This window comes from Kluyvera sp. STS39-E (assembly GCF_040932435.1).
Classification (GTDB): domain Bacteria; phylum Pseudomonadota; class Gammaproteobacteria; order Enterobacterales; family Enterobacteriaceae; genus Kluyvera.
Map to the genome: position 1 here is coordinate 230,687 of NZ_JBFQGA010000005.1, position 114,800 is coordinate 345,486.

108 protein-coding genes and 2 tRNA genes (2 of these 110 running past the window's edge) are annotated in these 114,800 nt (G+C 53.9%); 52 read left to right on the forward strand and 58 right to left on the reverse strand.

The window, feature by feature from the left end; all coding sequences use genetic code 11:
* The 4 genes from xylF to xylR form a co-directional block, all read left to right on the forward strand.
* Positions 1-425: the 3' end of a D-xylose ABC transporter substrate-binding protein gene (gene xylF, locus AB4K05_RS12765; protein WP_368480341.1), read on the forward strand. Its footprint begins 568 nt before the window's first position; 425 of the gene's 993 nt are visible here — the last part of the coding sequence; its start codon lies beyond the left edge, outside the window; it ends in the stop codon at positions 423-425.
* 81 nt (positions 426-506) lie between these two features.
* On the forward strand, positions 507-2,048 hold the full coding sequence (locus AB4K05_RS12770; protein ID WP_368480342.1) for a xylose ABC transporter ATP-binding protein: 1,542 nt from the start codon (positions 507-509) through the stop codon (positions 2,046-2,048).
* Entirely contained in the window at positions 2,026-3,207 is a 1,182-nt protein-coding gene (xylH, locus tag AB4K05_RS12775) for a xylose ABC transporter permease XylH (RefSeq protein WP_368480343.1), read from the forward strand. The genes AB4K05_RS12770 and xylH overlap by 23 nt, the downstream gene beginning before the upstream one ends.
* Before the next feature lie 69 nt (positions 3,208-3,276).
* Positions 3,277-4,461 carry a D-xylose utilization transcriptional activator XylR gene (xylR, locus tag AB4K05_RS12780; RefSeq protein WP_368480344.1) on the forward strand — a complete coding sequence of 395 codons (1,185 nt, stop codon included), beginning with the start codon at positions 3,277-3,279 and terminating at the stop codon, positions 4,459-4,461.
* 62 nt (positions 4,462-4,523) lie between these two features.
* Here xylR and AB4K05_RS12785 read toward each other — a convergent pair whose 3' ends face one another.
* Entirely contained in the window at positions 4,524-5,339 is an 816-nt protein-coding gene (locus AB4K05_RS12785) for a protein bax (protein ID WP_368480345.1), read from the reverse strand.
* A gap of 307 nt (positions 5,340-5,646) precedes the next feature.
* Between AB4K05_RS12785 and AB4K05_RS12790 the strand changes: the two genes are divergently transcribed.
* The 4 genes from AB4K05_RS12790 (at position 5,647) to AB4K05_RS12805 (ending at position 12,414) form a co-directional block, all read left to right on the forward strand.
* A complete protein-coding gene (locus tag AB4K05_RS12790; RefSeq protein ID WP_368480346.1) occupies positions 5,647-7,683 on the forward strand; it encodes an alpha-amylase in 2,037 nt (678 codons plus the stop codon).
* Positions 7,684-7,856: 173 nt separating this feature from the next.
* On the forward strand, positions 7,857-9,110 hold the full coding sequence (gene avtA, locus AB4K05_RS12795; protein WP_368480347.1) for a valine--pyruvate transaminase: 1,254 nt from the start codon (positions 7,857-7,859) through the stop codon (positions 9,108-9,110).
* Positions 9,111-9,470: 360 nt separating this feature from the next.
* The gene (locus AB4K05_RS12800) at positions 9,471-10,556 is read left to right on the forward strand and encodes a collagen-like triple helix repeat-containing protein (RefSeq protein WP_368480348.1); all 1,086 of its coding nucleotides are present in this window, start codon (positions 9,471-9,473) and stop codon (positions 10,554-10,556) included.
* Positions 10,557-10,698: 142 nt separating this feature from the next.
* Positions 10,699-12,414: a ShlB/FhaC/HecB family hemolysin secretion/activation protein gene (locus AB4K05_RS12805; RefSeq protein WP_368480349.1), complete on the forward strand. Its 1,716-nt coding sequence runs from the start codon at positions 10,699-10,701 to the stop codon at positions 12,412-12,414.
* On the opposite strand, the gene AB4K05_RS12810 is transcribed toward AB4K05_RS12805, so the two are convergent.
* On the reverse strand, positions 12,406-12,867 hold the full coding sequence (locus AB4K05_RS12810; protein WP_368480350.1) for a 4Fe-4S dicluster domain-containing protein: 462 nt from the start codon (positions 12,865-12,867) through the stop codon (positions 12,406-12,408). The genes AB4K05_RS12805 and AB4K05_RS12810 overlap by 9 nt on opposite strands.
* Before the next feature lie 121 nt (positions 12,868-12,988).
* Positions 12,989-13,807, reverse strand: coding sequence for a helix-turn-helix domain-containing protein (locus AB4K05_RS12815; RefSeq protein ID WP_368480351.1), 819 nt, complete (start codon positions 13,805-13,807; stop codon positions 12,989-12,991).
* A 240-nt stretch (positions 13,808-14,047) separates the two neighbouring features.
* On the opposite strand from AB4K05_RS12815, the gene AB4K05_RS12820 reads away from it, so the two are divergent.
* Together AB4K05_RS12820 and AB4K05_RS12825 are read left to right on the forward strand one after the other, a co-directional pair.
* Entirely contained in the window at positions 14,048-15,448 is a 1,401-nt protein-coding gene (locus AB4K05_RS12820; protein WP_368480352.1) for an MFS transporter, read from the forward strand.
* Between the two features lie 10 nt (positions 15,449-15,458).
* Positions 15,459-17,417: a glycoside hydrolase family 127 protein gene (locus AB4K05_RS12825; RefSeq protein WP_368480353.1), complete on the forward strand. Its 1,959-nt coding sequence runs from the start codon at positions 15,459-15,461 to the stop codon at positions 17,415-17,417.
* A 180-nt stretch (positions 17,418-17,597) separates the two neighbouring features.
* On the opposite strand, the gene yiaY is transcribed toward AB4K05_RS12825, so the two are convergent.
* The 7 genes from yiaY to AB4K05_RS12860 form a co-directional block, all read right to left on the reverse strand.
* On the reverse strand, positions 17,598-18,749 hold the full coding sequence (yiaY, locus tag AB4K05_RS12830; RefSeq protein ID WP_368480354.1) for an L-threonine dehydrogenase: 1,152 nt from the start codon (positions 18,747-18,749) through the stop codon (positions 17,598-17,600).
* 183 nt (positions 18,750-18,932) lie between these two features.
* Positions 18,933-20,783, reverse strand: a complete 1,851-nt coding sequence (gene selB, locus AB4K05_RS12835; RefSeq protein ID WP_368480355.1) for a selenocysteine-specific translation elongation factor — start codon at positions 20,781-20,783, stop codon at positions 18,933-18,935.
* Positions 20,780-22,171 carry an L-seryl-tRNA(Sec) selenium transferase gene (gene selA / locus AB4K05_RS12840; protein ID WP_368480356.1) on the reverse strand — a complete coding sequence of 464 codons (1,392 nt, stop codon included), beginning with the start codon at positions 22,169-22,171 and terminating at the stop codon, positions 20,780-20,782. Before selA ends, selB begins: the two co-directional genes overlap by 4 nt.
* A gap of 98 nt (positions 22,172-22,269) precedes the next feature.
* Positions 22,270-22,878, reverse strand: a complete 609-nt coding sequence (locus AB4K05_RS12845; RefSeq protein WP_368480357.1) for a glutathione S-transferase — start codon at positions 22,876-22,878, stop codon at positions 22,270-22,272.
* Between the two features lie 74 nt (positions 22,879-22,952).
* Complete coding sequence (locus AB4K05_RS12850) at positions 22,953-24,089, reverse strand: HlyD family secretion protein (RefSeq protein WP_368480358.1); 1,137 nt, start codon at positions 24,087-24,089, stop codon at positions 22,953-22,955.
* Between the two features lie 2 nt (positions 24,090-24,091).
* Positions 24,092-24,466 (reverse strand): DUF3302 domain-containing protein, encoded by a 375-nt coding sequence (locus AB4K05_RS12855; protein ID WP_368480359.1) that lies wholly within the window; start codon positions 24,464-24,466, stop codon positions 24,092-24,094.
* A 198-nt stretch (positions 24,467-24,664) separates the two neighbouring features.
* A complete protein-coding gene (locus AB4K05_RS12860) occupies positions 24,665-24,874 on the reverse strand; it encodes a hypothetical protein (protein WP_368480360.1) in 210 nt (69 codons plus the stop codon).
* 273 nt (positions 24,875-25,147) lie between these two features.
* Here AB4K05_RS12860 and AB4K05_RS12865 point away from each other — a divergent pair, with 273 nt between their 5' ends.
* From AB4K05_RS12865 to trmL, 5 genes are all read left to right on the forward strand, one after another.
* A complete protein-coding gene (locus AB4K05_RS12865) occupies positions 25,148-25,510 on the forward strand; it encodes a YibL family ribosome-associated protein (protein ID WP_368480361.1) in 363 nt (120 codons plus the stop codon).
* Between the two features lie 284 nt (positions 25,511-25,794).
* Positions 25,795-27,450: an L-lactate permease gene (lldP, locus tag AB4K05_RS12870; RefSeq protein ID WP_368480362.1), complete on the forward strand. Its 1,656-nt coding sequence runs from the start codon at positions 25,795-25,797 to the stop codon at positions 27,448-27,450.
* The gene (gene lldR, locus AB4K05_RS12875; protein WP_368480363.1) at positions 27,447-28,223 is read left to right on the forward strand and encodes a transcriptional regulator LldR; all 777 of its coding nucleotides are present in this window, start codon (positions 27,447-27,449) and stop codon (positions 28,221-28,223) included. Before lldP ends, lldR begins: the two co-directional genes overlap by 4 nt.
* Positions 28,220-29,404, forward strand: a complete 1,185-nt coding sequence (lldD, locus tag AB4K05_RS12880; protein WP_368480364.1) for an FMN-dependent L-lactate dehydrogenase LldD — start codon at positions 28,220-28,222, stop codon at positions 29,402-29,404. Before lldR ends, lldD begins: the two co-directional genes overlap by 4 nt.
* A 146-nt stretch (positions 29,405-29,550) precedes the next feature.
* Positions 29,551-30,024, forward strand: a complete 474-nt coding sequence (gene trmL, locus AB4K05_RS12885; RefSeq protein WP_368480365.1) for a tRNA (uridine(34)/cytosine(34)/5-carboxymethylaminomethyluridine(34)-2'-O)-methyltransferase TrmL — start codon at positions 29,551-29,553, stop codon at positions 30,022-30,024.
* A 57-nt stretch (positions 30,025-30,081) separates the two neighbouring features.
* On the opposite strand, the gene cysE is transcribed toward trmL, so the two are convergent.
* The 5 genes from cysE to AB4K05_RS12910 form a co-directional block, all read right to left on the reverse strand.
* Entirely contained in the window at positions 30,082-30,903 is an 822-nt protein-coding gene (cysE, locus tag AB4K05_RS12890) for a serine O-acetyltransferase (RefSeq protein WP_368480366.1), read from the reverse strand.
* A 76-nt stretch (positions 30,904-30,979) separates the two neighbouring features.
* Positions 30,980-31,999: an NAD(P)H-dependent glycerol-3-phosphate dehydrogenase gene (gene gpsA / locus AB4K05_RS12895; RefSeq protein WP_368480367.1), complete on the reverse strand. Its 1,020-nt coding sequence runs from the start codon at positions 31,997-31,999 to the stop codon at positions 30,980-30,982.
* The gene (gene secB / locus AB4K05_RS12900; protein WP_052282753.1) at positions 31,999-32,466 is read right to left on the reverse strand and encodes a protein-export chaperone SecB; all 468 of its coding nucleotides are present in this window, start codon (positions 32,464-32,466) and stop codon (positions 31,999-32,001) included. The genes gpsA and secB overlap by 1 nt, the downstream gene beginning before the upstream one ends.
* Before the next feature lie 84 nt (positions 32,467-32,550).
* Positions 32,551-32,802 (reverse strand): glutaredoxin 3, encoded by a 252-nt coding sequence (grxC, locus tag AB4K05_RS12905; RefSeq protein WP_064541038.1) that lies wholly within the window; start codon positions 32,800-32,802, stop codon positions 32,551-32,553.
* 38 nt (positions 32,803-32,840) lie between these two features.
* Entirely contained in the window at positions 32,841-33,272 is a 432-nt protein-coding gene (locus AB4K05_RS12910) for a rhodanese-like domain-containing protein (protein WP_368480368.1), read from the reverse strand.
* Positions 33,273-33,521: 249 nt separating this feature from the next.
* On the opposite strand from AB4K05_RS12910, the gene gpmM reads away from it, so the two are divergent.
* Genes gpmM through AB4K05_RS12925 form a run of 3 tightly spaced genes read left to right on the forward strand, consistent with a single transcriptional unit; the run spans position 33,522 to position 37,283 of the window.
* The gene (gpmM, locus tag AB4K05_RS12915) at positions 33,522-35,069 is read left to right on the forward strand and encodes a 2,3-bisphosphoglycerate-independent phosphoglycerate mutase (protein ID WP_368480369.1); all 1,548 of its coding nucleotides are present in this window, start codon (positions 33,522-33,524) and stop codon (positions 35,067-35,069) included.
* A gap of 9 nt (positions 35,070-35,078) precedes the next feature.
* Complete coding sequence (envC, locus tag AB4K05_RS12920; protein ID WP_368480370.1) at positions 35,079-36,350, forward strand: murein hydrolase activator EnvC; 1,272 nt, start codon at positions 35,079-35,081, stop codon at positions 36,348-36,350.
* A gap of 3 nt (positions 36,351-36,353) precedes the next feature.
* Positions 36,354-37,283: a divergent polysaccharide deacetylase family protein gene (locus AB4K05_RS12925; protein ID WP_368480371.1), complete on the forward strand. Its 930-nt coding sequence runs from the start codon at positions 36,354-36,356 to the stop codon at positions 37,281-37,283.
* On the opposite strand, the gene AB4K05_RS12930 is transcribed toward AB4K05_RS12925, so the two are convergent.
* The 3 genes from AB4K05_RS12930 to kbl form a co-directional block, all read right to left on the reverse strand.
* Positions 37,280-38,317, reverse strand: a complete 1,038-nt coding sequence (locus tag AB4K05_RS12930) for a glycosyltransferase (protein WP_368480372.1) — start codon at positions 38,315-38,317, stop codon at positions 37,280-37,282. The genes AB4K05_RS12925 and AB4K05_RS12930 overlap by 4 nt on opposite strands.
* A 167-nt stretch (positions 38,318-38,484) precedes the next feature.
* A complete protein-coding gene (gene tdh, locus AB4K05_RS12935; RefSeq protein ID WP_368480373.1) occupies positions 38,485-39,510 on the reverse strand; it encodes an L-threonine 3-dehydrogenase in 1,026 nt (341 codons plus the stop codon).
* Between the two features lie 9 nt (positions 39,511-39,519).
* Positions 39,520-40,716 (reverse strand): glycine C-acetyltransferase, encoded by a 1,197-nt coding sequence (gene kbl / locus AB4K05_RS12940; RefSeq protein WP_368480374.1) that lies wholly within the window; start codon positions 40,714-40,716, stop codon positions 39,520-39,522.
* 216 nt (positions 40,717-40,932) lie between these two features.
* On the opposite strand from kbl, the gene rfaD reads away from it, so the two are divergent.
* The 4 genes from rfaD to rfaL are packed head-to-tail and all read left to right on the forward strand — an operon-like array spanning position 40,933 to position 45,133.
* Positions 40,933-41,865, forward strand: coding sequence for an ADP-glyceromanno-heptose 6-epimerase (gene rfaD, locus AB4K05_RS12945; protein WP_368480375.1), 933 nt, complete (start codon positions 40,933-40,935; stop codon positions 41,863-41,865).
* 9 nt (positions 41,866-41,874) lie between these two features.
* Positions 41,875-42,921, forward strand: coding sequence for an ADP-heptose--LPS heptosyltransferase RfaF (gene rfaF, locus AB4K05_RS12950; protein ID WP_368480376.1), 1,047 nt, complete (start codon positions 41,875-41,877; stop codon positions 42,919-42,921).
* Positions 42,922-42,924: 3 nt separating this feature from the next.
* Positions 42,925-43,890, forward strand: coding sequence for a lipopolysaccharide heptosyltransferase RfaC (gene rfaC, locus AB4K05_RS12955; protein WP_368480377.1), 966 nt, complete (start codon positions 42,925-42,927; stop codon positions 43,888-43,890).
* A gap of 22 nt (positions 43,891-43,912) precedes the next feature.
* The gene (gene rfaL / locus AB4K05_RS12960; protein WP_368480378.1) at positions 43,913-45,133 is read left to right on the forward strand and encodes an O-antigen ligase RfaL; all 1,221 of its coding nucleotides are present in this window, start codon (positions 43,913-43,915) and stop codon (positions 45,131-45,133) included.
* A 49-nt stretch (positions 45,134-45,182) separates the two neighbouring features.
* On the opposite strand, the gene waaZ is transcribed toward rfaL, so the two are convergent.
* The 5 genes from waaZ to rfaQ all read right to left on the reverse strand — a co-directional run bounded on the left by waaZ (position 45,183) and on the right by rfaQ (position 50,066).
* Positions 45,183-45,965 (reverse strand): 3-deoxy-D-manno-oct-2-ulosonate III transferase WaaZ, encoded by a 783-nt coding sequence (gene waaZ / locus AB4K05_RS12965; protein WP_368480379.1) that lies wholly within the window; start codon positions 45,963-45,965, stop codon positions 45,183-45,185.
* A gap of 86 nt (positions 45,966-46,051) precedes the next feature.
* The gene (gene waaO, locus AB4K05_RS12970; protein ID WP_368480380.1) at positions 46,052-47,068 is read right to left on the reverse strand and encodes a lipopolysaccharide 3-alpha-galactosyltransferase; all 1,017 of its coding nucleotides are present in this window, start codon (positions 47,066-47,068) and stop codon (positions 46,052-46,054) included.
* 16 nt (positions 47,069-47,084) lie between these two features.
* Positions 47,085-47,882 carry a lipopolysaccharide core heptose(I) kinase RfaP gene (rfaP, locus tag AB4K05_RS12975; protein ID WP_368480381.1) on the reverse strand — a complete coding sequence of 266 codons (798 nt, stop codon included), beginning with the start codon at positions 47,880-47,882 and terminating at the stop codon, positions 47,085-47,087.
* Entirely contained in the window at positions 47,875-48,999 is a 1,125-nt protein-coding gene (locus tag AB4K05_RS12980; protein WP_368480382.1) for a glycosyltransferase family 4 protein, read from the reverse strand. Before AB4K05_RS12980 ends, rfaP begins: the two co-directional genes overlap by 8 nt.
* Positions 48,996-50,066, reverse strand: a complete 1,071-nt coding sequence (rfaQ, locus tag AB4K05_RS12985; protein ID WP_368480383.1) for a lipopolysaccharide core heptosyltransferase RfaQ — start codon at positions 50,064-50,066, stop codon at positions 48,996-48,998. The genes AB4K05_RS12980 and rfaQ overlap by 4 nt, the downstream gene beginning before the upstream one ends.
* A gap of 404 nt (positions 50,067-50,470) precedes the next feature.
* Between rfaQ and waaA the strand changes: the two genes are divergently transcribed.
* Complete coding sequence (waaA, locus tag AB4K05_RS12990; RefSeq protein ID WP_368480384.1) at positions 50,471-51,748, forward strand: lipid IV(A) 3-deoxy-D-manno-octulosonic acid transferase; 1,278 nt, start codon at positions 50,471-50,473, stop codon at positions 51,746-51,748.
* 8 nt (positions 51,749-51,756) lie between these two features.
* Positions 51,757-52,236, forward strand: a complete 480-nt coding sequence (gene coaD / locus AB4K05_RS12995; protein ID WP_368480385.1) for a pantetheine-phosphate adenylyltransferase — start codon at positions 51,757-51,759, stop codon at positions 52,234-52,236.
* Positions 52,237-52,288: 52 nt separating this feature from the next.
* Here the strand turns inward: coaD and mutM are convergent, their stop codons facing one another.
* The 4 genes from mutM to radC all read right to left on the reverse strand — a co-directional run bounded on the left by mutM (position 52,289) and on the right by radC (position 54,552).
* Positions 52,289-53,098 carry a bifunctional DNA-formamidopyrimidine glycosylase/DNA-(apurinic or apyrimidinic site) lyase gene (mutM, locus tag AB4K05_RS13000; protein WP_368480386.1) on the reverse strand — a complete coding sequence of 270 codons (810 nt, stop codon included), beginning with the start codon at positions 53,096-53,098 and terminating at the stop codon, positions 52,289-52,291.
* 98 nt (positions 53,099-53,196) lie between these two features.
* Entirely contained in the window at positions 53,197-53,364 is a 168-nt protein-coding gene (gene rpmG / locus AB4K05_RS13005; RefSeq protein WP_003024094.1) for a 50S ribosomal protein L33, read from the reverse strand.
* A gap of 20 nt (positions 53,365-53,384) precedes the next feature.
* Complete coding sequence (gene rpmB / locus AB4K05_RS13010; protein WP_002436699.1) at positions 53,385-53,621, reverse strand: 50S ribosomal protein L28; 237 nt, start codon at positions 53,619-53,621, stop codon at positions 53,385-53,387.
* Between the two features lie 265 nt (positions 53,622-53,886).
* Positions 53,887-54,552 (reverse strand): DNA repair protein RadC, encoded by a 666-nt coding sequence (radC, locus tag AB4K05_RS13015; RefSeq protein ID WP_368480565.1) that lies wholly within the window; start codon positions 54,550-54,552, stop codon positions 53,887-53,889.
* Positions 54,553-54,717: 165 nt separating this feature from the next.
* On the opposite strand from radC, the gene coaBC reads away from it, so the two are divergent.
* The 3 genes from coaBC to slmA all read left to right on the forward strand — a co-directional run bounded on the left by coaBC (position 54,718) and on the right by slmA (position 57,122).
* Positions 54,718-55,938 carry a bifunctional phosphopantothenoylcysteine decarboxylase/phosphopantothenate--cysteine ligase CoaBC gene (gene coaBC, locus AB4K05_RS13020; RefSeq protein ID WP_368480566.1) on the forward strand — a complete coding sequence of 407 codons (1,221 nt, stop codon included), beginning with the start codon at positions 54,718-54,720 and terminating at the stop codon, positions 55,936-55,938.
* Complete coding sequence (dut, locus tag AB4K05_RS13025) at positions 55,916-56,374, forward strand: dUTP diphosphatase (RefSeq protein WP_234501741.1); 459 nt, start codon at positions 55,916-55,918, stop codon at positions 56,372-56,374. Before coaBC ends, dut begins: the two co-directional genes overlap by 23 nt.
* Positions 56,375-56,525: 151 nt before the next feature.
* Positions 56,526-57,122 carry a nucleoid occlusion factor SlmA gene (slmA, locus tag AB4K05_RS13030; protein WP_368480387.1) on the forward strand — a complete coding sequence of 199 codons (597 nt, stop codon included), beginning with the start codon at positions 56,526-56,528 and terminating at the stop codon, positions 57,120-57,122.
* A gap of 36 nt (positions 57,123-57,158) precedes the next feature.
* Here the strand turns inward: slmA and pyrE are convergent, their stop codons facing one another.
* Both pyrE and rph read right to left on the reverse strand, forming a co-directional pair.
* A complete protein-coding gene (gene pyrE / locus AB4K05_RS13035; RefSeq protein ID WP_185667491.1) occupies positions 57,159-57,800 on the reverse strand; it encodes an orotate phosphoribosyltransferase in 642 nt (213 codons plus the stop codon).
* 63 nt (positions 57,801-57,863) lie between these two features.
* Positions 57,864-58,580 (reverse strand): ribonuclease PH, encoded by a 717-nt coding sequence (gene rph, locus AB4K05_RS13040; protein ID WP_061281027.1) that lies wholly within the window; start codon positions 58,578-58,580, stop codon positions 57,864-57,866.
* A gap of 172 nt (positions 58,581-58,752) precedes the next feature.
* On the opposite strand from rph, the gene AB4K05_RS13045 reads away from it, so the two are divergent.
* The 3 genes from AB4K05_RS13045 (at position 58,753) to AB4K05_RS13055 (ending at position 62,497) form a co-directional block, all read left to right on the forward strand.
* Positions 58,753-59,616: a YicC/YloC family endoribonuclease gene (locus tag AB4K05_RS13045; protein ID WP_368480388.1), complete on the forward strand. Its 864-nt coding sequence runs from the start codon at positions 58,753-58,755 to the stop codon at positions 59,614-59,616.
* A 286-nt stretch (positions 59,617-59,902) separates the two neighbouring features.
* Positions 59,903-61,636, forward strand: coding sequence for a phosphoethanolamine transferase CptA (locus AB4K05_RS13050; protein WP_368480389.1), 1,734 nt, complete (start codon positions 59,903-59,905; stop codon positions 61,634-61,636).
* 243 nt (positions 61,637-61,879) lie between these two features.
* Entirely contained in the window at positions 61,880-62,497 is a 618-nt protein-coding gene (locus AB4K05_RS13055; RefSeq protein ID WP_368480390.1) for a trimeric intracellular cation channel family protein, read from the forward strand.
* Here the strand turns inward: AB4K05_RS13055 and ligB are convergent.
* On the reverse strand, positions 62,494-64,170 hold the full coding sequence (gene ligB, locus AB4K05_RS13060; RefSeq protein WP_368480567.1) for an NAD-dependent DNA ligase LigB: 1,677 nt from the start codon (positions 64,168-64,170) through the stop codon (positions 62,494-62,496). The genes AB4K05_RS13055 and ligB overlap by 4 nt on opposite strands.
* Before the next feature lie 254 nt (positions 64,171-64,424).
* Between ligB and gmk the strand changes: the two genes are divergently transcribed.
* The 7 genes from gmk (at position 64,425) to fpr (ending at position 72,212) form a co-directional block, all read left to right on the forward strand.
* Positions 64,425-65,048 (forward strand): guanylate kinase, encoded by a 624-nt coding sequence (gene gmk, locus AB4K05_RS13065; RefSeq protein ID WP_166515258.1) that lies wholly within the window; start codon positions 64,425-64,427, stop codon positions 65,046-65,048.
* Between the two features lie 53 nt (positions 65,049-65,101).
* Positions 65,102-65,377: a DNA-directed RNA polymerase subunit omega gene (gene rpoZ / locus AB4K05_RS13070; protein ID WP_002442542.1), complete on the forward strand. Its 276-nt coding sequence runs from the start codon at positions 65,102-65,104 to the stop codon at positions 65,375-65,377.
* Between the two features lie 18 nt (positions 65,378-65,395).
* The gene (spoT, locus tag AB4K05_RS13075) at positions 65,396-67,510 is read left to right on the forward strand and encodes a bifunctional GTP diphosphokinase/guanosine-3',5'-bis pyrophosphate 3'-pyrophosphohydrolase (protein ID WP_368480391.1); all 2,115 of its coding nucleotides are present in this window, start codon (positions 65,396-65,398) and stop codon (positions 67,508-67,510) included.
* A 4-nt stretch (positions 67,511-67,514) separates the two neighbouring features.
* Positions 67,515-68,204 carry a tRNA (guanosine(18)-2'-O)-methyltransferase TrmH gene (trmH, locus tag AB4K05_RS13080; RefSeq protein ID WP_368480392.1) on the forward strand — a complete coding sequence of 230 codons (690 nt, stop codon included), beginning with the start codon at positions 67,515-67,517 and terminating at the stop codon, positions 68,202-68,204.
* Between the two features lie 5 nt (positions 68,205-68,209).
* Positions 68,210-70,291: an ATP-dependent DNA helicase RecG gene (gene recG, locus AB4K05_RS13085; RefSeq protein WP_368480393.1), complete on the forward strand. Its 2,082-nt coding sequence runs from the start codon at positions 68,210-68,212 to the stop codon at positions 70,289-70,291.
* Between the two features lie 67 nt (positions 70,292-70,358).
* Positions 70,359-71,369, forward strand: coding sequence for a class II fructose-bisphosphatase (gene glpX, locus AB4K05_RS13090; RefSeq protein ID WP_368480394.1), 1,011 nt, complete (start codon positions 70,359-70,361; stop codon positions 71,367-71,369).
* Positions 71,370-71,465: 96 nt separating this feature from the next.
* Positions 71,466-72,212: a ferredoxin--NADP(+) reductase gene (gene fpr / locus AB4K05_RS13095; protein ID WP_368480395.1), complete on the forward strand. Its 747-nt coding sequence runs from the start codon at positions 71,466-71,468 to the stop codon at positions 72,210-72,212.
* 70 nt (positions 72,213-72,282) lie between these two features.
* On the opposite strand, the gene AB4K05_RS13100 is transcribed toward fpr, so the two are convergent.
* Positions 72,283-72,711 (reverse strand): DUF805 domain-containing protein, encoded by a 429-nt coding sequence (locus AB4K05_RS13100; protein ID WP_368480396.1) that lies wholly within the window; start codon positions 72,709-72,711, stop codon positions 72,283-72,285.
* Positions 72,712-72,822: 111 nt separating this feature from the next.
* Here AB4K05_RS13100 and AB4K05_RS13105 point away from each other — a divergent pair, with 111 nt between their 5' ends.
* Together AB4K05_RS13105 and tpiA are read left to right on the forward strand one after the other, a co-directional pair.
* Positions 72,823-73,419, forward strand: coding sequence for a DUF1454 family protein (locus AB4K05_RS13105; protein WP_368480397.1), 597 nt, complete (start codon positions 72,823-72,825; stop codon positions 73,417-73,419).
* Between the two features lie 108 nt (positions 73,420-73,527).
* Positions 73,528-74,295, forward strand: coding sequence for a triose-phosphate isomerase (gene tpiA, locus AB4K05_RS13110; RefSeq protein ID WP_368480398.1), 768 nt, complete (start codon positions 73,528-73,530; stop codon positions 74,293-74,295).
* A 135-nt stretch (positions 74,296-74,430) separates the two neighbouring features.
* Here the strand turns inward: tpiA and AB4K05_RS13115 are convergent, their stop codons facing one another.
* From AB4K05_RS13115 to zapB, 4 genes are all read right to left on the reverse strand, one after another.
* Positions 74,431-75,735: an SLC13 family permease gene (locus AB4K05_RS13115; RefSeq protein WP_368480399.1), complete on the reverse strand. Its 1,305-nt coding sequence runs from the start codon at positions 75,733-75,735 to the stop codon at positions 74,431-74,433.
* A 73-nt stretch (positions 75,736-75,808) separates the two neighbouring features.
* Positions 75,809-76,564 carry a CDP-diacylglycerol diphosphatase gene (locus AB4K05_RS13120; protein WP_368480400.1) on the reverse strand — a complete coding sequence of 252 codons (756 nt, stop codon included), beginning with the start codon at positions 76,562-76,564 and terminating at the stop codon, positions 75,809-75,811.
* Positions 76,565-76,714: 150 nt separating this feature from the next.
* Positions 76,715-77,704 carry a sulfate ABC transporter substrate-binding protein gene (locus tag AB4K05_RS13125; protein WP_368480401.1) on the reverse strand — a complete coding sequence of 330 codons (990 nt, stop codon included), beginning with the start codon at positions 77,702-77,704 and terminating at the stop codon, positions 76,715-76,717.
* A 219-nt stretch (positions 77,705-77,923) separates the two neighbouring features.
* Positions 77,924-78,163 carry a septal ring assembly protein ZapB gene (zapB, locus tag AB4K05_RS13130; RefSeq protein ID WP_368480402.1) on the reverse strand — a complete coding sequence of 80 codons (240 nt, stop codon included), beginning with the start codon at positions 78,161-78,163 and terminating at the stop codon, positions 77,924-77,926.
* 425 nt (positions 78,164-78,588) lie between these two features.
* Between zapB and AB4K05_RS13135 the strand changes: the two genes are divergently transcribed.
* Both AB4K05_RS13135 and glpK read left to right on the forward strand, forming a co-directional pair.
* Positions 78,589-79,437 carry an MIP/aquaporin family protein gene (locus AB4K05_RS13135; protein ID WP_368480403.1) on the forward strand — a complete coding sequence of 283 codons (849 nt, stop codon included), beginning with the start codon at positions 78,589-78,591 and terminating at the stop codon, positions 79,435-79,437.
* 21 nt (positions 79,438-79,458) lie between these two features.
* The gene (gene glpK / locus AB4K05_RS13140) at positions 79,459-80,967 is read left to right on the forward strand and encodes a glycerol kinase GlpK (RefSeq protein WP_368480404.1); all 1,509 of its coding nucleotides are present in this window, start codon (positions 79,459-79,461) and stop codon (positions 80,965-80,967) included.
* Between the two features lie 117 nt (positions 80,968-81,084).
* Here the strand turns inward: glpK and gltS are convergent, their stop codons facing one another.
* On the reverse strand, positions 81,085-82,287 hold the full coding sequence (gene gltS, locus AB4K05_RS13145) for a sodium/glutamate symporter (RefSeq protein WP_368480405.1): 1,203 nt from the start codon (positions 82,285-82,287) through the stop codon (positions 81,085-81,087).
* A gap of 282 nt (positions 82,288-82,569) precedes the next feature.
* On the opposite strand from gltS, the gene AB4K05_RS13150 reads away from it, so the two are divergent.
* Together AB4K05_RS13150 and AB4K05_RS13155 are read left to right on the forward strand one after the other, a co-directional pair.
* Complete coding sequence (locus AB4K05_RS13150) at positions 82,570-83,961, forward strand: NCS2 family protein (RefSeq protein ID WP_368480406.1); 1,392 nt, start codon at positions 82,570-82,572, stop codon at positions 83,959-83,961.
* 120 nt (positions 83,962-84,081) lie between these two features.
* Complete coding sequence (locus AB4K05_RS13155; protein ID WP_368480407.1) at positions 84,082-85,758, forward strand: AsmA family protein; 1,677 nt, start codon at positions 84,082-84,084, stop codon at positions 85,756-85,758.
* Between the two features lie 178 nt (positions 85,759-85,936).
* Here AB4K05_RS13155 and yicI read toward each other — a convergent pair whose 3' ends face one another.
* Together yicI and AB4K05_RS13165 are read right to left on the reverse strand one after the other, a co-directional pair.
* Positions 85,937-88,255 carry an alpha-xylosidase gene (gene yicI, locus AB4K05_RS13160; protein ID WP_368480408.1) on the reverse strand — a complete coding sequence of 773 codons (2,319 nt, stop codon included), beginning with the start codon at positions 88,253-88,255 and terminating at the stop codon, positions 85,937-85,939.
* Between the two features lie 11 nt (positions 88,256-88,266).
* Positions 88,267-89,661, reverse strand: coding sequence for a glycoside-pentoside-hexuronide family transporter (locus AB4K05_RS13165; protein ID WP_368480409.1), 1,395 nt, complete (start codon positions 89,659-89,661; stop codon positions 88,267-88,269).
* Between the two features lie 289 nt (positions 89,662-89,950).
* Here AB4K05_RS13165 and AB4K05_RS13170 point away from each other — a divergent pair.
* The 6 genes from AB4K05_RS13170 to AB4K05_RS13195 all read left to right on the forward strand — a co-directional run bounded on the left by AB4K05_RS13170 (position 89,951) and on the right by AB4K05_RS13195 (position 95,489).
* A tRNA-OTHER gene (locus tag AB4K05_RS13170) sits at positions 89,951-90,044 on the forward strand.
* 364 nt (positions 90,045-90,408) lie between these two features.
* Positions 90,409-90,503 (forward strand) — tRNA-Sec (locus AB4K05_RS13175).
* Between the two features lie 449 nt (positions 90,504-90,952).
* A complete protein-coding gene (locus tag AB4K05_RS13180; protein WP_368480410.1) occupies positions 90,953-91,450 on the forward strand; it encodes a spore coat U domain-containing protein in 498 nt (165 codons plus the stop codon).
* Positions 91,451-91,468: 18 nt separating this feature from the next.
* Positions 91,469-92,155, forward strand: a complete 687-nt coding sequence (locus AB4K05_RS13185; RefSeq protein ID WP_368480411.1) for a molecular chaperone — start codon at positions 91,469-91,471, stop codon at positions 92,153-92,155.
* A gap of 70 nt (positions 92,156-92,225) precedes the next feature.
* Entirely contained in the window at positions 92,226-94,505 is a 2,280-nt protein-coding gene (locus tag AB4K05_RS13190; protein WP_368480412.1) for a fimbria/pilus outer membrane usher protein, read from the forward strand.
* A 12-nt stretch (positions 94,506-94,517) separates the two neighbouring features.
* Positions 94,518-95,489: a spore coat protein U domain-containing protein gene (locus tag AB4K05_RS13195; protein ID WP_368480413.1), complete on the forward strand. Its 972-nt coding sequence runs from the start codon at positions 94,518-94,520 to the stop codon at positions 95,487-95,489.
* Between the two features lie 124 nt (positions 95,490-95,613).
* Here the strand turns inward: AB4K05_RS13195 and AB4K05_RS13200 are convergent, their stop codons facing one another.
* The 17 genes from AB4K05_RS13200 to AB4K05_RS13280 form a co-directional block, all read right to left on the reverse strand.
* Positions 95,614-96,714 carry an alkene reductase gene (locus AB4K05_RS13200; protein ID WP_368480414.1) on the reverse strand — a complete coding sequence of 367 codons (1,101 nt, stop codon included), beginning with the start codon at positions 96,712-96,714 and terminating at the stop codon, positions 95,614-95,616.
* Between the two features lie 17 nt (positions 96,715-96,731).
* A complete protein-coding gene (locus AB4K05_RS13205) occupies positions 96,732-96,944 on the reverse strand; it encodes a DUF1471 domain-containing protein (RefSeq protein ID WP_368480415.1) in 213 nt (70 codons plus the stop codon).
* Positions 96,945-97,070: 126 nt separating this feature from the next.
* Positions 97,071-97,595 carry a redoxin domain-containing protein gene (locus tag AB4K05_RS13210; protein ID WP_368480416.1) on the reverse strand — a complete coding sequence of 175 codons (525 nt, stop codon included), beginning with the start codon at positions 97,593-97,595 and terminating at the stop codon, positions 97,071-97,073.
* A 46-nt stretch (positions 97,596-97,641) separates the two neighbouring features.
* Positions 97,642-99,225: an EAL domain-containing protein gene (locus AB4K05_RS13215; RefSeq protein WP_368480417.1), complete on the reverse strand. Its 1,584-nt coding sequence runs from the start codon at positions 99,223-99,225 to the stop codon at positions 97,642-97,644.
* 26 nt (positions 99,226-99,251) lie between these two features.
* On the reverse strand, positions 99,252-100,043 hold the full coding sequence (locus AB4K05_RS13220) for an EAL domain-containing protein (RefSeq protein WP_368480418.1): 792 nt from the start codon (positions 100,041-100,043) through the stop codon (positions 99,252-99,254).
* A gap of 81 nt (positions 100,044-100,124) precedes the next feature.
* A complete protein-coding gene (locus AB4K05_RS13225; protein WP_368480419.1) occupies positions 100,125-100,796 on the reverse strand; it encodes a hypothetical protein in 672 nt (223 codons plus the stop codon).
* On the reverse strand, positions 100,789-101,838 hold the full coding sequence (gene parM, locus AB4K05_RS13230) for a plasmid segregation protein ParM domain-containing protein (protein WP_368480420.1): 1,050 nt from the start codon (positions 101,836-101,838) through the stop codon (positions 100,789-100,791). The genes AB4K05_RS13225 and parM overlap by 8 nt, the downstream gene beginning before the upstream one ends.
* A gap of 28 nt (positions 101,839-101,866) precedes the next feature.
* Entirely contained in the window at positions 101,867-102,661 is a 795-nt protein-coding gene (locus tag AB4K05_RS13235; protein WP_368480421.1) for a C40 family peptidase, read from the reverse strand.
* A 16-nt stretch (positions 102,662-102,677) separates the two neighbouring features.
* Positions 102,678-103,607, reverse strand: coding sequence for a putative lateral flagellar export/assembly protein LafU (gene lafU, locus AB4K05_RS13240; protein ID WP_368480422.1), 930 nt, complete (start codon positions 103,605-103,607; stop codon positions 102,678-102,680).
* Positions 103,607-104,470, reverse strand: coding sequence for a flagellar motor stator protein MotA (gene motA / locus AB4K05_RS13245; RefSeq protein ID WP_368480423.1), 864 nt, complete (start codon positions 104,468-104,470; stop codon positions 103,607-103,609). The genes lafU and motA overlap by 1 nt, the downstream gene beginning before the upstream one ends.
* A gap of 7 nt (positions 104,471-104,477) precedes the next feature.
* Positions 104,478-105,173, reverse strand: a complete 696-nt coding sequence (locus tag AB4K05_RS13250) for a FliA/WhiG family RNA polymerase sigma factor (RefSeq protein WP_368480568.1) — start codon at positions 105,171-105,173, stop codon at positions 104,478-104,480.
* A gap of 19 nt (positions 105,174-105,192) precedes the next feature.
* Positions 105,193-105,663, reverse strand: coding sequence for a flagellar basal body-associated FliL family protein (locus tag AB4K05_RS13255; RefSeq protein WP_368480424.1), 471 nt, complete (start codon positions 105,661-105,663; stop codon positions 105,193-105,195).
* Positions 105,664-105,676: 13 nt separating this feature from the next.
* A complete protein-coding gene (locus tag AB4K05_RS13260) occupies positions 105,677-106,747 on the reverse strand; it encodes a flagellar hook-length control protein FliK (protein ID WP_368480425.1) in 1,071 nt (356 codons plus the stop codon).
* Positions 106,747-107,052, reverse strand: a complete 306-nt coding sequence (locus AB4K05_RS13265; RefSeq protein ID WP_368480426.1) for a hypothetical protein — start codon at positions 107,050-107,052, stop codon at positions 106,747-106,749. The genes AB4K05_RS13260 and AB4K05_RS13265 overlap by 1 nt, the downstream gene beginning before the upstream one ends.
* The gene (gene fliS, locus AB4K05_RS13270) at positions 107,049-107,441 is read right to left on the reverse strand and encodes a flagellar export chaperone FliS (protein WP_368480427.1); all 393 of its coding nucleotides are present in this window, start codon (positions 107,439-107,441) and stop codon (positions 107,049-107,051) included. The genes AB4K05_RS13265 and fliS overlap by 4 nt, the downstream gene beginning before the upstream one ends.
* Before the next feature lie 20 nt (positions 107,442-107,461).
* Positions 107,462-108,790, reverse strand: coding sequence for a flagellar filament capping protein FliD (gene fliD, locus AB4K05_RS13275; protein WP_368480428.1), 1,329 nt, complete (start codon positions 108,788-108,790; stop codon positions 107,462-107,464).
* 203 nt (positions 108,791-108,993) lie between these two features.
* On the reverse strand, positions 108,994-109,920 hold the full coding sequence (locus AB4K05_RS13280) for a flagellin (RefSeq protein ID WP_368480429.1): 927 nt from the start codon (positions 109,918-109,920) through the stop codon (positions 108,994-108,996).
* Positions 109,921-110,009: 89 nt separating this feature from the next.
* Between AB4K05_RS13280 and AB4K05_RS13285 the strand changes: the two genes are divergently transcribed.
* From AB4K05_RS13285 to AB4K05_RS13295, 3 genes are all read left to right on the forward strand, one after another.
* Positions 110,010-110,276 carry a hypothetical protein gene (locus AB4K05_RS13285; protein WP_368480430.1) on the forward strand — a complete coding sequence of 89 codons (267 nt, stop codon included), beginning with the start codon at positions 110,010-110,012 and terminating at the stop codon, positions 110,274-110,276.
* Between the two features lie 608 nt (positions 110,277-110,884).
* Entirely contained in the window at positions 110,885-111,811 is a 927-nt protein-coding gene (locus tag AB4K05_RS13290) for a transcriptional regulator (RefSeq protein ID WP_368480431.1), read from the forward strand.
* Positions 111,783-112,253 (forward strand): hypothetical protein, encoded by a 471-nt coding sequence (locus AB4K05_RS13295; RefSeq protein WP_368480432.1) that lies wholly within the window; start codon positions 111,783-111,785, stop codon positions 112,251-112,253. The genes AB4K05_RS13290 and AB4K05_RS13295 overlap by 29 nt, the downstream gene beginning before the upstream one ends.
* A gap of 37 nt (positions 112,254-112,290) precedes the next feature.
* On the opposite strand, the gene AB4K05_RS13300 is transcribed toward AB4K05_RS13295, so the two are convergent.
* The 3 genes in view from AB4K05_RS13300 to flgK are tightly spaced (at most 22 nt apart) and all read right to left on the reverse strand, a layout consistent with a single transcriptional unit that may run on beyond the window.
* Entirely contained in the window at positions 112,291-113,298 is a 1,008-nt protein-coding gene (locus tag AB4K05_RS13300; protein ID WP_368480433.1) for a hypothetical protein, read from the reverse strand.
* A 6-nt stretch (positions 113,299-113,304) separates the two neighbouring features.
* Entirely contained in the window at positions 113,305-114,222 is a 918-nt protein-coding gene (gene flgL, locus AB4K05_RS13305) for a flagellar hook-associated protein FlgL (protein ID WP_368480434.1), read from the reverse strand.
* Between the two features lie 22 nt (positions 114,223-114,244).
* Positions 114,245-114,800, reverse strand: the 3' portion of a protein-coding gene (flgK, locus tag AB4K05_RS13310) for a flagellar hook-associated protein FlgK (RefSeq protein WP_368480435.1). 812 nt of this gene lie beyond the right edge of the window; 556 of the gene's 1,368 nt are visible here — the last part of the coding sequence; its start codon lies beyond the right edge, outside the window — the gene reads right to left on this strand; its stop codon occupies positions 114,245-114,247.

Here is a 114,800-nt window from a genome sequence, read left to right on the forward strand (position 1 = left end):
ACGGATGGCTGCCGGAAAATGCGTTGAAGATTATGGAAAATGCGCTGACTGCCAACAATAACAAGGTTGACGCCGTTGTCGCCTCAAACGACGCCACCGCAGGTGGTGCTATTCAAGCGCTGAGCGCACAGGGTCTAGCTGGTAAAGTCGCTATTTCCGGTCAGGATGCCGATCTCGCCGGCATCAAACGTATTATGAACGGTACACAGACCATGACCGTGTATAAGCCAATCACGCTGCTGGCAAACAGCGCTGCAGAGATAGCGGTAGAGTTGGGCAACGGCCAACAACCGAAGGCTGATGCCACGCTGAATAATGGCTTAAAAGACGTCCCATCCCGCCTGCTTACTCCAATTGAAGTGAATAAAACCAATATCGACGAGACCGTCGTGAAAGATGGTTTCCATAAGAAAAGCGAACTCTAAATGGCATGCCCCAGCCCAGCGCTGGGGCGGCTTGGCTACATTCCATCATCACCGCCAAGCAAACGTGGAGCATAAACACTTATGCCGTATTTACTTGAAATGAAGAACATTACCAAAGCCTTCGGGGTGGTTAAGGCCATCGATAATGTCAGCCTGAGATTAAACCCAGGCGAGGTCGTTTCCTTGTGTGGCGAAAATGGCTCTGGCAAATCGACCTTAATGAAGGTGCTGTGCGGTATTTATCCTTATGGCAGCTATGAAGGAGAGATTATTTTTGCCGGAGAGACACTCCATCCAACCCATATTCGCGATACCGAACGTAAAGGCATTGCCATTATTCATCAGGAACTGGCGCTGGTTAAATACCTGACCGTGCTGGAAAATATTTTTCTCGGTGCGGAAATAAGCCGCCATGGCGTGCTCGATTATGACACCATGACGCTGCGCTGCGAGAAGCTACTCGCCCAGGTCAATCTGGCCATTTCTCCGGATACCCGCGTCGGTGATTTGGGGCTCGGCCAGCAGCAGCTCGTTGAGATCGCCAAAGCGCTGAACAAACAAGTGAGGCTACTGATCCTTGATGAACCAACGGCCTCGCTGACCGAACAAGAGACCGCGGTGCTGCTGGATATCATTCGTGACCTGCAAAACCACGGTATCGCCTGCGTTTATATCTCGCACAAACTAAATGAAGTGAAGGCCATTTCCGACACCATCTGCGTCATCCGCGACGGCCAGCATATTGGCACCCGCGATGCCAGCAGCATGACTGAGGACGACATCATCACCATGATGGTCGGGCGCGAACTCACCGCCCTTTATCCCAACGACCCCCACGCGGCGGGAGAAGAGATCCTACGCGTGGAAAACCTCACGGCGTGGCATCCGGTTAACCGCCATATCAAGCGCGTTAACAATATTTCATTTAGCCTCAAACGTGGGGAAATACTCGGTATCGCCGGGCTTGTCGGCGCCGGACGTACCGAGGCGGTACAGTGCCTGTTTGGCGTCTGGCGTGGGCGCTGGGAAGGCAAAATCTACGTTGACGGCATGCCGGTTGATATCCGCAACTGCCAGCAGGCAATTGCCCACGGCATCGCGATGGTGCCGGAAGATCGCAAAAAAGACGGCATCGTACCGGTGATGGCGGTTGGCAAAAACATCACCCTTGCCGCACTTAGCGATTTCAGCGGTGCGTTAAGCAGCCTCGATGACGCCAAAGAACAGCAGTGTATTTTGCAGTCAATCCAGCGCCTGAAGGTCAAAACCTCGTCACCTGACCTAGCGATTGGACGCCTGAGCGGCGGCAATCAACAGAAAGCGATTCTGGCGCGCTGCCTGCTTTTGAACCCGCGCATTCTGATCCTCGACGAACCCACCCGCGGCATCGATATCGGCGCAAAATATGAAATCTATAAACTTATCAATCAGCTAGTACAACAAGGGATTGCCGTCATCGTCATCTCTTCCGAATTACCCGAAGTACTGGGTCTGAGTGACCGGGTACTGGTGATGCACGAAGGAAAACTCAAAGCCGACCTGGTGAACCATAACCTGACCCAGGAACAAGTGATGGAAGCCGCCTTAAGGAGCGAACGCCATGTCGAAAAACAATCCATCTGAACTCAATCTGGCAGCGGCGGCAACGACCTCATCGTTGCGGCTAAAATCGCTCAATCTTCAAGTCTTCGTCATGATCGCCGCGATTGTGGTGATTATGCTGTTCTTTACCTGGACCACTGATGGTGCGTATTTAAGTGCGCGTAACGTCTCTAACCTGCTACGCCAAACCGCGATTACCGGCATCCTAGCGGTGGGGATGGTATTCGTCATTATCTCCGCTGAAATCGATCTCTCCGTCGGCTCGATGATGGGTCTGCTGGGCGGAGCGGCGGCGATTTTTGACGTCTGGCTCGGCTGGCCGTTGCCATTAACCATCATCGTCACGCTGGCAATGGGTCTGCTGCTCGGCGCATGGAACGGGTGGTGGGTAGCCTATCGTAAAGTCCCTTCGTTTATCGTCACCCTCGCCGGGATGCTCGCCTTTCGCGGCATCCTGATTGGTATCACCAACGGCACGACGGTCTCACCAACCAGCGCTGCTATGTCGCAAATTGGCCAGAGCTACCTGCCGGACGGTATTGGCTTTACTTTCGGGGCCATCGGACTGATGGCCTTTGTTGCCTGGCAGTGGCGAGGACGGATGCGCCGCCAGTCGCTGGGGCTGACTACAGCACCTTCCACCGGGATGGTAGGTCGCCAGTCGCTGACGGCCATTATTGTTCTGGGCGCAATCTGGCTGCTCAACGACTACCGCGGGGTACCAACGCCGGTGCTGCTGCTAACGCTGCTGATGCTAGCGGGAATGTTTATGGCCATGCGCACCGCCTTCGGGCGACGCATCTACGCCATCGGCGGGAATATTGAAGCAGCGCGTCTGTCAGGTATTAACGTGGAGCGCAATAAGCTGGCGGTGTTCGCGATTAACGGCCTGATGGTAGCGATTGCCGGACTGATTCTCAGCTCACGATTAGGCGCAGGCTCACCTTCTGCAGGGAACATAGCTGAACTGGATGCGATTGCCGCATGCGTCATTGGTGGCACCAGCCTCGCGGGCGGCGTCGGGAGCGTGGCAGGCGCCGTGATGGGCGCATTTATTATGGCCTCTCTTGATAACGGAATGAGTATGATGGACGTCCCGACTTTCTGGCAATATATCGTCAAAGGTGCGATTTTATTGCTTGCCGTCTGGATGGACTCCGCCACCAAACGACGTGCGTAGTTGCCTAGCCGTGGTGCTGCCATAGCGTCTGTGGCAGCGCCCCTCATGATTCACGAGGAACCCTGAACCATGTATGGAAAACGTCATCGTGTGACGCTGTTATTCAACGCCAATAAAGCTTTCGACCGTCAGGTAGTTGAGGGCGTGGGCGAGTACTTACAGGCGTCGCAGTCAGAGTGGGATATCTTCATTGAGGAAGATTTTCGCGCGCGTATTGAAAACATTAAAGAGTGGCTCGGTGATGGCGTTATCGCCGACTACGACGACCCCACCATCGAAGCACTCCTCGCCGATGTCGGCGTGCCGATCGTTGGCGTAGGTGGCTCTTACCACCGCCAAGAGCAATATCCCCCCGTCCACTACATTGCGACCGATAACTATGCGCTGGTTGAAAGCGCATTTTTGCATTTGAAGGAAAAAGGGGTGCATCGTTTCGCGTTCTACGGCCTGCCTACCGCCAGCGGTAAACGCTGGGCCGAGGAGCGCGAATACGCGTTTAGCCAGATTGTGGCGAAAGAGAAATACCGTGGCGTGATTTACCAAGGTCAGGAAACCGCTCCGGAAAACTGGCAGCATGCCCAGAATAGGCTGGCGGACTGGCTGCAAACGCTGCCGCCGCAAACCGGCATTATCGCCGTCACCGATTCGCGCGCTCGCCACATTTTGCAGGCCTGTGAACATCTGCATATCCCGGTGCCAGAAAAACTCTGCGTTATCGGGATCGACAACGAAGAGCTGACGCGCTACCTCTCCCGCGTTGCGCTTTCTTCAGTGGCGCAAGGCGCACGACAAATGGGCTATCAGGCGGCCAAACTGATGCAGCGCCTGCTCGATAACGAGGTTCTGCCGTTACAGCGCGTATTGGTTCCGCCTATGAGAGTGATGGAGCGTCGCTCAACGGACTATCGTTCATTGAACGATCCGGCCGTGATTCAAGCTATGCACTATATCCGCAATAATGCCTGTAAGGGCATTAAGGTCGAACAGGTGCTCGATTCCGTGGGCATCTCCCGTTCTAACCTTGAAAAACGCTTTAAAGAAGAGGTCGGCGAGACCATTCACGCGGTGATCCATAGTGAGAAGCTGGAAAAAGCACGCAGCCTGCTGGTTTCAACCTCTCTGTCTATAAACGAAATTTCACAGATGTGTGGCTACCCATCATTACAGTATTTCTATTCTGTCTTTAAGAAAGAGTACGACACCACGCCGAAGGAATACCGCGAGAAGCACAGTGAAGCGCTGATCCCAACCTAGCTCCGCGAGCAAACAAAAAGGCCTTCCATTTCTGGAAGGCCTTTTTTAATCCTCAGCTTCGATTACATATGTGCTGCAATCAGGCGCTGGTTATCTTGGTACATTGCGAACAGGTAATCGTTGTAGCTTGAACCCTTAGTTGAGTACCCTTTCAGCTTATGAATCATCGCCGTTGCGGTGACTTCCTGATCCGTCTTACGCAACTGTGCGCGTGATTTACGGAACGAGGCATAAGCCGGATGAGTATTCAGGTTTCTCGCATACGCCTGAACGGACTCTTTTACCGAGTCGAACTTGGAGTAGCCATTCGCTGAACCGTTGCCACAACCCTTACCGCATTTCATGCCGAACAGGTTGTTATTGCTACGCGCCAGTTTAGAGGTACCCCAACCACTTTCCGCTGCTGCCATGGTTGCTACCATGCTGCCCGGGATAATATCCACGCGCTCAAGCAGGGAATTCCACGGCACCTTACGGGTGTTACCGTTCCAGCTAACTTTGTAGCGAGCCGCAATGTCTTTCAGACGCGCGCGCTCAGACGGCGACCAACGGCCTTCGTACTGTTTGGAAACCAACCAGTTACGATCCGCCGTGATGGCAGCATTTTGACTTGTAATATAAGGCATTACCGTCCGGAGAAACGCTCTTTTCCTTGGGGTTCCGGAAGGGTATTTTCGCAAATCAGGAAGTGAACTGCTCTTTACACTATTGCGAGAATACTCTTGTTTACTGCTGGCCTTTTTAATACTTGTCTTTGTTACCGAGGCTTTTTGATGCTTTGTTACCGTGTGTGTTTTTGCGAACACCCCACCTGAAAATGTGCAGATGAGTAACATTAGTATCGCGGCCCCATATCGTCGAATGGGTGTCGATATCATTAGGTCTCCTGGTCGGATGCAATCATTCCAACGCCTTCTTATTTCATAAAATTGAGAGCTGAATCTCAAATTATAGCAAAAATAGCCCGGAAACGCACGTACAAGAAATAGTCCGATTCCGAAACGACCTCACGGACGCGATTCAGCATATGACAATTTGCATGGGCAAAATGCCGGGCAGCTCTCATTTTAGTTCATTTTTTGACCTTCATCACTCAGCCCTTTCTCTCCTCCTATTGCAAGGATGAGCCCAGCGCGAATCGCGGCTGGCACACTAGTGAAAAACCTTCAGGCACAGGATATTGGAATGAAACTCGCCGCTATCATACCGTTACTGTTCCCCGCCCTCGCCGGTGCAGCAAGCTGGACGATGGATGACTTTCCTGCATTTTCCGCCGACGGGACGGGAAAATTCAGTAGCCAGAAAACGCTCACGAAGGGTACTCGCCCGCTGAGACTGAATCTTGACCAACAGTGCTGGCAGCCCGCTTCCGCTGTCCGTCTCAATCAGATGCTCTCTTTGGAACCCTGTCAGGGAGAGGCACCCAATTGGCGCCTATTCCGCGATGGCGACTACACGCTGGAGCTAGATACCCGCTCCGGCACGCCCACGCTGATGATTGCCGTCAAGAGCGCCGCCGACAGCCGCGCAGCTCAGGTCAAGATTCGCCAGTGCCCGCGTTGGGATGGCAAACCGCTCACGCTGGATGTGGCGAAAACCTTTGCCGAAGGCAGCACCGTCCGCGATTTCTACAGCGGGCAAGAGGCGGTGGTCAAGCAAGGGAAAATCACGTTCCAACCTGCCGAGGATAGCAATGGTTTATTGCTATTAGAGCGCGCCGACGTTGCCGAGCGCGCGCCCTTTAGTTGGCATAACGCCACGGTCTACTTCGTGCTGACCGACCGCTTTGTCAACGGCGATACCAGCAACGACAACAGCTATGGCCGTCACAAGGACGGTATGCAAGAAATTGGTACCTTCCACGGAGGCGATCTCAAAGGGCTCACCAGCAAGCTCGACTATCTCAAACAACTGGGCGTTAACGCGCTGTGGATAAGCTCGCCGTTGGAACAGATCCGCGGCTGGGTTGGCGGCGGCACCAAAGGTGATTTTCCGCATTATGCATACCACGGTTATTACACCCAAGACTGGACCACGCTCGATGCCAATATGGGTACCGAGGACGATCTGCGCGCACTGGTCGATGGCGCTCACCAGCGGGGCATCCGCATCCTGTTTGATGTCGTTATGAATCACACCGGGTACGCTACGCTGGCGGACATGCAGCAATATCAATTCGGCGCGCTGTACCTCCAAGGTGATGAAATAACAAAAACGCTAGGTCAGCACTGGACCGACTGGAAACCAGGCCCGGGGCAAAGCTGGCACAGCTTTAACGACTACATCAATTTCAGCGACAAAGCCGGTTGGGAAAAGTGGTGGGGTAAAGCTTGGATCCGCACCGACATTGGTGATTACGACAATCCGGGATTTGACGATCTGACCATGTCGCTGGCGTTCCTTCCCGATTTGAAAACCGAATCCACCACGCCGAGCGGGCTGCCGAACTTCTATCGTCACAAACCGGACACCCATGCAAAAGCTATCGACGGCTACACGCCGCGCGACTACCTCACCCACTGGCTCAGCCAATGGGTACGCGATTACGGTATTGATGGCTTCCGCGTCGATACAGCCAAACATGTAGAAATGGCAGGATGGCAGCAGCTAAAAACACAGTCCATTGATGCGCTGGCCGCATGGAAAAAAGCCAATCCGCAAAAAGCACTGGATGATGCGCCGTTCTGGATGACCGGCGAAGCCTGGGGCCATGGCGTCATGGAAAGCGATTACTACCGCCATGGTTTTGACGCCATGATCAACTTCGATTATCAGGAGCAAGCGGCAAAAGCCGTAGGCTGTCTGGCCGATATCGACCAGACCTGGCAGCAAATGGCCGATAAACTGCAAAGTTTTAACGTCCTGAGCTATCTGTCATCCCACGACACCCGCCTGTTCCGGGAGAAGGGCAATAACGCCGCTGAATTGTTGTTGCTGGCACCTGGCGCGATACAGATTTTTTACGGTGATGAATCTAACAGGCCCTTTGGCCCGACGGGCTCCGACCCATTGCAGGGCACGCGTTCACAGATGAACTGGCAGGATATCGAGGGCCAATCTGCGGCGACTGTCGCCCACTGGCAAAAACTGGGGCAATTCCGCGCGCGCCACCCGGCCATTGGCAGCGGTAAACAAACGACGCTCTCACTCCCCGAAGGCTACGGTTTTGTCCGTGAAACTGAGCAGGACAAAGTGATGGTGGTATGGGCAGGTAACCCCTGATTTATCCTTCATCCGGTCTGCGCCTTAGGCGCAGGCTTTTTTAGAACAAAAAACTACCCAATAGCAAATATCACGCGTTATCCGCTAAAGAACGTTTCCGTAGGGCATTTGCACCACATCGTGAGTGGCGTTATCGTTACCGACCTCACAGAACAAGCAATAGAAAATCAGCTATGACATTTTCACTTTTCGGCGACAAGTTCACCCGCCATACAGGCATTGCCCGCCTGATGGAAGACCTCAACGACGGTTTACGCACTCCCGGCGCCATCATGCTCGGCGGCGGTAACCCGGCGCAGATCCCTGAGATGAATGCTTACTTTAAGGATCTACTGGCGGAGATGCTGGAAAGCGGCAAACTCTCTGAAGCGCTTTGCAATTATGATGGCCCTCAGGGAAAGAACGACCTGCTGGTTGCCTTGGCCGATATGCTGCGTAATGAATTAGGTTGGGAGATTAGCGCACAGAATATTGCACTGACAAATGGCAGCCAAAGCGCATTTTTCTACTTGTTTAATCTGTTTGCCGGTCGTCGCGCAGATGGCACCACCCGCAAGGTGCTTTTCCCTCTGACGCCCGAGTACATTGGCTACGCCGATTCGGGCCTCGAAGACGATCTCTTTGTTTCAACTCGTCCCCATATTGAATTACTTCCTGATGGGCAGTTTAAATACCACGTCGATTTCGACAACCTGCCCATTGGCAAAGACACTGGCATGATTTGCGTCTCACGCCCAACCAACCCAACGGGTAACGTCATCACTGATGATGAAGTGAAACAGCTGGATAAATTAGCGGCCCAACACGGCGTGCCGCTGGTTATTGACAATGCCTACGGCGTTCCCTTCCCGGGCATTATCTTTAGCGAAGCCACGCCGCTGTGGAATCCCAACACCGTGCTGTGCATGAGTTTGTCCAAGCTTGGCCTACCGGGCAGCCGCTGCGGGATTATTATCGCCAGCGAGAAGGTTATTACCGCTATCAGTAATATGAACGGCATTATTAGTCTCGCCCCTGGCGGCGTTGGGCCGGCGATCATGTGCGAAATGATCAAACGCCAAGACCTGCTGCGCCTATCTGAAACGGTTATCAAACCGTTCTACTATCAGCGCGTACAGGAAACTATCGCCACCATTCGTCGCTATCTGCCGGAAGAGCGCTGCCTCATTCATAAGCCGGAAGGGGCGATTTTCCTGTGGCTGTGGTTTAAAGATCTGCCGATTACCACCGAGGAGCTGTATCAGCGCCTTAAAAAACGCGGCGTTCTGATGGTGCCTGGCGATTTATTCTTCCCGGGCCTGTCTGAACCTTGGGAACATACCCATCAATGTATGCGTATGAACTATGTTCCTGAGCCAGAAAAAATAGAAGCCGGGGTGAAAATTCTCGCCGAAGAAATTGAAATAGCTTGGCGCGACAAGATTTAATATACGATATATCAGCTCTCAATTATGGGGGCTGATATTTTCTGTGATCTTGGTTGTTATTTAAAAAAGAGAAAGTGTAAACTTCGCGGCATCCACCCGCTCGGATTAGTCCCAATTTATTACCTCATTTAATCCCTACTAAATAACCACCCCTAATATTTACCCCGGCTTACTATGTTAAAAATGAAGTAACGGCATGTTTCATAAAGGCATATTATTTTACATAGCAGACTTTGTTTATGCTTAAGTTAAATCTTATTTCTAAGCCTTTCGTATGAAAAAAAACGCCCCGTGCAAGGCTTATTTTTCTTCTTACACTGACTAATACGCACTCGGCGTTTTCACTGGTGGAGAAGAATCATGACTTCTAATAACGTTAGCCGCTTAAGCATTATTGCCGTGGCGGTACTGATTGCATTCTCACTCTCTGCCTGTAGCGGTAGCGGCGGAGGCTCTCATTCAACGGCTAAAAATGGCTCTACGCAGGGCGGTGGCTCCGGCGGCGGCACCGGTGGTGGCGGTGGCGGTACTGGCGGTGGTGGCACTGGCGGCGGCACAACCACCAGCAATGCCGGAAATAACATTCTTGGTGATGCTGGCGAAGCCGTATCCGGCGTAGGTGATACGCTGGGCGGCCTTGGTAGCCAACTGGCAACCACCACCGGCAACAACCCGGTCACTTCAACTATTTCAACCACCGTGAGCGGCGTGGGTAACGCCGTCGATACGCTGGGAACTGGCGTCACTAACGGTGTCGGTAACTCTTCCAATGCCAACGGCGTAGGGACAACTCTGCAGGGGACAACCAGCACCGTCACCGTATTGGGCAATACCGTGTCCAGCGTAGGTAACGGTCTGTCCACCAGCACTGCGGGAACGCCGGTTGGCGGGGTAACGGGTGTTGTGGGCAATGTCGTCAATAGCGCAGGACAGATTGTTAGCGGCACCGGCACCGGATTGACCAGCACCCTGCAAAGTCCGGGCGTCACCGCAGCAACGACGGGCGTCACCTCCGTGGTCAATAACACGCTTGGCGGCGTACAGGGCGTAACGCAAGGCGTAGGCACCGCCACCGGCTTAGGTACTCCGGTCAACGGCTTGCTGACCCAAGTGGGTACGTCAGTCAGTGGTATTGGCAATCAGGTTGGCACGAGCAACCCAACGCTGGGCGGCGTCGGTCAGGTGGTCTCAAGCGTGGGTAACATCGTTACTGATGCGGGCGGTCTGGTGAAACCGACCGGCACACAAACAGGTAGCGGCGGTCTGCTGGCAAGTAATGGCCTTGGCTCAACGCTGACCAATACCGTGGGTTCACTGACGGGCAGCCTTAATGTCAGTACTTCCACCAGTGCCAGTGCCAGCGGTAGCGCATCGAGCGGCTCTACAACAACAACGCCTGTTGGTGGATTATCAGGTTTGCTCGGTGGGTTAACTGGTAAAAAATAAGCTATATATACTCTACAGGTTTCGAATTGTAGCACGATAAATACTTTATTCATGTTTTCCGTGCCCCCGCAATGGGGGCACGTTTTTCAGCAAAAAAAAACAATAACTATCCTTGCACAATATAAAACACAAGGAATGCGTCATGAAAACTACCCTGGTTTATGCGCTATCGGGGGTCGTTCTGCTTAATATGGCAAGAGCCGACACATTACCCGCGTTAATTGACCCTAATAACCCTGCCAAGGCGGAACATAACAGTACTCCGCAAACTCCGCCTGCTGCTGCCCCAAGTTTAACCGTCAGCGTTCCCAAAAATAAATTTACGCCCGAAACGCTGATAAAAGTCGATCATGTTCAATTTATTGGCGGCACGGTTTACCCATTAAAAGAGTTATTAAGCCCTTTTGCTCCTTATGCCCATAAACAGGTACCGTTAAAAACGATTATCGGCATCGTTAACGATATTACTTTACGCTATCGCGCTGATGGCTACCCACTCTCTTACGCTTGGCTGCCGGATAACAATTTCCAAGACGGTACGGTCAAGATTGTGCTGGTTGAAGGCTACGTCGCCCACAGCGATATCCAGAGTAACAACCCGAATATTGCGGAACGTTTAAAACGTCTAGCCGCCAAAATCATGGCGGAGAAACCGCTCACCCAGGCAACCTTTGATCGCTATACCCAGTTGATGACCCGGACGCCTGGTGTGACCGTCGATGCCAACGCCCAGCTGCCGCAAAATATTTATGGCGCAGCGGCCATGCAGGCCACCAGCATCCAGCCGCACATCTGGGATATCTCATCGACGCTCGATACCCGCCGTGACCAGAATATGGCTTTCGTCAACGGCTCACTGAGCAACCTCACCAGCTATGGCGATCAGCTTGGCATCGCGACCCTTATCCCGCTGGATAGCTCGACGCGAAAATCTTACCTCGGGATGAACTACCAACAGTTCTTGAGCGATGAAGGGTTGATGATGCAGCTAAAAGGCAGTTTTTATCGCGATAACCCGCGCGACTACTCGCGCCTGCTCACCTTCACCGACGGTTATCTCGATTCTCGCCAGAAAACAACCCAGTACAACGGCGGCGCAACCTTCAGCTATCCGGTGGTCTTAACCGGCAAACGGCAATTTAATATTAACGGCGGGCTGGATTACACCGACAGGCGTAATGAGAACAACATCCGCGCCATTTTGAATGATGAAGCGTTGGGGGACGCGACGCAAAAAACGCATGTGCGATACCCTGCGCTTGAGTTCGGGATGAACGGCTTCCAAGCCTTTGAGCGTGCCAGCATCAACGGCAAACTCACACTGCGTCAGGGCGTCAATGCGGGTTCCCTAGCCGATGCCGCGCCACGACAAGGCAACGATTTATCGTTCACGCTGTGGAAAAGCAATATTGACGCAGCCTGGATGGTCACGGACACCTGGCGCCTTTCGACATCGTTGGAGGGCGATTGGTCGGATAACGATCTCCCTGAACCGGAACGGGTGAGCTTCGGTGCCCAGCGTTATGGTCGCGGCTATCAGGACGGCGAGGCCAGCGGCGATTACGGCTACGGCGGGCAAGTTGAACTGCGCTACCTGCATCAGCGCAAAGAGAGTACCTGGGTTGCTACCGTTCAACCTTACGTATTGGCTGATACCGCTCAGACGTGGTTCAACTCTCCAGGTCTGCCACATCAACGTCTTGCATCGGTCGCCACGGGCATCATGTTTGGCGATAACAAGCACTACAGCCTAACGGTCGAGGCGGCGCGTCCGGTCGGCGATCTTCCCACCGATAGCCACAAGCGCGACTGGCGTTATAGCCTGACGTTAAGCTGGAACTTCAATAACCTACATTAACCTCGGCATGCCTCCCTGCCCAACATCAACACAGGATAGCGCCTGCGTTGGGCAGGCGGCCACGCAGGCAGGGCCATCCTCGCGGTGACGACACAAATCACACTTGATAGCCTGCGAACGCGATTGCTGCACCGACACCGTCATCGCGCCAAACGGACACGCCAGCATGCAGCTTTTACACCCAATACAGCGCGACTGCTCAACACGAACATAGCCTCCTTCTTGACTAATAGCGCCGGTCGGACAGACGTTAGCACATGGAGCGTCTTCACAATGATGGCAGGTAACCGCCGTCGAAAAAGTATCGCCCTTCACCACTCGAATACGGGGAACAAAGGCATCCCGCGAGACGCTAGCACATGCCTGCTGCGCCTGGTGAGCAACAACGCAGGCCACCTCACAGGTACGGCAACCAATACATTTCATGGAATCAGCGACAATAAACGGGTTCATTCCCCACTCCGTTGTAGGCGGTAAACCCTAAGAGTGCCAGAGCAGATCAAGACCCTGCTTTGATCAGGCATATGTGATGGTCATGTTTTGTTAAATGTCAGAAGCCATTGAGTCATTTGCCTCAGGCTGAATTGATATGTTCTTTGCAATAGCGTCGTTTCCACGCCGCTGGCGTCAGGCCGGTATGCTTGCGGAAAATTTGCCGGAAATAGCCCACATCGGCGAATCCACACTGCTCTGCGACCTCTTTTAACGAACTCGCATGATTGCTCAATAACTTCTCGGCAGCCCGCACCCGCTGGCGGTGAATAGCCTCGGTCAAGGTTAGTTGAAAGACACGGCGGTAGACTCGGCCGAGATAGTCGGCATTACAGTGCAGCTCTTTCGCCAGCATCGATGTCGATAGCGGCAGGTGATAGCGGGTATGAATCACCTGCTGCGCCCGCCACGCCAGCGCAGTACCGCCTTCATCTTTTGGTTCCTCGCTTTGCGCTGCCAGTGAAATTTGCTGCAAGATCAGCAATAAAATAAATTCCAGCGAAGCGTTACGCTGAAGTTTCTCCTGCTCATGAAGAAACTGGCGGAACAGCGAGATCAGATATTGCGGGTCATGTAACGTCGTTTGTTGGGGAATAGCAAGCTGGGTTAATAAAGGGTGTTGTCGTGCTGGCGTATTCACTTCAAAATGCAGCCAGTAAAATTTCAGGTCAATGGGGAAATCCTCAACCCCCACGTGTTCTCGGCCAGGCCAAAGCAGTAGACTTTCCCCCGCGCGCACCTGAAAAATATGCTCTTCTTCCTGAATCGTTAATGTTCCTTTTTCAACAAAAATAATCTCCCACGAGCGCAGTCGACGTGCAGGATGGCGCCCCACGCCCCGGGAAATAAATAATCCGCCGTTCTGTACCTTAATCGGAAGCGCTATGGATAGATCGAGCATAAATATTAAATATCCCGCTCATTGATGAGCAATTAATCTCATTTCTCTTTGATTATTAATGAATAAATAACTTTCCGCTCGATCGCCATCACACTTTTCTCATCAGGTCGGAATTGTCATCTTTTTATACTTCTTTGTGACCTTGTTGGTCCACGTTTTCTAGGCAAAATTAAACAGGTCATGACATTACAAAAATAACCCTACTGAAAAGAGCCATCTCCACCTTGTGAGGAGCATCCCATGACCGCTACACCCATAACCACCAGCGAAACTGTGCCGGGTTCACTGGACGATAAGTTATCGATTCGGGAAAAAATCGGCTACGGCCTCGGCGACGCGGGCGGTACCGTAATTACCTGCCTGATTATGAATTTCCTGACTTTTTTCTATACCGATGTCTTCGGGCTCACGCCCGCGTTGGTTGGCACGATGTTCCTCGCGTTACGCGTTTTTGACGCCATTTCCGATCCCATCATGGGCGTGCTAGCCGACCGCACGCAAAGCCGTTGGGGGCGCTTTCGCCCATGGCAGCTGTGGATTGCCGTACCCATCGCCATCATCGGCGTGCTGACCTTTACCGTTCCCGACGCCAGCATGGGCGTCAAGATAGCCTGGGCATTTGGTACCTATCTGCTGCTCTCGGTCAGCTACACCGCCATTAACGTCCCTTACTGCGCCCTCATCAACACCATGACCACGCGCCATAGCGAGGTTATCTCCTGTCAGTCATGGCGCTTTGTGCTGTGCGGCGTGGCCGGATTTTTGGTCTCCGTTGGCCTGCCGTGGCTGGTTAAAGCGCTCGGCCAAGGTAACACCGCACAGGGCTATCAATACGGTGTGGGCGTTTTGTGCGCCATCGCCGCGGTGATGTTCCTATGCTGCTTCTTCTGGGTTCGCGAACGCGTATCGCTGGATATGATGGGGAAATTTACCCTCCGCGAGCACATTTCCGGGCTGCGTAAGAACGACCAGCTACTGCTGATGCTGGTGATGTCATTCCTGCTGATCAACGTCTTTAACATCCGTGGCGGCGGCTACATGTACTTCATCACCTACGTGCTCGGCGGTTCGACCGGCTACACCTCGTTGTTCTTTACGATGGTGACCTTTGCCTCCATTTTTGGCTCAGTCATTATCAACCTGCTGTCGCGCCGCTTTGATACCGTCAAGCTCTACTACTACACCAATCTCGTACTGGCGCTCATCGCCGCGGCCATGTGGTTCTTGCCCTCCGGTCCAGACCACCAGACGCTATGGCTTATCGTCATCCTTAGCAACGGCATCATTCTGGGCTTTACCCTGCCGCTGCACTTCTCGCTGATGGCTTTCTCCGACGACTACGGCGAGTGGAAAACCGGCGTGCGCTCTTCCGGGATGAATTTCGCCTTTAACCTGTTCTTTATCAAGCTGGCCTGGGCCTCCAGCGCAGGCATCATCAGCTTGGTGTTTATCTATGTCGCCTACCAGCCGGGAGCGGGTAATCAAACACCGGCGTCGCTTGCCGGGATCTCCAGCATGGAAACCCTGCTCCCTGCGATCTTTCATCTTCTGCTGGCGCTCACCATTCGCGCCTGCAAGCTCAACAATCCTATGATGGCCCGCATTGCGACCGACCTGCGCGCCCGTCACGTTCAGTCCTAAGGAGTTTGTCATGCCCATTATGGAAGTCGATTTGCACACCCTAAAGGTGAATGATCCGTTTTTCGGTCAATATCAACAGTTGGTTCGCGACGTGGTTATCCCGTACCAATGGGATGCGCTCAATGACCGCGTCGATGATGCCGAACCCAGCCATGCGCTAGACAATTTCCGTATCGCCGCCGGCCTACAGGCGGGCGAATTCTACGGCATGGTTTTTCAAGATAGCGATGTGGCGAAATGGCTGGAGGCGGTTGCTTGGTCTTTGTGCCAAAAACCGGACGCCGAACTGGAAAAAACCGCCGACGAAGCCATTGAGCTGGTTGCCGCCGCCCAATGCGACGACGGCTATCTGAACACTTACTTTACGGTAAAAGCACCCGGCGAACGCTGGACCAACCTAGCCGAATGCCACGAACTTTACAGCGCGGGGCATATGATAGAAGCCGCAGTCGCCTATTATCAGGCTACCGGGAAACGCCGCCTACTGGACGTCGCTTGCCGCCTAGCTGACCATATCGACAGCGTATTTGGCCCACGTGAACAGCAGATACAGGGCTATGACGGCCATCCGGAAATCGAACTGGCGCTGATGCGCCTGTATGAAGTCACTCAGGAAAAACGTTACCTGCAGCTTGTGGAATACTTTGTTGAGCAGCGTGGCGCACAGCCGCACTTCTACGATATTGAATACCAAAAGCGAGGTGAAACCTCCCACTGGAACACCTACGGCCCGGCGTGGATGGTCAAGGACAAGCCCTACAGTCAAGCGCATCAGCCAATTGCTGAGCAGCAAACCGCTATCGGTCATGCGGTACGTTTTGTCTACCTGATGACCGGCGTGGCACACCTAGCGCGTCTGAGCCAGGACGAGAGCAAACGTCAGGACTGCCTGCGGCTATGGAACAACATGGCCCAGCGCCAGCTGTACATCACCGGCGGCATCGGCTCGCAGGGCAGCGGAGAAGCCTTCAGCAGCGACTACGACCTGCCAAACGATACGGTATATGCCGAAAGTTGTGCGTCCATTGGGCTGATGATGTTCGCCCGTCGCATGCTGGAAATGGAAGGCGACAGCCAATATGCCGACGTCATGGAACGTGCGCTGTATAACACGGTGCTCGGCGGCATGGCGCTGGATGGCAAACACTTCTTCTACGTGAACCCACTGGAAGTGCACCCAAAAACGCTGCAATTTAACCACATCTACGATCACGTTAAGCCTGTGCGCCAGCGTTGGTTCGGCTGCGCCTGCTGCCCGCCGAATATCGCCCGAGTGCTGACTTCCATTGGCCACTACCTCTACACGCCGCGTGAAGATGCGCTGTACGTGAATCTGTATATTGGCAACAGCGTGGAAGTACCGGTGGGTGAGCAGACGCTGCGTTTACGCGTCAGCGGTAACTATCCATGGCAGGATCAGGTCAAGATCGCCATTGATTCGCCGGATCCAATTAACCACACCTTGGCGCTGCGCCTGCCGGATTGGTGCCAGCAGCCCCACATCACACTAAACGGTCATGAAGTTGCGGGCACGGCGAAGAAAGGCTATCTGCATATCGCTCGCACCTGGGTTGAGGGCGATACCTTAACGCTGACGCTGCCAATGCCGGTACGCCGCGTTTACGGCAACCCGCTGGTACGCCACGTCGCTGGAAAAGTCGCCGTGCAGCGCGGGCCAATAGTGTATTGCTTGGAGCAGGCCGACAACGGCGAAGAGTTGCATAATTTGTGGTTGCCGGAAGGGGCTACGTTTAACGAGCTGGAAGGCAGCGGTATTTTTTCCCATAAGGTGCTTTTACAGGCGTCCGGTTTCAAACATTCAGCCACTCACCCGGAACGGCAATCGCTGTGGCATTACGATACGTCACCGGCTGCGCGCCAGCCGCACACGCTAACCTTTATCCCCTGGTTTAGCTGGGCAAATCGCGGGGAGGGAGAAATGCGTATTTGGGTTAACGAAGGCGAGTAGCAGACAACCGACTGTTTGTGCCATGTCTGCCTGATGGCGCTGCGCTTATCAGGCCCACGGGCGTGTGTCCGGTAGGCCGGATAAGGCGAAGCCGCCATCCGGCTATCTGCCCCATGCCATCTTCCGGAAACAAAAAAAGCAGAACGTGAACGTTCTGCTTTTTTTCGTGCTGGGGATGAATTACATCGCGGCGCGGAAAATCGCCATGATTTCGTCGTGTGTGGCTTGAATTGGGTTCGTGAAGCCGCAGGCATCTTTCAGCGCATTAGTCGCCAGTACCGGGATATCTTCTTCTTTCACGTTCAGATCGCGAAGACCGGCCGGAATGTTTACCTGACGCGCCAGTTTGCGGATGGCATCGATACAGGCCTGTGCACCCTGCTCATTGCTCATCGCCTTCACCTCAACGCCCATCGCCTGCGCACAGTCACGCAGACGCGCGGCAGCCACTTTGCTGTTGAAAACCTGTACGTGCGGCAGCAAAACCGCATTGCAGACGCCGTGCGGTAAATCGTAGAAGCCACCCAGCTGATGCGCCATGGCGTGAACATAGCCCAGTGAGGCGTTGTTGAACGCCATACCCGCCAAGAACTGCGCATAGGCCATCGCTTCACGCGCTGCGCTGTCGCCGCCGTTTTCAACCGCTGTTGGCAGATTTTCCACGATCATCGTCATCGCTTTTAGCGCACAGGCATCGGTGATTGGCGTCGCGGCAATAGAAACATAGGCTTCAATCGCATGCGTCAACGCATCCATCCCGGTCGCCGCCGTCAGTCCTTTCGGCATTCCTTCCATCAAAGAAGAGTCGTTGACGGACAGTACCGGGGTCACGTGCTTATCAACAATCGCCATTTTTATATGACGCGTGGCGTCGGTAATGATGCAAAAACGGGTCATTTCTGACGCCGTACCCGCCGTGGTGTTGATCGCAATCATCGGCAGCTGCGGTTTTGCAGAACGGTCAACGCCCTCATAATCGCGAATATCACCGCCGTTAGCCGCAACCAGCGCGATCCCTTTTGCACAGTCGTGCGGAGAACCGCCGCCCAAGGAAATGACGCAGTCGCAATCATTGGCGCGCAGCATTTTCAGACCGTCCTCAACGTTTACCGTCGTTGGGTTCGGATGTGTGCCATCAAAAACAACGCTCTGAATATCAAATTCATGAAGGCGTTTTTGAATATCATTCGCCACGCCCAGTTTGTTCAGCACGACATCGGTCACAATTAAGGCTCGACGATAGCCATATTCCTTCATGGTATTCATCGCGTCATTTAACGCGCCATTTCCGATAACATTCACTGATGGAATGAAAAAAGTTGATGCAGCCATGATAGTTCCTTTATTTAATAAGCAGGCCACGAGAGTAGAGGAATAGGCAACGCGAGAATATGATCGTCATTGCATTTTCGGTCTTCCAAAAAATAAAAAACACGCTAGGTTAATACTCCTAACGTGCTGATTATTAATTAATATGTTTTTGTGTAGAGTTTGATATATTTTCTAAATTAATTGTTAATTTTTATTATCCGGAAACAGCAACGCATCGCGCAATAAATGATCATTTCCACGACGGCGGGTGAAACCAATACGGTTGAAATATTCCAAAATCTGGATGGCTAATTTACGACCGACATTGAGTTTATCGCGAAAATCTGCTGCACAGGTGGAACCTTTTTCCAGATCGAGTTCACGAATCATACTGGCAAACGCCACAATACGATCGTTACGATAATAGCGGTCTTTCACAATGGCGGTGATCATCCCCTGCTGCGCAGCAAGGCGAAGCACCACGCGCATGGTATTTTCATCTGCGCCGGTTTGCGACGCCATATCCCGAACCCACCACGGCTCATCGCCAAATAGCGGCGCAGCCTTCAGCCAGATGGCCTGCTGCTCGTCGGTAAATCCGACTTTGTGATCCGGCAGATGCAGCCAACCGTGATGACTGGCAATAACGCCACTTTCACGCATCTGCTCAATTAACGTCAGTACCAGCGCTTCCTCTTCCATCGGCAGCGCGATACGGCGTAGACGCTCACGGCCCGGGCCGGGTTCGTCTTTATGCTGCTCGTGGTAAACCGCCAGCGCATCCAACAGTTTTCGCTGCCAGCGTGCCGCCAGCGGCGCATCCAGCAGGCTGTCGCTGGCCAGAATAAAACCGGGTTGTGCAATCAACTGTTGCAGCCCCTGCGGACTCAACTGCCGCGCCCAGCCGAACTCGCTGAGTTTCACCGCATCCCGAGAGAGATGAACGGCAAGCGCCTGAGCATCGTCTTTCGCCAGCGCCAGCGCGGCAATCCACGCCAGATACTCCGGCTTGCGTTTACCCCGGCGCGGCGAGTTCAGCGTCACCACGCGGGCGCCCGCAAGCGTCACTTTGGCGGAGATGTCACGCAGCACCAAGCGGTCGTTATCCGCCAGCCACAATGGGCTGTCGAGCACCAACTCCGCCAAGTTATTTTCCAGCAGCGAAACGCGCCCGGTAATATGGCTCGCCGCATGATGGATATGCAGCGGCTGCCATTGGCTCAGCGCGACGTGGCTTTGTAACTCGACAATGACCCGCTCGGATGGTGCAGGCGGCTCCAGCGATAGCAGCCAGTCGCCACGGTTAAGGGACTCTTTTTCCGCCGCGCCCACGATATTGAGCGCGATGCGCTGTCCGCCATGTGCCTGTTCGACAGGCTGGTTTTGCGCATGCAAACCACGCACGCGCATTGGCGTGTCCTTTCCGGTGAGCCACAACGTGTCGCCAACGTTAACCTCGCCAGAAAGCGCCGTACCGGTGACCACCAGGCCCGCCCCTTTGACGGTAAATGCGCGATCAATCGCCAGACGGAAACGCTGATGCTCTAGGCGGCTACGGGCCGAAAGCTGACGCAGATGGTCACGTAGCGCTTCAATTCCGATATTCTCAGTGGCTGCCGTTTCAAACAGCGTCGCCTGCGCAAAACCATACTCCCGCAGAACATCGGCGATTTCACGGCGAACCTCAGCGATACGCGCGGCATCCACGCGGTCAATTTTGGTCAGCGCAACGGTCAGCGTCGGATTACCGGTCAGCTGCAGTATCGCCAGATGCTCACGCGTTTGCGCCATCACACCGTCATCACACGCCACCACTAACAGGGCATGATCGATGCCCCCCACACCCGCCAGCATGTTCGAGAGAAATTTCTCGTGCCCAGGGACGTCGATAAAGCCCAGCACGCGTCCATCGGCCTGCGGCCAATAGGCATACCCGAGGTCGATAGTCATGCCGCGGGATTTCTCTTCCGGCAGGCGATCGGCGTTAATGCCGGTAATCGCCTGTAGCAGGGTGGTTTTGCCGTGGTCAACGTGTCCGGCGGTGGCAATAATCATTTCAACAACATCTCCAGAAAACGAGGTTCATCTTCGAGGCAGCGTAAATCTAGCCAAAGACGACCCTCATAGATACGCCCGATAACCGGGATGGGCAGGCTGCGCCAGTGAGCAGACAGCGCTTCAAGCTGGCTGCCTCGGCCGTCGAGCGGCGTCAGCGTAATGGCCGCGCTTGGCAGGCTTTTTGACGGCAATGAACCGCTGCCGATTTGTGATTCGCATGGCATCACCTGCACAGAAAATGCATCTCCATAGCGCTGTGTGAGCGGCTCGCACAAGCGTACGGCCTGCTGATGAATATCCTGTGCGCTGCGACTTAGCAGACGCAGCGTCGGCAGCTCTGCCGCCAATTTTTCAGGGTTAAGATACAGCCGCAGTGTGGCTTCCAGCGCAGCCAAGGTCATTTTATCCACCCGCAGCGCGCGCTTAAGCGGGTGCTGCTGCAGCTTCTCAATTAACGCTTTTTTGCCGACGATAATGCCGGCCTGCGGCCCGCCCAGCAGTTTATCGCCGGAGAAGCTCACCAAGCTTACGCCCGCCGCAATCATCTCCTGCGGCATCGGCTCTTTCGGCAAACCATAGCGGCTAAGATCGACCAGCGAGCCGCTGCCGAGATCCGCAACGACCGGTACACCAAGCTCATCGCCAATTTCCGCCAGCTCGGCTTCATCCACCGACTTAGTAAAACCTTCAATGCTGTAATTGCTGGTATGTACCTTCATTAGCAGCGCGGTATTGTCGTTCACTGCCTGCCGATAATCTTTGGCATGGGTACGGTTGGTGGTGCCGACTTCGTGTAGCACGCAGCCCGCCTGGCGCATAACATCTGGGATGCGAAACGCCCCGCCAATCTCTACCAGCTCACCGCGGGAAACCACGACCTCTTTTCCGACCGCCGTCGCGGCCAGCATCAGCAACACCGCTGCGGCATTGTTATTTACGATGCAGGCATCTTCCGCGCCGGTTAAACGGCAGAGCAATTCTGCCAACGCGCGATCGCGATGACCGCGCCCCGCGCCGTCCAAATCATATTCCAGCGTCACCGGATCGCGCATGGCCTGAGCCACCGCGTCAATCGCCGACTGCGACTGCTGTGCGCGTCCCAGATTGGTGTGCAGCACGGTTCCCGTCAGGTTAATAACCGGGCGCAGCGCGCTCTGCGCGTCATCGCTTAACCGGCGGGTCGTTTCCTGCGCCCAATCGGCACTCCAAGCAGGAAGCATTTGCTGCTCACGAATGCATAAACGTGCTTCATCCTGCATCTGACGAAGCAGTTCGACGACCTGTGAGTGACCATGAGCATCAAGTAAACGGGAAAACGCAGGATCGCGAAGCAGGCGATCGGTGGCAGGGAGCTGGCTGTAGAGCGAACGGTTTTCGGTAGTCATGAATAAGCCTGACGGTTAAATGTTACCCCTCCCGACGGGAGAGGGAGTCATGAGAGGGGATTGTACAACGTGCAGCGGCTTAGCGTTATAGCGTTCAATCAAGCCTTTGGCGGTTCGGTGCGGGCAAAGCTTTCACGCAGGAAAAGCGTTTCTGCCAGCTTGACTAGGTGTGGGCGGTCCACGCACCAGCCGGGGGCGATACGACGAAAATTGAGATAGCCGATGGCGCAGGCAATAGCAATCGTGGCGAGATTCAGGGTATCGGTTTTCAGGGTACCATCGACAAGATAGCCTTCTAGCGCATCAAGGCTGCGGCTAATTTTTTCCCGCTGACGCAGCACTTCTGTTTCCGATTGCTGCGCGGCAGGACGCGCAAGCTCGCGTACCGAGGCCAATCCGGCATCCATAATGCCGTCTGCCAGCGCTTCAAGCTGGCGCACCTTGAGCGCGCCATGCGGGTCGTGCGGCACCATAGCAGGGGCTACGCCGAGCTGTTCGATGTACTGAGCAATAATCGGCGAATCAAACCAGCACTCGCCATCGTCGGTCATCAACGCCGGAACTTTGCCCAACGGGTTAAACTGCGCCACGCCGTTCTCGGCGTTATAGGGCTGTTCATTGACGAACTCGAAGGCAATCCCCTTTTCCAGTAAGAGGACCGATATTTTACGGACAAATGGGCTGGTGTAGCTGCCGACCAGTTTCATGTTCATCTCCTTTGCGCCAACAAAAGGATCAGTATGGCTCAGTCAGCCGCATTCGCCCTCTGATTTTTACCCACCTAGTGATCCAGATAAAGATAATGCATCCAGCTGGTCATCCGCAGAAGCACCTTACGCATCACCGAGACATGAGCGAAATGGTCGGAATACACCGCCACCTGAGCATAAATCCCATCCGGCAAGGCATCCACATCGGCCGCTGGGTCCAAGTCAATCAGCGCCAGTACGCCATCGCTTCCCGGCACCACTGTCAGGGACTGCAAAGCCCCCTGTGCTTGGTAGGAGCCACCGGGCACAACCGGCAGAATACGCGTGAGCTTGCCGTGGAAAACCTGCCCCGGCAGCGCATTGAAGACCACTTCCGCATCATCGCCTGCCTCCAGGCGCAGCAGTGAATTCTGCCGGAACTGGGCAACAATCTGCCGCTTCTGATCGGGAATAAAGACCATCACCGGACGCAGCGGCAGCGCGGCGGCGTAGGTTCCCGGGCGGATAAGCACCTGTGTGACATAGCCGTCGCTCGGCGCGCGGACAACGGTTTGGTCGAGATTGTATTTCGCCTCGGTAAGCTGCGCCCGCAGGCTCACGATCTGCGACTGTTCGCCGTTGACCATACTGTCTAACTGGCTCTGCACCTGGGATTGTTCGGCAATAGACCCTTTAACCAATGCGTCCTGCGCGAGGTAATTTTGCCGGGCGTTGTCGATGTCGCTTTCAGAGAACGGATTCACCCGCGCCTGGCTTCCCTTCAGGTAGCGCTGATAATCTTTATACAGCCGGTCACGCTCGGCGGAAACGCGCGTGGTATTGGCCTGCGCTTCCGATAGCTGGGCTTTAAGCGCCTGAACGTTATGCGTTGCCGTCACCAAATCTGCCTGCAGCCGGTCGGCCCGTGCCTGATAACGCGTAGGGTCAATTTTAAATAGCACCTCACCTTTTCTGATCCGCTGATTATTTTTATCCGTCACCTCACTCACCACACCGGTCACCTGTGGCGTAATCGGAATGGAAATAACCGCCTTTTGCGCAGTAAAGGTATAAGGATGGTTATAGTTCATGAGAAGAATCAGGCCACTCACTAAAAATATGCCGCCTAAAGCAGCGGTCGCTAAAGTCCATTGATTGACCGGAATACGGAATATTTTAAATACCGCCCACGCCAGTGCGACATAGGTCAACACGATTAGCAAATCCATAATTATTGCTCCGGCGGAGTCGTATCATTGGCAGGACGCAGGTCCGCCAGCCGTTGCTCCAGCTCACTCACCCGCAGGGAAAGCTGGGCCAGCGGGTCATCTCCTACCGGCACTGGCTGTGGCTCTGGTGTCTGTATATGCGATTGCATTCCCCAGCCGCGCTCGGGCTGATAGAGCGTGGCCCAAATCCATAAAAACGGCCAGATCACATGCAGCGTAAACAAGCTCACCCATCCCGCGGTATGAATGGCATCCGCGTGAGGGTGGTTACGCTTTTTCGCAATCGTATAGGGAATATCGTGAATCATGATGATTCCGTAAAACAGAACCAGAAAGACGAAGATCAGGACGCCCAACGCAAAATAGTTCAGCAGCATGGTTGCCTCATATTTACGCTAATTAGAATATGTATTGGAGGCAGCCGAATGCGATCCCGGCTGGTATTATTGAAGGTAATGTGCGAAGACCATTTTCGCCATCATACCGAAGGGGATTTTTTAAGCTCTTGAGGTAAGCCTCATCCCGCACTGGCAATGCACAAAGGGCATTACCAGCGGGCAACGCGGGTCATCGCACTATTTGTGTTGGCTCTCCACGGGGCGATACAGCGCGCGGTAGTATTCCAACCGCGTCAGAAACAGCTCCGCTTTCTCCTCGGGGATATCTGAAGGCACCCGGTTAGAGCGGGGTTTCTTATGCAAATATTCCATGAACGCTTGGCTGGAGGCCATGAAATCTACCGCCTTATCGATAATTTGCGGTACGTTCTCACCGATTTTGCTCATCACGCACTCTCCCTTTTAAGACATTTATTCAAGCATGGATAATATTTTCAGCGGGGGTTGAGGGAAATGTGCGAAATTTCACCACTATTTTTCAAAAAAGCGACCACGTTAACTATTTTGAAAAATAACGATATTATTCAAGGCATTATAAGTTATTAGCGCTTATTATTCCGTGAAGAAACTACCGGGGTTTGTATAATTAACTACCAGAAATGAGCGACAACGCGCATACTAAGGGTCATTACGTCTATTTTATTATCAGATATCAGCAACATGAAAGAAATTGAAAAGAACGAAATCAAACGCCTGAGCGACCTGCTTGACGCTATCCGCCACCAGCAGGCGGCATTGTCCTTGGTTGACAGTGCGGAGAAATACGCCGAGCTGGAAAGCGAAAAAGAGAAGCTCGAAACCGAAATCGCTCGCCTGCGTGAAGTGCATACGCAAAAGCTGAGCAAAGAAGCGCAAAAGCTGGCAAAAATGCCGTTTAGCCGCGCTATCACCAAAAAAGAACAGGCAAACATGGGCGCGCTGAAAAAGAGCGTTCGCGGTATTGTCGTTGTTCATCCCATGACTGCCCTGGGTCGTGAAATGGGTCTGCAGGTGATGACAGGGTTCGCGAAGAGCGAATTCTGATTCTACCGCACGCCTGACCTTCTCCCGCCCTGGGAGAAGGTTTTTTTACCGTCCCCTCTTCCCCTCAAAATTGGCCCAACCAATTTAACAACCAAATTGCTAATGGTTCACAATTCCATCATTTCACATCACATCATCATTGCTAACACATAACATTTAGTTAACCATTCGTTGTCATCACCCCTACATCACCTAATTGGCAGGGCCACTTTTACACAAACTGTGACGCAGAGATGAGCCTAGACTCACCGCGATGCAGCGCGTGTGGCCCCCTGGAGACCTGCATGAGCCTCTGGCAACAAAACTACGATCCGGCCGGGAATATCTGGCTATCGAGCCTAATCGCATCGCTTCCGATCCTGTTCTTCTTCTTTGCGCTGATTAAGCTCAAGCTGAAAGGCTATGTCGCCGCTAGCTGGACGGTCGGCATCGCGCTGGCTGTCGCGCTGCTGTTTTATAAAATGCCGGTCGACCGCGCGCTGGCGTCGGTGGTTTACGGTTTCTTCTACGGTCTATGGCCAATCGCGTGGATTATTATCGCCGCCGTTTTCGTCTACAAAATATCGGTGAAGACCGGGCAGTTCGACATTATTCGTTCGTCGATTCTCTCCATTACGCCGGACCAACGCCTGCAGATGCTGATCGTCGGCTTCTCCTTTGGTGCGTTCCTTGAAGGGGCGGCGGGCTTCGGTGCGCCGGTGGCGATTACCGCCGCGCTGCTGGTTGGCCTGGGCTTTAATCCGCTGTACGCGGCGGGTCTGTGCCTCATCGTCAACACGGCGCCGGTGGCTTTCGGCGCGATGGGTATTCCGATTCTGGTTGCCGGTCAGGTGACCGGACTGGATAGCTTTGAAATCGGCCAGATGGTCGGTCGCCAACTGCCGTTCCTGACCATTATCGTGCTGTTCTGGATCATGGCGATTATGGACGGCTGGCGCGGTGTGAAAGAGACTTGGCCTGCGGTGATGGTGGCAGGGGGTTCGTTTGCTATCGCTCAGTACCTCAGCTCAAACTTCCTCGGCCCTGAACTGCCGGACATCATCTCCTCTCTGGTGTCGCTGGTCTGTCTGACGCTGTTCCTCAAGCGCTGGCAGCCGGTGCGCATTTTCCGCTTTGGCGATATGGGCGCTTCACAGGTCGATATGGATCTGTCACGCACACGCTACACCGCCGGGCAAGTCGTTCGTGCTTGGTCACCGTTCCTGTTCCTGACCGCCACCGTCACCCTGTGGAGTATTCCACCGTTTAAAGCGTTATTTGCACCGGGCGGTGCGCTGTACGATTTGGTGATTAACATTTCCGTTCCGTACCTCGACAAGCTGGTCGCGCGTATGCCACCGGTGGTTAATCAGGCGACCGCCTATGCTGCGGTGTATAAGTTTGACTGGCTCTCTGCCACCGGTACCGCGATTCTGTTTGCTGCACTGCTGTCTATCGTCTGGCTGCGCATGAAGCCGAAAGACGCCATCAGCACTTTCGGCTCCACGCTCAAAGAGCTGGCGTTGCCGATTTACTCCATCGGCATGGTACTGGCGTTTGCCTTTATCTCTAACTATTCCGGCCTGTCCTCGACGCTAGCACTGGCGCTGGCGCATACCGGCCACGCCTTTACCTTCTTCTCGCCGTTCCTTGGCTGGCTGGGCGTATTCCTGACGGGCTCAGACACCTCGTCCAACGCGCTGTTCGCTGCATTGCAGGCTACCGCCGCACAGCAAATTGGCGTTTCCGACGTGCTGCTGGTTGCCGCCAACACCACCGGTGGCGTCACCGGGAAGATGATTTCACCGCAGTCCATCGCGATTGCCTGTGCGGCGGTGGGCTTGGTCGGTAAAGAGTCTGACCTGTTCCGCTTCACCGTGAAGCACAGCCTGATCTTCACCTGCATGGTGGGCGTCATCACCACGCTACAGGCTTACGTCTTAACTTGGATGATTCCGTGATAACACTGCCCAAACGTCTGTCAGACGATGTCGCCTGCCGCGTGCGGGCGCTGATTGAAGAACAACAGCTGGAGGCGGGCATGCGATTGCCCGCTGAAAGAAAGCTAGCAACCCAGCTTGGCGTGTCGCGCAATTCCCTGCGCGAGGCGCTGGCAAAACTGGTGAGCGAAGGATTGCTACTGAGCCGTCGCGGCGGTGGCACCTTCGTGCGCTGGCAGCATGAAGGCTGGTCTGAACAGAATATTGTGCAACCGCTGAAAACCCTGCTGGCCGACGATCCGGACTACAGCTTCGATATCCTCGAAGCCCGTCACGCGATTGAAGCCAGCACGGCATGGTACGCCGCAATGCGCGCAACCGATGCTGATAAAGAAAAAATCCGTCTCTGCTTTGAAGCGACCCAAAGCGATGACCCAGACCTCGCTTCACAGGCCGATGTGCGCTTCCATCTGGCGATTGCCGAGGCATCCCACAACGTGGTGCTGCTACAAACCATGCGTGGCTTTTTCGACCTGCTTCAATCCTCCGTAATTCAAAGCCGTGAACGCATGTATCTGGTACCGCCGGTATTTGCCAAGCTCACCGAGCAGCACCTCGCGGTCCTGAATGCCATTACCGCTGGAGATGCCGAAGGCGCACGCCAAGCAATGATGGCGCACCTCGGTTTTGTTCACACCACCATTAAACGTTTTGATGAAGACCTGGCCCGCCAGGCGCGGATCACCCGCTTGCCAGACGACCACACTGATACTTCCAGGGAGAAAAAAGCATGATTATTTCCGCCGCGAGTGACTACCGCGCCGCTGCCCAGCGCATCCTGCCGCCGTTCTTGTTCCACTATATTGACGGCGGCGCGTACTCGGAGCACACCCTGCGCCGCAACGTGGAAGACCTGTCGGACGTGGCGCTGCGCCAGCGTGTGCTGAAAAATATGTCCGACCTGAGCCTAGAAACCACGCTATTTAAAGAGCAACTCTCTATGCCGGTCGCTCTGGCGCCGGTCGGTCTGTGCGGGATGTATGCTCGCCGGGGCGAAGTGCAGGCCGCAGCGGCAGCGGATGCGAAAGGCATTCCGTTTACCCTTTCAACCGTGTCGGTGTGTCCGATTGAAGAGGTTGCGCCAACCATCAAGCGCCCGATGTGGTTCCAGCTGTACGTGCTGCGCGATCGCGGCTTTATGCGCAACGCGCTGGAGCGGGCGAAGGCGGCAGGTTGTTCAACGCTAGTGTTCACCGTCGATATGCCGACGCCAGGCGCGCGTTACCGCGATGCGCACTCCGGAATGAGCGGCCCAAATGCCGCCATGCGTCGTTACTGGCAGGCGGCGACTCACCCACAGTGGGCGTGGGATGTGGGCTTGAACGGTCGCCCGCACGATTTAGGCAATATCTCCACCTATCTTGGCAAACCAACCGGACTGGAAGATTACATCGGCTGGCTGGCCAATAACTTCGACCCGTCTATTTCGTGGAAAGACCTTGAGTGGATCCGCGAATTCTGGGACGGCCCGATGGTGATCAAAGGGATCCTCGACCCGGAAGATGCCCGCGACGCCGTGCGTTTTGGCGCCGATGGGATTGTGGTGTCAAACCACGGTGGACGCCAGCTTGACGGCGTACTCTCTTCTGCTCGCGCACTGCCGGCAATTGCGGATGCGGTGAAAGGCGATATCACCATTCTGGCTGACAGCGGCATTCGCAACGGGCTGGACGTGGTGCGGATGATTGCTCTGGGCGCGGATAGCGTGCTGCTGGGACGCGCATATCTGTACGCGCTGGCGACCCACGGTCAGGCCGGCGTGGCTAATCTGCTGAACCTAGTGGAGAAAGAGATGAAGGTGGCGATGACGCTGACCGGAGCGAAAACCATTAAGGAGATCAGCGCTGATTCGCTGGTGCAGCAGGCAGAGGTTGCGCAGACGTTCCGGGCGATTCAGCGTGGAGATGCGGCGTAGCACGAGCAATGTAGGCCGGATAAGGCGTTTACGCCGCCATCCGGCAACGTGCTCGATATTGCCTGATGGCGCTACGCTTATCAGGCCTACTGGATGAGGGTGGCTGTGTTTTCTGCTATCCTGCCCGCGCAATCCAAGGGGGCAGTATGCTTAACATCGTTTTATTCGAACCAGAAATCCCGCCTAATACCGGGAACATCATCCGCCTGTGCGCTAACACCGGCTTTCGCCTGCATATCATCGAGCCTATGGGTTTTACTTGGGACGATAAGCGGCTACGCCGCGCCGGGCTGGATTACCATGAATTCACCGCCGTCACGCGCTATCACGACTATGCCGCCTTTCTTGAGGCACAAAAGCCACAGCGTCTGTTTGCCCTGACCACCAAAGGCACGCCTGCGCACAGCGCGGTGAGCTATCAGGACGGTGATTATCTGATGTTTGGCCCGGAAACCCGTGGGCTGCCTGCAACCATTCTGGATGCCCTACCGCCTGAGCAAAAAATTCGTATTCCAATGATGCCGGACAGTCGCAGCATGAATTTGTCGAACGCGGTGTCGGTAGTGGTGTATGAGGCGTGGCGCCAGTTGGGATATCCTGGCGCGGTATTACGTAGCTGATATTTGCCGGATGGCGGCTACGCCTTATCCGGCCTATGTCTGGCAACGAGCATGACGCTATATCCCGTCGCCGTACTCAAATCCGTGGTTGATGCCGTTGAAATGCTGATCCATATCCATCGCTGGTTTATCCGACTCAGGCTTGCCGACGATACGCGCCGGTACGCCTGCGGCGGTGGTGTGCGGCGGCACTGGCTGCAGCACCACGGAACCCGCGCCAATCTTCGCACCGCGTCCCACTTCAATATTGCCGAGAATTTTGGCACCTGCGCCAATCATCACGCCTTCACGAATTTTCGGGTGACGGTCACCGCTGGTTTTCCCAGTACCGCCAAGGGTCACGGATTGCAGAATCGATACGTCGTTTTCAATCACCGCCGTTTCACCCACCACAATGCCGGTGGCATGGTCGAGCATGATGCCGCGGCCGATTTTTGCCGCAGGGTGAATATCCACTTGGAATGACACTGATACCTGATTTTGCAGGAAAATCGCCAGCGCGCGGCGTCCCTGCCCCCATAGCCAATGGCCGATACGATATGCCTGTAAGGCATGGAAGCCTTTCAGATACAGCAACGGGGTAGAATATTTGTCGACCGCCGGGTCGCGGGTGCGCACGGCTTGAATATCACAGGCGGCAGCGGCGATCATTTCCGGATCGGCAGCGTAGGCCTCTTCCACCACTTCGCGGATTGCGATGGCGGGCATAATCGAGGACGCCAACTTGTTAGCCAGCATGTAGCTTAATGCACTGCCGAGGTTTTCGTGCTTGAGTAATGTCGCGTGATAGAAGCTGGCGAGCATAGGCTCGCAGTCAGCCAAGGCTCGGGCTTCGGCTTTAATATTGTTCCAGACAATTTCCAGTTCTTCACACGACATTGCTTACTCCAGACGTATTGGAACGATCGGCCAGTCTGTGCTGGCCGGATCGTCGGGATGACAAAGGTTTCCTGCGTTAGTTGCCGCTATGCTCATCCTTGCGTGCACGACCTAATAGGGTCAATGCTGCCTCGCGCGCACTTTTTCCGCAATATAATACCTGATAAATTTCCTCGGTTATTGGCATTTCGACACCTACCCGGTGCGCCAACTCGCGAACTTCTTTGGTATTACGATAACCTTCGACCACCTGGCCAATTTTGTCCTGCGCTTCCTGCACCTGCGCCCCTTGTCCCAGCGCCATGCCGAAACGACGGTTGCGTGACTGGTTGTCGGTACAGGTCAGCACTAAGTCACCCAGCCCCGCCATTCCCATAAAGGTGACGGGATCCGCGCCCAGCGCCACGCCAAGGCGCGACATCTCGGTCAGACCACGGGTGATAAGCGCCGTACGCGCGTTGGCACCAAAGCCGATACCATCAGAGATACCCGCGCCAATCGCAATCACGTTTTTCACCGCACCGCCCAATTGGACGCCGATAAAATCTGGATTACTGTAAACGCGGAAACTCTTGCCGCAGTGCAGCAGCTGCTGCAAATCGTCGGCAAATACCGGGTCAGTTGCCGCCAGCGAAATCGCCGTCGGAAGCCCCGCCGCCAGTTCTTTGGCGAAAGTTGGGCCCGATATCACCGCCAGCGCGATGTCACCACCCAGCGCCTCGCGAGCGACTTCCTGCAGCAGTCGACCCGTTTCAGCCTCCAGCCCTTTCGTCGCCCACACTACGCGCGCGTCAGGACGCAGCAGTGGCTTCATCTGGCGAAGTACATCGCCGAATACGTGGCTTGGCACCACCACCAGAATATCGCGGCTGGCGGCCAATGCAGTCGCAAGGTCGCTTTCCAGATGGAGCGTGTCGGGGAACGGTACGTCAGGAAGGAATGCCGCGTTACAGCGATCATGCTGTAGCGTTGCGACATGTTTGGGATCGTGGCCCCAGAGCACAACCTGGTGGCCGTTTCTTGCCACGGTGATGGCAAGAGCGGTGCCGTAAGAGCCGGCACCGATCACAGTCATTGAAGCATTAAGTGCGTTCATCAGGCATCCTGATGTTGTTCTGCACCTTCGCCAGCCTGCTGCTGCAGATAGTTCATAAACAGCGCATCAAAGTTAACCGGCGCAAGGTTCAGCTGTGGGAAAGTCCCACGGGAAACTAGGCTGGTGATGCATTCACGCGCATACGGGAACAGGATGTTCGGGCAGTATGCACCCAGGCAATGGGCCATCTGAGTCCCTTCGATACCTTCAATGGAGAAGATACCCGCCTGTTGAGTTTCGCACAGGAACGCAGTTTCTTCGCCCAGAGTCGCCGTTACGGTGACACGCAACACCACTTCATACACGCCTTCAGCCAGTTGGTTGGATGCGGTATCAAGATCAAGTTTAACCTCTGGTTGCCAATCTTTCTGGAAAACCTGTGGCGCATTTGGCGCTTCGAAGGAAACGTCTTTGGTGTAGATGCGTTGGATCTGGAAAGCCATTTCTGCGTTGTTTTGTTCTGACATGTGTAAAAACCCTTTCGTGTTGTCCTTAAAATAAGCGGAATGCCTCACGCCCGCAAAGGGCAGGCGTGAGCGCTTTGCAAAGCATTAGCGCAGCAGGGGATCGAGTCCACCACGTGCATCAAGCGCATACAAGTCGTCGCAGCCGCCAATGTGCTGTGCATCAATAAAAATTTGCGGAACCGTGGTGCGGCCGCTGCGCTGAATCATCTCTTCGCGCTTTTCCGCGTTACCGTCGATTGGCAGTTCTTCGAAAGCAACGCCTTTTTCAGACAGCAGCGCTTTCGCACGATGGCAATAAGGGCATGTCGCTTTGGTATAGATTTCAATCTTCGCCATTTCAGCTCTCCTGACGTTACCCAATGAATGAGCGGCTCTTACTTACCACGAACCAGAGGCAGGTTTTCACCGCTCCAGCCTGCGATACCTTCTTTCAGTACGAAGACTTTCTCAAAGCCCGCTTTCAACAGCAAAGTTGCGGACTCGGTAGCTTGCATACCGGAACCATCGGTCACAATAACCGGCTTATCTTTATGTTTGTCTAGCTCACCAACGTTGTTGGCTTTGATTTCAGTTGGCAGCAGGTTCAGGGAACCGGCGATATGCCCTTTACGGAAATCATCACGCTGACGCAGGTCAACCACCACCGCGTCTTCTTTGTTAATCAAGCGCGTCGCTTCGCCGCGATTGATGACTTTAACTTTGGACATCAGCCCTTTAAAGGTGGTGAACAGCACGGCCGCCAGCAGGGCGATCCACGCGATGCTCAGGACAGGGTGACGACCAACAAATTGCATAATCTCTTGCATGGGGGGTAACAGCTCCCGACGTGTAATGTTGAAAAACCAGGGAAGGAGTATACCTGCGGCGTGGCGCAAATACAGCCAGCGCGCGTGATGTAATGTATTTTCTGCGGAGTGCTACGGAAAAAAACAGGGGGAATGTGCGCTTTTCGCCCATCATCCCCCCGCTTTCTTTGATCTCTCGTTGTTATTTTATCGATTCAGCTGTAGTAAAATTACGCAAATTTTCTGTCTTTAGAGCATGAGGTTGTCGCAATGTCGGTTTCTAAAAAACCTATGGTACTGGTAATCCTGGATGGCTACGGCTACCGCGAAGAGCAGCAGGATAACGCTATTTTCAGTGCAAAAACCCCGGTTATGGATGCACTGTGGGCAAAACGTCCGCATACCCTGATTCACGCATCCGGTCTGGAAGTCGGTCTGCCAGACGGTCAGATGGGTAACTCCGAAGTCGGTCACGTTAACCTGGGTGCCGGTCGCATCGTCTACCAGGACCTGACCCGTCTTGACGTAGAAATCAAAGAGCGCACCTTCTTTGCTAACCCGGTACTGTCCGGTGCGGTTGATAAAGCCGTTGCCGCTGGCAAAGCCGTGCACATCATGGGCCTGCTGTCTGCCGGTGGCGTTCACAGCCACGAAGCTCACATCATGGCAATGGTAGAACTGGCCGCAGAGCGCGGTGCTGAAAAGATCTATCTGCACGCTTTCCTCGATGGCCGTGATACCCCGCCACGCAGCGCCAAAGGCTCTCTGCAAGCATTCGAAGAAAAATTTGCCGCACTGGGCAAAGGCCGCGTAGCCTCCGTTATTGGTCGTTACTACGCTATGGACCGCGACAACCGTTGGGATCGCGTTGAACAAGCTTACAACCTGATGGTTGAAGCCAAAGGCGAGTTCCAGGCTGACACCGCAGTTGCCGCACTGGAAGCTGCTTACGCTCGTGACGAAAACGACGAATTCGTGAAAGCGACCGTTATCCGCGCAGCAGGTCAGGCCGATGCGGCAATGGAAGACGGCGATGCGCTGATCTTCATGAACTTCCGCGCCGACCGTGCACGTGAAATTACCCGCGCCTTCGTTAACGCCGACTTCGACGGTTTTGCGCGCCGCAAACAGGTGAAACTGGGCGATTTCATCATGCTGACCGAATACGCAGCAGACATCAAAGCACCGTGCGCTTACCCACCAGCATCGCTGGAAAACACCTTCGGCGAGTGGATGGCGAAGCACGATAAAACGCAGCTGCGCATCTCTGAAACCGAGAAATACGCGCATGTGACCTTCTTCTTCAACGGCGGCGTCGAAGACCCGTTCAAAGGCGAAGATCGCATCCTGATCAACTCCCCGAAAGTGGCAACCTACGACCTGCAGCCGGAAATGAGCTCCGCCGAGCTGACCGAGAAACTGGTTGCTGCCATCGAAAGCGGCAAGTACGACACCATTATCTGTAACTACCCTAACGGCGATATGGTTGGTCATACCGGCGTGATGGAAGCGGCAGTTAAAGCGGTTGAAGCGCTGGATCACTGCCTGAGTGAAGTGACTCAAGCGGTCGAAAAAGTGGGTGGCCAGATGCTGGTTACCGCTGACCACGGCAACGCTGAACAGATGCGTGACCCGGCTACCGGCCAGGCACACACTGCACACACCAGCCTGCCAGTTCCGCTGATCTACGTGGGTGATAAAACCGTCAAAGCGGTCGAAGGCGGCAAGCTTTCCGATCTCGCGCCAACCATGCTGGCGCTGATGGGGATGGAAATCCCGCAACAGATGACTGGTAAGCCGCTGTTCATCGTGGAATAATCCCTCCCCATGAGGGGAAAGGCGATTTATTCTATTAAATGGGCCGCGGCAACGCTGCGGTCCTCGTTGTACGCCAGCGCACTCAGCGCTGGCGTATTGCTGTGCGCCGCGCCCGCCCATGCGGATGACCGTTCGCAGCTACAATCTATTCAGGCCGACATCGCCGCCAAAGAGCGAGCGGTACGCCAACAACAGCAGCAACGCGCGACTCTCCTCACCCAGCTTAAGGCCCAAGAGCAAGCCATTTCGGTTGCCGCCCGCCAGCTGCGCGAGACGCAAAATTCGCTGGCACAGCTCAATGCGCAAATTGCGGAAATGAACGCGTCTATCGCCAAGCTCGAAAAGCAGAGGCAGGCGCAGGAACGTAATCTGGCAGCCCAGTTAGACGCCGCTTTTCGTCAGGGCGAGCATACCGGCATTCAGCTGATCCTCAGCGGTGAAGAGAGCCAACGCGGACAGCGCCTGCAGGCCTACTTCGGCTATCTCAATCAGGCGCGTCAAGAGACCATCTCCGAGCTTAAAGAGACGCGTGAACAGGTCGCAGTACAAAAAACCGAGCTCGAAGAAAAGCAGAGCCAGCAGCAAACGCTGTTGTACGAGCAGCGCGCCCAGCAAACCAAGCTGGAGCAGGCGCGTAACGAGCGTCAGAAGACCATTTCCGGACTTGAATCCTCCATTCAGCAGGGCCAACAGCAGCTAGGCGAACTGCGCGCTAACGAATCTCGTCTGCGCAATAGCATTGCGCGCGCACAGGCCGCGGCAAAAGCTCGCGCCGAACGCGAAGCCAAAGAAGCCGAAGCGGTACGTAACCGCCAGCAAGAGGCTACGCGCAAAGGCACCACCTACAAGCCGTCTGAAAGCGAACGTTCGCTGATGTCGCGTACTGGTGGACTTGGCGCTCCGCGTGGTCAGGCCTTCTGGCCGGTTCGCGGCACCACGTTGCATCGCTATGGCGAACAGCTGCAAGGTGAGCTACGTTGGAAGGGGATGGTGATTAGCGCTTCGGAAGGCACCGAAGTGAAAGCCATCGCTGACGGTCGCGTCATCCTTGCCGACTGGCTGCAGGGTTACGGCCTGGTTGTGGTGGTCGAGCACGGTAAAGGTGATATGAGCCTGTATGGTTACAACCAGAGCGCACTGGTTAGCGTCGGGACACAAGTGCGTGCCGGGCAGCCGATTGCTCTGGTGGGCAACAGTGGGGGTCAGGGCCGACCTTCACTCTATTTCGAAATTCGCCGCCAGGGTCAGGCGGTCAATCCACTGCCGTGGTTGGGAAGATAAGTTTTGCTTCAATTTCGCCAGTTCGTTCTTCTGAGTTCACTGGCATTAGCTGCACCAAGCTATGCCGGTAAGCTCGCCATCGTTATCGATGATTTTGGTTATCGTCCGCAGCAGGAAAATCAGGTGTTGGCGATGCCGTCTGCCATTTCCGTCGCTGTCTTACCTAATGCACCCCACGCCCGCGAAATGGCGACCAAAGCCCACAACAGCGGACACGAAGTGCTTATCCACCTGCCAATGGCACCGCTCAGCAAGCAGCCGCTGGAAAAAGACACGCTCCGCCCGGATATGAGCAGCGACGAAATCGAGCGCATTATTCGCGAAGCCGTGGATAAAGTGCCGTATGCCGTAGGTCTCAACAATCATATGGGCAGCGCCATGACGTCCAGCCTGTTCGGTATGCAGAAAGTGATGCAGGCGCTCAGCCGCTACAATCTGTATTTCCTCGACAGCATGACTATCGGCAACAGCCAAGCGATGCGCGCGGCGAACGGTACCGGAGTGAAAGTCATAAAACGCCGGGTGTTCCTTGATGATTCGCAGAATGAAGCGGCAATCCGGGTGCAGTTTAACCGGGCGATTGATTTAGCGCGCCGCAACGGCTCGGCCATCGCCATCGGTCACCCGCATCCGACGACCGTGCGCGTGCTTCAACAAATGGTCTATAACCTGCCGTCAGATATCACGTTGGTACGTCCAAGTAGCCTGCTCAACGAACCACAGATAGACACCTCGACGCCGAATCGTGCGGCCCCGCAAACCCAGCCAGACGCGCCGCGTAATCCGTTCCGGGGCGTTAAGATCTGTAAGCCGAAGAAACCGCTGGAGCCCGTTTACGCCAGCCGCTTCTTCAACGTGTTAAGCGAGAGCATCACCCACAGTACGCTGATGCAGTATATGCAGCTGCAGTGGCAGGGGTGGCAGAACAGTTAGTCTTTCAGACCCAATGTGAGGTGGGCCAGACGACGCGGGGTGAGTGATTTATCACGCATCTTGTTTAGACGAATGGCCCACAGCACCACCTGATATGCCAACTTCACGCTACAGATGTTGCTCACCATCCGTTTAAACATGCCGGATACATCTACCTCGGCAACCATCCGTTCACGGATCTTCGGGTCCGGCTCTTTACGAATGCAGTGGCACACGCGCATCGCTTCGTAAATAACCTGCTGTTTAAACTCTGGATAAATCGGAATACGCCCCGCGTAGTCGCGGTTCATCTTGTCGAGAAGACGGGTGATTTTGATGTAATGGCGCTGGTAGGCGAGGTTTTTTAGCCCCGTACGCGGCAGGCGGCTGACGGAGGCACCATGCAGGAAATATTTGTACAACGGCACTTCGGTATAGCGCGCGCGTTTCGCGTTAAACATAAACTCGGTGGACCAGATGATATCCTGGTGATGCAAGCCGGGAATGAAACTGAGCCCCGCATCGCGGATCACCTGATGGCGATAGACGCCCATCCAAACCACGTGGCGCCAACGGCGGCTCGCCAGCCCCTTGCGTAGCCATTCTGGCCCGGTCATGACCTCAGTTGAGCGAATGCGATCGGGGGGAATGGAGGCCCAGGTTTTACCCGTTTCCGCGATACACCAATCCGCATTGCACTGCGCCACGTCCAGATTGTCCGTAAGCGCCATGTTCATCAGCGTTTCGTACATCTCTGGGTAAGCAATGTCATCGCCGTCAACGTAGGCAATGTACTCCCCTTTCGCTATCTCCATCCCGGTGTTTCGCGCGGCGGATACCCCAGCATTACGCTGGTGCAGCAGATGGACATGCGGATAGCGGTCCACATACGACTGAGCGAGATCCGCCGAATTATCTGTCGAACCATCGTTGACGATGATGATCTCGATATTCTTCCAGGTTTGCGCAATCAGCGAGTCCATACAGGCGATAAACGGCTCGCCCGTATTGTAAAGCGGCATAATGACGCTCAGGAGACCGGGGGTGTAGGTCATATAAAATCCTGCCAAACAGTATGATTAACGGCAATATTTAACATATTGGAGGGTAAAAGGTCAGCGAAAGTTGTTGCTGCCTTTTACGCGAGGGGAAAAAAATCCCCGGACATTTAACGCTATTAAACATCCGGGGACAACATACAGTTATCAGCGTGCCTAGGGGATTAATCCCAGCTCAGCACCACTTTGCCAGACTGACCAGAACGCATCGCGTCGAAGCCTTTCTGGAAGTCATCAATGCTGAAACGATGGGTAATAATTGGCGAAAGATCTAGGCCAGACTGAATCAGCGCCGCCATCTTATACCAAGTTTCAAACATCTCACGACCGTAGATACCTTTAATAAACAGACCTTTAAAGATAACTTTAGTCCAATCAATGGACATGTCAGATGGTGGAATACCCAGCATCGCGATACGCCCACCGTGGTTCATGGTATCCAGCATGGTGCGGAACGCCGGCGGAGCACCGGACATTTCCAGACCGACATCGAAGCCTTCCGTCATGCCCAGCTCAGCCATCACGTCGTTGAGGTTCTCTTTTGACACGTTTACCGCCCGGGTGACGCCCATCTTGCGCGCCAGTTCCAAACGGTATTCGTTCACGTCGGTAATCACCACGTTGCGTGCGCCAACGTGTTTAGCGACAGCCGCTGCCATCACGCCAATTGGGCCAGCCCCTGACACCAGCACATCTTCGCCAACCAGGTCGAAAGAGAGCGCGGTGTGCACGGCGTTGCCGAACGGGTCAAAGATAGCAGCCAGTTCGTCGGAGATATTGTCTGGGATTTTGAAAGCGTTAAAGGCAGGTATCACCAGATATTCGGCGAAACAACCCTCGCGGTTTACGCCGACACCGGTCGTATTACGGCACAGGTGGGTACGGCCGCCACGGCAGTTACGGCAATGCCCACAGGTGATATGGCCTTCGCCTGAAACGCGATCGCCAATCTTAAAGCCGCGCACTTCCTGACCAATCCCTACGATTTCACCCACATACTCATGCCCAACAACCATCGGCACTGGAATGGTCTTTTGCGACCATTCGTCCCAGTTGTAGATATGCACATCGGTGCCACAAATCGCGGTTTTACGAATTTTAATCAGCAGGTCGTTATGGCCGAGTTCCGGTTCCGGAACATCAGTCATCCAGATGCCTTCTTCCGCTTTCAGTTTAGATAACGCTTTCATCTCACACCCTTAGGCAATGACGCCCAGTTGTTTACCGATGCGGGTAAAGGCTGCCACCGCACGTTCAATTTGTTCAGTCGTATGCGCCGCTGACATCTGGGTGCGAATACGTGCCTGACCTTTTGGCACCACCGGGAAGAAGAACCCGGTGACGTAAATCCCCTCTTTTTGCAATTCGCGAGCAAAGTTCTGCGCGATAACCGCGTCGCCCAGCATCACTGGGATAATCGCGTGGTCGGCACCGGCTAACGTAAAGCCTGCCGCGCTCATTTTTTCACGGAACAGGCGCGCATTGGCCCATAGTTGATCACGCAGCTCGCTGCCGTTCTCAACCATTTCCAGTACTTTGATAGATGCGGACACAATCGCCGGCGCCAGGGAGTTGGAGAACAGGTATGGACGGGAGCGCTGACGCAGCCACTCAACCACCTCTTTACGCGCGGCGGTGTAGCCACCGGATGCGCCGCCCAGCGCTTTACCCAACGTCCCGGTGATGATGTCCACACGGCCCATCACGTCGCAGTATTCGTGGGAACCACGGCCGTTCTCGCCAACAAAGCCGACGGCGTGGGAGTCATCAACCATCACCAGCGCATCGTATTTGTCCGCAAGGTCGCACACACCTTTCAGGTTGGCGATGACGCCATCCATTGAGAATACGCCGTCGGTGGCAATCAGCACATGACGCGCGCCGGCTGCACGCGCCTCTTTCAGGCGCTCTTCCAGCTCAACCATGTCGTTGTTGGCATAGCGGAAACGCTTCGCTTTACACAGACGCACGCCGTCGATGATTGACGCGTGGTTCAGGGCGTCGGAGATGATGGCGTCTTCCGCACCCAACAGGGTTTCAAACAGGCCGCCGTTGGCGTCGAAGCAAGATGAGTAAAGGATGGCATCTTCCATACCGAGGAAACTTGCCAACTTTTTCTCCAGCGCCTTGTGGTTGTCCTGGGTTCCACAGATAAAGCGTACGGAGGCCATGCCGAAACCATGGCTGTCCATGCCCGCTTTCGCCGCGTTGATAAGCTCTGGGTGGTTCGCCAGACCAAGGTAGTTATTGGCGCAGAAATTGATAACGTGGCTGCCGTCACCGACGGTGATATCCGCCTGCTGGGCGGAGGTGATAATACGTTCTTCTTTGAACAAACCTTCCGCACGTGCGGTTTCAAGGTCGTTGGTTAACTGTTTGTAGAAATCACCACGCATTGCAACTCTCCAGATTCGGTAAAATTTGGCACATATTACCCAAAGCTATACGTTCATACGAGATGATGCATGTCTGAATGAATTATTTGCAGCATAAATCACGCAGCTTGCGGTCGCGTCATGGCGAAAAGCTGAAGGCTTAGCAATGTGATGATATGATAATAGGCATTCGTGTCTTGGATACTCTGGGGCACCCACAATTCAAAGGTTACAGCTATGATCATCGTTACCGGCGGCGCTGGCTTTATCGGCAGCAACATCGTGAAAGCGCTCAATGACAAAGGCATCACTGACATTCTGGTGGTGGATAACCTGAAAGATGGTACCAAGTTCGTCAACCTGGTCGATCTGGACATCACCGACTACATGGATAAAGAAGATTTTCTGATCCAGATTATGGCCGGTGAAGAGTTTGGCGACATCGAAGCGGTGTTCCACGAAGGCGCCTGCTCCTCCACTACAGAGTGGGATGGTAAGTACGTGATGGATAACAACTATCAGTACTCCAAAGAGCTGCTGCACTACTGCTTGGAGCGTGAAATTCCGTTCCTGTATGCCTCTTCCGCAGCCACCTACGGCGGCCGCACCAGCGACTTTATCGAGTCTCGCGAGTTCGAAAAACCGCTGAACGTTTACGGCTACTCCAAATTCCTGTTCGACGAGTACGTGCGCCGCATCATGCCGGAAGTCGACTCTCCTATCGTCGGTTTCCGCTACTTCAACGTTTATGGCCCGCGTGAAGGCCACAAAGGCAGCATGGCGAGCGTGGCTTTCCACCTCAACACCCAGTTGAACAATGGTGAAAGTCCAAAACTGTTCGAAGGTAGCGACGGCTTCAAGCGTGATTTCGTCTACGTCGGCGACGTGGCAGCAGTCAACCTGTGGTTCTGGGAAAACGGTGTATCCGGTATCTTCAACCTGGGTACCGGCCGTGCAGAATCCTTCCAAGCGGTAGCAGACGCAACCCTGGCGTATCACCAGAAGGGCAGCATCGAATACATTCCGTTCCCGGATAAGCTGAAAGGTCGCTACCAGGCGTTCACTCAGGCGGATCTGACGAACCTGCGTGCCGCCGGCTACGATAAGCCGTTCAAGACCGTCGCCGAAGGCGTAACGGAATATATGGCCTGGTTGAACCGCGACGCGTAAGAAGTCAGCATGAAAATACTGGTGGTCGGCCCGTCATGGGTGGGCGACATGATGATGTCGCAAAGTCTCTATCGCACGCTCAAGGCGCGCTTTCCCCAGGCGATAATCGATGTGATGGCACCCGCGTGGTGCCGTCCGTTGTTATCACGTATGCCGGAAGTCAACGATGCCATCGCCATGCCGCTTGGGCACGGCGCGCTGGAAATTGGCGAACGGCGCAAACTCGGTCATAGCCTGCGCGAGCGCCGCTATGACCGCGCCTACGTTCTGCCTAACTCCTTTAAATCAGCCCTGGTCCCCTTCTTTGCAGGCATTCCGCTGCGTACCGGCTGGCGCGGTGAAATGCGCTATGGCTTGCTTAACGACGCGCGCGTGCTGGACAAAGAAGCTTGGCCGCTGATGGTTGAGCGCTATGTGGCGCTGGCCTACGATAAGGGCGTGATGCGCTGCGCCAAGGATTTACCGCAACCGCTGCTATGGCCTCAGCTACAGGTCAGCGAAGGTGAGAAATCGCTCACCTGTAACGCTTTCTCACTTTCCAGCGATCGTCCGATAATTGGCTTTTGCCCCGGGGCAGAGTTTGGCCCAGCCAAACGCTGGCCGCATTATCACTATGCTACGCTGGCAAAACAGCTCATCGACGAAGGCAACCAGGTGGTTCTTTTTGGCTCTGCGAAAGATAACGAGGCGGGCAATGAGATCATCGCTTCACTCAGCGAAGAGCAAAAAGCTTGGTGCCGCAATCTGGCTGGAGAAACACAGCTGGAGCAGGCGGTTATTCTGCTTGCCGCCTGTAAAGCCGTTGTCACCAACGACTCGGGCCTGATGCACGTCGCTGCCGCGCTAAACCGTCCGCTAGTCGCGCTATACGGTCCGAGCAGCCCAGATTTTACCCCACCGCTATCGAATAAAGCGCGCGTTATTCGCCTGATTACCGGCTACCACAAAGTGCGCAAAGGCGATTCCGCCCAGGGCTATCACCAAAGCCTTATCGACATCACCCCGGCCCGCGTGCTGGAGGAGCTTAATGCTCTGCTGTCGAGCGAGGAAGTCTGACGCATGCGGGTTCTGATTGTTAAAACCTCTTCAATGGGCGATGTCCTGCATACGCTGCCGGCCTTAACCGACGCGATGCAGGCCATCCCCGGCATCCGTTTTGACTGGGCAGTGGAAGAAGGCTTCGCGCAAATCCCCTCTTGGCATGAAGCCGTAGACCGCGTGCTACCCGTCGCGATTCGCCGCTGGCGTAAAGCGTGGTTTTCAGCACCGATTAAAACCGAACGAAAAGCCTTTCGGGATGCAGTTCAGTCAGTGAACTACGACGCTATCATCGATGCTCAGGGGCTGGTCAAAAGCGCTGCGTTGGTCACCCGTTTAGCACATGGGACAAAGCACGGCATGGATTGGCAGACCGCCCGCGAGCCGCTGGCAAGCCTGTTCTACAACCGTCGTCACCACATTGCTAAACAGCAACATGCCGTTGAACGCACCCGTGAGCTATTTGCGAAAAGCCTTGGCTATGCCAAACCAGAGTCGCAGGGTGATTACGCGATCGCCCAGCATTTCCTGAGCGCGAGTGCGGCAGATATCACGCCTTATTGTGTGTTCCTCCACGCCACTACCCGCGATGATAAACACTGGCCAGAGAGCCACTGGCGCGAGCTGATTGGCCTATTGAAAGAGAGCGGCCTGCTCATCAAATTGCCGTGGGGCGCGCCTCATGAGGAAGCCAGAGCGCAGCGCTTGGCTGAAGGGTTTGATTATGTAGAAGTGCTGCCGCGATTGAGTCTTGAAAAAGTCGCACACGTTTTGGCAGAAGCGAAGTTTGTTGTTTCGGTGGATACCGGGTTAAGCCATTTAACCGCGGCGTTGGATCGCCCGAATATTACGCTGTATGGACCGACCGACCCAGGATTGATTGGCGGGTATGGGAAGAATCAGGTGGCGTGCTGTTCAGAATCAAAAGATTTAGACGATCTCCATGCGCCCAATGTTATTCGTGAGTTGCGCAAGATTATATCCTGACAGATTTTACTAAGGTATGTTGATGACTTTGTCCAATTCATTGAAGCAAAAGGGACTTTGCTGGCAATCCATTTGGAACCGTGGATTAGTGTCGCTGTTTATTATCATGTTCTTCTTCGATAATATTACACGTTACAAACATATTGTTGGCGGGTTAATGTTAATTACCGCCCTCTATTATGTGGTGAAGAAAAAAAGTGCGCTGTTACAGATTTTCAAAAATAATCTCACCTACTCACTCTTTGCTTTTGTCGTGGTCTGTTTTTACGCAGTCCTGATCTCATTAGACCCGTCTTATAGTTTCAAGAAATTCGCGAATACGATTCTTGAAAAGCTATTGCTCGCCATCCTGATCATTCCCATCTTGCTGCACAATGAGAGCAAAGAAGATATCGCCAAGACGTTAATCTACTCGCTTATCGCCGGGATTTTACCGCTGGCCATCGTAGACGGCTGGCAATACTACCGTGAGTACCAGCAGGGCATCATGCCGTTTTCTGGGTTCACGCATAAGTATAAATCCGATATTTTGATCTTTATGACACCGGCATTCCTGCTGCTATGGAATAACAAATCGGCAAAAATGCGCATTCTGTTTTTTGTCATTGCTGGCGTCATGGGGCTGATGATTATCGGCACATTACAGCGCGGAACTTGGCTATCAATACTGGCCGCCGCGCTGATTTGGAGCATCTGTAAACGTGAGTGGAAATTACCGTTGCTCGCGGTTGTTGCGCTAGCTGCCGTCCTCACGCTTGGCTATCTGAAAGATCAAAATAGTCTTCATATGCTGTTCCATAAAATGCAGCAAACCTCCAGTTCCGGCCGCTACGGCGGGGGCACTCAAGGTGCAGCCGTTGACCTGATTATGGAAAACCCGATAAAGGGCTATGGCTTTGGTGAAGACATTTATCACCGCGTCTACAACAACAGGGTTCAGGATTATCCGCAATGGGTGTTTAAACAGTCCATTGGCCCGCACAATATCACGCTTGATATGTGGTATTCCGCAGGTCTGTTAGGGCTCATTGGGCTTTGGTATTTGCTTATTTCGGTTATTGCCGAGGTGGTCAAAGGGTATAGAGCGAATGAGGGTATTGCCAAAGATGCCTGGCTTCTGATTGGGCTGATTATGGCGGGGAACCTATTTGTTCGTGGTGCATTTGAAACGGTCAGCATCGAAAATCTAACAATGCTAATCGGTATTGCGCTGGCGCTTAAATCCAAGTCACTGCAAAACTAAAATAAAAAAGGCTGCGATATGCAGCCTTTTTTCATTCAAATGCGGAATACTACACCTCTTGCGGCGTAATAAACGGTATCACGTCGTAGCCAATGGCCGTCGTATCAGAGAGGTTATAGACATTAATATCCGCAACATTCTTGCGCATGAATTGATAGAACGGCAAGATTTTACCTAAGTCACGGCTCAGTTCCGACGGCTGTTGATTGTGCTTCTCGTCGTAAAAACGCGCACAGGTATCGACTAGGTCCAATCCGGAATGGACGATTTTCTGATAGCCCAAACTGTAAGCAACCTGCAGTGCCGCAAACGCCACGGTATGGCATGAGCAGTAGCCATGAGTAATATCCAGGCTAAACCCCGCTAGGCGTTTCTTTTTCGAGACCGGCACATCTATCAATAACTTGTCATCCAGCTTTGCCGCAATGGTGAATTTAATCTTCTTAAAGAATCCACCCTTTTCGCGCTGATACAAAGAACGAATAACAAAACCGTGATCGTCAATATAGCGTTTATCTTCTACCGAAGCCCTGTCATACACTTCGCCGTTAACGATGGTGTATTTACTCTGCTTCATAAATTCACGGAAGTCATCGTTTCGCTGCAGTGAAAAACGCGAGTCGGTCAGCACATAAACGAATGGCTGAATATTGTTATCCAGCAGGTAGCGAGCGGAGCCGTTGACGGCAATGACATCTGATGTTGCCAGCAGGCTCAGCGGCGTTTTCAGCGATGATGGCCCTGAGAGGAAAATGATGCAGTTTTCAGAGGTCTTGTGACGTTTGATTTCGTTAACGTCTTCAGTTGTGATGCTGTGCAACTTGCCGCTCATAAGACTGCCACCAAAATAGTATCGTTACCCAAAATACGGTTGGAAATGGATATCATGAAGACAAAATAGTCATTAAATTCAAATAACTACTTAACCGCCCTCAAATAGAAATAGTAAATATAGTTCATCATGCCAGCCAGTGGCTTGTTATTCTTAAAGTTATGTTTGGCGCAGTAACGAGCGTAGTTCGCATTACCAGGTTTTAGTAGCGGTAAATCCTTCCACGGTGATTCGGCTTTTGCCTTCAAAAAAGGTTCGGCACTCGGGTAGGTCGCCCAGTTATGCCACGGCTTCGTTGGCCCGACATAATGAATCAGCACCGTGCCGGCGTGAATAGGATTAATAAACGTCTCTTTCAACTCATAGTTGAGGCTGAACTGGGTATTGTATTTGCCGTCAATCAACGTCACGTTGCCCGAGAGGATAATGTTCAGGATATCCTGATCCATAAAGCTCAACTTGCGCGTCACGTTCTTGTCAGACAGCAGCGACATCGCCTTACCCGAGACATGTTCACTGGCCCACGCCGGAATATTCAATAGCAGCACGCCGGAGTTGAAGTAACCGTTGGCAATAGCCGGGCAATCGAGGCTTTGACTACGCGACAGCCACCATTTCTCATCGCGCTCAGGCACCACGCCCGCGACGGTATCTGCCAGCTCCAGCATCATCAATTCACGAATGTCGCCTTGGCAGACAATATCCGCATCCAGATAAAGTAGCCGAGTTTGCTGACCAATAAAGTAATCACCAATGATAAAGCGGAAGTACATTGCCACCGACCAATTCTTGGTGGTCGGGAAGGCGGCTAGCCGTTCGCAGTTGACGATATGAATCTGAATGCAGGTATCGTTATCCTCGGCCAGTCGCGCAAAATGCTGTTTTTCTTCATCAGAAATCACATCAATAAAGACATGAAAGACAAAATCCATACTGCGGTTATGCAGCAGAATTGAAGCAATAGAAACCCCGCAGCCGAAGAGAAAGTTTTTATCAATACCATAGGCAATATGGAACGGTGTATCCGCGGATTGCGGTTGGCCCCCATTAAAAATGAGGGTCTCTTTAATCATCTCATCGGCATTCAAATACGGATAGGTCATGTCCTGCTCCCAGCAATTACAACGACTTTCTGATCGTTCTTTCTTTTATTTTGTTAGCTTTGTCGGCAGTTTTTGCCAGCAGCGGCTGCTCTTCGCGGAGCACTTCGCGAAGCGGCTTGGCAAAATAAACCTGCATAAAACGCAGGATATCCCGCGACGTCAGCCCGATATTCAGCGATGAAAAATAAAGACCAATGAGGTCTTTATCGCGCCAGCGGCGAGGAACATGATCGCGGATTTGTGCACGGTGCAGGTCAATCACCGAAATTTTAAGCTCGTCCTGCTGGCCGTTAAACGGCAGATGCAGCAGGAAATGGCAGATGTAGCAGTCGCGATGGTTAATCCCGCTCAGGTGCATTTTACGCACCATCGTGGCGACTCGCTCAATGATCATGCGCTTAACCGCTGGAGCCGGTGGCTGGTTCACCCAATCAGCGCAGTAGTCTTCAAGGCTGATGGTTGGCGTGAGGTCTTCAGTAATGATGAAGGAGGTTTTGGTTAGCGGATTCAGCCCTTTTTCGCCAAAGCCGACGCCGTGCATGGTATCCACGCCCACATCGTGCAGGCGGTGAATCGCGTTCCACTCCCGGTCAGCGCCCAGCACTGGCATACGCAGTGAAATCAGGTTTTTCACGATCTCTTTAAGAGAAGTGCCGCGGTGCCATTTCAGGAAATAGCTTCCGCCCGCCAGCTCAAAGCGCAGCGTGCGACGGGTTTCCAGTTCGCGAAAAACCTCACCTTGCAGGTGTTTCACTTCCTCAAAGGCATCTTTACCGCGCCACAGCGTGGCCAGCGGTTCGTTCAGCTCAACCATCCAAATCACCTATAATGATATCTGCCGCTTTGTCCGCCAGACTGTATAAATCTTGTGTATCCGCATAATTTCGCGCATTTTCCGCCCAGGCCGAACGAAGCGCCGGCTGGGTGAGCGCTTTAAGCAGAATCTCGTTAAGCGCATCTTGCCGGAAAGGTTCATCTATCACCGCGCCGCAGTTTGCATCGGCAATATAATGCGCATAGCCGCACACGCTGGTCGTTAATACCGGTAGACCGGCCGTTACCGCCTCGAGCAGGACAATCCCCGCGGCTTCCTGATAAGCCGGATGCATCAGGAGGTCGGCCGCCGCCATCAGTTCGGCCACATCATTACGGCCAGAGAAGAAATGGACGTTACGATGAATGCCTAGCGTCTCTGCCAGCGCGGCGAATTTCCTTGGCTTATCCTGCCCGACAATAAACAGTTGGGTATTTTGTCGTAGGCTTTCAGGTAACGACGCCATAGCGTTTAGGGTACGGTCCACGCCTTTACGCGTAAAGTCAGACCCCACCTGTAAGAGCACATTCTGCGATTCTGTCAGGCCATTCTTTCGACGGTAAACCTGGCGGGCATCCGGAATTTGCTGGCTGTATTTCCTGTCCGGATAGATCCCCGGAGGTAGGATAAGAAAACGCTCAGGTTCCGTCTGATAATGTTTCTGGAAATCGGCAATTTGCTTATCCGTCAGCATCAATAGCTTGGTGGCTTTACCGTGCTCAAAGGTCGCGCGCTCAAAAGCGGCGTAATGCCGGTAGCGCGAGGTCAGGCGATAAAAGAAACCTTTTTCCTGCGCCACTTTCTCGGCATAGCAAACGTCGGCGGCATAATAGATATCCAGCCCCGGCATTTTATTAAAGCCCACGACCCTCGCCACCGGGTGCTCACGAAGATGATTTTGCACCCACGCATAATATTGTGCATTACGCCCGTGATTAGTCCGGGATTTTACCGGGACCAGAATAAGCTCAAAGGCTTCCGGGTGTTCACCCTCCCAGAATTGGGTATAAACGCGCACCTGATGACCACGAGCTGCCACGGTTTGCGCAATGCGCATAAAATCACGCTGCAAACCACCGAAGGGAAAGTACTTATACAGACAGAATGCTACGATCATAATTCTTCGCCTCTGGCGGGTTCCGCATGATTGGCGGGCAAGATCTTATCAATCGCAGTAATTACGTCCTCGGCGGGGATCGCTGAGAGATACATTTCGTTGCGATCGCGCTGCTCACGAGGTGGCATTGGCCGATAATCACCGGCCCAGAACTGAATCATATTGTCCGACCACGGACGCCAGAAAATATGGTCCGTTGCACCAAACAACGCTATAAGCGGCGTTTTGACCGCTGCCGCAATATGCCCAGGTGCCGAATCAACGCCGATAAACAGCGCCGCATGATCGATAAGCGCCCCAAGCTCTGGGAAGGTCACTTTGCCCGCCAGCGCGGTCACCGGAGGCTGCTTACAGCCGTTGGCGATAGCATTAATACACGCCAAATCCTCAGCACCGGGACCGGAAGTCAGCACCACTTCAATCGCTCGATCATGCAACGCATCGATAACCTGAGAAAATTTCTGATTCTCCCAGCATTTAAATATCTGCCGTGCCGTCGGCTGGATCACCACGTAGCGCTCACCGACACCGGCTTTGTCCAGCTCCTGACGTACTCGTTGCCAGCAGCTGGCGTTGTAGCTCATCGTCGTTTCACTGACATAGGAATCAAGGCCCAGCGGCGCCAGCACCGAGAGGTTACTTTCCACCACATTATTGCCTTGCGACGGGGCTAGGTGCGTAAAGCTGTTGCGCCAGAAATTGGACTGTCGATGCTGGTAGTCTTGAGAAATAGACATGGGTACGTTCAGTAGCCGTACCAATACAGCCACCATCCATTGATCGGCCATGTTGACCACGAGGTCATATTGATTAGAACGCAATACCCTGATCAGACTAATAAAGTTAGCTATTTTTTCTGTCGTTTTGGCTTTCTTATTTTTCAGGCCATACAGGGCATTGATATCAGGATTTTCGGATAAAATAGGTATCGTGTCCTGGTAGAGCAGGACATCAACCTTCGCGTCAGGATAATGGCGTTTAAGCGTACTAATCACGGGAGTGGTCAGCAGCATATCCCCGTGAAAACGCATTTTAATGACTAAGATTTTTCTAAATGGCTTTTCCACAAGCGACTCTTTGGTTGAGATTTTCCGATAATAATGAGGAAAAAGCACGCTACCGCCCCAGGCTTTCAGCTACCTGATTACTGATATTGCACTTATTTTTGACGCGATAGTGTACCACTTCTTTTGCCGCAATCCGAACAGGAAGCGCCCCGCACACATAAATCATTTTAATCTTACAAATCATGCAAATAGATAAGTTACAGCGTTCATTAACGCCGACGTACTCGCATCTCATTCTTGGTAGGTTAAATCACAACTGACAGCATAAAAAAGGGGGATAAGCAGCGATATCCACGGCAAGCTGCCGCTCTGTGGATAATTTAGACCAAAAACAGCAAAAGTAATGGTAAAGCCTCAGGTAAATACATAGAATCCTCAGCACATTCATAACCCAGCTATTTATTATGCTTGAATTGCTTTACACCGCCCTTCTCTACCTTATTCAGCCTCTCATCTGGATACGGCTTTGGGTGCGCGGACGTAAGGCTCCAGCCTATCGCAAACGCTGGGGTGAACGTTACGGATTCTATCGCCAGCCGCTTAAACCGGGTGGGATTATGCTGCATTCTGTTTCCGTTGGTGAAACGCTGGCCGCGATCCCGTTGGTTCGCGCGTTGCGCCACCGTTACCCCGATTTACCGATTACTGTGACCACGATGACACCGACAGGTTCAGAGCGCGTCCAGTCAGCCTTTGGTAAAGACGTTCAGCACGTCTATTTACCCTATGATTTGCCCGATGCCCTCAATCGCTTCCTCGATAAGGTTGACCCTAAACTGGTGTTAATCATGGAAACTGAGCTATGGCCAAATTTGATTGCCGCTCTGCATCGTCGTCATATTCCATTAGTCATCGCTAACGCCCGTCTCTCCGAGCGCTCTGCCGCTGGCTACGCGAAGCTCGGCTCATTCGTGCGCACGCTGCTCCAGCGTATTACGCTTATCGCGGCGCAAAATGAAGAAGACGGTAAGCGCTTTGTGGCGCTAGGGGCGAAAAACAGCCAAGTGACCATCACCGGCAGTTTAAAATTTGATATCTCCGTGACGCCGCAGCTAGCAGCCAAGGCTATCACGCTACGTCGCCAATGGGCGCCGCATCGTCCAGTATGGATTGCCACCAGTACCCATGACGGCGAAGAGAGCATTATTATTGCGGCCCACCACGCGCTGCTGAAGCAATATCCCGATTTACTTTTGATCTTGGTCCCTCGCCACCCGGAACGTTTCCCGGATGCCGTCAATCTGACCCGGCAAGCAGGCTTAACCTTCACCACGCGTTCGTCAGGTGAAGTGCCTTCCGCCGCCACGCAGGTTGTCATCGGCGACACCATGGGCGAGCTGATGCTGCTGTACGGTATTGCCGACTTAGCATTTGTTGGCGGTTCGCTGGTTGAGCGTGGAGGCCATAACCCACTTGAGGCCGCAGCCCACGCCATCCCGGTATTAATGGGGCCGCATACCTTCAACTTTAAAGATATCTGCGCGCGTCTGGAACAGGCGAGTGGCCTGATTACGGTAACCGACGCCGCAAGCCTCGAAAAAGAGGTATCCTCTCTATTAGCCGATGCGGATTATCGTAGTTTCTACGGTCGTCACGCCGTTGAGGTTCTGTACCAGAATCAGGGTGCGTTGCAGCGCTTATTGCAACTCTTGGAGCCGTACCTGCCACCGAAAACGCATTGAGGATTATTATGCAAAAACGGGCGATTTATCCGGGCACCTTCGATCCTCTGACTAACGGTCATCTTGATATCGTGACGCGTGCGTCCTGCATGTTCGACCATGTCATCCTCGCCATTGCAGCCAGCCCAAGTAAAAAACCCATGTTTGACCTGAGCGAGCGCGTGGCATTAGCCCAGCAGGCAACGGCGCATCTTGATAATGTCGAGGTCATGGGGTTTAGCGATCTGATGGCCAATTTTGCGCGTACTCAGCAGGCCAATATTCTGATTCGTGGCCTACGCGCCGTCGCGGATTTCGAATATGAAATGCAGTTGGCGCATATGAACCGCCACCTGATGCCAGAATTGGAAAGCGTCTTTCTGATGCCGTCGAAGGATTGGTCGTTTATTTCATCGTCGCTGGTGAAAGAAGTCGCGCGCCACGGTGGCGAAGTCGCCCACTTCCTACCGTTGAATGTATACCAGGCGCTGCTGGAAAAGCTGCAGTAAGCGCAAAACTCCCAGCGCGACGGTACCCGGCGGCGCTGGGGGAAATAGCGGTCTATTTCTGACACGCCTTACAGTAAAACGTCGCCCGCTGAGCATGTTTACTTGCAATAATCGGCGTCCCACAGGCTCGACAAGGTTCCCCTTTCCGCCCGTAGACCTGCAGTTCTTGAGCAAAATATCCCGGTTTCCCATCGCTTTGCAGAAAATCTTTTAGCGTCGTTCCGCCCTGCTCAATCGACCGTTTCAGCACTGCTTTGATGGCCTCTACCAAGCATTCACATTCAACTTTCGATAACGATGATGCCACCCTGTCTGGATGGATCCGCGCGGCAAACAGCGATTCACTGGCATAAATATTACCCACCCCCACCACCAGCTTGTTATCCATCAGCCAAGGCTTTATCGCGGTCTTTTTCTTCGCACACTTGGACAGCATATACTCGGCGTTAAATTCCTCGCTGAGCGGTTCAGGGCCGAGATGAGCAAGCACGCTGTGTCCTTCGAGCGCGGGTGTCCATAGCCAAGCGCCAAAGCGTCGTGGGTCGGTGTAACGCAGCACTTTGCCGTTACTCATCAGCAAATCGACGTGGTCGTGTTTTTCGGCAGGTAACTCTTCCGCCAAGATACGCAGGCTGCCGGACATGCCTAGGTGAATGATTATCCAGCCGTCAGGAAGCTCGAGCAGCAGGTATTTAGCGCGTCGTTGGACGCTCAGGACGGGTTTGTCGCTTAGACGGTAGATTTCATCAGAGATGGGCCAGCGTAGGCGACCGTTGCGGATGACGGCATGCTGGATGGTCGCGCCGACTAGGTGAGGTTCAATCCCTCGGCGGCTGGTTTCAACTTCAGGTAATTCAGGCATAGCGTCTCCGACTGTAATACGGCTCTCTCTATTATGGGGACGCGTAGAAAACAAAAAACCCCGCCGAGGCGAGGTTTTTTGCTACATCGAAACTGAAATTATTTAATTTTAGCTTCTTTGTACAGTACGTGCTGACGGACAACTGGATCGAACTTTTTCAGTTCCAGTTTTTCCGGCTTAGTACGCTTGTTCTTCGTGGTGGTATAGAAGTGACCAGTACCAGCAGAAGAAACCAGCTTGATTTTCTCACGAATACCTTTAGCCATGATTTATTTCCTCTAAGTACTTAGTACTTTTCGCCACGGGCACGCAGTTCGGACAGAACTGTATCGATGCCTTTCTTATCAATTACACGCATACCTTTAGCAGATACACGCAGGGTGACAAAACGCTTCTCGCTCTCAACCCAGAAACGGTGAGAGTGCAGGTTCGGCAGGAAACGGCGTTTAGTCGCGTTCAGTGCGTGGGAACGGTTGTTACCGGTCACCGGACGCTTGCCAGTAACTTGGCAGACTCGGGACATGTTTATTCTCCAAAAATCAAATTAGCTCGAGCTTCGTATGGGGTATCGGCGCCTCGTCAGGCTTTACAGCCCGGTCATCGCAGTTCTACACCTCATCATCGATGCACCTTGATGCAACCAAATGAATCAGTGTCTAAGTGAACTCTCGATTGCCAGGCCCAAATGCCAAACCCGAGATTCTCAAAGGTGGCGTAGTATACGCTGCCACGACGTTATGCTCAAGTCCCGAACAGACAAAGATCCCGGTGGATCGCGTAGAAATCAGCTAAATCCAACCTCGTTCGGCAAAAGAAACATACTCACCACGGCCTATGACCAGATGATCGAGTACGCGTACATCCATGAATTGGCAACACTTTACCACTCTTTCGGTAATAAGTCTGTCAGATTTACTCGGCTCCGCATTACCGGATGGATGATTATGTGCCAAGATCACCGCCGCAGCGTTGACTTTGATGGCTTCTCGTACAATTTCGCGCGGATGCACCTCAACGTGGCTGAGCGTGCCGGAAAAAAGTCGGCTGTGTTTGAGCACTTTGTGTTGATTATCGAGGAAGATGACTAAAAAGACTTCTCGTTCTTCATCGGCCAGCTGGCTTTGCAAAAACTCGCGCGTCATTTCCGGGCTTAGTAGCGGGTTCTCCACCAGTACCCGTAGGCTAAAATAGCGTCGCGCCAGCTCGGCAACCCCCTTCAGCTGTGCGTACTTGGCAAGCCCGATGCCATCGACCTGCATCATCTCCTCCTCGCATGCTGACAACAGGCCGTATAGCGAACCAAAATGACACAACAGTTCACGAGAGTAACGCATCACATCTTTTTCCCGCGTCCCTGTGCGTAAAAACAGCGCCAGCAGCTCGGTATCCGACAGTGATTCAATACCGAAGCGCTGCATCTTTTCTCGCGGCATCATCACATCTAGACTCTCCATCATCGCCTCCTTTCCCTTAACGCCTCCATGCTGTCACAGCCTTCATCACGCCGCACGATAGCAATATCGCTCTTGCGTAGCGCCTCGCAAAGTGGCGCGCACGACCTCGCGAGGATTGTGATAAAATGCGCGGATTCTGATGTACCCAAACAGGAAAGAATCATGATGAGCCTGGCCGGAAAGAAAATTGTCCTTGGCGTCAGCGGCGGCATCGCCGCTTACAAAACGCCGGAGCTGGTGCGTCGACTGCGTGAACGCGGTGCAGACGTGCGGGTTGCCATGACCGAAGCTGCAAAAGCCTTCATCACCCCGCTGAGCCTGCAAGCTGTCTCCGGTTATCCGGTCTCCGATAGTCTGCTCGACACCGCTGCCGAAGCGGCAATGGGTCATATTGAGCTAGGGAAATGGGCCGATCTCGTGATTCTGGCCCCCGCCACGGCCGATTTGATTGCCCGCATCACTGCCGGGATGGCTAATGATTTGGTGTCGACTATCTGCCTAGCCACGCCTTCTCCTGTTGCTGTAGTCCCCGCAATGAACCAGCAGATGTACCGGGCAGCGGCCACCCAGCATAATCTTGACGTCCTAGCTTCCCGTGGTCTTCTCCTTTGGGGCCCAGACAGCGGCAGCCAGGCCTGCGGCGACGTTGGTCCTGGGCGTATGCTCGACCCTCTGACGATTGTCGATATGGCAGCCGCGCATTTTTCGCCCGTCAAAGATTTGCAACATCTGAGCATCATGATTACCGCAGGTCCCACCCGTGAACCGCTGGACCCGGTGCGCTACATCACCAACCACAGCTCCGGCAAAATGGGCTTTGCCATCGCCGAAGCTGCCGCCCGCCGCGGGGCGAATGTGACGCTAATTAGCGGCCCGGTATCGCTCCCTACTCCCGCCTTTGTGCAGCGTGTTGACGTGACCACAGCTGAAGAGATGAACGCGGCGGTTCTGGCAAACGCACAGCAACAACAGATTTTCATCGGCTGTGCTGCCGTTGCAGACTATCGCGCAGCGGTTATTGCTGAAGAAAAAATAAAAAAACAGGACACCCAGGGTGATGAATTCACAATAAAAATGGTGAAAAACCCTGACATTGTGGCAGGCGTTGCGGCGCTGAAAAAACATCGACCTTATGTCGTAGGATTTGCCGCCGAAACGAATAATGTGGAAGAATACGCGCAGCAAAAGCGTAGCCGCAAAAATCTTGATCTGATCTGCGCCAATGATGTATCGCAGTCAAATCAAGGTTTTAATAGCGATAACAATGCATTACACCTTTTCTGGCAGGACGGCGAGAAGCGCTTACCTCTCGCCAGCAAGTCACTCCTGGGCCAACTATTATTGGACGAGATCGTTACCCGTTATGATGAAAAAAATCGACGTTAAGATTCTGGACTCGCGCATTGGTCAGCAGTTCCCGCTGCCAACCTATGCCACCGCTGGCTCTGCAGGCCTGGACCTGCGCGCCTGTCTTGATGAAGCCATAGTACTGGCGCCGGGTGAAACCACCTTACTGCCAACTGGGCTGGCTATTCACATCGCTGACCCTTCTTTGGCCGCCGTGATGCTGCCGCGTTCTGGTTTGGGCCACAAACACGGTATTGTACTCGGCAACTTGGTGGGGCTTATCGACTCCGATTATCAGGGTCAACTGATGGTATCCATCTGGAACCGCGGGCAAACCACGTTCACCATTGAACCCGGTGAGCGCGTCGCACAGATGATATTTGTCCCTGTCGTCCAAGCCGAATTTAATCTGGTCGAGTCATTTGAAGCCACCGATCGTGGCGAAGGTGGCTTCGGTCACTCCGGGCGTCAGTAACCCGCCCTAAGGTGCGTTACGCCAACGTGGCGCGCCGGTTTTTTACGCATCTCACGGGTCATAAATGCAAAAACAACGCAGCAAATGATGGCTGTGGTCACCGTGCGGATGCTCGCCTGACAAATGTGTATTTTCAGGGGTATTTTAGAACATGGCAGAAAAGCAAACTGCGAAAAGGAATCGTCGCGAGGAAATACTTCAATCCCTGGCGTTGATGCTTGAATCCAGCGATGGTAGCCAACGTATCACTACGGCAAAACTGGCAGCCTCCGTCGGCGTTTCCGAAGCAGCACTGTACCGGCATTTCCCTAGCAAAACCCGTATGTTCGATAGCCTTATTGAGTTTATCGAAGATAGCCTGATTACCCGTATCAATCTGATTCTGAAAGATGAGAAAGATACCACCACGCGCCTGCGTCTGATCGTATTGCTGATCCTAGGCTTTGGTGAACGTAATCCAGGACTGACCCGTATTCTGACCGGCCATGCGCTAATGTTCGAACAGGATCGTCTGCAGGGGCGTATTAACCAGCTTTTCGAGCGTATTGAAGCTCAGCTTCGCCAAGTACTGCGCGAGCGAAAAATGCGTGAAGGGGAAGGTTACGAAACGGATGAAACAATACTGGCAAGCCAACTGTTGGCTTTCTGCGAAGGTATGCTGTCGCGCTTTGTTCGCAGCGAATTCAAATACAGCCCCACGGACGACTTTGATGCCCGCTGGCCGCTGATTACCGCCCAGTTACGCTAATCTGCAAAATAGCCCGGTTCTCACCGGGCTATTTTTTTATACGCCGTACGCTTCGCGATAGGCACGAACAGACGCCAAATGCTCCGCCATCTCCGGTTTCTCTTCCAGATACGCGATCAGATCTTTGAGCGTAATGATCGAGATAACCTCACAGCCGTAATCGCGTTCAACTTCCTGAATAGCAGAAATTTCACCACGACCACGCTCTTGACGATCTAAAGAGATCAGCACGCCGGCAAGTTTTGCGCCATTGGCCTGGATAATCTCCATTGACTCGCGAATCGCTGTACCTGCGGTGATCACATCATCGACCAGCATCACGCGCCCGGTCAGCGCACTGCCCACTAGGTTGCCGCCTTCACCGTGGTCTTTGGCCTCTTTGCGGTTAAAGCAGTACGGATAATCACGGTCATGATGTTCTGCCAACGCCACCGCGGTGGTTGTGGCGATAGGAATGCCTTTGTAGGCAGGGCCAAACAGCAGATCGAACTCAATACCTGAATCCACCAGCGCTTCGGCATAAAAACGGCCTAACAGTGCCAGATCGCGCCCGGTATTAAACAGCCCGGCGTTGAAGAAATAGGGGCTCTTGCGCCCGGATTTCAGCGTGAACTCGCCAAACTTAAGTACCTGCTTGTTAAGCGCAAACTCAATAAACTGGCGCTGATACGGTTTCATGGATTCGCTCCTCATCTCACTTTATTACGGACAAAAAAAAGGGCGACAACGTCGCCCTAAAAATCAATTTTCTAACGCCGCCTTCTGCGTCGTGACAATAGATTCGATTCCCCCTCTGGCCAATGCCAGCAGGGTTAGTAATTCTTCGTGGGTGAACGGCTCGCCTTCCGCCGTTCCCTGAACCTCGATGATGCGCCCGTCTTCGGTCATCACCACGTTCATATCGGTTTCTGCCGCGGAATCTTCCACGTATTCCAGATCGCACAGCGCTTCACCGTTAACGATACCCACGGAAACCGCTGCAACCATCCCTTTCATTGGGTTGGTTTTCAGTTTGCCCGCAGCAACCAGCTTGCCCAACGCATCAGCCAGAGCTACACAAGCACCGGTAATAGACGCAGTACGAGTGCCGCCGTCAGCTTGGATAACATCACAGTCCAGCGTAATGGTAAATTCACCCAGCGCCTTCAGGTCCACCGCGGCACGCAGCGCACGAGCGATTAAACGCTGAATTTCCATGGTGCGACCGCCCTGCTTACCCTTTGCCGCTTCGCGAGCATTACGGGTATGAGTGGCGCGCGGCAGCATGCCGTATTCAGCGGTGATCCAGCCCTGGCCTTGACCTTTTAGGAAGCGCGGCACACCTTCATCAATGGAAGCGGTGCACAGCACCTTGGTGTCACCAAATTCGACCAGCACGGAGCCTTCAGCGTGTTTTGTGTAATTACGGGTCAGGGTGACGGGACGCACCTGGTTGGCACTACGACCTGTTGGACGCATGATAAAATCTCCGGCTTGTAACGAATGTGGCTGCGCATTATACACAAAATCATTCACGCTGTATCAAGGCGGACGAAGGAGAGTTATCCGCATTAACGGCGCTTATTCCTATCCTGATAAGCCCTCGGAGGCTATAATCTCCCCCATCTCTCCTTTAAAAACAGGAACGTCTATGATCCGCAGTATGACCGCCTATGCCCGCCGTGAAATCAAGGGTAGTTGGGGCAGCGCCGCTTGGGAACTGCGCTCGGTTAACCAGCGTTATCTCGAAACTTATTTTCGTCTGCCGGAACAGTTCCGTAGTCTCGAACCCGTTGTCCGCGAACGCCTGCGTACCCGTCTGACCCGCGGAAAAGTAGAATGTACTTTGCGCTTTGAGCCAGATGCCAGCGCGCAAGGGGAGCTTATTCTTAACGAAAACTTGGCGAAACAGCTGGTTAACGCAGCGAATTGGGTCAAGATGCAGAGCGACGAAGGTGAAATCAACCCGGTCGATATTCTGCGCTGGCCTGGTGTGATGGCGGCGAAAGAACAGGATTTAGATGCCATCTCCGCCGACATTCTGGCCGCGCTGGACGGCACGTTGGATGACTTTATCGTAGCCCGCGAAACCGAAGGCCAGGCGCTGAAAACACTGATTGAACAGCGCCTAGAAGGCGTCAGTGGCGAAGTCACGAAAGTCCGCGCCCATATGCCTGAAATTCTGCAATGGCAGCGCGAACGTCTGGTTGCCAAGCTGGAAGACGCAGAAGTTCAGTTGGAAAACAATCGCCTAGAACAAGAACTGGTACTGATGGCACAGCGTATTGATGTTGCCGAAGAGCTGGATCGTTTAGAAGCGCACGTAAAAGAAACCTATAACATTCTGAAGAAGAAAGAGGCAGTAGGTCGCCGTCTGGACTTTATGATGCAAGAATTCAACCGTGAGTCGAATACGCTGGCATCAAAATCCATTAACGCCGACGTCACAAAATCGGCTATCGAACTGAAAGTTTTAATCGAGCAAATGCGCGAGCAGATTCAGAATATCGAATAATTTCAGATTGTTATATCGCTAAATGAATGCCTGCTTTATTGCGGGCATTTTTTATTCTAGTAGTTTCTTTTTTCTCCAAGAAATAGCATCATTAGCCACCCTTTTCAAAAGGGACGATTATGGAAAAGATGCGTTTTATCAGAGTGTTATTTCACACATAAATTAAATGGAAATGGTTGCCGCCTTAGGTAACTATTTTATTAATTCCTTCTGATGTGCCCATCTAATTATATCTTAAGCATTGGTGGCTAGACTGGCCGCCTTCACATTAAATAAAGTTAAACGTATGCAATTCACGACTACTCAGAGTACGCCAGCATTTAGCTGGAAGGCCCTTGGCTGGGCCGTATTGTATTTTTGTTTCTTTTCCACTGCATTACAGCTTGTTATCTACGCTACCGGTTACAGCGGTTCTAACGGATTAAGGGACTCCATTCTCTTTAGTCTGTTATGGCTGGCACCTATCTTCCTGTTTCCAAAGCAAACCCGCATTATCGGGGCCATTATTGGCGTTGTGCTTTGGGGCGCATCGCTTGCAGCAATTAGTTACTACGTTATTTACGGTCAGGAGTTCTCGCAAAGCGTTTTATTCGTGATGTTTGAAACCAACACCAATGAAGCGGGCGAGTTCTTTAGCCAATATTTCAGCATGAAGATCGTGCTGGTCGCGCTGGTTTACACCGCGATTGCCATTCTTTTATGGACGCGCCTACGCCCGGTTTATATTCCAAAACCATGGCGCTGGCTGGTCTCTTTTGCCCTAGTGTACGGACTGATCCTGAACCCATTGGTGTCAGGGGTCGTGATGAAAAATAAACCGGTTGGTGACGTGCTTGATGGCATTTCAACGCGCCTTGCACCTGCAGCTCCATGGCAGTTCATCACCGGTTATTATCAATACCATCACCAGTTGGATAGCCTGACCCGGTTGCTCAATGACAACCACGCGCTGCCGCCGCTGGCCAATTTAAAAGACAGTAGCGGTGACACACCACGTACGCTGGTTCTGGTGATTGGCGAATCAACACAGCGCGGGCATATGAGCCTTTACGGTTATCCGCGTGAAACCACGCCGGAACTGGATGCGCTGCGTAAGTCAGACCCCAACTTCACCGTCTTCAACGACGTCGTGACATCTCGTCCGTATACCATCGAGATTTTGCAACAGGCGCTGACCTTCGCAAATGAAAAGAATCCCGATCTCTATCTGACCAAACCTTCGCTGATGAATCTGATGAAACAGGCGGGTTATAAAACCTTCTGGATCACCAACCAGCAGACGATGACGTCGCGCAACACAATGCTGACGGTTTTCTCAAAGCAGACCGATCAGCAGTTCTACATGAACCAGCAACGTACCCAGAGCGCCCGTGAATACGATTCAAACGTTCTGGCACCGTTCAAACAGGTTCTGGCAGACCCGGCACCGAAGAAGTTTATTATCGTTCACCTGCTGGGTACGCACATTAAATACGAGTATCGCTACCCGGAAACTTGGAACAAATTCTCCGGCAAAACCGACACCATGCCGGCGGGCCTGAGCCAAGAAGAGCAGGATACTTACAACACCTATGATAACGCCAACCTGTACAACGACTTCGTTGTCTCAAGCCTTATCAAGGATTACAAGGCCACCGATCCAAACGGCTTCCTGCTGTACTTCTCCGATCACGGAGAAGAGGTGTATGACACCCCACCGCATAAAACGCAGGGCCGTAACGAGACCGAGCCAACCCGCCATATGTACACCATCCCGTTCCTGCTGTGGACATCGGAGAAATGGCATGAGGCCCACCCGCGTGATTTCTCACAGGATGTGAATCGTAAATACAGCAGCTCCGAGCTTATCCATACTTGGTCCGACCTAGCAGGATTGAGCTATGACAATTTCGACCCAACCCGCGCGCTCACCAGCCCGCAGTTTGTGGAGTCCACACGATGGATTGGCAATCCGTACAATAAAAATGCGCTAACGGATTACGATAAGCTGCCTTACGGCGAGCAGACGGGTAATCAGTAGCCCCTTCAGGCCGCTTCGTTTGAAGCGGCTTTTTTTGGACTATCGTATGCCAAACCCACCAATAATTAATTATATTTTCTAATCATGAAAAGATAAAAAAATATCATTAAAAGCCGCAAATACTGCATATAGAAAAGACCATTAGATTAGTTTTTATAATCTATAACCACTTGCCTTAGAAAATCTCAATCGTGACGAAGCACACAAATCGCTAACCTCCTGCCATTCTGACTGGGAGCGAATATGTTACTGCACATCCTTTACCTTATCGGCATCACCGCCGAAGCCATGACCGGCGCCTTAGCCGCCGGACGTCGTCGCATGGATACCTTCGGCGTGATTATTATCGCCACCGCCACCGCGCTAGGCGGTGGATCGGTACGCGATATGCTACTTGGCCACTATCCATTAGGTTGGGTACAGCATCCGGAATACATCATCATCGTGGTGATTGCTGCGGTGCTGACGACCATTGTTGCTCCGGTCATGCCACATCTGCGCCGCCTGTTTCTGGTACTGGATGCCATCGGTCTTGTTGTCTTTTCCATCATCGGCGCTCAGGTAGCGTTGGATATGGGACAAGGCCCAGTTATCGCGATTATCGCGGCGGTTGTCACCGGCGTATTTGGCGGAATACTGCGTGATATGTTCTGTAAACGCATCCCTCTGGTATTCCAAAAAGAGTTATACGCTGGCATCTCCTTCGCTGCTGCGGTGCTGTACGTCGCCTTACAGCATTACGTCAGCAACCATGATGTCGTGGTGATTTCTACGCTGCTGTTTGGCTTTACCGCTCGTATGCTGGCACTGAGACTAAAATTAGGGCTACCGGTGTTCCACTACCGCCATGAGACTCACTAGCGAAAGCCACTTATGCCCAATATTTGTAGCTGCCCGGCGAGTTTGACCATCGTGGGATGGTGAATAAATGCCATCAGATTACGGGCTTTTTCTGGGCCGACGCCCGGCAAATTCCGCCAGTGCAGTTCGTCACGAGCCTCTAGCTGGGCCCAAGAGCGGTCATTGATTGCCTTCATCGCAGCAGAAGGCAGAGGTAGTCCCAGCGCTTTTAGCCAAAGGGAGAAGGGCTGTTGGCGCGCGATATTAAAACGGTGCCAGAGTAATTGCGCCCGTGTCACGGTTATCCCCGGTGTCTCTTCTAGCTGTTTTGGCGTCAGTTCAAGCCAAGAGAAAATATGGGTGAAAGGATGTGCCATCATGAGCGTTCTCCATCCAGCTTCTCCGATGCCTTCAATATCGAGTACCTGTGAGCCCCCCAGCCAGCTAAGGCGGGCCAGAAATTGCTCCTGGCAATCTGGCGAGCGGTAGAAACAGCTTAGTGGGTGGTAACGAGGAATAGGTGGCGTGGGTTTTGTCCTATCCATGCCACGCCAAACAACATTATCCAATCGTGGTATCCCTTGTCCTGCCAGGCTCACCAGAAGCTGATCGCCAATCGTGATATCCAGTTTTTGCCAGCGCTGCACAGAACCAATACTGACACGCTGCACCTGCTTGTCATCCAGCGTAATGGGTTCCAGCTCGGCGACCACGGCAATCTTACCGGTGCGCCCAATCGTAAAGCGGATCCCTCTTACCTCAGCCACCTGTGAAACTGGTCGGTACTTCCACGCCGCTAGCCACGTTCCCTGCGCAGGCCGCCAGCGTTCGCCGTTCGGTTCTTTCCCCGCACGAATCACAACCCCATCAGTCGCAAAGGGTAAAGGAGAGGTAAACCAACGTTCACGCCAGTCGGCAACCTCTTTGAATTGCGAAATCGGATAGGAATAACGAGCAACAAGATCAAAGCCAGAAGCCGACAACAACACCAACCGTTCACGCATCGCGGCCGGTCCGTCAGGCCATGCCCAGATAAAAACCGACAACTGCGATAGCGATGGGCTTTCGTCTTGCTGCATCAGCAGCCCAGCGACCTGCGAACGCGCATTCATGCCACCCATTTTTTGTTGTACATGCCCTTTAGCGCGCAGGAAAATCTCTCCCTGCAGGACGCTATTGGCCAGCGCGCCATCGACCTTTTGCGGCAGCGACGGAATACGCCGTGCCTTTTGCGTCCAGTCTTCTCCTTGTAAACCATCGCCCCGACTGATAACGCGCTGCAAATGCCCCTGCTTATAAACCAGAGTCACTGCAACACCATCCACTTTTGGCTGTATCCACAGATCTTTTTTGCCCTGCATCCACTGCCCAACCGCCTGCGCGTCAGCAAGTTTACGCACGCCAGTATGCGCCACGGGATGACTCACCGCCCCTTGCAGCGGGAGCAAACTGGTATTCTCTGCGGCGACAGAACCAAAGCAGCCCTGCCAGCCGGCGAGACGTGCTGAGAGTTGGTCATAAACACCGTCGCTGACCTCACTCGCCCCCTTATGCCAATACGCTTCATTCCATTTCGCTAACTGCCCCTGTAGCTGCGCGATTTCTCGCTCGGCGCGTTCCGGTGACCAGACCGGGCAAGTTGCCTGAACATGTGCCGTCAAAAATAGCGCTACGATTATCAACCATCGGCTCATCATTTCCCCTCCATAGCGGATAACCGTTTGTATCGCAGCGATATTGGCAATGCGAGGGGTGATTCCCCCTTTTCCGAGCGGCCTTCTGAGAGAAAGAGTTTGTTGCAGCAACGTGCAGAGAATTCAGGAAAACGGCGCGAAAAATAAAATAAACTGCCGTAAAAAGTGTGACAAAGGCTACGTCGCGTAGCGGCGCCGTGTATAATAGGCTCGTATGTAAGTTCTCTTTCGATAATCACATACAAAAGACACTCATGGCTCAAGGCACGCTCTATATTGTTTCCGCCCCTAGTGGCGCGGGTAAATCCAGCCTGATTCAGGCTTTATTGAAAACCCAACCGCTGTACGATTCCCAGGTATCTGTTTCACATACCACGCGCGCGCCGCGTCCGGGTGAAGTGCATGGCGAACACTATTTCTTTGTGAATCACGACGAATTCCGCACGATGATTGGCGAAGAGGCGTTTCTTGAACACGCTGAAGTCTTTGGTAACTATTACGGCACGTCGCGCAAAGCCATTGAGCAGGTTTTGGCTACCGGCGTTGATGTCTTCTTAGATATCGACTGGCAGGGCGCACAGCAGATTCGTAAAAGCATGCCGGGCGCGCGCAGTATCTTTATTTTACCGCCGTCCAGAATAGAACTGGACCGCCGCCTGCGTGGTCGCGGTCAAGATAGCGAAGAAGTTATCGCTAAACGTATGGCTCAGGCTGTTGCAGAAATGAGCCATTACGCGGAATATGATTACCTCATCGTCAATGATGATTTTGATACCGCACTGGGCGATCTGAAAACGATCATCCGCGCTGAGCGACTGCGTATGAGCCGCCAAAAGCAGCGACATGACGCTTTAATCAGCAAATTATTGGCAGACTGAACCCACTTTCAGTATCATGCCCCGTTATTTCTTCATCTGTGGAGCACTAAAGTATGGCACGCGTAACTGTTCAGGACGCTGTAGAGAAAATTGGTAACCGTTTTGACCTGGTACTGGTCGCCGCGCGTCGCGCTCGTCAGATGCAGACTGGCGGTAAAGATCCGCTGGTACCGGAAGAAAACGATAAAACCACCGTTATCGCGCTGCGCGAAATCGAAGAAGGTCTGATCAACAACCAGATCCTCGACGTGCGTGAGCGCCAGGAACAGCAAGAGCAGGAAGCCGCTGAATTACAAGCTGTTACCGCTATTGCTGAAGGTCGTCGTTAATTAGATAGCGGGTCGCCCTTGTATCTGTTTGAGAGCCTGAATCAGCTGATTCAAAATTACCTGCCGGAAGACCAGATCAAGCGTCTTCGGCAGGCCTATCTCGTTGCACGTGACGCTCACGAGGGGCAAACACGTTCAAGCGGTGAACCCTATATCACGCACCCGGTTGCGGTAGCCTGCATTCTGGCCGAGATGAAACTCGACCATGAAACGCTGATGGCCGCCCTGCTGCATGACGTGATTGAAGATACCCCTGCCACCTACCAGGATATGGAGCAACTCTTTGGCAAAAGCGTTGCTGAGCTGGTAGAGGGGGTATCAAAACTTGATAAGCTCAAGTTCCGCGATAAGAAAGAGGCGCAGGCCGAAAACTTTCGCAAGATGATTATGGCGATGGTGCAGGATATCCGCGTCATCCTCATCAAGCTTGCCGACCGTACCCACAACATGCGCACGCTGGGCTCATTACGCCCGGATAAACGCCGTCGCATCGCCCGTGAAACCCTCGAAATTTACAGCCCGCTGGCGCACCGTTTAGGTATCCACCACATCAAAACCGAGCTTGAAGAGCTGGGCTTTGAAGCGCTGTACCCAAACCGTTATCGCGTCATCAAAGAAGTGGTGAAAGCCGCGCGCGGTAACCGTAAAGAGATGATTCAGAAGATCCTTTCTGAAATTGAAGGGCGTTTGCAGGAAGCGGGAATTCCGTGTCGCGTCAGCGGTCGCGAAAAGCATCTGTACTCTATCTACTGCAAAATGGTGCTGAAAGAGCAGCGTTTTCACTCGATCATGGATATCTACGCCTTCCGCGTCATTGTCCATGATTCCGACACCTGCTATCGCGTGCTTGGCCAAATGCATAGCCTGTATAAGCCGCGCCCCGGTCGCGTGAAAGACTATATCGCTATCCCGAAGGCCAACGGATATCAATCTCTGCACACTTCGATGATTGGGCCGCACGGCGTCCCGGTCGAAGTCCAGATCCGTACCGAAGACATGGATCAAATGGCGGAGATGGGTGTGGCGGCGCACTGGGCCTACAAAGAACACGGCGGCGAAAGCAGCACCACCGCGCAAATCCGCGCCCAGCGCTGGATGCAAAGCCTGCTGGAGCTACAGCAAAGCGCCGGTAGCTCGTTTGAATTTATCGAGAGCGTTAAATCCGATCTCTTCCCGGATGAGATTTACGTTTTCACCCCGGAAGGCCGCATCGTCGAACTACCTGCTGGCGCCACGCCGGTGGACTTCGCCTATGCCGTGCATACCGATATCGGTCATGCCTGCGTCGGCGCCCGCGTCGACCGCCAGCCTTATCCGCTGTCGCAGCCGCTTTCCAGCGGCCAGACGGTCGAAATCATTACCGCACCGGGCGCACGCCCGAATGCCGCATGGCTCAATTTTGTCGTCAGCTCGAAAGCGCGCGCCAAAATTCGCCAACTGCTGAAAAACCTCAAGCGCGACGATTCCGTCAGCCTCGGTCGTCGTCTGCTCAACCATGCGCTGGGCGGCAGCCGCAAGCTTGCCGAGATTTCGCCTGAACATATCCAGCGCGAGCTGGACCGCATGCGTCTTGCGACCCTTGATGACCTGCTGGCAGAAATCGGTCTCGGCAATGCCATGAGCGTCGTCGTCGCGAAAAACCTACAGCAAGGCGAAGCCACGCCGCTGGCGCCGGGAGCCTCTGGGCTTACCCATCTGCCAATTAAAGGCGCTGATGGCGTACTGATCACCTTTGCAAAATGCTGTCGTCCTATCCCGGGCGATCCAATCATCGCCCACGTCAGCCCTGGTAAGGGGCTGGTTATTCACCATGAATCTTGTCGCAACATTCGCGGCTATCAGAAAGAACCTGAGAAATTCATGGCGGTAGAGTGGGATAAAGAGACAGCGCAGGAATTTATCACCGAAATTAAGGTTGATATGTTCAATCATCAGGGTGCGCTGGCGAACCTGACGGCAGCCATCAATACTGCGACGTCCAATATTCAAAGCCTGAATACGGAAGAAAAAGACGGCCGTGTTTATAGCGCCTTTATTCGTCTAACCGCGCGTGACCGCGTGCATCTGGCGAATATCATGCGCAAAATTCGCGTGATGCCGGACGTTATTAAAGTCACCCGTAACCGAAATTAGTTTAATGAATTCACAGCGTTATGCGCGTATTCGTGAAATGCTCGCCAGACGTCAGTCCGATCTGACGGTCTGCATGGAGCAGGTCCACAAGCCTCATAATGTCTCGGCGATCGTGCGCACCGCCGATGCGGTGGGCGTTCATGAAGTTCACGCCGTCTGGCCTGGCAGCCGTTTGCGCACCATGGCCTCATCGGCTGCAGGTAGCAACAGCTGGGTGCAGGTGAAAACGCACCCGACTATCGGTGAAGCAGTTGCCCATCTAAAAAGCCAAGGCATGCAGGTTCTGGCAACCCATCTCTCTGATAAAGCCGTTGATTTTCGTGAGATCGACTACACCCGCCCGACCTGTATTCTGATGGGGCAGGAAAAAACCGGCATCACCCAAGAAGCGTTAGACCTAGCAGATCAAGATATCATCATCCCGATGATTGGGATGGTGCAGTCACTGAACGTCTCCGTCGCCTCTGCGCTTATCCTCTATGAAGCACAACGCCAACGGCAGAATGCCGGCATGTACCGCCGCGATAACAGCATGCTGCCCGACGAAGAACAGCAGCGCCTGCTATTTGAAGGCGGCTACCCGGTGCTGGCGAACGTCGCAAAGAGTAAGGGCTTACCTTATCCCCGAGTCAATGAACGGGGCGAAGTGGAAGCCGATGCGACGTGGTGGGCAACGATGCAGGCTAAAGGATAACGACGATGCAAAGCCGCCTGCTGGATGCTGTAGCACTCAATACGCTGACCGGCGTCGGTGCCGCGCAGAGCAATCGGCTGGCGAAAATTGGCCTGCACACGGTGCAGGACCTGCTTTTGCATCTACCACTACGTTACGAAGACCGCACCCAGCTCTACCCTATTGGTGAACTGCTGCCCGGCATCTATGCCACTGTCGAAGGCGAAGTGCTGAACAGCACCATTACATTTGGCGGCCGCCGGATGATGACCTGTCAGATAAGCGACGGTTCCGGCATCCTGACGATGCGCTTTTTCAATTTCAATGCGGCAATGAAAAATAGCCTCGCCACCGGTCGCCGCGTGCTGGCCTATGGCGAAGCAAAACGTGGTAAGTACGGCGCGGAGATGATCCATCCGGAATACCGCGTGCAGGGCGATCTCAGCACCCCAGATTTGCAGGAAACCTTAACACCGGTCTATCCCACCACCGAAGGCATTAAGCAGGCGACGCTGCGCAAGCTCACCGACCAAGCGCTGGAGCTACTGGATACCTGCGCTATCAGCGAACTGCTGCCACCCGAGCTGGCACAGGGCATGATGAGCCTGCCGGAAGCGTTGCGCACCCTGCACCGCCCGCCGCCATCGCTCCAGCTCGCTGATTTAGAAACCGGTAAACACCCGGCACAACGGCGCTTAATTCTTGAAGAGCTGCTGGCACACAATCTCAGTATGCTGGCGCTGCGCGCAGGTGCTCAACGCTATCACGCGCTGGCGCTAGGTGCTCAAGGCGATCTCAGAGACCGTTTTCTCGATTCGCTGCCGTTCAAACCAACCGGTGCACAAAACCGCGTGGTCGCAGAAATCGAACACGATATGGCGCTTGATGTGCCGATGATGCGCCTAGTACAAGGTGATGTTGGCTCCGGTAAAACGCTAGTTGCCGCGCTGGCCGCGCTGCGGGCGATTGCCCACGGCAAGCAGGCGGCGCTGATGGCCCCAACTGAATTGCTCGCCGAGCAGCACGCCAACAACTTCCGTAGCTGGTTTGCGCCACTCGGAATTGAGGTTGGCTGGCTTGCCGGTAAGCAAAAAGGCAAAGCGCGCCAGGCACAGCAGGAAGCCATCGCCAGCGGCCAGGTGCAGATGATTGTCGGCACCCATGCTATTTTCCAAGAACAGGTTCAGTTCAACGGTCTTGCGCTGGTGATCATCGACGAACAGCATCGCTTTGGCGTGCATCAACGCCTTGCGTTGTGGGAAAAGGGAAAGCAGCAGGGCTTCCATCCGCATCAGTTGATCATGACCGCCACCCCAATCCCACGAACCCTCGCGATGACCGCCTATGCCGATCTGGATACTTCGGTGATTGACGAACTGCCGCCGGGCAGAACGCCGGTGACCACCGTCGCCATTGCGGATACCCGCCGCCCGGAAATCATTAACCGCGTGCGCCATGCCTGCACCACCGAAAGCCGCCAAGCTTACTGGGTCTGTACGCTGATTGAAGAATCCGACCTGCTGGAAGCGCAGGCCGCAGAAGCGACCTGGGAAGAACTCAAGCTGGCCCTGCCGGAGCTAAATATTGGTCTGGTTCACGGGCGCATGAAACCCGCTGAAAAGCAGGCAGTGATGCAATCTTTCAAACAGGGCGAACTGCATTTGTTGATTGCGACTACGGTGATTGAAGTCGGCGTCGACGTTCCCAACGCCAGCCTGATGATTATCGAAAATCCCGAGCGACTGGGGCTAGCACAGCTTCATCAGCTACGCGGTCGTGTGGGCCGTGGCGCAGTGGCTTCACACTGTGTGCTGCTCTATAAATCGCCGCTATCCAAAACCGCACAGCTGCGTCTGCAGGTGCTGCGCGACAGCAACGACGGTTTCGTGATTGCTCAGAAGGACCTCGAAATTCGTGGTCCAGGCGAGCTTCTCGGTACCCGCCAAACGGGCAATGCTGAATTCAAAGTTGCAGATTTACTGCGCGATCAAGCAATGATCCCCGAAGTTCAGCGCCTGGCGCGTCATATTCATGAACGTTATCCGCAGCAGGCCAACGCGCTCATAGAGCGCTGGATGCCGGAAACCGAACGCTATTCCAACGCGTAGCGATAACCGCAGCCTATAGAGGGCTGTGCTAAACTTCGCACAATTTCACTTCCTGGACGAGTTTGTAATGAGACGAGAACTGGCTATCGAATTTTCGCGCGTCACCGAAGCAGCGGCGCTGGCAGGCTACAAATGGCTGGGCCGTGGCGATAAAAATACCGCTGACGGTGCGGCGGTTAACGCCATGCGTATTATGCTCAACAAGGTCAACATTGACGGTACCATCGTCATTGGCGAAGGCGAAATCGATGAAGCGCCAATGCTCTACATCGGCGAGTCGGTCGGTACCGGAAATGGCGATGCGGTGGATATCGCCGTCGACCCAATCGAAGGCACCCGCATGACTGCCATGGGCCAGTCCAACGCGCTGGCAGTGCTGGCCGTCGGTGACAAAGGCTGCTTCCTCAACGCACCTGATATGTATATGGAAAAGTTGATTGTCGGCCCCGGTGCTAAGGGGACTATCGATCTCAACAGACCACTGGAAGAAAACCTGCGCAACGTCGCCCGTGCGCTGGATAAGCCGCTGGGTGAATTGACGGTGACTATCCTCGCCAAGCCGCGTCACGACCAGGTAATTGCCGACCTTCAGAAGTTGGGTGTTCGTGTGTTCGCCATTCCCGACGGTGACGTTGCCGCTTCTATCCTAACCTGCATGCCGGACAGCGAAGTGGACGTCATGTATGGCATCGGCGGTGCACCGGAAGGCGTGGTATCCGCCGCCGTTATTCGCGCACTGGATGGTGACATGCACGGTCGCTTGCTGGCCCGTCACCACGTGAAAGGCGACAACGAAGAAAACCGCAGAATCGGTGAAAACGAGCTGGCCCGCTGTAAAGAGATGGGCATTGAAGCGGGTATTGTGCTGACGCTGGACGACATGGCGCGCAGTGACAACGTTATTTTCTCCGCCACCGGCATCACCAAAGGCGATCTGCTGGAAGGGATTACCCGCAAGGGCAATATCGCCACGACCGAGACGCTGCTCATTCGCGGTAAGTCACGCACCATTCGCCGAATTCAGTCGATTCACTACCTCGATCGCAAAGACACTGAAATCCAGCGTCACATTCTGTAATTCATTTGATCAATCGAGCTTTCCAGCCCTTTGGGGCTGGAAATCTTCACCCGTCGCGGTGAAGATAGGGTAACGAAATCAAGGGGGAGAAAGGCCATGGCAGACTGGGTTACAGGCAAAGTCGTAAAAGTGCATAACTGGACTGATGCACTGTTCAGCCTTACTGTCCACGCACCGGTTCAGCCGTTCACCGCAGGCCAATTTGCCAAGCTGGGACTGGATGTCGACGGCGAACGCGTTCAGCGCGCCTATTCCTACGTTAACGCCCCCAGCAATCCCGATCTCGAGTTCTATCTGGTCACCGTGCCTGAAGGCAAGCTCAGCCCTCGACTGGCGGCGCTGAAACCCGGCGACGACATTCAGGTGGTAAGCGAAGCAGCGGGTTTCTTTGTCCTCGATGAAATTCCCGACTGCGAAACGCTGTGGATGATTGCCACCGGGACGGCCATTGGCCCGTATTTGTCGATTCTGGAAGAAGGCAAAGATCTCGAGCGCTTTAAAAATCTGGTGCTGGTCCACGCCGCGCGCTACGCCGCAGATTTAAGCTATCTGCCACAGATGCGGGCGCTGGAACAACGCTTCGCCGGTAAATTACGGATTCAGACGGTCGTCAGCCGTGAAACTACGCCGGACGCATTGACCGGACGCATTCCGGCGCTCATTGAAAGCGGTGTACTGGAAGGAGCGATTGGTTTACCGATAAGCGCCGAAACCAGCCACATCATGCTGTGTGGCAACCCGCAAATGGTGCGCGATACCCAGCAGTTGCTGAAGGAAACCCGGCAGATGGCCAAGCATCTGCGCCGCCGGCCGGGTCATATGACCGCCGAACACTACTGGTAAGAACGTTTCACTGCCCGGTAAGCGCCCCGGGCATTTTGCCGGATGGCGACGCTAACGCGCCTTATCCGGCCTACGTGTCGGCGCGGTACTTCACGGCTAGCGTATCTTTGCCGTATTTGTTTTCGCCCTGGGTCCCCACAAACGCGCCCAGGTCGATAAGCATCATCACGATTATCAGCGTGGGAATAAAACGCCCAACGCCCCACTGCCAAACGCCAGGCAGCATCGACCAGTTCCCGGCCAGCAACATCCACGCTAGCACCATCAGCAGCGCCCAAAGGCCCGATTTACCGCGATCGTGTAGCCGTTTAATTGTCACCGCAGCCGTCGGCCACAGCAGACATACCAGCATAAACGCTGCCGTCTGCAGATCGATAAGCCCGCCGCCAGCGAGGCTAAACAGCGCGACCATCGTCACCGCCCAGAGCCCTATCCAAATCCAGAAATCACGGCGACCAATGCGCCCTTTAATGGAAAATAACCACTGCTGCAGAGTCATGTACTGTTCCCTATTCTTTTAGTGCGCGTAGTTTACCCCGAAGCGGGCACATTTTGACAAGCGCGTCGGTTCCCGTTTTAATCGTCATCTGCAAACAGGAGAACGATTGGCATGAAAAAATGGATAACGCTATGTCTGGTTGGGCTCATCACGCTCTGTACCGGTCAGGCTGCGCTGTCGGCGGAAACGTCTACGGCCGTTGCTCCGTATCTTCTAACGGGCGCTCCGGCATTTGACCTCTCTATCAGCCAGTTTCGGGAAAAATTTAATACCGATAACCCTACCCTGCCGCTTGGCGAGTTCCGCTCAATATCTTCAAGCCGCGACCAGCTTACGATCACCCGCGCCGCCAGCAAAATTAACGAGAACTTATACGCCTCAGCGGCACTTGAGCGCGGTACCTTAAAAATTAAATCTATCCAGATAACCTGGCTGCCGATTCAGGGGCCGGATCAAAAAGCGGCAAAAGCAAAAGCACAGGATTACATGAGCGCGTTAATGCGTGCGGTACTTCCCACGCTGACAAAGCCGCAAAGCCAGCAAAAGTTACAAAAGCTGCTGACCCAAGGCAAAGGAAAGCGCTACTTCACCAGCACCGAAGGTGCCGTTCGCTATGTTGTCGCAGATAATGGCGAAAAGGGGCTGACCTTCGCAGTTGAACCGATTAAGCTGGCGCTATCTGAAAATCTTGAGGGGCAGAATAAATGATAAAAAGCAAAGCCTTCATGGCTTTCAATCTCTATACTGTTTCACAGACCATGCTGCCCTAAAGGGCGGCCATATTCCTTAATTCGCTGACAAGCGTGGAGAATCGAAATGCGACATCCTTTAGTGATGGGTAACTGGAAACTGAACGGCAGCCGCCACATGGTAAACGAGCTGATTGCTAACCTGCGTACCGAGCTGGCTGGTGTTTCTGGCTGTGGCGTAGCTATCGCTCCGCCAGAAGTGTACATCGATCTGGCTAAACACGCGGCTGCAGGCAGCCACATCCACCTGGGCGCGCAGAACGTTGACCTGAACCTGTCTGGCGCATTCACCGGCGAAACTTCCGCTGAAATGCTCAAAGATGTTGGCGCAACCTACATCATCATCGGTCACTCAGAGCGTCGTACTTACCACAAAGAGTCCGACGAACTGATCGCGAAGAAATTCGCCGTGCTGAAAGAGCAGGGTCTGATCCCAGTTCTGTGCATCGGTGAAACCGAAGCAGAAAACGAAGCAGGCAAAACTGAAGAAGTTTGCGCACGTCAGATTGACGCAGTACTGAAAACTCAGGGCGCAGCAGCGTTCGAAGGCGTGGTTATCGCTTACGAACCAGTATGGGCTATCGGTACCGGCAAATCTGCAACTCCAGCTCAAGCTCAGGCGGTTCACAAATTCATCCGTGACCACATTGCTAAAGCTGACGCGAAAATCGCCGAGCAGGTTATCATTCAGTACGGCGGTTCCGTAAACGCATCTAACGCAGCAGAACTGTTCACCCAGCCAGACATCGACGGCGCACTGGTTGGCGGCGCATCCCTGAAGGCAGACGCTTTCGCGGTAATCGTTAAAGCAGCAGAAGCAGCTAAAAACGCGTAAGACAGTGAACCCGGCCATCGTGCTGGGTTTGTGCCGGATGGCGGCGTAAACGCCTTATCCAGCCTACTCTTACCGAGAACCGGCCCAAGGGCCGGTTTTTTGTAGGCCGGATAAGCGCAGCGCCATCCGGCAAACTCATAACTTACCGAGTACCTGATACCACGCGTAGTCCAGCGGCAGCAGCAGCAGATAACTTACCGCAGCCAGCGCCAGACACAGCAGTATCCCCGCCCGTGCCGGGACTTTACCCAGCGCCATTGCCACCACGATTGGCGAAGCCTGATACGGCAACAGCGGCGTGGAATATCCCAGTACCTGAATCATAATCACACTGAGCAGCGGGAAGCCGGTCGCGTCCGAGAAACTCTGCGCGAAGGTGGTGTACAGCGCCGGTACACCGTTGGCGGTCATAATGAAGTTTAGCGCACTGGTGATGCCCGTTAGCGCAAGGAAACTGGTAAACGGTGACTCTTCACTGAGCGGCATAATATGCAGCAGCGCATTGCCGACCACCGCGCCAATCCCCGTCTGCGTGACGGTGATAGCCAGCCCCAGAATACCGGCGACATAAATACAGGTACGCATATTCACGCCATTAGCGAACTCTTCACCATTAATAAACCCAATGCGCGGCAGCAGCGTCACAACCGCCGCCACAAGCCCAGTCCACGCAGGCCCAATACCGTGCCAGCTCTCAGTCACCCACAGCATTAAGACAACAGCCAATAGCCACGCCAGACGCTTCTCGTCGCCGCTCATCGGCGGTAGCGGCTCCACCTCGTGCGGCGGATGTGGTTTACCGGGAAACAGCCAGCAGATAAGGCCAATCAGCGCCGCGCCCTTCAACCAGCCCAGCACCGGCGTGTGGAGTAGCAGATACGAGACATAGTTTAGATGAATACCATACGCACCTTCCGCCGCCCCGCTCATCACCAGATTCGGTACGTTGGCGGGCAAAATGGTCGCGGAAAGCTGGAATGTCCCAAAACCCACCGCCAGTGCTAATCCGTACCACGCGCGGGTGCCGTCCTCAATGCCTGCGCGTTTCGCCATGGCCGCCACAATCGGCATCAGCAGCGCAATTCGCCCCATATTCGACGGCATAACGAACGCCAGCGCGTAGCTCAGCAGCACCACGCTGCCCACCATCAGCAGCCAAGAGTCGGTAAGTCGCGACGAGAGTGCCCGCGCGGCACGGTCGGCGAGCCCGGTTTTCCGAATCGCGATGCCCAACACAAAACCGCTGAAGACCAACCAGAATGCCGAAGATGCGAAACCGCCGAAAATAACATCCGGCGGCGCGATTTTTGCCGTCATCGCAGCCGCGAAGAACAGCAAAGCGGTAATAAATTCCGGCAGCAGCGAGGTCGCCCACAGCAGGATGGTCACGCCGATGATGATTGAAGGAAGGAACAGAGGGTGAGAAAGCCAGAGCGACATACCTGTCTCCTGTCGTTTTTTTCAGCAAGAATACGACGACAGGAGTTGCAGGTAAACGCCAGATTAGGTGGGGTTATTGCAGAATTGCGCAGCGATGATCCTGAATTTCCTCGGCAGATGCGCGGTTCAGCGCCAGCAAATTGCGCTCGGTCGCCAGTAGCACCAGTGAACCGTCAGCTTGCTGCGCCAGCGCGAGAGCAAAGCGCCCCATGTGCTCACGCGCTTCCGGCACCTCTTCTGCCAACATCAGGAACGGGCTACGCTGGGCCAGCTCATTTTCAGTTACCCGCCGCGCCAGATACTCATGTCCAAGCAGTCCACCCGGCAGCGGAAGCCAGCGGCTGCTAATGGCGGACATGTCACCATCGAGCTGCTCGCGAACGTCTTTACGCAGGCAGGAAATATGAATATGGAAATGGTTTTGCGTGCGTCCGGTGCGGGAATTGATAGCGAGGGAGACCGCGCTGTCCGGGACAGCCGAACCCCGTTTGTCGCTCATGATCGCGCGCCGCTGCCACGCCTGCCAAAAGAAGTTTGGCGTCAGCGGATCAAGCAGTAACGGGCTTTCGGTGCCATTGATACGGTAGGTCGGCATCAGCAGATACTGTAGCGGGCCATTGCGATCTTTAAATAAGACGTAGCCGCCTTTTGGGTTGACGTCGACGCACGGTTTTGGCGTCCGGTGCAGTTGCTGATTGGGGACACACTGTTGCAGCACAATCTGCCGCAGCGCGTCCGGGTTGCCAGAATGCAGCCAGTACCAGCCGCCAACACCCGCCGCAATCACCATAACCAGCAGCGCGGCCAGCAGGTATTTTAACCTTGTCATCTTGTCTCCCCGTGTCGAATCGAAGGGGAAGAGTAACGCAGATTTGTGACCAACAGAACATTTGCAGCCCTGCGGTAGGCCGACACCGCCATCTGGCAATGTGCGCCAGACGGCAAAACGCCCGGTAGAGTCACCGGGCGTTTGCGGAAATTAACGCTTACTGATCTGGTCGAAGGTGCCGCCGTTAGAGAAGTGCTCTTTCTGCGCTTTCGTCCAACCGCCGAACTCTTGGTCGATAGTGAAGAGCTTCAGTTTCGGGAACGCGCTTTCATACTTCTTCGCAATCTCTGGATCGCGTGGACGGTAGTAGTTCTTCGCCGCAATTTCCTGGCCTTCCGGCGAGTAAAGGTATTTCAGATAGGCTTCAGCCACCGCCGTTGTGCCTTTCTTCTCAGCCACTTTATCAACCACCGAAACGGTCGGCTCGGCAAGGATGGATTCGCTCGGGGTGACGATTTCAAACTTATCTTTACCCAGCTCGTTCGTCGCCAGCAGCGCTTCGTTTTCCCACGCAATCAGCACGTCGCCGATACCACGTTCAACGAAGGTATTGGTGGAACCGCGCGCGCCGGAATCCAGCACTTCCACGTTCTTATACAGCGACTTCACGAAGTCCTGAGCTTTAGCCTGGTCGTTATTGTTGTGGTGCAGCGCATAGCCCCAAGCTGCTAGGTAGTTCCAGCGAGCGCCGCCGGAGCTTTTCGGGTTCGGAGTAATAACGGAAACGCCCGGTTTCACCAGATCGTTCCAGTCGTGAATTTGTTTCGGGTTGCCTTTACGCACTAGGAACACGATGGTGGAGGTGTACGGCGCGGAGTTATCCGGCAGGCGTTTGATCCAGTTCTTATCAATACGACCGCGTTCGGCAATCGCGTCAACGTCATAGGCCAGCGCCAGCGTCACCACATCGGCGTCAATACCGTTGATGACCGACGTCGCCTGTTTGCCAGAGCCGCCGTGTGATTGACGAATCACCACGTTATCACCGGTCTCTTTCTTCCAGTGCGCGCTGAAAGCTTTGTTATATTGGTCATACAGTTCACGCGTCGGATCGTAAGACACGTTAAGTAACTGAATATCCTTAGCCAGTACGCTGGTGGAAGCCAGCAAAAGAGTTAACCCTACGCCCCACTTGTTCATCGCCCGCTCTCTTATCTGTTGTGTTGTAATGAGGCTAAGCCTGCCAGAAATCGAACCGATGATTAAAGAATAAAAAAAGATTGATTATGCAGTTTTGAAATATAAGGAAGGATAAAGTACGTCGATGCGCGAATGCGCGAATTCACTCAGCGGGGATTCTGCGGGGATAGTGAAGCAGGAAGTTTCCCCAGGCCGCAAACGGCCCGGGGAGAGATGGAATCAAACTTCTTCCATGCGGCCCAGCAGCGCCTGCAGACGATCCTGCCAGCCGTTCTGCTGTTCTTTCAGCTGGCCATTTTCGCGCTCCAGCTCTTCACGGCTATGCTGTGCAGACTGAACATCCTGCTCCAGCGTATTGTTCTTTTCCTTCAGCTCTTCAATTTCCATCTGCAGCAGCGTGATGGTATCAATCGCCTGCTGAACTTTTGCTTCCAGTTTCTCAAACACTTCTAATGACATCGTCCTATATCTCCTGATCATGCAAGGCGTTGATCTCGTCCCGGGACCCCGGCGACACCTTAACCCAAATAAGCGCACGGCTTGTGGTCGATTGTATGGAGCGCCGCCGCCCCTGTCCAGCGCCAGAGCCTGTAGATTACGGTTGTTCGCAATTTTAAGCCTGGTCCTGGAGCGTTTGCGCATATTCCCATTAGATTGTTAACGGATTGGCTCACGGAATGTTTCCTCCCTCACACTTTCCGCTCCGAAAACGTACATTATCTGGCGCGAAAACGCTCATTTCTTGACGCGGTACACACATTTTGATTTCGATATTTCTCGTTTACGCTCGTTAACGATAAATTAACACTATGCCTACATGGCAACATGCGCGTCCCGAGCGCGCATGCACACAATAATCATTAATTTGTCTTCAGGATCCGATTATGAGCCAGACATCGACCTTAAAAGGCCAGTGCATCGCAGAGTTTCTTGGTACCGGGTTGTTGATTTTTTTCGGCGTGGGATGTGTCGCGGCGCTAAAAGTGGCGGGCGCGAGTTTCGGCCAGTGGGAAATCAGCATAATTTGGGGTCTGGGCGTGGCGATGGCTATCTACCTGACCGCTGGCGTGTCCGGCGCGCACCTTAATCCGGCAGTCACCATCGCGCTATGGCTGTTCGCCTGCTTCGATGGGCGTAAAGTAGTGCCCTTCATCGTTGCTCAGTTTGCCGGTGCGTTCTGCGCGGCGGCATTGGTTTACGGCCTCTACTACAACCTTTTCTACGACTTCGAAAGCACGCACAATATGGTGCGTGGCAGCGTCGAAAGCCTTGAACTGGCAGGTATTTTCTCTACCTATCCAAACCCGCATATCAATTTTGTGCAGGCCTTCGCGGTAGAAATGGTCATTACCGCTATCCTGATGGGTGTGATTCTGGCACTGACTGACGATGGCAACGGCATTCCACGCGGGCCGCTGGCTCCGCTGCTGATTGGCCTGCTGATAGCGGTTATCGGTGCCTCCATGGGCCCTCTGACCGGATTTGCGATGAACCCAGCGCGTGACCTCGGGCCAAAAACCTTCGCCTGGCTGGCAGGCTGGGGCGACGTCGCCTTCACCGGCGGCAAAGATATTCCTTATTTCCTGGTGCCGCTGTGTGCACCTATCGTTGGCGCAGCGCTGGGCGCATTCAGCTATCGCAAGCTGATCGGCCGTCATCTGCCGTGCGACACCTGCGAGGTTGAAGAGCCGAAAGCGGTCTCCAGCCAAAACCAACACAATGCTTCGCTGTAATCTGACTACGGACCGTTCATTATGACTGACAAAAAGTATATCGTTGCGCTCGACCAAGGCACCACCAGTTCCCGCGCCGTCGTTATGGATCATGACGCCAACATCGTCAGCGTGTCACAGCGCGAATTTGAACAAATCTATCCTAAGCCCGGCTGGGTTGAGCATGACCCGATGGAAATCTGGGCAACACAAAGCTCCGTGCTGGTTGAAGTGCTGGCAAAAGCCGATATCAGCTCGGATGAAATTGCCGCTATCGGTATCACCAACCAACGTGAAACCACCGTGGTGTGGGAGCGCGAAACCGGTAAGCCGATTTACAACGCCATTGTCTGGCAGTGTCGCCGCACCGCTGAAATCTGCGAGCAATTAAAGCGTGACGGCATGGAAGAATACGTGCGCAACACCACCGGTCTGGTGGTTGACCCGTACTTCTCCGGCACCAAGGTGAAGTGGATCCTCGACCACGTTGAAGGCTCTCGCGAGCGTGCGCGCCGTGGTGAATTGCTGTTTGGCACCGTTGATACGTGGCTGGTGTGGAAGATGACCCAGGGACGCGTGCACGTCACCGACTACACCAACGCCTCACGTACCATGCTGTTTAACATTAATACCCTCGATTGGGATGACAAGATGCTGGATGCGCTGGATATCCCACGCGCCATGCTGCCGGACGTGCGCAAGTCGTCCGAAGTCTACGGTCAGACCAACATCGGCGGTAAAGGCGGCACCCGTATTCCGATCGCCGGGATTGCCGGTGACCAGCAGGCGGCGCTGTTCGGCCAGCTGTGCGTGAAAGAAGGGATGGCGAAAAACACCTACGGCACCGGCTGCTTTATGCTGATGAATACCGGCGAAAAAGCGGTGACCTCGACCCATGGCCTGCTGACCACTATCGCCTGCGGCCCACGCGGCGAAGTGAACTATGCGCTGGAAGGCGCGGTGTTTATGGCCGGAGCCTCTATTCAGTGGCTGCGCGACGAGATGAAGCTTATCAGTGACGCGTTCGACTCCGAATACTTCGCGACCAAAGTCAAAGACACCAACGGTGTGTACGTGGTTCCGGCCTTTACCGGCCTCGGCGCGCCGTACTGGGACCCGTATGCTCGCGGCGCGATTTTCGGCCTGACACGCGGCGTGAACTCCAACCATATTATCCGCGCGACATTGGAATCAATCGCCTACCAGACCCGTGACGTGCTGGAAGCGATGCAGGCAGACTCCGGCATTCGTCTGCACGCCCTGCGTGTAGATGGCGGCGCGGTTGCCAACAACTTCCTGATGCAGTTCCAGTCGGACATTCTGGGCACCCGCGTTGAGCGTCCGGAAGTGCGCGAAGTGACGGCGCTGGGCGCAGCCTATCTGGCCGGTCTGGCTGTCGGTTTCTGGCAAAATCTTGATGAGCTGCAGGAAAAAGCGGTGATTGAGCGCGAATTCCGTCCGGGGATTGAAACCACCGAGCGTAACTTCCGCTACAGCGGCTGGAAGAAAGCGGTGAAACGCGCGTTAGCGTGGGAAGAACACGAAGAGTAAACCGTGACGTGATGCCGGATGGCGGCTACGCCTTATCCGGCCTACAAATGAGCGGTAGGCCTGATAAGCGCAGCGCCATCAGGCAAAGAACGCCGGGATAGTCCCGGCGTTTTTGTCTTAAGCAAACATCGGTAACATCAGATACAGCTTAATGACCAGCGCATTGACGATATCAATAAAGAACGCCCCCACCATCGGCACCACCAGGAACGCGGTATGTGATGGCCCGAAACGTTCGGTAATTGCCTGCATATTGGCAATTGCGGTTGGCGTTGCACCAAGACCAAAGCCGCAGTGACCTGCCGCCAGCACCGCTGCATCGTAGTTTTTGCCCATCATTCGGTAAGTGACAAAAATCGCATACAGCCCCATCGCCACCGCCTGCACAGCCAGAATCACCAGCATTGGTAGCGCCAGCGATGCCAGCTCCCACAGCTTCAGGCTCATCAGCGCCATCGCTAGGAACAACGACAAGCTCACGTTGCCCAGCACTGATACTGCACGCTCGAAGACGCGATAAAAGCCCATCAGCGCCAAGCCGTTGCTCAGGAGCACACCAACAAACAGCACGCACACAAACGTCGGCAGCTCCAGCGCGGTTCCCGCCAGCAGTTGCGCAATCACCCGCCCAACCGTCAGACAGATAGCAATAAGCGCGATACTTTCAATCAGCACCAACGAGGTGATCACACGCCCCACATCCGGTTTTTCGAAGGTGGTAGGCACTTCCTGATCGTCCGGCGTGCCGTCTGGCGAGGAGGAGTGTTTCACCAGATAGCGCGCCACAGGGCCGCCAATTAAACCACCCAGCACCAAGCCGAAGGTGGCACAGGCCATCGCCACTTCGGTCGCATTGCTGAAACCGTAGCGTTCGATAAACAGCTTGCTCCACGCCGCGCCGGTGCCATGACCACCAGATAGCGTGATTGAACCGGCCAGCAGGCCCATTATCGGGTCCAGACCCAGCAGTTTCGCCATGCCGATACCCAGTGCGTTTTGTAACAGCAGCAGTCCCACGACGACAATCAGGAAGGTGCCGACAACTTTCCCGCCCTTGCGCAGGCTAGCGATATTGGCGTTAAGGCCGATGGTGGCGAAGAAGGCCAGCATGAGCGGGTCTTTGAGGGTCATATCGAATTCGATTTCCCAACCCATGCTTTTTTTCAGCACTAGCAGCGCCAGCGCCACCAGCAGACCACCGGCCACCGGTTCAGGGATGGTGTATTTCTTTAGAAAGGGGACGCCCTGGACCAGCTTTCGTCCCAGCAGTAGGACAAGCGTTGCGGCGACGAGCGTCGATAAGGTATCGAGATGAAACATAATTGCAGCTCCTTACTAAACGCATGATCCATTCATACGCGACAAATTTCCGATGTCGAGATAGCCTCTTCGTGAGGCGTCGGCCCAAAGTGTAAGCAAGAAAGGCAGTCAAGGGATAGAAAAAGGTACTATTGCTGATCAATTTCGTTAACCATTTACATCTAATCCACAGTTCTTACACGGTTTTTTCCGCAATAATTTGCGCCACATGAAAGCAACCGATTGCTTTTACCAGCCAGTCCGCTAAAATCGCCACTTTTCCACCATGGGATGGCCTGAAAGATGTCCTCTAACACCCTTGAACAGGTTGATGCGCAACCGGTTGCGCAGAAACACAACAGCGAATTAATTTACCGTCTGGAAGATCGTCCGCCGCTTCCGCAAACCTTGTTCGCCGCGCTTCAGCACCTGCTGGCGATGTTTGTTGCGGTGATCACTCCAGCGCTGCTGATTTGCCAAGCTCTGGGTCTGCCAGCCGAAGATACCCAGCACATTATCAGCATGTCGTTATTCGCATCCGGTGTGGCATCTATCATTCAGATTAAAGCTTGGGGCCCGGTTGGCTCTGGCCTGCTGTCCATTCAGGGCACCAGCTTCAACTTCGTTGCGCCGCTAATTATGGGCGGCACCGCGCTGAAAACCGGCGGTGCCGACGTGCCAACGATGATGGCTGCGCTGTTTGGCACCCTGATGCTGGCGAGCTTCACCGAAATGGCATTATCCCGCGTGCTGCACCTAGCGCGCCGCGTGATCACCCCGTTAGTTTCCGGCGTGGTGGTGATGATTATCGGCCTGTCGCTGATTCAGGTCGGTCTGACCTCTATCGGCGGCGGCTATGCGGCAATGGCCAACAATACCTTTGGCGCACCGAAAAACCTGTTGCTCGCGGGCATCGTACTGGCCATTATCATTCTGCTTAACCGCCAGCGTAACCCTTACCTGCGTATTGCTTCGCTGGTGATTGCTATGGCGGCAGGCTACCTCGCAGCCTGGGCGCTCGGCATGCTGCCGGAAAATACCGCACCGACCAACGGCAGCCTGATTATGGTGCCAACGCCACTGTATTACGGCTTAGGCATCGACTGGAACCTGCTGTTGCCATTGATGCTGGTATTTATGATCACCTCGCTGGAAACCATCGGTGATATCACTGCCACCTCCGACGTGTCAGAACAGCCGGTTTCCGGGCCTCTGTATATGAAGCGACTGAAGGGCGGCGTGTTGGCTAACGGTCTGAACTCCTGCGTTTCTGCGGTCTTCAATACCTTCCCGAACTCCTGCTTCGGGCAGAACAACGGCGTTATCCAGTTGACCGGCGTTGCCAGCCGCTATGTCGGTTTCGTAGTCGCGTTGATGCTCATCGTGCTGGGTCTGTTCCCTGCGGTGAGCGGCTTCGTCCAGCATATTCCTGAACCGGTACTCGGCGGCGCAACGCTTGTGATGTTCGGCACCATCGCTGCGTCCGGCGTGCGCATCGTCTCCCGCGAGCCGCTAAATCGCCGCGCAATTCTGATTATCGCCCTGTCGTTGGCCGTTGGCCTTGGCGTTTCTCAGCAACCGCAAATTCTGCAGTTCGCCCCGGACTGGCTGAAAAACCTGCTCTCTTCCGGCATTGCTGCTGGCGGGATCACGGCAATTATTTTGAACCTGGTTTTCCCACCAGAGAAAGAGTAAACCCGACGCGGCGGTGGTCATTGCCACTGCCGCTGACATCGATTAAAACGATTCCCGCCTTGAGGATTGCGCATAAATCATGCATAACAGATTTATGTGCCCTTCTCAGGATGGAAGATCATGAAATTTCTTGGAAAGCTGATTTTCTGGCTGATCATCGCCCTGCTGTTGGTGATTCTCGCCTTTTACTTTTTGCTGCAAACCCGCTGGGGCGCGCGCCATATAAGCCAATGGCTGAGCGACAATACCACCTACCAGGTGGCGTTTGACGCAATGGACCACCGCTTCTCCTCCCCGTCGCACATCCTGCTGAAAAACGTCACCTTTGGTCGTGACGGCAAACCTGCAACGCTGGTCGCAAAAACGGTGGATATTGGCCTGAGTACCCGTCAGATAACCGACCCGCTGCACGTCGACACCATCTTGTTGCAAGACGGTACGCTGAATCTCTCTCCTTCCAACGCCCCGCTGCCATTTGCCGCCGATCGCTTACAGCTGAGCAATATGGCGCTCAACAGCCCGGAAACCGGCTGGGAGCTCAGCGCGCAGCGCGTCTCCGGCGGCGTGATGCCGTGGACGCCGGAAGCAGGTAACGTGCTGGGCAAAAAAGCGCATATTCAGATGAGCGCAGGTTCGCTATCGCTAAACGGTATCCCGGCGACAAATACGCTCATTGAAGGCGACATCAACGGCGACGAAGTGACGCTGACTACCGTCGGGGCCGATATGGCGCGCGGCTCGCTCACCGGCAACGCCCGACGTAACGGCGACGGGAGCTGGGTGGTGGATAATCTGCGTCTGAACGATATTCGTCTGCAAAGCGATAGGTCGCTGCTCGATTTCCTCGCCCCACTGACCACCGTGCCGTCATTACAGATTGGCCGTCTTGATATCACCGACGCCACGCTGCAAGGCCCCGATTGGGCGCTAACCGACCTCGATCTCAACTTGCGCAACCTGACTCTCAGCCAAGGCGGCTGGCAAAGCACCGACGGCAAGATCTCGATGAACGCCAGCGAGTTCATCTACGGCTCGCTGCATTTGCTTGATCCGATCATGAACGCAGAATTATCACTACAGGGCATTGCGCTGCGCCAGTTCACCTCGCGCTGGGAAGGCGGCATGGTGCGCAGTTCCGGCAATTGGTACCGTGACGGCAACGCACTGGTGCTCGATGACGCGGTCTTTGCCGGGCTGGAATATACGCTGCCGGAGAACTGGAAAACGCTGTGGATGACGCCGTTGCCCACTTGGCTGCAAAACATCACGCTGAAAAAATTCGGGGCCAGCCGTAACTTGGTTATCGATATCGACCCGGCATTCCCGTGGCAAATCACCGCGCTAGACGGCTACGGCGCAAACCTCCGACTGGCGAAGAATGGCCAGTGGGGCGTCTGGAGCGGCGGTGCGACATTAAACGGCGCAGCGGCCACCTTTAACCGTATTGATGTCCGTCGCCCGTCTATGACGCTAAACGCCGATGCGGCGAATGTGAACGTGACGGAGCTGAGTGCCTTTACCGAAAAAGGGATCTTGGAGGCGACCGCCACCGTATCGCAGCAGCCGCAGCGGCACACCAGCGTGACCCTAAACGGGCGCGGTGTGCCACTCAACATCCTACAGCAGTGGGGCTGGCCACCACTATCGATTGATGGCGACGGCAATATTCAGCTCACCGCGAGCGGTAGCGTACAGGCCCAAGCGCCGCTCAAACCAACGGTAAACGGACAGCTTCATGCGGTGAATATGAATAAACAGGAAGTCACGCAGCAGATGCAGGCTGGCGTTATTCAGTAGATAGGCGAGGTAGCATTCCCCTCACCCCGGCCCTCTCCCCAAAGGGGCGAGGGGGAAAAACCAACATGCCAGCCGCACAATCGGTCCTCCCCCTAGGAGAAAGCCCAACACGCCAGCCGCACAATCGGTCCCCTCTCCCCTAAGGGGAGAGGGTTAGGGTGAGGGGCCAATCACCAAACTAAAGGGTGATCACCAACTCATTACCCCGCGCCGTCACCACCACACCCAGCTCGCTACCCGCCAAGCTCCCGCCCTGCACATCAGCCACATGCTGGACATTGCGCAGACAAAGCGTCCAGTCGCTCGCCTTACCCTGACCATTCACGGTAATAACATTCCCTTGGCGCTTCGCTTGTAACGTATAGATAACCGAGCCGTCCGCAGCCGGAACCTCACATATTGCTTCACTCCCGTCCTCCAGATGGAACAGCTGGAATTCGGTACCTTCGTGCCACGCGTAGTCCGGCTTCTGATTGTTACTGCCCAGCGCCAGCAGGGTGTTCTCCCGCACGTAAACCGGCAGGCTCATAAAATCATGCTGCTGTTTATGCCAGCGGCTGCCCTGCACTTCGTCGTTGTGCCACAGGTGTGTCCAGCGGCCTTCCGGCAGATAGAACTGCACGTCGCCCGCCTCGGTAAACACCGGCGCGACGGCCAGTGAATCGCCGAGCATGTACTGACGGTCAAGGTAATCACACGCCGGGTCGTCCGGGAACTCCAGCATCATGGCACGCAGCATCGGTGTGCCCTGCTCGTTGGCCAGCGCTGCCTGGCGATACAGGTACGGCATCATGCGGCACTTCATCTCGGTGAAGTAACGCACCACATCGCAGGACTCGTTATCGTAAGCCCACGGCACACGGTAGGATTTACTGCCGTGCAGGCGGCTATGACTGGAAAACAGGCCAAACGCGCACCAGCGTTTATACACATCCGCCGGTGCGGTGTTTTCGAAGCCGCCGATGTCGTGACTCCAGAAACCAAAGCCGGACAAGCCAATCGACAGCCCGCCGCGCAGACTTTCCGCCATTGACTCATAGTTGGCGTAGCAGTCGCCGCCCCAGTGCACCGGGAACTGTTGCGCACCCACCGAGGCAGAACGGGCAAACAGCACCGCTTCCTTCTCGCCCAGCGTCTCTTTCAGCACGTTCCACACCAGCTCGTTGTAGATAAAGGCGTAGTGGTTGTGCATTTTTTGCGGGTTCGCACCATCAAACCACTGAACATCAGTAGGGATGCGCTCACCGAAGTCGGTTTTAAAGCAATCGACGCCCATCGCCACCAGTTCTTTAAGCTTGCCCGCGTACCACTCACAGGCTTCCGGGTTGGTGAAGTCATAAATCGCCAAGCCCGGCTGCCATTTATCCCACTGCCAAACAGAACCGTCCGGGCGCTTCAGCAGGTAGCCTTTTTCTTTCAACTCTTTGAACAGCGGTGATTTCTGGCCGATGTACGGGTTTATCCATACGCAGACCTTCAGCCCCTTATCTTTCAGGCGTTGGATCATGCCTTTCGGGTCCGGGAAGGTCACCGGATCCCACTCGAAGTCACACCACTGGAAGGCTTTCATCCAGAAGCAGTCGAAGTGGAAGACGTGCAGCGGCAGGTCGCGCTCTGCCATGCCGTCAATAAAGCTGTTCACCGTCGCTTCATCGTAGTTGGTGGTAAACGAGGTGGTCAGCCACAGGCCAAATGACCATGCCGGTGGCAGCGCCGGTCGCCCGGTGAACTGGGTATAGCGGTTAAGCACCTCTTTCGGCGTTGGGCCGTCGATAACGAAATATTCCAGATGCTCGCCTTCGACGCTGAACTGCACCTTGGACACTTTCTCTGAGCCAATCTCAAAGGAGACGTTTTCCGGGTGATTTACCAGTACGCCGTAACCGCGGTTGGTCAGGTAGAACGGGATATTTTTGTACGACTGTTCGGTGCTGGTGCCGCCATCTTTGTTCCAGGTTTCAACGTTTTGACCGTTGCGCACCAGCGCGGTAAAGCGCTCGCCTAGGCCATAAACGGTTTCGCCGACGCCCAGATCCAGACGCTCGAACATGTAGTTGCGATTTTCATTGGTATCCTGCACATAGCCGTTGTTTTTCAGCTGACTGCCGGTGATACGCACGCCGTTACGCAGGAAGTCCAGCGCCCAAAACTCCCCTTTGGTTACGCGAACGCTGAGGTTGCCGCTTTTCAGTTCGGCAAATTCGGCGGTGTTCTGCATCTGCACTTTCACATCTTTCAGTACATTCAGCGGATAGTGTGGGCCGGTTTCCAGCGCGCCTTGGAAATGCTCGATACGCACTCCCACAACCCCTTCCTGAGGCGAGAAAAAGCGCAGGGTGAACATTGGCGTATCCAACTGCCAGGTACGTTCGCGAACATCACGTGGCGCCACATACACCACCATCTCATTGCCATGCTGTTCAACATCAAACACCTGAACAGGTTGAATTAAATTCAGACCCGGTTGGATCAGCCAGTTTCCATCACTGATTTTCATAGCTCGTCCTCTTAGTTCTCTAAAGAATGCTTCATAGATTCGGTATCAAATTCCCGCTGAGTGCGGTGTGCGCCCTGCGCCAGCTCCCCCATCATCTTGATAAGGAAAGGCGTTTTCAGGGTGTAGAAGCGTTTCGCCACGATGGCGCTCAGCAGATAGCAAATAGCCGGTACGAGAGTAAACAGCGCAATAATGATGCTGATGGTGGTTGGGTTCTGAACCTTGGCGGCGGCATCGTAACCGCCGCCGGCCAGCATCCAGCCAATCATCGCGCCACCCAGTGCCAGACCCAGCTTCAGCACGAATAGCGTGCCTGCAAAGCTGATACCGGTTAGACGTTTGCCGTTGCGCCATTCACCATAGTCAACGGTGTCGGACATCATGACCCACTGAATTGGGGTCACCAGCTGGTGCAGCACGCCAATCGCGAAGATGAAGGCAAACATGGTGATGCCCGCGTTCATCGGCACAAAGAACATCGCTAGGCTCAGCACCGCGAGAATGGCGTTGGTCCACCAAAAGACGCTCACCTTACATTTCCAGTCGGTCAGCGGTTTTGCCAGCGCCGAGCCAATCAGGTTGCCAACGCAGTAGGTGGTGAGGAAGGCGGTGAACAACATCGGGGAGCCCATAATCCAGGTGACGTAGTACATCATCGCGCCGCCGCGAACGCAGACCGCCATGATGTTGAGAATGGTCAGCAGGCCGACAATCCTCCACTGGTCGTTTTGCCAGATATCACGCAGGTCTTCACGCATTGAATTGTTGGTTGGCGGGGCTTCAACGCGCTCTTTGGTGGTGAAGAAGCAGAAAGCCAGCATCGCAATCGCCACCACGGAGAGCACCGCAATACCGCCTTGGAAGCCCAGCGCCTTGTTGTCGCTGCCGATCAGATTCACCAGCGGCATCATCAGCACGGTAGAGAGCATGCCGCCCGCGGTCGCTAGCACGAAGCGCCAAGATTGCAGGGAGATACGCTGCGTCGGGTCGTTGGTGATAACACCGCCCAGCGCGCAATAAGGAATATTGACCACGGTATAGAACAGGGTCAGCAGCGTGTAGGTCACCGCCGCGTAAATCAATTTACCGTTATGACTGAGATCCGGCGAGCTGTAGGCCAGCACGCACACAATGCCGAAAGGCAGTGCGCCAAACAGCACCCACGGACGGAACTTGCCCCAGCGAGTACGCGTACGGTCAGCCAGCAGCCCCATGCACGGGTCAGAGATGGCGTCCAGCGCGCGCGCCAGGAGAAACATGGTGCCGACATAGCCTGCGGGTATACCAAAAATATCGGTATAGAAAAACATCATATACAACATGACGTTATCGAAAATGATATGGCTGGCGGCGTCGCCCATGCCATAACCTACCTTCTCTTTGACAGATAATACTTCACTCTTCATCTTTCAAACCCCATTGCGCCGAGCCCAAGCCGGAACCGGTTACACGTTTTGTAAACCATTCACGTCATAAGGTGAATTGCGATATCTCGTTATCAAATTACGTTTATTTATTTCTGTGATCTGGGTGGGCGGCTAGAGTGTGTCTAAGTGTAACTTACGGATTTTGTAGGAATTTCTATGCTCCACGTGCGATACATAGAAAAAAGTTGGTGAAATATGTAAGTAAAGATGTGGCAACTGATTGAAAGTAGCTATAATGCGCCCCGCCTCCATGTAGCAATCGAGGCGCGGAAGATCGTCGTCTCCGGTGAGACGATTGGTTTTTAATTCCAGTGGTAGTCATCAATGGCTCCCGGCAGGTTCGACTCCTGCGATCTCCGCCAAAATTTGCTCACTTCTCCCCCATAACATCACCCTGATTTATCAATCATCCTCCCTCAGAGCGTCCAGACACCTTTACGCCGTACGCAAGCGTGGCCAGTTACTGGGAAATTCGCCAATTAGCGCGGATAAAGTGACCAAATAATTAGCGGCAGAGGTGGTTTTTCCAACACTCGTTGGGCAGAGAATGCGGTTCTCTACGGGCCGCATCAAACAGCGGTCGGGTAACCTCTGGAAAAGGAAGGGTTTTATTAAGAGTACGATAAATCACGTGTTTCTGGCCGTGAAAAATGTACCTTTGGGGGATGTGGTAAATGATTGAAAGTAGTTATAATGCGCACCGCCTCCATGTAGCAATCGAGGCGCGGAAGATCGTCGTCTCCGGTGAGGCGGCTGGACTTCAAATCCAGTTGGGGCCGCCAGCGGTCCTGGGCAGGTTCGACTCCTGTGATCTTCCGCCAAAATTCAAAACTGCTCAAAAGATCTATAGCGCTTTCAATATTGAATCTATCTTCCATTCCATCGCCAAATCCACAAGAAAGCATTCCTCGGCAGCAAAGCAGCCCCCCTATTTTTAGGGATTACTCTGGAAATGTAGCGTCAAAAACCCGCTCATACTTAACCCACGCTACACACTGTTTTATTAAAACTAAAAATATCTATTCCCCATTATTTCCCACCAACGCTCACTATTCCATTTTAAATAATCACTTACCTACGAAATATATTCTATATCTCCGCTTTTTAAATACTTCATACAATAAGGTGACCTAGGTTTTATTTTTCATAAAATAGTCTTAAGGCAAATTGGCAGAATTTAACTACCTATCCTACAGTTAAAGCAGGGAAATCACATTCATACGTCATTGTTTTACTAGGGAATTATAATACCTGCGTAGAGGTCAATACTATGAACACGTCTATTAAGTTCATTTTATTCTGTGTGGCGTCCGCCTTTATTTCGACGGCGAATGCCGATACTGCCACCAGTACTTTTCAGGTGCAGATAACGATAACCAAATCTTGCAGCGTGACCTCCGGTACGCCCATTAACTTTGGTAGCGTCGCGGCCAGTTCACCAAGCGTAACAGCGAATACTTCAATTTCCGTTAATTGTTCGCGACTGACGCCATATACCGTTGGGCTCACCCCATCCAATAGCAACACGCTTGGCGCAGGGGTGATGTCAGGCGCTATCGGCGGTAACACCGATAAAGTCCCTTATCAGCTGGCTAAAGATTCGGCGGGCGCCATCTGGGGCAACATCACCAGCGGCGGAACCAGCAACGTCACATCGGGTTCAGGAACTGGTCTTGCTCAGCCGCTGACGGTTTACGCCATTGTCGCTAACGCCAACTTTGCGCCCGATGTCTATAACGACACAGTTACCGTCACCGTCACCTATTAATGCATTCAGGGAAGACATATGAACTGGAAAAAAAGTGCGCTCGTTGGTCTTCTTTTCAGTGGCTATGCCGCTGCCAGCGGATTGCAGGTAACGCCGGTCACCCTGACGTTAGAGCAAACCCAGCGCGCAGAAGGCATCTGGCTTAGTAATTCGGGCGACAGTCCGATTAACGCGCAGGTGCGCGTGTTTCGCTGGAGCCAAAGTAGCTACCGCGATCAGCTTGATGCTTCGCAAGGGCTGGTTATCAGCCCGCCAATGCTGACAATCCCCGCCGGTGGCAAGCAGCTAGTCCGGGTGATCCGCACCGGCTCACCTGCCAAAGCGGAAGATGCCTATCGCCTGTCGATTAACGAATTACCGCAGCCGACAGCGAAAAAAAGTAACCTCCAGTTTGTCCTGCATTATTCCGTCCCCGTCTTTATTCAGCCGCCGGGCGTCACCGACACCTACGCCAAACTTCAGTGGCAAATTCAGCGCAGCGATGGCCGTGCGTGGCTGGAGGTAAGTAATCAGGGGGATGGTCATGCCCAGCTTTCGGAGGTGAATCTCATCACCGCCTCGGGCAGCCGGAAAAGTATTTCCCCCGGATTATTAGGCTACGTCTTACCGGGTTCGACGATGCGCTGGCCGCTACCTGCGAGCGTAGGTCAGGGAGAAAAGTTAGAAGCTATGGTCAATGGCGAAAAAACGGTACAAACGCTATAGCGTGCAAGTCCGTATATTATTTTTTATGTTTTTCAACGTGTTATTTATAGCAAGGAGCACATCTGCGGAAATGAAAGAGACAAATTCCCCGCAGGATGAGGTCATTGCAGACAGTAAACCGCTGACGGGCACCGAACTTTATCTTGATGTCACCTTGAACCAGAATGCCATCGGGCTTGCGCGTTTTGGCTACGAGAATAACAAGCTCTACGCCAGCGCCGAGAGCCTGCGCAGAATTGGCATCCGGCTGCCGCCGCAGACGCCGGACCCAGTCTGCCTCAACGATATCCCCCAGCTTGAGATCAACTACAACGCCAGTCTGCAAAGCCTAGCGCTGACGGCCCCGCTATCGGCGCTCGATATGGGCACCACGCAGCTTAACCAACAGGACACCACCAGCCCGGCCGCGGACCGTTCACGCGGGCTAGTGCTCAATTATGACCTCTACGCCTCACAGGAAGAGGACTCGCGCAACAGCGCCAGCGCCTATTCCGAACTGCGGGCATTCAATTCATTGGGCGTGCTCAGTTCAACGCAAATTGCGCGCTATATCGGTGAAAACAGCGGCTATGGGCTGAATGACGGCCTAACCCGGCTGGACTCCAGCTGGCGATCCTCCTTTCCGAACGAGGTGCTGGCGGTGACCGTTGGCGATACGCTGACTAGCTCGCTGAACTGGTCGCGTCCAACCCGCATTGCTGGGCTGCAAATCGGCACCGACTACAACCTTCAGCCTTACACCCCCACCACGCCACTGCCTTCGTTCTTTGGCTCGGCCACGCTGCCGTCCAGCGTCGAGCTGTATATGAACGGCGTGAAGTACTACAACGGCGAGGTTCCGGCGGGCAACTTTGAGATCAATACCCTGCCAACCATTAACGGCGCGGGTAACGCGCAGGTGACGATGACCGATGCGTTGGGCAAAACCACGGTGCAGAGTTTCTCATTTTATAACGACCAGTCACTGCTGCGCAGCGGGCTGACCGAATGGTCGGCCGAGGTGGGCGTGGTGCGTGAAAACTACGGCTATACCTCATTTGACTATGCCAGCACCCCGGCATTTAGCGGCACCTGGCGGCACGGTTTTAGTAACGCTTTTACCGCCGGAGCCCACGGAGAGGCCACGGAGAGTTTGGTTAACCTGGGGTTTAGCAGCGACTGGATCCCCGGCGGTAGCGCCGGCACCATTTCTACCGCTATAGCGGCGAGCAGCGATGCCGGGAAAAACGGTTTTCTCTACAGCATCGGCTACCGCTGGAACAATAATCGCTTTAGCTTCAGCACCACCACCATCGCCACGGTAAACGACTACCACGACGTCGCCACCCGCTACGGCGATGCACCGCCGTCGCTCAATCAGAGCACCGTTGTCGGTTACAACGCAGAAGCGCTCGGTAACTTCAGCATCGGCTATTTGCAATTTCGCACCCCCGGCGAGTCCACTCAGCGCTATACCAACGCTAACTGGTATAAATCGCTGACCGAAAGGGTTTATCTCAACGCTGGGCTAAACCAGAACATTGATGACAGCCGCGATCGCAGCATGTACCTGATGTTGAGTATTTCGATGGACAACAACATCAGCGCCAGCAGCACCGTGCAGCGCAGCAACGATCAAATGAGCTATACGCTCAATGCCAGCAAGTCGCAGCCATCGGATGGCGGCTGGGGCTGGAACCTGGCGCTTAACCGGCAGGCTTCTCAGCAAAATGGACAGGGTGAACTGGGTTATCTGGGGCGCTATGGCAAGCTCTACGGCGGTTACAGCCAACTGTCGGGGAATCAATCTGCCTATGCGGGAGCCGATGGCTCACTAGTCATGATGGGAGGCAGCGTTTTTGCCGCCCAGACCATTAATAACGGCTTCGCGGTAGTCTCCACCGACGGTATTCCAGACGTGCCGGTCATCCTGCAAAACAACCCTATCGGCACCAGCAACGGTCAAGGCATGCTGCTGGTCACCAACCTCAACAGTTATCAAAACAATGAGATCAGCATTAATCCCATGGATCTTCCGGCCAACATGCGGATCGATCCGGTTAACGCGGTGGCAATCCCCGCAGACCGATCCGGCACGCTGGTGAACTTTACCGTCAAACCGGTGCGTTCAGCGTTGATTATCTTGAAGGACAGCAAAGGAAACGTGATCCCCGAAGGGTCATCAGCGGCGCTCAACGGGCTACGCGGACAGCGCGCCATCGTGGGCTTTGACGGCATGGTCTATTTCGACACGCTCGACGAACATAACTCGCTGCGTGTCAGCACCCGTTGGGGGGCCTGTACTGCCCAATTCGACTATCCGAAAGCCGCGCGGGATATCCCACAGATTGGACCATTAACCTGCCAATAAGGAGCGAGCATTATGTGGCTAAGAGTCCTGATTTTACTGGCAGGGATCTGCTTTTTCCCCATGAAAAGCTACGCCGTCAACTGCTCGGTGAGCACCGTGCCGAGCGTGGCCTTTGGCACGGTTAGTCCATTTGCCACATCCGATGCCACCACATCGGTCATCATTAACTACAGCTGCACAAAAGTGCTCGGCGATCTGCTTGGCGCCTACACGCTGTGTTTCAACCTCGGCGCGCCGGGAGGCAACACCATCGCCACTCGTAAGATGACCACGACCGGCGGCTCCTTGAATTATCAGATTTATTACAAGAATCCCAGCAATGCCAACGTCGTGTGGGGCAACCAGACGGCGGGAAACGGTATGTTCCCGATGATCAATCTCAATCTGTTGGATTTAACGCCGGTCACCGGCAGTATCACCCTCACCGCCATTGTCCCCTTGGGGCAAACCACCGCGCCGCCCGGAAACTATACTGACACCTACACCGCCGCGACGGCCTATGTCACCATTAACAGCGCCCTAGCCATACCGCCAAACGCCTGCAGCAGCACCGTGCTGCAAAGTTTTCCCTTTGTCGTAACGGCTTCCGTCAATAAGTTCTGCAATATCAACACGACTCGCAATGTGTCTCTTGGGTCGGTGGCACACACGCAAACCAATGTCATGAATAACAACTACTTTACGATGACCTGCACCAACTCCACCGCTTACACCGTGGGGCTTTCACCATCCAACAACAACACCGCCGGTAGCGGTGTGATGAAAAGCGTGAGCAACGCGGCAACCAACACCAACCTTGTGCCTTATCAGCTCAACTCCACGGCCGGCGTGGGCGGCACGCCGTGGGGAAATCTAACCGCCAATACGGTTGCGGGTATAGGCACCGGCTCTGCGGTTAACCGCACGGTGTACGTCGTGGTCCCCAGCGCCAACTATCGCCCGGACGACTATGCCGATACCGTCACCATCAACGTGACGTACTAAAGAAAATCATTCTTTGGTGATGCAGCTGGAGGTGCGGGTGTTTCACGATTGGTTGATTGTGGATGCGATGGCGGAAAGCGCTGCGGGGTAGAAAAACGGTTTGGCCGGGAGGCGAGGTTTCCCCTCACCCCGCCGTCGGATAATCCACATACCCCGCCTGACCGCCACCAAAGAACTGCTCTTTAACCGGCGCATTCAGCGGCAAATCGTTCTGCAGGCGATGCGGCAGATCCGGGTTGGCAATAAACGGTCGGCCAAAGCCAATCAAATCCGCCCAGCCCTTCGCCAGCGCCTCTTCCGCGCGGGCTTTAGTGTATTTCCCCGAGTATATCAGCGTGCCGTGGAAGATAATCCGCAGCGCTTCTTTAAACGCCGCAGGCATCACCGGCGCGTCTTCCCAGTCGGCTTCAGCGATATGAATATAGGCAATGCCCATTTCACTCAGCACGCTGGCTGCCGCCAGATAGGTTGCCTCTGGCGTATCATCGCGAGAGCCCATCAACGTGGTCAGCGGCGCTAGGCGAATGCCAACGCGCTCTTTACCAATCGCCTCGGAGACCGCGGCAACCACCTCTTTCATAAAGCGCAGGCGATTGGGCAGCGAGCCGCCGTATTCGTCATCACGCAGGTTGGCCTGAGAATCAATAAACTGGTTAATCAGGTAGCCGTTCGCGCCGTGCAACTCAATGCCATCAAAACCGGCGGCAATGGCGTTACGCGCAGCTTGGGCATAATCGTTAACGATTGCCGGAATTTCATCGGTGCGCAGCGCACGCGGCATGTCATGCTGGAGCATCGAGCCAACGCCGTTTTGCGGGCCGCAGCCATCGATATCAACAAACACCTTCACACCGTCGGCCTGAATCGCGGAAGAAGAGACCGGTGCTGCGCCGTTCGGTTGCAGCGCGCTGTGCGAAACGCGGCCCACGTGCCACAGCTGGGCGAAGATTTTCCCGCCCGCTTTATGCACCGCATCGGTCACTTTTTTCCAGCCGGCGATCTGGGCGTCAGAGTACATGCCCGGCGTCCAAGCATAGCCCTGACCCTGCTGACTGATTTGGGTGCCTTCGCTGATGATAAGCCCGGCGCTCGCACGCTGTGCGTAGTATTGCGCCATCATGTCGGTGGCGACATCGCCGGTTCCAGCGCGGGAGCGGGTCATCGGCGGCATCACAATACGGTTTGCCAGCGGCAGCGTGTTCAGAGCGTATTTATTGAATAACATACGATTTCCCCTCTCTCTTATTTATACAGTTCCGCGCTCATGGTCACGGTGTTGCCCATGCGTGCGCTGGTGATTTTGTATTCGGAAGCGTTCATTTTTTTCGCTTTCTGAGCAATCGCCGCTTCAGCAGAATCCAGCGTGGAGCCGCAGGCGGTGACGCTTTGTGCAGAAGCGCTAAACGCAGCAAATGAAAGAAGGGAAGCAGCAAAAATCGCGGTAAGGGTTTTCATGGTCGTATCCTGTTTCGAATGAGGCGTTGCGTGCAGCAACGTGATGCGAAGAAGGATACGACCGCAGACTAATTACATAAATGGTATAAATAGCAATAGACTGTTATCAGTAGAGCAATAATGAAGTTATGCAGTGACGCCCGCCCACCACAGCCGCAGCTTCATACCCCAGTAGCTGGTCCAGCCGGTCGTGGCGCTGACCGGTTTGCCCTTATCAATAATCACTATCGTCGGCGTCACGCTGACCTGCCAGCGCTGAGCCAATTCACCGCGTGCATCGTTAATCACCGGCATCGTCAGCTGTTTTTTCTGCATCCATTGCGCCACTCGCGCGTCATCGCCGGAGCGCATGGCAATGCTCATCACGTTGCCACCCTGCAGGGCAAGCTGACTGACCGACGGCGATGTGTAGCGGCAGACGCTGCACCAAGTCGCCCACACGTAGACCAGCAGCGGTCGATGCTCGCTCATGGCCGCGATATCCACCGCCTGCCCGTCAATTGTCGGCAGCACCATACCTGCGAAACTCTCCGGCAGCGCAGGCTGCCGGTAGCGATCGACCGCCCAGACGATAGCCGCGCCGATAATCAGCATTAACACACCTTCACGCAGCCAGCGTAGCGCCCGCTGTCGATTAAACCCTTTGCCCATGTTCACCTCGTATCATAACGACGCTAATCTTAGCGAGGCGGCGGACTTAGTGCTGTAAAGAAGTGTCGCGAGGCAGCGGCGGCATGCGCAAATGCTGGGTCATCACTTCATGGCGGTAATAGTCAACAAATGCACTGAACGTTAGTGGTTTTGAGTAGAAATAACCCTGAAAATAATCAATCTCGTTTTCCCGCAGCCAGGCAACCTGATAGTCATGTTCAACACCTTCAGCCACCGTCTGAATCCCCATTTTCTTAGCCATGTCGATGACGCAGTTAATAAGCGGCGTCGAAGCATCCGGTGAAATTTGGTTAATGAACATGCGGTCTATCTTGATGCTGTCCGGATTGAGGCTAGTAATCCACGAGAGATTGGAAAAGCCGGTGCCAAAATCATCCAGCGAAATTGCGATGCCGCAATCGCGGATAATTTTCACTTTCTGCAAAATATCGCCGTTGAGATCGATCTGCTCATTTTCAGTAAATTCGAACGTTAGCCGCTGTCTCAGCTTCTGAAAACGCGAGCCGAACTCACAGGCAAAAACCGCGAAATCGCTCGTCGAAAGATGGCTATGACTGATGTTAACGTTGAAGATAAACCCTTCCGGCAACAGATTGCCCGGGCTCTGGCAGTCGGCAATCACGCGGTTAAGCAGATTTTCAGTCATCAAGCCAATGGTCTGCGTTTTCTCGGCCACGGGAATAAAGATATCCGGTGGAACGAAGCCTATTTCCGGATGCTCCCAGCGGGCAAGGATTTCCGCACCAATGACGCGATTGCTACGGGCACAAATAATCGGTTGGTAATACGGAACAATATTGTCGTTATGCACCGCGTTCACCAAGTACTGGTACAGTGAACGGCGACGCGTCAACAGCGCCCAAGCCAACACGGTTAGCACCAACGGCGTCACAAAAAGAATCAGTAAATAGAGCCACGACCCCAGAATCTCACGCCAGACAACCTCGTTACTCGGGGCACGCCAAGCCAGCGAATAGAGTCCGGAGGGCTGTCGTTGCTGATATTGCGCCTCTATCTCCCGCGCTTCACGGCCTTTTAGGATCCCTTGTTGCGTCAGAACATGGTTATTCACCAAAAGCACAAAGCGCAGATCCCGGTTGGTGATGCCCATAATGCCCCACAGATAACGTAAATCTGCGGAGACCACGATGCCGCCATGGGGGTAATGCCGGTAGATTGAGAACGCCGGCACGCCCAGCGAAACAACAGAATCATCGATCTTCACGCCGTCTTCACCAAAGCTGCTGAGATCGATAATCGCCCCTTTATTATTCAGCAACGAAGAGCAGTAAATCCGATTGCCTTCCAACAGACTGACCACCAGCATCCGCATTTCCCGCGCCGGTACTGCATTTAGACTATGTTCTTGCTGTCGGTTACAGGCATTTCCAGCCCAGTTTTCTGACTCTCTGGCTACCCGATAGGTCTCTTCAAACAGGGTATCAATGGCATGACGAATAGGGATGGCCTGATGGACAATCTGTACGTTCAGCTGGCGTTCTGCGAGATAAAACGTCAGCCAGAACGCCATAACGATAGAGCAGATAAAGACCAGTCCCACCATCGCGTAGTTTTTGCGACGGGATTTATCGGCGAATTTGCTGTGCATCGCGCTTCTTCTCTCTGGCCAATGCGTTAGCGCAGTACAGACGACGCGTGGGTCGAAACCCGCTGCTGCTGCATATATTCACGCTGGAAGCTCTCTTTGCTGAGCGGTCGGGAAAACAGATAGCCCTGCCCGTACTTCACCCCCTGCTTCAACATGCTGGAGACCTGCGTATAGTTTTCGACGCCTTCCACCACCACATCAACGTCATACCCGGAGAGAAGCTGGAGGATTTCCGCCGTGGCATCCTGTTTGCTACAAGCAAGGCAGCCACGGTCGAGTTTGATATAGTCAGGCTCCCAAAACGCCAGCCGTACGCTGAGCGCGTCGAGTGTGCCAATACCGTCCCAGGCGATATTGATCCCGCCATTTTCCAGCATCCGAAGGTTCTCGCGGGCCACATCCGTCAGCGCTACCGCGCTTTGGGTTATCTCAAACACCAGCTGCGCCGAGCAGAGGCTGAGGCGAGCCACCAGCGCCAGCGCGTGAACAGCAAAGTCGGCATCATTGAGCTGCACTGCGGAGATATTGAGGGTGTACAGGTACTCTTCCTGGGTATCCATCTGCTTTTGGGCAATAAACGTCAGCGCTTTTTCCATCACGTAATAGCCCATCTCGATGATGGTGCCATTCTCTTCAAGATGCTGAATAAACTCAGCGGGCGGCACCACGCTACGGCGATGCGTCCCACGCACCAGCACTTCGCCACCAATGCAGACAAAGCGGGATAAATCGAAGATAGGCTGAATAACAAAATCTATGCCCATATCGAACTTTGCGTCTTCGACACAGCGAATGACGTAATCAATACTCTTATCCATACCAACTTCTCACAAAAACAACGTATCCAGAAAAAGCGACATCAAGCCAAATGGCTTAACCATCACCGGGAAAATCACACCTTAGAAAATCCCTTTCTGGCGGATCTGTTTCATCTTCTGCGCGGGCGCACCCAGCGTGCTGAGGTCCAGCTCTTCTGCCTGCCCGCTCTTGGTATTTTCAGCGGCCGCCGCGCCGCCGCGACCGGACATCCGCAGCTGCTGTAGCAACAGGTTTTGCTGGTTGAGCAATGTTTTTAACTGCGCCACTTCACCCCGCAGCAACGCCAGTTCCTCGCGTGAGGAATCGTCTCCTGCTGTTGGCGCGGGCTGGCGCGACAACGCTTCTGACATCAACGCGCGCATCTGCCGCAGCTGTTGTTTGCTGAAATCATCGCTGGATACCGCCGGTTCCGGAGCCACGGCCGGGGCAGGCGCTTCCGCCTGCGGAATCGGCAGTAGCTGAGCGCTGGCAAGCTCGCCGCACAGGTCATCAAGCGTCAGTTTTTCACGCCCCATCGCTTCGGCAATGTGGCTACAGAGCTGCGGGTTCAGCAGTTGCAGCTGTAGCCCTGCCAGATAGACATTACGGTGGAAGCGACGCATTTCCATATTGGCGTCACCTGGATGGCTACCTGTTTGATTTAATTCCTGATGCCATTTCTTCAGTTGCAGCATCGCGCGCAGGTCCGCGCGCGAGTGTTCCGGCGACAAATGCAGCGAGAGATTTACGCGGCGAATGTGCCTGTTATTCATCGTCACCCACCTCTGCCATGTGCGGGGCGGCAACCGTCTCGACGCCAGAGTCCGCGTGATACAGGCAGATCTCACGGGACAAGGCGCTCTGCGGGTTCTCAATCGTCACCACTCGGTCGCCCAGCGTCGCGTAGGTTTCACGCACCGCGGATTCAATCAGATGTGCGCCGCCACCCACCAAATACACGCGGTTCGGGTTCTTGGCAAACTTCTTCGCTTCATAGGCAACTTGGTCGCCAAGCTCCTGAATTTTGATCTCTACACGCTCGAGAATCTCTTCAATGCGCGACTCATCGTTAATCACGCTTTTGACGAATTCACTATCGTGGCGGCGCTTAATCAGCTCATTGGCGACCAGGTAGCTGGAGTCGCTGTCGGCGGCCGCCAGCAGCTTGCGGGTGGCATCGGTAACCATTGCCACGCCGATTTCATTGTTGCCGTAAATCGCCGAGACATCGTCAAACTCGCCGACGATAACCCCCATATCTAGCGTGGTACCACCGCAGTCAATCACCAGAGATTTAGTAAATTCGGTGACGTTTGAGTTCAACAGATGCGACAGCGCCGCCGGCAGGCTTTCCGGCATCACCTGCACATCGGCAATGCGGAACAGTTCGCCTTTGTTGAGAGAAATATCGCGCATCAGGTTGCGGCGTTTCGCCTCAATGCGGCTTTCGTTGCGCTGACAGTCGTCCGGGTTGTAGAACTGGGTGATAGGCAGAGTCACAATCACTTCGACCTCGCACGGCGCAATGCCGGTCAGCAGCAGCGCATGATGCACCGCCAGCAGGTTCAGATCGTCATACTGGTAGTCGATATGGGTGGTAGACAGCGCTTTGTCAGAGGTCGCATCGTAGGTGTATTTGGTGGTGCCGATGGTGTAGTTGTACACCGACTGCCCGCGCAGCAGCGCCGCGCTTTTCCAGTCTTTGCGAAATGAGTTCGGCGACACCACGGTTTTCAGCGTGCCGTTTTCAATCCAGCTGATTTTTACGTTGGTCGAGCCATCATCAATGGCGAATTTCATACGAGTTGCGGTCATGGTTACGGTCTCAATGCAGAAGGTATTGTTACAAGACGCGGCGAGCGCCAAGATAATGTGATTGCCAGAAGTCATCGGTCAGCTGGCTGATACGAATTTTTAGCCCGGTGCGCGGTGCTTCAATAAAGCGACCATCACCCAAGTAAACGCCGACATGATCAGCGCCGGGGCGTTGATTGATGTTGAAAAAGACCAGATCGCCCTGCTTTAAGCTGCTGCGGCGAACGGACTTCAGGCCGTTATCGCGAAACATGCCGTTGGCCGTGCGAGGTAATTTGCGATCCAGAACGTGGTTAAAGGCGTAGAAAACCAGCCCGCTGCAATCGAAGCCATCCGTCGGGCTGTTGCCGCCCCATAGGTAAGGTTTGCCGAGTTGATTCTCTAGGCGGTCAAGCACCGTGCGGAGTCGGAAGCTCTTTTGCGGTGTGGCGGATTTCGCCGCAACCTTACCATCCTGTACGTCGTTCCATAGCGCCTCTGAACCGCCCATCTCACCCGGTTGCCAACGCTGATGCATAGCCAGAATTTCACGATTTTTGGCTCTATCGGCCTGCTTCTTTGCGAGTTCACGGCGTTTTTGTTCCGGCGTCAGCGGCACGACGACTTTGCGTGTTATCGCTTTCGCCATTAGCCGCATACGGTTTTGTTTGCGCTTTTGCGCTTCGCTGGCACTTTTGGCCTCAGGGGCTTTCAGCGGCTGAGGCTTGGCGCAGGCGTTGCCTAGCGGCAACAGCAGCATCAACATCAGGGAAACAAAAGGTGCCTGACGGGCAAAAAGCGCCCGTACAGGTACAAAAGAAAGGGTGAGGAAGAGACTTTTCACAACGATAGCTATCTGGTTAAGGGTTGTTGCTGAGCTTTTCGGTCAGCGGTTTAATCACCTTCTCACCGTGCTGACCAAAGAACTGGTACAACGAATCGCTGGCCGAACGCGTCAGTACCATGATTTCAATACGTCGGTTGGCCGAACTTAATGGATTACCCGGATCCAACAGCATCTGATCCGCCATTCCGCTCACCTGCAGAATTTTGCTGGCATCGAGGCCGCTGCGGGCCAATACCTTACGGGCCTGCATCGCACGTTCGCCGGAAAGATTCCAGTTATTGTACAGCTCTTGGTCACGGAAACGGGTGGCGTCGGTGTGCCCGGTAATAATGATTTTGTTATCAATTTTATTGAGTTCCGGGGCAAATTCGGTCAGCAGACGTTTGAAGAATGGCGTCAAAATGGCGCTGCTTCGCTGGAACATCTCGCGCTTCTGGTCGTCGGTAATGAGAATACGCAGCCCCTGTGGGACGATTTCCATTTTGAGGTTGGACTGCGCGTCATAGGCAGAAGTGATCTTCATGATAATGCGCGCCAGGTCTTCAATCTCATTACTGGATCGGCCTTTTACCGCATCTAGGCTGTCCGTTTTATTGATTTTCTGCGCCAAATCCGCCTTGGTCTGAACCGGCATTTCCACCGGTTCGTCGTTCAAATTGCGGCGCTCGCCAATAATCGAGATCTGACCGCCATTGCCGTCTTTTTGCGTCACTGGCGTGATGGCATTACCTTCAAAAATTGAGTCGCCATGCAGCTGCGAGACGATCTCTTTTCGCTCTTCTTCCGTCACCGCGCCCATAATCCACAGCACCATAAACAGCGCCATCATCGCTAGGGTAAAGTCGGCAAAGGCCACCTTCCACGCACCGCCGTGCATCGCCTCATGGCTTTTGCGCGCCGAGCGTTTGATGATAGTGGTATGTTCTTTATTGCGTCCTCGCATTAGGACTCACCGACCATCTGATTGACCCAGCCATCCAGCGTGGCAAACGTCGGTTTGGTGTCCATCGGCAGCATTTTGCGGCCGGCATCCACCGCCAGCAGCGTCGGCTTACCGGCAACGTGGTTCACCAGCACGGTACGTACACACTCCAGCACGGAGATCTGCTTTTTAGTCCGCTGTTCCATGGCGTTCGCCACCGGATCCATCAGGCAATAACAGAAGAAGACGCCGAGGAATGTCCCCACCAGCGCCGCCGCAACCTTCACGCCGATAACCGCAATGGAGCCATCAATGGACTGCATGGTGATAATGATCCCCAGTACCGCCGCGCAGATACCAAAGCCCGGCATCGCTTCTGCGGTACGCTGTAACGAACGGGACGGCTGTAGCAGGTTCTCTTCCATTGCGCCCAGTTCCTGCTCGAGGATGCCTTCCAGCTCGTGTTCGTTAATCTTGCCCATCGCCATCAGGCGAAAGTTATCGGAGATGAACGTCACCAGCGCTTTGTCGCGCAGCATCAGGGGATATTTCTGGAACAACGGGCTGTTTTCCGGCGATTCAATGTGTTCATCCAGCGCCTTCAGGCCGCCGTCCTGAACCAGCTCCAGCAGTTCATACAGCTGCATCAGCAGCTGACGCTGGTACTCGTCGGTGTATTCGTTTTTACGCATAATGCCGCGGAACTGGCGATACATTTCAGCCAGTACGGCGCGCGGGTTGGCAAGCACCATCGCCCCAAGGCCGGCACCCAGAATGATGATTATTTCACCCGGCTGCCAAAAAGAAGAGAGCTGGCCGCCCGACATAAGAAAACCGCCGACCACACATACCATGATGATTACGATACCGAATAGTTTCTGCATAACTCTTTCATTTCTCGAAATAAGACTGAATTTTTTGGGCGATTTTCTTATTGAGCTGGCACACTCTGGCCTCGGTTAAATCCAGAACCAAAGCAATCTCTTTGAGGCTCATCTCATGCTGGTAATAGAGCGTCAGGATCAGTTGTTCACGCTCATCAAGCGCTGCCAACGCGCTGCGCAACGTCCGGCTGGCGACGACTTCATCTTCCAGCGGACGACTGTTCAACGCACCGGCATGAGCATCATTGCCTAACAGCTCATCCAGGCTCTCTATCGTTTTGGCGCAATCCAGCAATAAGTATTCCTGGTACTCTTCTGCCGTTATCGACAGATGACGGTTAATATCTTCGAAGCTGGGCGTCCGCCCGAGTTGGCGCGCAATTTCCCGGATACCGTCGTTTAATTTGTGGGTCTTTTGCCGCAGTCGGCGTGGACGCCAGTCAAGCAGTCGCAGTTCATCCAGCACCGCCCCGCGAACACGCTGTACGGCATAGGCGGCAAACTGCTCGTCCGGATGCCCGTAACGGCGCAGCGACGTGAGCAGCCCCATCAACGCAATCTGCTCCATATCTTCCCGGTCGATAACGCTGCTGGTCTGGTACGAAAGCTGCTTCACCACGCGGTTAACCAGCGGCAGATAGTCGCGAACATAGCGCGCCTCATCCGCCGGCGTCAGCGTGTCGCTTGCCATAAATGCCATCATTTCCATTGCGGCGTATCTATCACTGGAAAACCATTTTGCTGATGATGATGTCGTCAAACGGGACATCCATCTTCAGGCGGCTAAAACGCTCGGCATAGGCAGCCATCAGCTTGCTGTGCAACTCATTGACGTTCATCGCACGCACCGCGTCATAGTCCATATCGGAGAGCAGGCTAACGGTCGCCCCACGCACTGCCGGGATCATGTCCTGAGCACGACGAGAGTGTTCCGGGTTGTTGGTCGCCATGTTCAGTTCCAGCAATAGATAACGTTCTTTCGGGGTGTTGCTTTTTAACGTGATAACAACGTTTTTAATTTCCACGAACTCCACGGACTCTTTGGACGAGCTGGTGAATAATCCGGATAAGAAGCTGCTGCCTGCCGCTTCGTCCATACGCAGTAAATGGGTGCCCACTACCGTCATGCCTGCCGCCAACATCGCGGTGACAAGGGCAATCACAAGACCGAAAGAGAGTGTTTTTGCATTCATAATGTTCTGTGCCTTAAACCGTCAGTAGAACCGAGTCATCTTGGCGAAGCTTATGCTCCGTCGATGATCCGGCCGCTATTTCCGCGCCCGCCTGAATGGCGTTGTGCTGCCCGGTGGATTGCTGTTCTTTACCCTGCTGCTGCCCCCCTGATTGGGAAGACACCTGCACGTTGACCTGCACAAAGTTCTGTTCCGTCAGACTCTGGCGAAGATCGTTGCTGGTCTGCTGTAGGGCGCGATAAACCTCGGCATGGCTGGCGTTGATTTGCACCTGCACACGGCCGTTATCCACCTGCATGGAGATATCAATTTTGCCCATATCCGGCGGATCCAGACGGATGGTGGCGTGTTGGATCTGTTGCTTAACCTGCACCTGCAAACGCTCACCTAAAGCGCTGTGTAACTGCTCGCTCCAGCGGGAAGGTTCCGGATCGAGTTTTAGCGTCGTGACCGGCGCGGCGGCGGTTGGCGTCAATGGAGTCGCCGCATTGCTGGCTTCCAGCGTCTGCGTCATCATCGGCGCCACCGGGGTCAGCGCTGTCATCAGCGACGGGGCAATCGGCTGGCTGCTCGGCAATACGCTGTTCACCGATTCGAGCGTCGCCGTGGCCACGGTCGAGGTTGGGGTCGCCAGATTCTGCTGCAGGAGCGACGGTGAAATATCCCGTCCCAGCGTCTGCGACGCCGCCAGAGTCTGGGCATTCACCATCAACATATCGTCAGCCTGCGACGCCATGCCGATGTAACCCACGCTTTGCGTGGGCATCTGGCTGGTCATCAACAACGTTTCCAGCAGTTGCTGCTGCACGTTATCTTTCAGCAGGCCATCGTTTGGCGTCTGCAAGTCGTCCGTCGCTTCTTCGTCATCATTGAGTGAAAGCGGTTTGTCGCTCACGGTGATGTCACGACTCGGATGCAGACGCTGACCGACCATCAGCGAGTCAATCACGTTCAATAACGCATCGCTAAATCCCACGGGCGTTTGCGCAGCGTCCGTTTGTGCAATCTGTCCGACAATCGGCTCGGCCTGGGCTGGCAGTCCAGAGCCGTTTAGCGAACCTTGTGCAAGGTTAAGAATGTCCATTAGCGCATCCCCTCATCATCCGTAAATAGCGCATAGGCCGAAGCCCCTTCCCGATTACGCGTGGCAAGACGCATCTTGTCGGCCAAGATATCGCTTTGCCCTTGGCAATAATCCCGCGCCCGCTGGTGCATCGCCTTCAAGGCATCCAGCGCCTGGCGTTCTGACGCCTCCAGCGTTTTCCCTTGGATTGCGCCCAACAGCTGGGCAATTTTGCTATCGACGTTAACCACAGCCGGCCAGTTATGGTCTTCTGTTGCTTGGCGCAGCGCCTGAGTCAGCACCTGAATAGCGTGCAACTGACTCATGCCGCCTGACCCATTCTTTCCCAGCCGTCCTGGATATTGCCGAGGATCACTTCCACCTCTTCAATGTTTTCCACCGACAGGTTGTGGCTGGCGTCGTACAGGCGATACACGCAGTAGTCGTACAGATTCGCCAAGCTCAACGCCAGCTCGCCGCCCTTATCAAAGTCCAGCGCGCTGGTCAGCGCATTGAGGATATCGATGCACTTGTTGATGCTTTGCGCTTTGCGCTCGAAGCGACGCGCGGTGATGTGGCTCTTCGCGCGAATAAGCTCATCCATCAGGCCGTTGAACAGCATCAGCACCAGCTGATGTGGATTAGCGGCGGCGGCCTGAATCGACAGATCGGATTGTTGATACAGGCCGAAGCCTTCCTGGTCGTTACCGTACATTGCGGATCTTTCCCTTTGAATTAACTAAACATACTCATGGTGTTGTTCATCTGCGTCATCAGTGACTGAAGCTGCGTAAACTGCTTGAGATAGCGGTTGTACGAGGACTCATAACGCGTATTCATTTTTTCGGTTTTGGTATCAATATCGGTTTGCTGACGGTCGAGCGTTTCCTGACGGCCTTTCAGTAAGCCGCTGCTAGTACTGAGGTATTTATCTAGGGATTTATCCATCGACTTGATCAGGCCGTCGTTGCCGTTAAAGAACTGGGCAACGGTTTGGGGATCGTTTTTTAGCTGTTTTTCGAGGACTTCAGAGTCAATGCTGAGCTTGCCGTCTTTATCGGCAGTAATGCCGAATTTGGTCATGTTCTGCTCACCGAAGGTGCCGCGCAGCAGGTTGCTCAGCTCGCTGCTCAACGCTGAAATACTGGCATCGCCGGCAAATGCGCCGCGCGTATCGGTGCTGCTACCCGTCTTCGTCAGACCAGAAACCGTTTCACGCAGCGTGTTATAGGCATCGATGAAAGTCTGGATCTGGGTTTGGGTTTCCGTGGTGTCAGTGTCAACACTGATAATCAGCGGCTTCTTATCCTCAGTGAGGCCAGTCAGCTTGATCGACACGCCGTCTACTAGGCTGTCTAGGGTATTGGAACTGCTGTAATACTCCTTGGTGGAATCACCAAGGGTAAAAATGGCATCTTTGCCAGCAGTCACCGTTTCCTGATTATCAAAGATCGTCTGATCGCTGGTCATACCGCTGGTATCAAGCTGGATGTCGTATTTCGCGCCGCTTTGGTCGCTGTTCATAATCAAAGAAACTTTGCCATCAATGCGCATCAATGAAGCGGTGATGCCGTTTTGACCGGTCGTCGCCGTTGATGAATTTGATGCGCTCGGGAAGTCCGTTTTGTTAATCGCTTCGGCAAAATCAGCAAGGCTTTTCAGGCCGTCCATTTCAATTTCAATACTTTCGCCGTTGAGATCGATCTTCAGCGTGCCGGTGGCATTTTTAATCGCGTCATCATCGAGGTCTTCAAAGCTTTTTTGCTGAGCGGTTGCCAGCTGCTTAACGTTGAGGCTGTAGGTCCCTTTCTTCGCGCTGGCGTTTGCGGTTACGGTCGCAATGCCTTCCATATTCATAGTGGCCGAGTTTTTCAACACGCTGGCGGTGGTTGAGTTCAGGCCCTTAATCGAGGTGCGGAACGAAGTCAGCGCGCCACGCAGGGCATCCAATGCCTTAGTCTGAGCCTCAAGATTTTTGGTTTGTTTTGCGATCGAGGTTTGCAGCGCAATGATGTCATAGCCAGCCAACTGGGTGGCCAGTGATGATGGGTCGAAATCAGACATAATGGGTTCTCCAGGCACGCACGCCACGATCGATATGCAATGGATTTAGCAACTATCGTGCCAAGTTTTAATTTATTGATTTAAAATGAATTAATTAATGGTGGGAATCGCTATTTCCGCTTTTTCCGGCAAGGGGAAGGGGAAAGCCGGATACAAAAACACCGCCATACAGCGGTGTTTTTTTCCTACCAATCCGGGATGGATTAGCCCAGCAGGGACATCACCATGCTGGACATGCTGTTGGACTGCTTCAGCATGGACATGCTGGTCTGCGCCAGCAGCTGGTTACGGGACATGGTAGAGGCTTCAGTCGCGTAATCCGCATCCTGGATGTTGCTCAGGGCCAGGTCGGTGTTGTCTTTCATGTTGGCCAGGTTAGAGGCAGTGTGGCCCAGACGGTTGATGTTAGCGCCCAGGGTAGAACGCACGCCGCCAACGCTATCCAGCGTAGCCTGCAGGTTATCCATCAGAGCCTTCGCGCCTTCAGCGGTAGTGATCTCGATGTTGGTACCGTTCATGTAACCACCGCTCGCGCCTGGCAGCGCTGCGCCGGAAGCATTGCTCACGCCGTTGAATTCACCGGTAGAGGAAATCAACGCGCCGGAAGCCGTAGTGCCGCCTTTCAGGGAAGCAGACAGATCAATCTTCATCGTTTCGTCGGTGCTGGAGCCAATCTGGAAGCTCAGTTCCTTAGCAAATTTGCTGTCGGTACCGGTGAACAGCTTATCACCCGCGTAAGAGGTGTTTTTCATGATGTTGCTTAATTCGCTGTTCAACTCGTTCAGCTCGGAGTCGATAGCTTTACGGTCTTTATCAGTGTTGGTGTCGTTCGCAGACTGCGATGCGAGGTCTTTCATGCGGTACATGATGTTGCTCACTTCATCGAACGCGCCTTCCGCGGTCTGCAGCAGTGCGGTCGCATCGGAGATGTTACGCTGTGCAACGGTCATGCCGTTGGTCTGGCCCTGAAGACGGGTCGCAATCTGCAGACCAGCCGCATCGTCAGCCGCAGAGTTGATGCGCTTACCGGTGCCCAGGCGTTCCATCGCGGTGGACAGCAGGTTGTTGGATTTGTTCATCGCATTGGTGGATGCCATGGAAGCGGCGTTGGTGAAGATAGAAAGAGACATAAATGATTCCTTATTTCGTCTGGTTATTCGGTTGTTGTAATAATTCAAGACGACACGGCAGGAACAAAGATTAAATCACGGAGTGTTAAATGATGGACATTTTGCCAAAAAACAACATCAAGCAATTGATTTTAAACAATTTAAAAATCACAAAAAAAATCACCATTATCCATTTTGTTGCGTCCCTACCGCGGTATCGTTGCGCAACAGGCCACAATAGAGATGAAATAGTGGGTGCCCATCAATGCACCGGCCTCCCCCAAAATGCACTCACGGCTCTGGCTGGATGTGAACGCACGGTATCGCGATATCTCTCTTATATCTGCCAGCGCCCCACGATGAATGCCAGTTTTTAAACATTTTTTTATTCTGCTTTTATTTAATTATGTTTATTTTCCAGAGGGATATCCGATAAATATTGCTAATTTAATCAGAGTACGCCTAATTCATATCTCGTATTATTGTGCTAGTCAGCACAACCTGTTTTATAACGACAAAAATAAACAAAAATTAAATCTAATTTTTAATTATTTTTAACGCTGCGCATTAATAATACTGCTAGGCAATTAGATCACAGCAACAACACATTATATTCACGCATTGATCACTTAGTTAACATAAGTTTTATTTAACTATTGTTATTAACTTCGCCGTTAAATAGTGTCTACTCTCCCACCACTATGGTTAAAAAGTCTGTTGCACATCACACTTTTATCGCGTAAAAAGAGCACAGGAAAAAATTATTCCTTCCCGTTGAGGCGTATTACAGACGAAAAGATTTCCGTTGTAACGGTAACCTGACATCTCATCCGGAAGTATATAACGTCCATCTGTACTCTCCCGCAGGCACGCGGCATTCATTAAGAATTCTAAATGGAGTTAACACTCAATCAGATAATCTCTGAGGACGTTGAGTATCTACTGATTGTCACCATATTTTTGGGGTGGTTGAATCCATACATAAATGAATAAACGCTACTGTTCTGTAAACAACTGGTTGGTTGATGTTGCGTCTGGTTCGATTCTCCATTTAACGACCGGCGAGCGCAAAAGGCTCGGGGAATACCAGCTAAAACTTCTCGATATCCTGGTTCAGGATGCCGGAAAAATCTTCACACGTGAAGAACTCACCAACCTCGTCTGGGAACGCCGAGTTATCGGTAATAACAGCCTGCCCAACGCTATCCATGCGTTGCGTACTGCGCTGGAAGACGACGGTAAGAACCAACGCATCATTAAAACCATCCCGCGTAAGGGCTATCTGCTGGAAGTGGAATACTGCTGCGTGGTGGAAAAGGACGAAGATGAAGTCAGCGATGCGGAAAACAGCATCGCGATAGCGGAAGAAGACGCTGCCGAGGCGTTTTTTTCCGACCCAAAAGACGTTGAACCCGCGATACCCGAAAGCCACAGCAATGTACCCATCGTGGCGACGGCAAAACCGCGACGTGGGCTCTACCTTCGCTTTGGATTAATCCTGCTACTTGCTATTTGCACCACGTTTATCGCCAGTTGGTACCTGTTTAGCGGGTTGAATGAACGTCAGGTCGTGCGGGAAATCCAGCCTGGGATCTACAGTAACATCAACCTCTATTCGGTTGAGACTTCCGGCGATCCTATTTATATGTCGGCCAATCTCTACAGCAAGTTGAAGGATTCGCTGTATACGCTAAACCAGCAGATCAAAGTGAAATCCGTGGCGATGCACGTCTACTTTCACAGCAGCAATTCATCACTGAACTACAGCTTTATGCTGACTAATAAGTGCGATGAAAAGCAGCTGTCCATGTCTATCGATCACTGGCGTATTGATACCGTACAACTGAACAACCTGATACTGCGTGAGACCCGGAGGAAGCTCAATGAAATGGCAACCTGCAAAGCAAGTTAAGCTGCTGATTGTACTGGGCGTCGTATTGGCGGGGCTTGGCGCGCTGGCTTATAAACTCTATGCCGCGAACGCCACATCGCCTCGAGGGTCTGTGGAGGGAGGCTTCCAGATGGGCTTCTACGACCTGATGTCGCAGCAAAAAGAGATTTACAACGTCCACCTGCAAACCACGCGGGGGATGATAATGACGGTGATCACCAACCCCAATGACAATCGTTTTATGCTGAAAGGGAAATTTACCCCGACGCAGAAAAAGCATGGGCGGATTTACTTTAATCTCACGCCTATCTACTACAGTTCGGAGCAAAAAGGGCTGATGATCGATGGGCTTGTCGATCAGTTAATGTATTCTAACTACTGGATGGAGCCGATCTCATTTGACAATCAGTCGCTGGTTGTCGGCCAAAACGGTGCCATTTTTCTCTATCCCATGCACAACTAATGGGTCACCGGAGCCAGCCGCGCTCCGGTTCAAACGCTTACCCCAGCAAATTTTTTACCGTCGCCAGCCGCACATTCGCCTGCGCGCCTAGGGCCTGCGACAGTGAGCTGAACTGATTGCCGCTCTCCCCCAGTGCCGCGCCTAAACCACGCGAAGTTTCCAGCGCCTGCTTTGGACTGTACACCGTCGACATATCGTTAATGCGGGAGGTGACGCGATCCTGCTTTTGCCGCAGTTGGCTGCGCTGGGTGGTGATATGTTCAAGGGCATTATGCAGCTTCACCATGCTGTCGCGTTCTCGGCGACCTGATAGCGTGAGCATTTCGTCGCTGCTGGCGTTTTCGGCCTGTGGAGCCAGTAGGGTAAACGCATCCGCCGGGAAGTTATTCCCTTCGCCGCGCACGGTGAGCTGTCCGCTAACGCGTTCCCACCGGCTCTCATCCACGCTGAACATCAGCTGGCCGCCGCCGGTTTGGTTCGCGTGGATACCCAAGCGCCCCAAACCAACATTCAGTTTGAGCAGCGTCTGACGCGGTGTAGCCTCTTGCGGCAGCGCAATAGCCACCATCTCCCGCTGGCGACCGCCGAGCGAGAAGACCAACGTTTCTCCCCCCGGCTGGCTCAGCAATTTCTCGCTGCCCGGTAGGGTAAAATTCACCGTGCTTTTCTGGCCCAGTGACACCGTCAAATGACGATCAACCGTGCCGCCAGAAAGCTGCGTACGCTGGGCCAGGTGTTTTTGCAGCGCGTTGACCTGCGCACCCGCATCGCCCCCACGTGAAGCCGATTGGCGCAGTTGCAGAAGCTGAGTTTCCGTTTTAGCTAGGTAGCTATCGGCCTGCTGAACAGCGGTAAGCTGCTGGTTCAACTGAACGTTGTAGCGCATTGGGCGGCGAGAAAGGAGCGCCGCTTCCGGGAACGCATTACGGGTGGAAACGGCCTCAGGCGTATGAGTGCGCCCGACGCTTTGCGGCGCACCAATCGTTCCGCGCCCGGTCGCCGGGGCGGAAGTCGTTAGAGATGCTGTTTTTAAACCAACTTGCATAATGGATTACAACATACTGAAGAGGTTGAGCTGACTGATCATGCTGTAGGACTTATTGGTGATTTGCATGGAGGTCATGTACAGCTGCAGGTTAATCGTCGTGGTCGCCGGGTCAGCCGCATTCAGATCGGTTTCAACCAACGCATTCGACAGGCTCACATCGGTATGCGCATCGTCTATCAGCGTCAAACGGTTCTGGCGACCACCGAGATCGGTGAACAACGCACCCAAGTTATCGCTGGTGTTTTGCGTGGTGTCGATCATCGCGCTCAGCTCATCCTTGTAGTCGGCATAATCCACGTTCGGATCCTGCATCTTATCGCTCAATGCTTTGAGCTTGTTGAGCATCTCAAGATCGTTGCCAGAACCCGAGAACGCGCCCGATACGTTAGAGTTTTCGGGAATGGAAACACCGTTGGCGACGATGGTTTCACGGGTGTTGTTGTTGCCACCAAACACGTACTGACCGGTGCTTTCATCAAATGTCACCGTTTCACTGTTGGTCTGGGTGCCAGAAAACAGATAGCTGCCATTTTCATTTTTGCTGTTCATGGTCGCGACCAGTGAATCCAGCATCGACGCCAACTCTTCGCCGTAACCGGCCTGATCTTTCTGGCTCAACGTGCTGTTATTCGCTAGCTTCAGCTTGTCGCTGACGGACAGCACTTGGTTGCTCAGCGCGGTAATATGCGACTCCTGCACCGACAGCGCGCCAGAGAGGCCGGTAATGTTGCTTTGATACTGCTTGATAGCCGCCTGCTCGCGGCCTAGCTGCACGAGGCGGCTTGCGGCCACCGGATCGTCAGAGGGCACGTTGACGCGCTTTTGCGTCGACAGCTGTTCCATCAGTTTCGCGACACGGGTTCCGTTGGTGCCTAGCTGCGCCAACATGGCATTTGAATTGTAAAGGCTGCTCACTCGCATAGATTAATATCCCTAATCACGCTTAGAAAATGCTAAGAAGATCGTTGAAAATCTGATTACCCGCAGCAATCACTTTCATATTCGAGGTGTAGGCTTGCATATAGATTTGCAGGTTAATCGCCTCTTCATCCTGGTTGACTGCGCTCAGGTTATCGCGCTGGTTCTGCGCCTGTTCGCTCACAGCCGCCGCCGCTTCCATTTCCGTTAGGCTCTGCTTGCTGGCAATACCGATAGTCGAGATTATCGCCGCCGCGCCTTCGTTCAGGCTCATGTTGCCAAGACCTGGAATATCCGTTTTCTGGTTTTTCAGCTCAATCAGCGCTTTGAGGTTGTCACCGTTACCCGGCTCGGTCTTCGAGCCTGACAGCGCCAGTTCTTCCGGGGAGAGGTCGTTAACCTGCAGCATGCCTGCCGGATTAGATAAATCGAAGTTGAATAGCGGCTTACCATTATCGCCGTTCAGGTCATAGCCTTTTGCCAGCTGATCGTTGAACAGATTTGCCACGGCTTCCGCCATCCCCTGTACCGAGTCGCTCATCTGTTTCAGCGTCCCGGTTTCATAATCGTACAGCGCGCCC

Bases quoted from the DNA above. Each gene is read 5' to 3' on its own strand.
- grxC (WP_064541038.1), bottom strand. From the start codon at position 32,802: ATGGCGAAGATTGAAATCTATACCAAAGCGACATGCCCTTATTGCCAT.
- rfaP (WP_368480381.1), bottom strand. From the start codon at position 47,882: ATGGTTGAGCTGAACGAACCGCTGGCCACGCTGTGGCGCGGTAAAGAT.
- AB4K05_RS12810 (WP_368480350.1), bottom strand. From the start codon at position 12,867: ATGAACCCGTTTATTGTCGCTGATTCCATGAAATGTATTGGTTGCCGT.
- AB4K05_RS13295 (WP_368480432.1), top strand. From the start codon at position 111,783: ATGAAATGGCAACCTGCAAAGCAAGTTAAGCTGCTGATTGTACTGGGC.
- trmH (WP_368480392.1), top strand. From the start codon at position 67,515: ATGAATTCACAGCGTTATGCGCGTATTCGTGAAATGCTCGCCAGACGT.
- lldD (WP_368480364.1), top strand. From the start codon at position 28,220: ATGATTATTTCCGCCGCGAGTGACTACCGCGCCGCTGCCCAGCGCATC.
- AB4K05_RS12865 (WP_368480361.1), top strand. From the start codon at position 25,148: ATGAAAGAAATTGAAAAGAACGAAATCAAACGCCTGAGCGACCTGCTT.
- glpX (WP_368480394.1), top strand. From the start codon at position 70,359: ATGAGACGAGAACTGGCTATCGAATTTTCGCGCGTCACCGAAGCAGCG.
- waaO (WP_368480380.1), bottom strand. From the start codon at position 47,068: ATGACCTATCCGTATTTGAATGCCGATGAGATGATTAAAGAGACCCTC.
- AB4K05_RS12850 (WP_368480358.1), bottom strand. From the start codon at position 24,089: ATGGATTTGCTAATCGTGTTGACCTATGTCGCACTGGCGTGGGCGGTA.
- AB4K05_RS12930 (WP_368480372.1), bottom strand. From the start codon at position 38,317: ATGACCTACACCCCCGGTCTCCTGAGCGTCATTATGCCGCTTTACAAT.
- coaBC (WP_368480566.1), top strand. From the start codon at position 54,718: ATGAGCCTGGCCGGAAAGAAAATTGTCCTTGGCGTCAGCGGCGGCATC.
- AB4K05_RS13195 (WP_368480413.1), top strand. From the start codon at position 94,518: ATGTGGCTAAGAGTCCTGATTTTACTGGCAGGGATCTGCTTTTTCCCC.
- radC (WP_368480565.1), bottom strand. From the start codon at position 54,552: ATGGAGAGTCTAGATGTGATGATGCCGCGAGAAAAGATGCAGCGCTTC.
- AB4K05_RS13285 (WP_368480430.1), top strand. From the start codon at position 110,010: ATGATGGACATTTTGCCAAAAAACAACATCAAGCAATTGATTTTAAAC.
- AB4K05_RS13265 (WP_368480426.1), bottom strand. From the start codon at position 107,052: ATGAGTCAGTTGCACGCTATTCAGGTGCTGACTCAGGCGCTGCGCCAA.
- AB4K05_RS13045 (WP_368480388.1), top strand. From the start codon at position 58,753: ATGATCCGCAGTATGACCGCCTATGCCCGCCGTGAAATCAAGGGTAGT.
- motA (WP_368480423.1), bottom strand. From the start codon at position 104,470: ATGCAGAAACTATTCGGTATCGTAATCATCATGGTATGTGTGGTCGGC.
- lldP (WP_368480362.1), top strand. From the start codon at position 25,795: ATGAGCCTCTGGCAACAAAACTACGATCCGGCCGGGAATATCTGGCTA.
- AB4K05_RS13055 (WP_368480390.1), top strand. From the start codon at position 61,880: ATGTTACTGCACATCCTTTACCTTATCGGCATCACCGCCGAAGCCATG.
- pyrE (WP_185667491.1), bottom strand. From the start codon at position 57,800: ATGAAACCGTATCAGCGCCAGTTTATTGAGTTTGCGCTTAACAAGCAG.
- parM (WP_368480420.1), bottom strand. From the start codon at position 101,838: ATGACCGCAACTCGTATGAAATTCGCCATTGATGATGGCTCGACCAAC.
- AB4K05_RS13300 (WP_368480433.1), bottom strand. From the start codon at position 113,298: ATGCAAGTTGGTTTAAAAACAGCATCTCTAACGACTTCCGCCCCGGCG.
- secB (WP_052282753.1), bottom strand. From the start codon at position 32,466: ATGTCAGAACAAAACAACGCAGAAATGGCTTTCCAGATCCAACGCATC.
- envC (WP_368480370.1), top strand. From the start codon at position 35,079: ATGAGGGGAAAGGCGATTTATTCTATTAAATGGGCCGCGGCAACGCTG.
- AB4K05_RS12910 (WP_368480368.1), bottom strand. From the start codon at position 33,272: ATGCAAGAGATTATGCAATTTGTTGGTCGTCACCCTGTCCTGAGCATC.
- AB4K05_RS13125 (WP_368480401.1), bottom strand. From the start codon at position 77,704: ATGAACAAGTGGGGCGTAGGGTTAACTCTTTTGCTGGCTTCCACCAGC.
- rpoZ (WP_002442542.1), top strand. From the start codon at position 65,102: ATGGCACGCGTAACTGTTCAGGACGCTGTAGAGAAAATTGGTAACCGT.
- AB4K05_RS12785 (WP_368480345.1), bottom strand. From the start codon at position 5,339: ATGATATCGACACCCATTCGACGATATGGGGCCGCGATACTAATGTTA.
- AB4K05_RS13180 (WP_368480410.1), top strand. From the start codon at position 90,953: ATGAACACGTCTATTAAGTTCATTTTATTCTGTGTGGCGTCCGCCTTT.
- AB4K05_RS13250 (WP_368480568.1), bottom strand. From the start codon at position 105,173: ATGATGGCATTTATGGCAAGCGACACGCTGACGCCGGCGGATGAGGCG.
- AB4K05_RS12855 (WP_368480359.1), bottom strand. From the start codon at position 24,466: ATGCTGCTGAACTATTTTGCGTTGGGCGTCCTGATCTTCGTCTTTCTG.
- gmk (WP_166515258.1), top strand. From the start codon at position 64,425: ATGGCTCAAGGCACGCTCTATATTGTTTCCGCCCCTAGTGGCGCGGGT.
- flgL (WP_368480434.1), bottom strand. From the start codon at position 114,222: ATGCGAGTGAGCAGCCTTTACAATTCAAATGCCATGTTGGCGCAGCTA.
- tpiA (WP_368480398.1), top strand. From the start codon at position 73,528: ATGCGACATCCTTTAGTGATGGGTAACTGGAAACTGAACGGCAGCCGC.
- rpmB (WP_002436699.1), bottom strand. From the start codon at position 53,621: ATGTCCCGAGTCTGCCAAGTTACTGGCAAGCGTCCGGTGACCGGTAAC.
- AB4K05_RS12800 (WP_368480348.1), top strand. From the start codon at position 9,471: ATGACTTCTAATAACGTTAGCCGCTTAAGCATTATTGCCGTGGCGGTA.
- AB4K05_RS13215 (WP_368480417.1), bottom strand. From the start codon at position 99,225: ATGCACAGCAAATTCGCCGATAAATCCCGTCGCAAAAACTACGCGATG.
- AB4K05_RS13135 (WP_368480403.1), top strand. From the start codon at position 78,589: ATGAGCCAGACATCGACCTTAAAAGGCCAGTGCATCGCAGAGTTTCTT.
- AB4K05_RS13150 (WP_368480406.1), top strand. From the start codon at position 82,570: ATGTCCTCTAACACCCTTGAACAGGTTGATGCGCAACCGGTTGCGCAG.
- AB4K05_RS13105 (WP_368480397.1), top strand. From the start codon at position 72,823: ATGAAAAAATGGATAACGCTATGTCTGGTTGGGCTCATCACGCTCTGT.
- yicI (WP_368480408.1), bottom strand. From the start codon at position 88,255: ATGAAAATCAGTGATGGAAACTGGCTGATCCAACCGGGTCTGAATTTA.
- AB4K05_RS12845 (WP_368480357.1), bottom strand. From the start codon at position 22,878: ATGAAACTGGTCGGCAGCTACACCAGCCCATTTGTCCGTAAAATATCG.
- AB4K05_RS13290 (WP_368480431.1), top strand. From the start codon at position 110,885: ATGAATAAACGCTACTGTTCTGTAAACAACTGGTTGGTTGATGTTGCG.
- waaZ (WP_368480379.1), bottom strand. From the start codon at position 45,965: ATGAGCGGCAAGTTGCACAGCATCACAACTGAAGACGTTAACGAAATC.
- rfaL (WP_368480378.1), top strand. From the start codon at position 43,913: ATGACTTTGTCCAATTCATTGAAGCAAAAGGGACTTTGCTGGCAATCC.
- AB4K05_RS13220 (WP_368480418.1), bottom strand. From the start codon at position 100,043: ATGGATAAGAGTATTGATTACGTCATTCGCTGTGTCGAAGACGCAAAG.
- AB4K05_RS13205 (WP_368480415.1), bottom strand. From the start codon at position 96,944: ATGAAAACCCTTACCGCGATTTTTGCTGCTTCCCTTCTTTCATTTGCT.
- coaD (WP_368480385.1), top strand. From the start codon at position 51,757: ATGCAAAAACGGGCGATTTATCCGGGCACCTTCGATCCTCTGACTAAC.
- rfaF (WP_368480376.1), top strand. From the start codon at position 41,875: ATGAAAATACTGGTGGTCGGCCCGTCATGGGTGGGCGACATGATGATG.
- selB (WP_368480355.1), bottom strand. From the start codon at position 20,783: ATGATTATTGCCACCGCCGGACACGTTGACCACGGCAAAACCACCCTG.
- fliS (WP_368480427.1), bottom strand. From the start codon at position 107,441: ATGTACGGTAACGACCAGGAAGGCTTCGGCCTGTATCAACAATCCGAT.
- trmL (WP_368480365.1), top strand. From the start codon at position 29,551: ATGCTTAACATCGTTTTATTCGAACCAGAAATCCCGCCTAATACCGGG.
- AB4K05_RS12805 (WP_368480349.1), top strand. From the start codon at position 10,699: ATGAAAACTACCCTGGTTTATGCGCTATCGGGGGTCGTTCTGCTTAAT.
- rfaD (WP_368480375.1), top strand. From the start codon at position 40,933: ATGATCATCGTTACCGGCGGCGCTGGCTTTATCGGCAGCAACATCGTG.
- fpr (WP_368480395.1), top strand. From the start codon at position 71,466: ATGGCAGACTGGGTTACAGGCAAAGTCGTAAAAGTGCATAACTGGACT.
- AB4K05_RS12825 (WP_368480353.1), top strand. From the start codon at position 15,459: ATGCCCATTATGGAAGTCGATTTGCACACCCTAAAGGTGAATGATCCG.
- lafU (WP_368480422.1), bottom strand. From the start codon at position 103,607: ATGCGAGGACGCAATAAAGAACATACCACTATCATCAAACGCTCGGCG.
- rph (WP_061281027.1), bottom strand. From the start codon at position 58,580: ATGCGTCCAACAGGTCGTAGTGCCAACCAGGTGCGTCCCGTCACCCTG.
- avtA (WP_368480347.1), top strand. From the start codon at position 7,857: ATGACATTTTCACTTTTCGGCGACAAGTTCACCCGCCATACAGGCATT.
- glpK (WP_368480404.1), top strand. From the start codon at position 79,459: ATGACTGACAAAAAGTATATCGTTGCGCTCGACCAAGGCACCACCAGT.
- slmA (WP_368480387.1), top strand. From the start codon at position 56,526: ATGGCAGAAAAGCAAACTGCGAAAAGGAATCGTCGCGAGGAAATACTT.
- AB4K05_RS12860 (WP_368480360.1), bottom strand. From the start codon at position 24,874: ATGAGCAAAATCGGTGAGAACGTACCGCAAATTATCGATAAGGCGGTA.
- cysE (WP_368480366.1), bottom strand. From the start codon at position 30,903: ATGTCGTGTGAAGAACTGGAAATTGTCTGGAACAATATTAAAGCCGAA.
- dut (WP_234501741.1), top strand. From the start codon at position 55,916: ATGATGAAAAAAATCGACGTTAAGATTCTGGACTCGCGCATTGGTCAG.
- yiaY (WP_368480354.1), bottom strand. From the start codon at position 18,749: ATGGCTGCATCAACTTTTTTCATTCCATCAGTGAATGTTATCGGAAAT.
- AB4K05_RS13155 (WP_368480407.1), top strand. From the start codon at position 84,082: ATGAAATTTCTTGGAAAGCTGATTTTCTGGCTGATCATCGCCCTGCTG.
- waaA (WP_368480384.1), top strand. From the start codon at position 50,471: ATGCTTGAATTGCTTTACACCGCCCTTCTCTACCTTATTCAGCCTCTC.
- rpmG (WP_003024094.1), bottom strand. From the start codon at position 53,364: ATGGCTAAAGGTATTCGTGAGAAAATCAAGCTGGTTTCTTCTGCTGGT.
- AB4K05_RS12980 (WP_368480382.1), bottom strand. From the start codon at position 48,999: ATGATCGTAGCATTCTGTCTGTATAAGTACTTTCCCTTCGGTGGTTTG.
- AB4K05_RS13050 (WP_368480389.1), top strand. From the start codon at position 59,903: ATGCAATTCACGACTACTCAGAGTACGCCAGCATTTAGCTGGAAGGCC.
- fliD (WP_368480428.1), bottom strand. From the start codon at position 108,790: ATGTCTGATTTCGACCCATCATCACTGGCCACCCAGTTGGCTGGCTAT.
- AB4K05_RS13255 (WP_368480424.1), bottom strand. From the start codon at position 105,663: ATGAATGCAAAAACACTCTCTTTCGGTCTTGTGATTGCCCTTGTCACC.
- AB4K05_RS13165 (WP_368480409.1), bottom strand. From the start codon at position 89,661: ATGAAGAGTGAAGTATTATCTGTCAAAGAGAAGGTAGGTTATGGCATG.
- AB4K05_RS12790 (WP_368480346.1), top strand. From the start codon at position 5,647: ATGAAACTCGCCGCTATCATACCGTTACTGTTCCCCGCCCTCGCCGGT.
- ligB (WP_368480567.1), bottom strand. From the start codon at position 64,170: ATGAGCCGATGGTTGATAATCGTAGCGCTATTTTTGACGGCACATGTT.
- xylR (WP_368480344.1), top strand. From the start codon at position 3,277: ATGTATGGAAAACGTCATCGTGTGACGCTGTTATTCAACGCCAATAAA.
- gpsA (WP_368480367.1), bottom strand. From the start codon at position 31,999: ATGAACGCACTTAATGCTTCAATGACTGTGATCGGTGCCGGCTCTTAC.
- rfaC (WP_368480377.1), top strand. From the start codon at position 42,925: ATGCGGGTTCTGATTGTTAAAACCTCTTCAATGGGCGATGTCCTGCAT.
- selA (WP_368480356.1), bottom strand. From the start codon at position 22,171: ATGACTACCGAAAACCGTTCGCTCTACAGCCAGCTCCCTGCCACCGAT.
- AB4K05_RS13100 (WP_368480396.1), bottom strand. From the start codon at position 72,711: ATGACTCTGCAGCAGTGGTTATTTTCCATTAAAGGGCGCATTGGTCGC.
- AB4K05_RS12820 (WP_368480352.1), top strand. From the start codon at position 14,048: ATGACCGCTACACCCATAACCACCAGCGAAACTGTGCCGGGTTCACTG.
- AB4K05_RS13120 (WP_368480400.1), bottom strand. From the start codon at position 76,564: ATGACAAGGTTAAAATACCTGCTGGCCGCGCTGCTGGTTATGGTGATT.
- AB4K05_RS12815 (WP_368480351.1), bottom strand. From the start codon at position 13,807: ATGCTCGATCTATCCATAGCGCTTCCGATTAAGGTACAGAACGGCGGA.
- gltS (WP_368480405.1), bottom strand. From the start codon at position 82,287: ATGTTTCATCTCGATACCTTATCGACGCTCGTCGCCGCAACGCTTGTC.
- kbl (WP_368480374.1), bottom strand. From the start codon at position 40,716: ATGCGTGGTGATTTCTACAAACAGTTAACCAACGACCTTGAAACCGCA.
- AB4K05_RS13280 (WP_368480429.1), bottom strand. From the start codon at position 109,920: ATGTCTCTTTCTATCTTCACCAACGCCGCTTCCATGGCATCCACCAAT.
- recG (WP_368480393.1), top strand. From the start codon at position 68,210: ATGCAAAGCCGCCTGCTGGATGCTGTAGCACTCAATACGCTGACCGGC.
- zapB (WP_368480402.1), bottom strand. From the start codon at position 78,163: ATGTCATTAGAAGTGTTTGAGAAACTGGAAGCAAAAGTTCAGCAGGCG.
- AB4K05_RS13190 (WP_368480412.1), top strand. From the start codon at position 92,226: ATGAAAGAGACAAATTCCCCGCAGGATGAGGTCATTGCAGACAGTAAA.
- AB4K05_RS12770 (WP_368480342.1), top strand. From the start codon at position 507: ATGCCGTATTTACTTGAAATGAAGAACATTACCAAAGCCTTCGGGGTG.
- AB4K05_RS13225 (WP_368480419.1), bottom strand. From the start codon at position 100,796: ATGAATAACAGGCACATTCGCCGCGTAAATCTCTCGCTGCATTTGTCG.
- AB4K05_RS13260 (WP_368480425.1), bottom strand. From the start codon at position 106,747: ATGGACATTCTTAACCTTGCACAAGGTTCGCTAAACGGCTCTGGACTG.
- mutM (WP_368480386.1), bottom strand. From the start codon at position 53,098: ATGCCTGAATTACCTGAAGTTGAAACCAGCCGCCGAGGGATTGAACCT.
- AB4K05_RS13185 (WP_368480411.1), top strand. From the start codon at position 91,469: ATGAACTGGAAAAAAAGTGCGCTCGTTGGTCTTCTTTTCAGTGGCTAT.
- tdh (WP_368480373.1), bottom strand. From the start codon at position 39,510: ATGAAAGCGTTATCTAAACTGAAAGCGGAAGAAGGCATCTGGATGACT.
- AB4K05_RS13115 (WP_368480399.1), bottom strand. From the start codon at position 75,735: ATGTCGCTCTGGCTTTCTCACCCTCTGTTCCTTCCTTCAATCATCATC.
- xylH (WP_368480343.1), top strand. From the start codon at position 2,026: ATGTCGAAAAACAATCCATCTGAACTCAATCTGGCAGCGGCGGCAACG.
- gpmM (WP_368480369.1), top strand. From the start codon at position 33,522: ATGTCGGTTTCTAAAAAACCTATGGTACTGGTAATCCTGGATGGCTAC.
- AB4K05_RS13210 (WP_368480416.1), bottom strand. From the start codon at position 97,595: ATGGGCAAAGGGTTTAATCGACAGCGGGCGCTACGCTGGCTGCGTGAA.
- AB4K05_RS13200 (WP_368480414.1), bottom strand. From the start codon at position 96,714: ATGTTATTCAATAAATACGCTCTGAACACGCTGCCGCTGGCAAACCGT.